The organism is Sinorhizobium sp. 6-70, assembly GCF_030124375.1.
Classification (GTDB): domain Bacteria; phylum Pseudomonadota; class Alphaproteobacteria; order Rhizobiales; family Rhizobiaceae; genus Sinorhizobium.
The window spans coordinates 1-112,189 of record NZ_JASKLS010000021.1; the positions used below are offsets into that span (position 1 = coordinate 1).

At 62.9% G+C, this 112,189-nt stretch carries 111 protein-coding genes, 1 other RNA gene and 2 pseudogenes (1 of these 114 cut by a window edge); 62 read left to right on the forward strand and 52 right to left on the reverse strand.

Features of this window, described 5'->3' with window-relative positions; translation table 11 throughout:
* The 6 genes and pseudogenes from QN222_RS27850 to ligA all read left to right on the forward strand — a co-directional run.
* Positions 1–320 (forward strand): annotated as a pseudogene (locus QN222_RS27850) (cell division protein FtsA); the annotation flags it as partial.
* 102 nt (positions 321–422) lie between these two features.
* A complete protein-coding gene (gene ftsZ / locus QN222_RS27855; RefSeq protein WP_284005699.1) occupies positions 423–2,213 on the forward strand; it encodes a cell division protein FtsZ in 1,791 nt (596 codons plus the stop codon).
* Between the two features lie 355 nt (positions 2,214–2,568).
* Entirely contained in the window at positions 2,569–3,522 is a 954-nt protein-coding gene (gene lpxC / locus QN222_RS27860) for a UDP-3-O-acyl-N-acetylglucosamine deacetylase (protein WP_283965538.1), read from the forward strand.
* Between the two features lie 267 nt (positions 3,523–3,789).
* Entirely contained in the window at positions 3,790–4,656 is an 867-nt protein-coding gene (locus QN222_RS27865) for an outer membrane protein assembly factor BamD (RefSeq protein WP_283965537.1), read from the forward strand.
* A 36-nt stretch (positions 4,657–4,692) separates the two neighbouring features.
* Positions 4,693–6,366 (forward strand): DNA repair protein RecN, encoded by a 1,674-nt coding sequence (recN, locus tag QN222_RS27870; protein ID WP_283965536.1) that lies wholly within the window; start codon positions 4,693–4,695, stop codon positions 6,364–6,366.
* Positions 6,367–6,534: 168 nt separating this feature from the next.
* Positions 6,535–8,688, forward strand: a complete 2,154-nt coding sequence (gene ligA / locus QN222_RS27875) for an NAD-dependent DNA ligase LigA (RefSeq protein WP_283965535.1) — start codon at positions 6,535–6,537, stop codon at positions 8,686–8,688.
* 97 nt (positions 8,689–8,785) lie between these two features.
* Here the strand turns inward: ligA and QN222_RS27880 are convergent, their stop codons facing one another.
* On the reverse strand, positions 8,786–9,190 hold the full coding sequence (locus QN222_RS27880; protein ID WP_283965534.1) for a VOC family protein: 405 nt from the start codon (positions 9,188–9,190) through the stop codon (positions 8,786–8,788).
* Positions 9,191–9,404: 214 nt separating this feature from the next.
* Entirely contained in the window at positions 9,405–10,334 is a 930-nt protein-coding gene (locus QN222_RS27885) for a LysR family transcriptional regulator (protein ID WP_283965533.1), read from the reverse strand.
* A gap of 10 nt (positions 10,335–10,344) precedes the next feature.
* Between QN222_RS27885 and QN222_RS27890 the strand changes: the two genes are divergently transcribed.
* The 7 genes and pseudogenes from QN222_RS27890 to QN222_RS27920 all read left to right on the forward strand — a co-directional run bounded on the left by QN222_RS27890 (position 10,345) and on the right by QN222_RS27920 (position 15,255).
* Positions 10,345–11,001, forward strand: coding sequence for an SDR family oxidoreductase (locus QN222_RS27890; protein ID WP_283965532.1), 657 nt, complete (start codon positions 10,345–10,347; stop codon positions 10,999–11,001).
* 33 nt (positions 11,002–11,034) lie between these two features.
* Positions 11,035–11,637 (forward strand): annotated as a pseudogene (locus QN222_RS27895) (NADPH-dependent F420 reductase); the annotation flags it as partial.
* Positions 11,638–11,843: 206 nt separating this feature from the next.
* Complete coding sequence (panC, locus tag QN222_RS27900; RefSeq protein ID WP_284005700.1) at positions 11,844–12,719, forward strand: pantoate--beta-alanine ligase; 876 nt, start codon at positions 11,844–11,846, stop codon at positions 12,717–12,719.
* Between the two features lie 2 nt (positions 12,720–12,721).
* On the forward strand, positions 12,722–13,543 hold the full coding sequence (panB, locus tag QN222_RS27905) for a 3-methyl-2-oxobutanoate hydroxymethyltransferase (protein WP_283963387.1): 822 nt from the start codon (positions 12,722–12,724) through the stop codon (positions 13,541–13,543).
* Positions 13,544–13,853: 310 nt separating this feature from the next.
* Positions 13,854–14,573: an AzlC family ABC transporter permease gene (locus QN222_RS27910; protein WP_283963386.1), complete on the forward strand. Its 720-nt coding sequence runs from the start codon at positions 13,854–13,856 to the stop codon at positions 14,571–14,573.
* Positions 14,574–14,576: 3 nt separating this feature from the next.
* A complete protein-coding gene (locus QN222_RS27915; protein ID WP_180938397.1) occupies positions 14,577–14,885 on the forward strand; it encodes an AzlD family protein in 309 nt (102 codons plus the stop codon).
* Between the two features lie 130 nt (positions 14,886–15,015).
* Positions 15,016–15,255 (forward strand): hypothetical protein, encoded by a 240-nt coding sequence (locus tag QN222_RS27920; RefSeq protein ID WP_153437342.1) that lies wholly within the window; start codon positions 15,016–15,018, stop codon positions 15,253–15,255.
* 557 nt (positions 15,256–15,812) lie between these two features.
* Here the strand turns inward: QN222_RS27920 and QN222_RS27925 are convergent.
* The 4 genes from QN222_RS27925 to QN222_RS27940 all read right to left on the reverse strand — a co-directional run bounded on the left by QN222_RS27925 (position 15,813) and on the right by QN222_RS27940 (position 20,197).
* Positions 15,813–17,648, reverse strand: coding sequence for an aminopeptidase P family protein (locus QN222_RS27925; protein ID WP_283963385.1), 1,836 nt, complete (start codon positions 17,646–17,648; stop codon positions 15,813–15,815).
* Positions 17,649–18,210: 562 nt separating this feature from the next.
* Positions 18,211–19,086, reverse strand: a complete 876-nt coding sequence (locus QN222_RS27930; protein ID WP_283963384.1) for a 50S ribosomal protein L11 methyltransferase — start codon at positions 19,084–19,086, stop codon at positions 18,211–18,213.
* Positions 19,087–19,296: 210 nt separating this feature from the next.
* Complete coding sequence (locus tag QN222_RS27935; protein ID WP_283963383.1) at positions 19,297–19,896, reverse strand: SCO family protein; 600 nt, start codon at positions 19,894–19,896, stop codon at positions 19,297–19,299.
* A 142-nt stretch (positions 19,897–20,038) separates the two neighbouring features.
* The gene (locus tag QN222_RS27940) at positions 20,039–20,197 is read right to left on the reverse strand and encodes a hypothetical protein (RefSeq protein WP_283963382.1); all 159 of its coding nucleotides are present in this window, start codon (positions 20,195–20,197) and stop codon (positions 20,039–20,041) included.
* 242 nt (positions 20,198–20,439) lie between these two features.
* Between QN222_RS27940 and QN222_RS27945 the strand changes: the two genes are divergently transcribed.
* The 4 genes from QN222_RS27945 (at position 20,440) to QN222_RS27960 (ending at position 24,189) form a co-directional block, all read left to right on the forward strand.
* A complete protein-coding gene (locus QN222_RS27945) occupies positions 20,440–22,521 on the forward strand; it encodes a methyl-accepting chemotaxis protein (protein ID WP_283963381.1) in 2,082 nt (693 codons plus the stop codon).
* A gap of 2 nt (positions 22,522–22,523) precedes the next feature.
* Complete coding sequence (locus tag QN222_RS27950; RefSeq protein WP_136509137.1) at positions 22,524–22,988, forward strand: chemotaxis protein CheW; 465 nt, start codon at positions 22,524–22,526, stop codon at positions 22,986–22,988.
* Positions 22,989–23,243: 255 nt separating this feature from the next.
* Positions 23,244–23,579: a hypothetical protein gene (locus QN222_RS27955; RefSeq protein ID WP_283963380.1), complete on the forward strand. Its 336-nt coding sequence runs from the start codon at positions 23,244–23,246 to the stop codon at positions 23,577–23,579.
* A 304-nt stretch (positions 23,580–23,883) separates the two neighbouring features.
* A complete protein-coding gene (locus tag QN222_RS27960; RefSeq protein ID WP_283963389.1) occupies positions 23,884–24,189 on the forward strand; it encodes a hypothetical protein in 306 nt (101 codons plus the stop codon).
* A gap of 102 nt (positions 24,190–24,291) precedes the next feature.
* Here QN222_RS27960 and QN222_RS27965 read toward each other — a convergent pair whose 3' ends face one another.
* Together QN222_RS27965 and QN222_RS27970 are read right to left on the reverse strand one after the other, a co-directional pair.
* The gene (locus tag QN222_RS27965; protein WP_283963379.1) at positions 24,292–24,786 is read right to left on the reverse strand and encodes a CreA family protein; all 495 of its coding nucleotides are present in this window, start codon (positions 24,784–24,786) and stop codon (positions 24,292–24,294) included.
* Positions 24,787–24,905: 119 nt separating this feature from the next.
* The gene (locus QN222_RS27970; protein WP_283963378.1) at positions 24,906–26,162 is read right to left on the reverse strand and encodes a GGDEF domain-containing protein; all 1,257 of its coding nucleotides are present in this window, start codon (positions 26,160–26,162) and stop codon (positions 24,906–24,908) included.
* A 194-nt stretch (positions 26,163–26,356) separates the two neighbouring features.
* Between QN222_RS27970 and QN222_RS27975 the strand changes: the two genes are divergently transcribed.
* Positions 26,357–27,022: a phosphoribosyltransferase gene (locus QN222_RS27975; protein WP_283963377.1), complete on the forward strand. Its 666-nt coding sequence runs from the start codon at positions 26,357–26,359 to the stop codon at positions 27,020–27,022.
* Between the two features lie 178 nt (positions 27,023–27,200).
* Positions 27,201–27,662, forward strand: a complete 462-nt coding sequence (locus QN222_RS27980) for a GNAT family N-acetyltransferase (protein WP_180938386.1) — start codon at positions 27,201–27,203, stop codon at positions 27,660–27,662.
* A gap of 111 nt (positions 27,663–27,773) precedes the next feature.
* Here QN222_RS27980 and QN222_RS27985 read toward each other — a convergent pair whose 3' ends face one another.
* The 3 genes from QN222_RS27985 to QN222_RS27995 form a co-directional block, all read right to left on the reverse strand.
* A complete protein-coding gene (locus QN222_RS27985) occupies positions 27,774–30,344 on the reverse strand; it encodes a UvrD-helicase domain-containing protein (RefSeq protein WP_283963376.1) in 2,571 nt (856 codons plus the stop codon).
* Between the two features lie 203 nt (positions 30,345–30,547).
* Positions 30,548–30,958, reverse strand: a complete 411-nt coding sequence (locus QN222_RS27990) for a carboxymuconolactone decarboxylase family protein (protein ID WP_283963375.1) — start codon at positions 30,956–30,958, stop codon at positions 30,548–30,550.
* Between the two features lie 53 nt (positions 30,959–31,011).
* Entirely contained in the window at positions 31,012–31,833 is an 822-nt protein-coding gene (locus tag QN222_RS27995) for a cyclase family protein (protein ID WP_283963374.1), read from the reverse strand.
* A 297-nt stretch (positions 31,834–32,130) separates the two neighbouring features.
* On the opposite strand from QN222_RS27995, the gene QN222_RS28000 reads away from it, so the two are divergent.
* Together QN222_RS28000 and QN222_RS28005 are read left to right on the forward strand one after the other, a co-directional pair.
* Positions 32,131–33,321 carry an efflux RND transporter periplasmic adaptor subunit gene (locus tag QN222_RS28000; protein ID WP_283963373.1) on the forward strand — a complete coding sequence of 397 codons (1,191 nt, stop codon included), beginning with the start codon at positions 32,131–32,133 and terminating at the stop codon, positions 33,319–33,321.
* Positions 33,318–36,461, forward strand: a complete 3,144-nt coding sequence (locus QN222_RS28005; protein WP_283963372.1) for an efflux RND transporter permease subunit — start codon at positions 33,318–33,320, stop codon at positions 36,459–36,461. Before QN222_RS28000 ends, QN222_RS28005 begins: the two co-directional genes overlap by 4 nt.
* 117 nt (positions 36,462–36,578) lie before the next feature.
* Here the strand turns inward: QN222_RS28005 and arsC are convergent, their stop codons facing one another.
* The 5 genes from arsC to QN222_RS28030 form a co-directional block, all read right to left on the reverse strand.
* Positions 36,579–37,007: an arsenate reductase (glutaredoxin) gene (gene arsC, locus QN222_RS28010; protein ID WP_283963371.1), complete on the reverse strand. Its 429-nt coding sequence runs from the start codon at positions 37,005–37,007 to the stop codon at positions 36,579–36,581.
* Complete coding sequence (locus QN222_RS28015; RefSeq protein WP_283963370.1) at positions 37,004–37,705, reverse strand: MIP/aquaporin family protein; 702 nt, start codon at positions 37,703–37,705, stop codon at positions 37,004–37,006. The genes arsC and QN222_RS28015 overlap by 4 nt, the downstream gene beginning before the upstream one ends.
* A gap of 5 nt (positions 37,706–37,710) precedes the next feature.
* Complete coding sequence (locus tag QN222_RS28020; protein ID WP_283963369.1) at positions 37,711–38,223, reverse strand: arsenate reductase ArsC; 513 nt, start codon at positions 38,221–38,223, stop codon at positions 37,711–37,713.
* Positions 38,224–38,234: 11 nt separating this feature from the next.
* Positions 38,235–38,567: a helix-turn-helix transcriptional regulator gene (locus tag QN222_RS28025; RefSeq protein ID WP_283963368.1), complete on the reverse strand. Its 333-nt coding sequence runs from the start codon at positions 38,565–38,567 to the stop codon at positions 38,235–38,237.
* A 62-nt stretch (positions 38,568–38,629) separates the two neighbouring features.
* Complete coding sequence (locus QN222_RS28030) at positions 38,630–39,064, reverse strand: DUF1772 domain-containing protein (protein ID WP_283963367.1); 435 nt, start codon at positions 39,062–39,064, stop codon at positions 38,630–38,632.
* A gap of 582 nt (positions 39,065–39,646) precedes the next feature.
* On the opposite strand from QN222_RS28030, the gene QN222_RS28035 reads away from it, so the two are divergent.
* The 3 genes from QN222_RS28035 (at position 39,647) to QN222_RS28045 (ending at position 46,059) form a co-directional block, all read left to right on the forward strand.
* The gene (locus tag QN222_RS28035; protein WP_283963366.1) at positions 39,647–41,053 is read left to right on the forward strand and encodes an FAD-binding oxidoreductase; all 1,407 of its coding nucleotides are present in this window, start codon (positions 39,647–39,649) and stop codon (positions 41,051–41,053) included.
* A gap of 68 nt (positions 41,054–41,121) precedes the next feature.
* On the forward strand, positions 41,122–44,871 hold the full coding sequence (locus QN222_RS28040; protein WP_283963365.1) for an AsmA-like C-terminal region-containing protein: 3,750 nt from the start codon (positions 41,122–41,124) through the stop codon (positions 44,869–44,871).
* 309 nt (positions 44,872–45,180) lie between these two features.
* Entirely contained in the window at positions 45,181–46,059 is an 879-nt protein-coding gene (locus tag QN222_RS28045) for a GGDEF domain-containing protein (RefSeq protein WP_283963364.1), read from the forward strand.
* A gap of 100 nt (positions 46,060–46,159) precedes the next feature.
* Here QN222_RS28045 and QN222_RS28050 read toward each other — a convergent pair whose 3' ends face one another.
* From QN222_RS28050 to ssrA, 4 genes are all read right to left on the reverse strand, one after another.
* Complete coding sequence (locus QN222_RS28050) at positions 46,160–46,399, reverse strand: ribbon-helix-helix domain-containing protein (RefSeq protein WP_283963363.1); 240 nt, start codon at positions 46,397–46,399, stop codon at positions 46,160–46,162.
* 103 nt (positions 46,400–46,502) lie between these two features.
* The gene (locus QN222_RS28055; RefSeq protein WP_283963362.1) at positions 46,503–46,730 is read right to left on the reverse strand and encodes a DUF4169 family protein; all 228 of its coding nucleotides are present in this window, start codon (positions 46,728–46,730) and stop codon (positions 46,503–46,505) included.
* Between the two features lie 17 nt (positions 46,731–46,747).
* Complete coding sequence (locus QN222_RS28060) at positions 46,748–47,260, reverse strand: SspB family protein (protein ID WP_283963388.1); 513 nt, start codon at positions 47,258–47,260, stop codon at positions 46,748–46,750.
* A 163-nt stretch (positions 47,261–47,423) separates the two neighbouring features.
* Positions 47,424–47,786: a transfer-messenger RNA gene (ssrA, locus tag QN222_RS28065) on the reverse strand.
* A gap of 151 nt (positions 47,787–47,937) precedes the next feature.
* On the opposite strand from ssrA, the gene QN222_RS28070 reads away from it, so the two are divergent.
* Entirely contained in the window at positions 47,938–48,246 is a 309-nt protein-coding gene (locus tag QN222_RS28070) for a DUF2853 family protein (protein WP_283963361.1), read from the forward strand.
* A 151-nt stretch (positions 48,247–48,397) separates the two neighbouring features.
* On the opposite strand, the gene QN222_RS28075 is transcribed toward QN222_RS28070, so the two are convergent.
* On the reverse strand, positions 48,398–48,850 hold the full coding sequence (locus QN222_RS28075; RefSeq protein WP_283963360.1) for a DUF2267 domain-containing protein: 453 nt from the start codon (positions 48,848–48,850) through the stop codon (positions 48,398–48,400).
* 226 nt (positions 48,851–49,076) lie between these two features.
* On the opposite strand from QN222_RS28075, the gene QN222_RS28080 reads away from it, so the two are divergent.
* The 12 genes from QN222_RS28080 (at position 49,077) to QN222_RS28135 (ending at position 57,981) form a co-directional block, all read left to right on the forward strand.
* Entirely contained in the window at positions 49,077–49,283 is a 207-nt protein-coding gene (locus tag QN222_RS28080; RefSeq protein WP_283963359.1) for a hypothetical protein, read from the forward strand.
* 9 nt (positions 49,284–49,292) lie between these two features.
* Complete coding sequence (locus QN222_RS28085) at positions 49,293–49,535, forward strand: hypothetical protein (protein ID WP_283963358.1); 243 nt, start codon at positions 49,293–49,295, stop codon at positions 49,533–49,535.
* A 47-nt stretch (positions 49,536–49,582) separates the two neighbouring features.
* Positions 49,583–49,801 (forward strand): hypothetical protein, encoded by a 219-nt coding sequence (locus QN222_RS28090; RefSeq protein ID WP_283963357.1) that lies wholly within the window; start codon positions 49,583–49,585, stop codon positions 49,799–49,801.
* A 212-nt stretch (positions 49,802–50,013) separates the two neighbouring features.
* Positions 50,014–50,808: a thymidylate synthase gene (locus QN222_RS28095; protein WP_283963356.1), complete on the forward strand. Its 795-nt coding sequence runs from the start codon at positions 50,014–50,016 to the stop codon at positions 50,806–50,808.
* Positions 50,809–50,993: 185 nt separating this feature from the next.
* Positions 50,994–51,599 carry a glutathione S-transferase family protein gene (locus QN222_RS28100; RefSeq protein ID WP_180938365.1) on the forward strand — a complete coding sequence of 202 codons (606 nt, stop codon included), beginning with the start codon at positions 50,994–50,996 and terminating at the stop codon, positions 51,597–51,599.
* The gene (locus QN222_RS28105) at positions 51,592–52,140 is read left to right on the forward strand and encodes a dihydrofolate reductase (protein WP_283963355.1); all 549 of its coding nucleotides are present in this window, start codon (positions 51,592–51,594) and stop codon (positions 52,138–52,140) included. The genes QN222_RS28100 and QN222_RS28105 overlap by 8 nt, the downstream gene beginning before the upstream one ends.
* A 253-nt stretch (positions 52,141–52,393) precedes the next feature.
* The gene (gene hflK, locus QN222_RS28110) at positions 52,394–53,479 is read left to right on the forward strand and encodes an FtsH protease activity modulator HflK (protein ID WP_284005701.1); all 1,086 of its coding nucleotides are present in this window, start codon (positions 52,394–52,396) and stop codon (positions 53,477–53,479) included.
* The gene (locus QN222_RS28115; protein ID WP_283965844.1) at positions 53,476–54,408 is read left to right on the forward strand and encodes a protease modulator HflC; all 933 of its coding nucleotides are present in this window, start codon (positions 53,476–53,478) and stop codon (positions 54,406–54,408) included. Before hflK ends, QN222_RS28115 begins: the two co-directional genes overlap by 4 nt.
* Before the next feature lie 7 nt (positions 54,409–54,415).
* The gene (locus tag QN222_RS28120; RefSeq protein ID WP_173509813.1) at positions 54,416–54,601 is read left to right on the forward strand and encodes a DUF2065 domain-containing protein; all 186 of its coding nucleotides are present in this window, start codon (positions 54,416–54,418) and stop codon (positions 54,599–54,601) included.
* A 6-nt stretch (positions 54,602–54,607) separates the two neighbouring features.
* Positions 54,608–54,994, forward strand: a complete 387-nt coding sequence (locus QN222_RS28125; protein ID WP_283965845.1) for an ACT domain-containing protein — start codon at positions 54,608–54,610, stop codon at positions 54,992–54,994.
* A 246-nt stretch (positions 54,995–55,240) separates the two neighbouring features.
* Positions 55,241–56,743, forward strand: a complete 1,503-nt coding sequence (locus QN222_RS28130) for a Do family serine endopeptidase (RefSeq protein ID WP_283965846.1) — start codon at positions 55,241–55,243, stop codon at positions 56,741–56,743.
* 323 nt (positions 56,744–57,066) lie between these two features.
* On the forward strand, positions 57,067–57,981 hold the full coding sequence (locus QN222_RS28135) for a LysR substrate-binding domain-containing protein (RefSeq protein ID WP_283965847.1): 915 nt from the start codon (positions 57,067–57,069) through the stop codon (positions 57,979–57,981).
* A gap of 109 nt (positions 57,982–58,090) precedes the next feature.
* Here QN222_RS28135 and QN222_RS28140 read toward each other — a convergent pair whose 3' ends face one another.
* Both QN222_RS28140 and serB read right to left on the reverse strand, forming a co-directional pair.
* Entirely contained in the window at positions 58,091–58,663 is a 573-nt protein-coding gene (locus QN222_RS28140) for a GNAT family N-acetyltransferase (RefSeq protein ID WP_283965848.1), read from the reverse strand.
* Positions 58,660–59,547 carry a phosphoserine phosphatase SerB gene (gene serB / locus QN222_RS28145; protein WP_284005702.1) on the reverse strand — a complete coding sequence of 296 codons (888 nt, stop codon included), beginning with the start codon at positions 59,545–59,547 and terminating at the stop codon, positions 58,660–58,662. Before serB ends, QN222_RS28140 begins: the two co-directional genes overlap by 4 nt.
* Between serB and miaA the strand changes: the two genes are divergently transcribed.
* Positions 59,546–60,457, forward strand: coding sequence for a tRNA (adenosine(37)-N6)-dimethylallyltransferase MiaA (miaA, locus tag QN222_RS28150; RefSeq protein WP_283965518.1), 912 nt, complete (start codon positions 59,546–59,548; stop codon positions 60,455–60,457). The genes serB and miaA overlap by 2 nt on opposite strands.
* Before the next feature lie 9 nt (positions 60,458–60,466).
* Here the strand turns inward: miaA and QN222_RS28155 are convergent, their stop codons facing one another.
* From QN222_RS28155 to QN222_RS28175, 5 genes are all read right to left on the reverse strand, one after another.
* A complete protein-coding gene (locus QN222_RS28155) occupies positions 60,467–60,898 on the reverse strand; it encodes a nuclear transport factor 2 family protein (protein ID WP_283965517.1) in 432 nt (143 codons plus the stop codon).
* Between the two features lie 91 nt (positions 60,899–60,989).
* The gene (locus QN222_RS28160) at positions 60,990–61,337 is read right to left on the reverse strand and encodes a hypothetical protein (protein WP_283965516.1); all 348 of its coding nucleotides are present in this window, start codon (positions 61,335–61,337) and stop codon (positions 60,990–60,992) included.
* Between the two features lie 94 nt (positions 61,338–61,431).
* Positions 61,432–62,976 carry an MBL fold metallo-hydrolase gene (locus QN222_RS28165; protein ID WP_283965515.1) on the reverse strand — a complete coding sequence of 515 codons (1,545 nt, stop codon included), beginning with the start codon at positions 62,974–62,976 and terminating at the stop codon, positions 61,432–61,434.
* Positions 62,977–62,985: 9 nt separating this feature from the next.
* Entirely contained in the window at positions 62,986–65,121 is a 2,136-nt protein-coding gene (locus QN222_RS28170) for a hypothetical protein (protein WP_283965514.1), read from the reverse strand.
* Between the two features lie 178 nt (positions 65,122–65,299).
* On the reverse strand, positions 65,300–67,336 hold the full coding sequence (locus QN222_RS28175; RefSeq protein ID WP_283965513.1) for an ATP-binding protein: 2,037 nt from the start codon (positions 67,334–67,336) through the stop codon (positions 65,300–65,302).
* 327 nt (positions 67,337–67,663) lie between these two features.
* Here QN222_RS28175 and QN222_RS28180 point away from each other — a divergent pair, with 327 nt between their 5' ends.
* Both QN222_RS28180 and ilvN read left to right on the forward strand, forming a co-directional pair.
* A complete protein-coding gene (locus QN222_RS28180) occupies positions 67,664–69,442 on the forward strand; it encodes an acetolactate synthase 3 large subunit (protein WP_283965512.1) in 1,779 nt (592 codons plus the stop codon).
* 22 nt (positions 69,443–69,464) lie between these two features.
* Complete coding sequence (gene ilvN / locus QN222_RS28185) at positions 69,465–70,037, forward strand: acetolactate synthase small subunit (RefSeq protein WP_283965511.1); 573 nt, start codon at positions 69,465–69,467, stop codon at positions 70,035–70,037.
* 177 nt (positions 70,038–70,214) lie between these two features.
* Here the strand turns inward: ilvN and QN222_RS28190 are convergent, their stop codons facing one another.
* On the reverse strand, positions 70,215–71,060 hold the full coding sequence (locus QN222_RS28190) for an aldo/keto reductase (RefSeq protein WP_284005703.1): 846 nt from the start codon (positions 71,058–71,060) through the stop codon (positions 70,215–70,217).
* A gap of 353 nt (positions 71,061–71,413) precedes the next feature.
* Between QN222_RS28190 and QN222_RS28195 the strand changes: the two genes are divergently transcribed.
* Positions 71,414–71,623, forward strand: a complete 210-nt coding sequence (locus tag QN222_RS28195) for a cold-shock protein (protein ID WP_283965067.1) — start codon at positions 71,414–71,416, stop codon at positions 71,621–71,623.
* A 154-nt stretch (positions 71,624–71,777) separates the two neighbouring features.
* Positions 71,778–72,008, forward strand: coding sequence for a hypothetical protein (locus QN222_RS28200; RefSeq protein WP_283965066.1), 231 nt, complete (start codon positions 71,778–71,780; stop codon positions 72,006–72,008).
* Positions 72,009–72,034: 26 nt separating this feature from the next.
* Here the strand turns inward: QN222_RS28200 and QN222_RS28205 are convergent, their stop codons facing one another.
* The gene (locus QN222_RS28205) at positions 72,035–72,763 is read right to left on the reverse strand and encodes a class I SAM-dependent methyltransferase (RefSeq protein WP_283965065.1); all 729 of its coding nucleotides are present in this window, start codon (positions 72,761–72,763) and stop codon (positions 72,035–72,037) included.
* 267 nt (positions 72,764–73,030) lie between these two features.
* Here QN222_RS28205 and QN222_RS28210 point away from each other — a divergent pair, with 267 nt between their 5' ends.
* The gene (locus tag QN222_RS28210) at positions 73,031–73,624 is read left to right on the forward strand and encodes a LysE family translocator (RefSeq protein ID WP_283965064.1); all 594 of its coding nucleotides are present in this window, start codon (positions 73,031–73,033) and stop codon (positions 73,622–73,624) included.
* Here the strand turns inward: QN222_RS28210 and QN222_RS28215 are convergent.
* On the reverse strand, positions 73,616–74,092 hold the full coding sequence (locus QN222_RS28215; protein ID WP_283965070.1) for a DUF2269 domain-containing protein: 477 nt from the start codon (positions 74,090–74,092) through the stop codon (positions 73,616–73,618). The two genes, QN222_RS28210 and QN222_RS28215, sit on opposite strands and share 9 nt — an antisense overlap.
* A 2-nt stretch (positions 74,093–74,094) precedes the next feature.
* Entirely contained in the window at positions 74,095–75,378 is a 1,284-nt protein-coding gene (locus QN222_RS28220) for an SDR family oxidoreductase (RefSeq protein ID WP_283965063.1), read from the reverse strand.
* A 171-nt stretch (positions 75,379–75,549) separates the two neighbouring features.
* Between QN222_RS28220 and QN222_RS28225 the strand changes: the two genes are divergently transcribed.
* Positions 75,550–76,137 (forward strand): GNAT family protein, encoded by a 588-nt coding sequence (locus QN222_RS28225; RefSeq protein ID WP_283965062.1) that lies wholly within the window; start codon positions 75,550–75,552, stop codon positions 76,135–76,137.
* On the opposite strand, the gene QN222_RS28230 is transcribed toward QN222_RS28225, so the two are convergent.
* The 4 genes from QN222_RS28230 to QN222_RS28245 form a co-directional block, all read right to left on the reverse strand.
* A complete protein-coding gene (locus QN222_RS28230) occupies positions 76,104–76,916 on the reverse strand; it encodes an anti-sigma factor (protein WP_283965061.1) in 813 nt (270 codons plus the stop codon). The genes QN222_RS28225 and QN222_RS28230 overlap by 34 nt on opposite strands.
* Positions 76,913–77,467 carry an RNA polymerase sigma factor gene (locus tag QN222_RS28235; RefSeq protein WP_283965060.1) on the reverse strand — a complete coding sequence of 185 codons (555 nt, stop codon included), beginning with the start codon at positions 77,465–77,467 and terminating at the stop codon, positions 76,913–76,915. The genes QN222_RS28230 and QN222_RS28235 overlap by 4 nt, the downstream gene beginning before the upstream one ends.
* Complete coding sequence (locus tag QN222_RS28240; RefSeq protein WP_283965059.1) at positions 77,451–77,825, reverse strand: hypothetical protein; 375 nt, start codon at positions 77,823–77,825, stop codon at positions 77,451–77,453. Before QN222_RS28240 ends, QN222_RS28235 begins: the two co-directional genes overlap by 17 nt.
* Positions 77,826–78,045: 220 nt before the next feature.
* The gene (locus QN222_RS28245; protein ID WP_283965058.1) at positions 78,046–79,134 is read right to left on the reverse strand and encodes an AbrB family transcriptional regulator; all 1,089 of its coding nucleotides are present in this window, start codon (positions 79,132–79,134) and stop codon (positions 78,046–78,048) included.
* A 315-nt stretch (positions 79,135–79,449) separates the two neighbouring features.
* Between QN222_RS28245 and QN222_RS28250 the strand changes: the two genes are divergently transcribed.
* From QN222_RS28250 to QN222_RS28280, 7 genes are all read left to right on the forward strand, one after another.
* The gene (locus QN222_RS28250; protein WP_283965057.1) at positions 79,450–80,577 is read left to right on the forward strand and encodes an ATP-dependent RecD-like DNA helicase; all 1,128 of its coding nucleotides are present in this window, start codon (positions 79,450–79,452) and stop codon (positions 80,575–80,577) included.
* A 273-nt stretch (positions 80,578–80,850) separates the two neighbouring features.
* Positions 80,851–83,931 carry an AAA family ATPase gene (locus QN222_RS28255; RefSeq protein WP_283965056.1) on the forward strand — a complete coding sequence of 1,027 codons (3,081 nt, stop codon included), beginning with the start codon at positions 80,851–80,853 and terminating at the stop codon, positions 83,929–83,931.
* A gap of 73 nt (positions 83,932–84,004) precedes the next feature.
* On the forward strand, positions 84,005–85,147 hold the full coding sequence (locus tag QN222_RS28260; RefSeq protein ID WP_283965069.1) for a YcaO-like family protein: 1,143 nt from the start codon (positions 84,005–84,007) through the stop codon (positions 85,145–85,147).
* An 8-nt stretch (positions 85,148–85,155) separates the two neighbouring features.
* On the forward strand, positions 85,156–85,941 hold the full coding sequence (locus QN222_RS28265; RefSeq protein WP_283965055.1) for a TfuA-like protein: 786 nt from the start codon (positions 85,156–85,158) through the stop codon (positions 85,939–85,941).
* A gap of 34 nt (positions 85,942–85,975) precedes the next feature.
* Positions 85,976–87,160, forward strand: a complete 1,185-nt coding sequence (locus tag QN222_RS28270) for a hypothetical protein (protein ID WP_283965054.1) — start codon at positions 85,976–85,978, stop codon at positions 87,158–87,160.
* A gap of 21 nt (positions 87,161–87,181) precedes the next feature.
* The gene (locus QN222_RS28275) at positions 87,182–87,868 is read left to right on the forward strand and encodes a hypothetical protein (protein ID WP_283965053.1); all 687 of its coding nucleotides are present in this window, start codon (positions 87,182–87,184) and stop codon (positions 87,866–87,868) included.
* Positions 87,869–87,964: 96 nt separating this feature from the next.
* Positions 87,965–88,828, forward strand: a complete 864-nt coding sequence (locus QN222_RS28280; protein ID WP_284005704.1) for an SDR family oxidoreductase — start codon at positions 87,965–87,967, stop codon at positions 88,826–88,828.
* Here QN222_RS28280 and QN222_RS28285 read toward each other — a convergent pair.
* The 6 genes from QN222_RS28285 to QN222_RS28310 all read right to left on the reverse strand — a co-directional run bounded on the left by QN222_RS28285 (position 88,718) and on the right by QN222_RS28310 (position 93,957).
* Complete coding sequence (locus tag QN222_RS28285) at positions 88,718–89,401, reverse strand: hypothetical protein (RefSeq protein ID WP_283965626.1); 684 nt, start codon at positions 89,399–89,401, stop codon at positions 88,718–88,720. The two genes, QN222_RS28280 and QN222_RS28285, sit on opposite strands and share 111 nt — an antisense overlap.
* Positions 89,402–89,984: 583 nt before the next feature.
* Entirely contained in the window at positions 89,985–90,338 is a 354-nt protein-coding gene (locus tag QN222_RS28290) for an EF-hand domain-containing protein (protein WP_283965627.1), read from the reverse strand.
* Positions 90,339–90,354: 16 nt separating this feature from the next.
* A complete protein-coding gene (locus QN222_RS28295) occupies positions 90,355–90,594 on the reverse strand; it encodes a hypothetical protein (RefSeq protein ID WP_283965633.1) in 240 nt (79 codons plus the stop codon).
* Between the two features lie 290 nt (positions 90,595–90,884).
* Positions 90,885–91,559 carry a MerR family transcriptional regulator gene (locus QN222_RS28300; RefSeq protein WP_283965628.1) on the reverse strand — a complete coding sequence of 225 codons (675 nt, stop codon included), beginning with the start codon at positions 91,557–91,559 and terminating at the stop codon, positions 90,885–90,887.
* Positions 91,560–91,927: 368 nt separating this feature from the next.
* Positions 91,928–93,031 carry a hypothetical protein gene (locus QN222_RS28305; protein ID WP_283965629.1) on the reverse strand — a complete coding sequence of 368 codons (1,104 nt, stop codon included), beginning with the start codon at positions 93,029–93,031 and terminating at the stop codon, positions 91,928–91,930.
* Positions 93,032–93,252: 221 nt separating this feature from the next.
* Entirely contained in the window at positions 93,253–93,957 is a 705-nt protein-coding gene (locus QN222_RS28310) for a DUF899 family protein (protein ID WP_283965630.1), read from the reverse strand.
* A gap of 180 nt (positions 93,958–94,137) precedes the next feature.
* Here QN222_RS28310 and QN222_RS28315 point away from each other — a divergent pair, with 180 nt between their 5' ends.
* From QN222_RS28315 to QN222_RS28330, 4 genes are all read left to right on the forward strand, one after another.
* Positions 94,138–94,890, forward strand: coding sequence for a pyridoxine 5'-phosphate synthase (locus tag QN222_RS28315; protein WP_283965631.1), 753 nt, complete (start codon positions 94,138–94,140; stop codon positions 94,888–94,890).
* A gap of 435 nt (positions 94,891–95,325) precedes the next feature.
* Positions 95,326–97,332, forward strand: coding sequence for an acyltransferase family protein (locus tag QN222_RS28320; protein WP_283965632.1), 2,007 nt, complete (start codon positions 95,326–95,328; stop codon positions 97,330–97,332).
* Positions 97,333–97,431: 99 nt separating this feature from the next.
* A complete protein-coding gene (locus tag QN222_RS28325) occupies positions 97,432–98,829 on the forward strand; it encodes a PLP-dependent aminotransferase family protein (RefSeq protein WP_284005710.1) in 1,398 nt (465 codons plus the stop codon).
* A 200-nt stretch (positions 98,830–99,029) separates the two neighbouring features.
* On the forward strand, positions 99,030–99,419 hold the full coding sequence (locus QN222_RS28330; protein ID WP_283965575.1) for a DUF983 domain-containing protein: 390 nt from the start codon (positions 99,030–99,032) through the stop codon (positions 99,417–99,419).
* A 55-nt stretch (positions 99,420–99,474) separates the two neighbouring features.
* Here the strand turns inward: QN222_RS28330 and QN222_RS28335 are convergent, their stop codons facing one another.
* Both QN222_RS28335 and QN222_RS28340 read right to left on the reverse strand, forming a co-directional pair.
* Entirely contained in the window at positions 99,475–100,113 is a 639-nt protein-coding gene (locus tag QN222_RS28335; RefSeq protein ID WP_283965576.1) for an NrsF family protein, read from the reverse strand.
* A 1-nt stretch (position 100,114) separates the two neighbouring features.
* Positions 100,115–100,651, reverse strand: a complete 537-nt coding sequence (locus QN222_RS28340) for a sigma-70 family RNA polymerase sigma factor (RefSeq protein ID WP_283965577.1) — start codon at positions 100,649–100,651, stop codon at positions 100,115–100,117.
* 241 nt (positions 100,652–100,892) lie between these two features.
* Here QN222_RS28340 and QN222_RS28345 point away from each other — a divergent pair, with 241 nt between their 5' ends.
* The 4 genes from QN222_RS28345 to QN222_RS28360 all read left to right on the forward strand — a co-directional run bounded on the left by QN222_RS28345 (position 100,893) and on the right by QN222_RS28360 (position 103,654).
* Positions 100,893–101,216: a DUF2282 domain-containing protein gene (locus QN222_RS28345; RefSeq protein ID WP_283965578.1), complete on the forward strand. Its 324-nt coding sequence runs from the start codon at positions 100,893–100,895 to the stop codon at positions 101,214–101,216.
* 92 nt (positions 101,217–101,308) lie between these two features.
* Positions 101,309–102,238, forward strand: a complete 930-nt coding sequence (locus tag QN222_RS28350; RefSeq protein WP_283965579.1) for a DUF692 domain-containing protein — start codon at positions 101,309–101,311, stop codon at positions 102,236–102,238.
* Positions 102,225–103,016: a DNA-binding domain-containing protein gene (locus QN222_RS28355; protein ID WP_283965580.1), complete on the forward strand. Its 792-nt coding sequence runs from the start codon at positions 102,225–102,227 to the stop codon at positions 103,014–103,016. Before QN222_RS28350 ends, QN222_RS28355 begins: the two co-directional genes overlap by 14 nt.
* 125 nt (positions 103,017–103,141) lie before the next feature.
* Complete coding sequence (locus tag QN222_RS28360) at positions 103,142–103,654, forward strand: DoxX family protein (RefSeq protein WP_283965581.1); 513 nt, start codon at positions 103,142–103,144, stop codon at positions 103,652–103,654.
* Between the two features lie 210 nt (positions 103,655–103,864).
* On the opposite strand, the gene QN222_RS28365 is transcribed toward QN222_RS28360, so the two are convergent.
* Both QN222_RS28365 and QN222_RS28370 read right to left on the reverse strand, forming a co-directional pair.
* Complete coding sequence (locus QN222_RS28365) at positions 103,865–104,476, reverse strand: 2-hydroxychromene-2-carboxylate isomerase (RefSeq protein ID WP_283966075.1); 612 nt, start codon at positions 104,474–104,476, stop codon at positions 103,865–103,867.
* A gap of 123 nt (positions 104,477–104,599) precedes the next feature.
* Complete coding sequence (locus QN222_RS28370) at positions 104,600–105,487, reverse strand: SDR family oxidoreductase (protein ID WP_284005707.1); 888 nt, start codon at positions 105,485–105,487, stop codon at positions 104,600–104,602.
* Positions 105,488–105,642: 155 nt separating this feature from the next.
* On the opposite strand from QN222_RS28370, the gene QN222_RS28375 reads away from it, so the two are divergent.
* Positions 105,643–106,047, forward strand: coding sequence for a helix-turn-helix domain-containing protein (locus QN222_RS28375; protein ID WP_283965403.1), 405 nt, complete (start codon positions 105,643–105,645; stop codon positions 106,045–106,047).
* Between the two features lie 478 nt (positions 106,048–106,525).
* Here the strand turns inward: QN222_RS28375 and QN222_RS28380 are convergent, their stop codons facing one another.
* Positions 106,526–107,245: an aspartate/glutamate racemase family protein gene (locus tag QN222_RS28380; protein ID WP_283965402.1), complete on the reverse strand. Its 720-nt coding sequence runs from the start codon at positions 107,243–107,245 to the stop codon at positions 106,526–106,528.
* Positions 107,246–107,465: 220 nt separating this feature from the next.
* Here QN222_RS28380 and QN222_RS28385 point away from each other — a divergent pair, with 220 nt between their 5' ends.
* Both QN222_RS28385 and QN222_RS28390 read left to right on the forward strand, forming a co-directional pair.
* The gene (locus QN222_RS28385) at positions 107,466–107,930 is read left to right on the forward strand and encodes an Lrp/AsnC family transcriptional regulator (protein ID WP_180938312.1); all 465 of its coding nucleotides are present in this window, start codon (positions 107,466–107,468) and stop codon (positions 107,928–107,930) included.
* Positions 107,931–108,136: 206 nt separating this feature from the next.
* Positions 108,137–109,405, forward strand: coding sequence for an NAD(P)/FAD-dependent oxidoreductase (locus tag QN222_RS28390; RefSeq protein WP_283965401.1), 1,269 nt, complete (start codon positions 108,137–108,139; stop codon positions 109,403–109,405).
* Positions 109,406–109,430: 25 nt separating this feature from the next.
* On the opposite strand, the gene QN222_RS28395 is transcribed toward QN222_RS28390, so the two are convergent.
* The 5 genes from QN222_RS28395 to ccoO all read right to left on the reverse strand — a co-directional run.
* A complete protein-coding gene (locus QN222_RS28395; RefSeq protein ID WP_283965400.1) occupies positions 109,431–110,204 on the reverse strand; it encodes a DUF2189 domain-containing protein in 774 nt (257 codons plus the stop codon).
* Positions 110,205–110,308: 104 nt separating this feature from the next.
* A complete protein-coding gene (locus QN222_RS28400; protein ID WP_283965399.1) occupies positions 110,309–110,539 on the reverse strand; it encodes a hypothetical protein in 231 nt (76 codons plus the stop codon).
* Positions 110,536–111,438 (reverse strand): cytochrome-c oxidase, cbb3-type subunit III, encoded by a 903-nt coding sequence (gene ccoP / locus QN222_RS28405; protein ID WP_283965398.1) that lies wholly within the window; start codon positions 111,436–111,438, stop codon positions 110,536–110,538. The genes QN222_RS28400 and ccoP overlap by 4 nt, the downstream gene beginning before the upstream one ends.
* Positions 111,426–111,602 carry a cbb3-type cytochrome c oxidase subunit 3 gene (locus QN222_RS28410; RefSeq protein WP_283965397.1) on the reverse strand — a complete coding sequence of 59 codons (177 nt, stop codon included), beginning with the start codon at positions 111,600–111,602 and terminating at the stop codon, positions 111,426–111,428. Before QN222_RS28410 ends, ccoP begins: the two co-directional genes overlap by 13 nt.
* A gap of 16 nt (positions 111,603–111,618) precedes the next feature.
* Positions 111,619–112,189: the 3' portion of a cytochrome-c oxidase, cbb3-type subunit II gene (gene ccoO, locus QN222_RS28415; protein ID WP_283965396.1), read on the reverse strand. It continues 164 nt past the right edge of the window; 571 of the gene's 735 nt are visible here — the last part of the coding sequence; the start codon falls outside the window, past its right edge; it ends in the stop codon at positions 111,619–111,621.

Consider the following 112,189-nt stretch of genomic DNA (forward strand, 5'->3'; position numbering starts at 1 on the left):
ACCGCATCCAGCGCTCCGGATTCAGCCCGATCGTCGGCAAACGTATCGTGCTGACGGGCGGCGCCAGCCAGCTGACCGGCCTGCCGGAAGCGGCGCGGCGCATCCTCGCCCGCAATGTCCGCATCGGTCGCCCGCTCGGCGTGTCCGGCCTGCCGGCCGCCGCCAAGGGGCCGGCGTTCTCCACGGCCGTCGGACTGATGATCTATCCGCAGGTCGCTGATCTCGAGACCCATGCTGCTCACGGCGGCATGTTCTCCACCTTCGGCGGCGGCAACAGCCGTATCGCTCGCATGGGGCAGTGGCTGAAAGAGAGTTTCTGAGTTTCGCCGATGCCGCAGGGGCGTCGGAGGTAACAGGTGTTTGAGTTTTGAAGGATTTGGCCGGCTCGGCAAGGCGGCCAGAAAACGAGAAGGAACAGTGATATGACCATCAACTTGCAAAAGCCGGATATTACCGAGCTGAAGCCCCGCATCACGGTCTTCGGGGTCGGCGGCGGCGGCGGCAACGCCGTCAACAACATGATCACCGCGGGCCTGCAGGGCGTCGATTTCGTCGTCGCCAACACCGATGCGCAGGCGCTCACCATGACCAAGGCTGAACGCATCATCCAGATGGGTGTCGCCGTCACCGAAGGTCTCGGCGCCGGCTCGCAGCCGGAAGTCGGCCGCGCAGCCGCCGAAGAGTGCATCGACGAGATCATCGATCACCTGAACGGCACGCACATGTGCTTCGTCACCGCCGGCATGGGCGGCGGTACTGGTACGGGTGCGGCTCCGATCGTCGCTCAGGCCGCCCGCAACAAGGGCATCCTCACCGTCGGCGTCGTCACCAAGCCCTTCCACTTCGAAGGCCAGCGCCGCATGCGCCTTGCCGATCAGGGCATTACCGAACTGCAGAAGTCGGTCGACACGCTGATCGTCATCCCGAACCAGAACCTTTTCCGCATCGCCAATGACAAGACGACCTTCGCCGACGCCTTCGCCATGGCCGATCAGGTCCTCTATTCGGGCGTTGCCTGCATCACCGACCTCATGGTGAAGGAAGGCCTTATTAACCTCGACTTCGCCGACGTCCGCTCGGTGATGCGCGAGATGGGCCGCGCCATGATGGGCACCGGCGAAGCATCGGGCGAAGGCCGCGCAATGGCTGCCGCCGAAGCCGCAATTGCCAACCCGCTGCTCGACGAAACCTCGATGAAGGGCGCTCAGGGCCTGCTCATCTCCATCACCGGCGGTCGCGACCTCACGCTCTTCGAGGTCGACGAGGCTGCAACGCGCATCCGCGAGGAAGTGGATCCCGACGCCAACATCATCCTTGGCGCCACCTTCGATGAAGAACTCGAAGGCTTGATTCGCGTTTCCGTCGTTGCAACCGGTATCGATCGCACGGCCGCGGAGGTGGCCGGTCGCACTGTTGACTTTCGTCCGGTAGCGCCGAAGCCGATCGTTCGCCCGTCCGCCGCAATTCCGGCCCAGCCGCAGCCAGTCGCCCAGCACCAGCCGCCGGCACCGCAGTCGCAGCCGGTCGCTCAGCCTGTGCAGCAGCAAAACACGGTCGACCAGATCGCACTCGCAATCCGCGAAGCCGAGATGGAGCGCGAACTCGATATCGCCACCCGTGCGCAGGTCGCTGCGCCGGTTCACCAGGTACAACACGTACAACAGATGCAGGAGGAAGCCTTTCGGCCCCAAAGCAAGCTTTTCGCCGGCGCCGCGCCGGTGGAGGCCGCTCCCGTAGTGCGTCAGGCCCCGCCGGTGCAGCGTCCGGTCGAGATGCCGGTGCAGGCACACGTCCAGCCGCAAGTGCAGCCGCAGCCGGTCCGCCACGAGCCGGCTCCGGTCATGCGCCAGCAGGCCGAACCGGTGCGTATGCCGAAGGTCGAGGACTTCCCGCCGGTCGTGAAGGCCGAGATCGATCACCGCGCGCAAACCGCTCCCGCTCACCAGGAAGAGCGTGGACCGATGGGGCTCCTGAAGCGAATCACCAATTCGCTTTCCCGTCGCGATGACGACGATCACGGCGTCTCGGCCGACATGACGGCGGCAGCACCGAGCGCTGCATCGCAGCAGCGCCGCCCGCTGTCGCCGGAAGCGAGCCTTTATGCACCGCGTCGCGGTCAGCTTGACGATCACGGCCGCGTCTCGCCGCAGGCGCGCTCGCACGAAGATGATCAGCTCGAAATCCCGGCATTCCTTCGCCGCCAGTCGAACTGATTTTGAAGGACTGTTCCTTCACCTTGCCGAATGCCCGGGCAGCCGCCCGGGCATTTTTCGATTTTATTCATTATTTCAATGGCTTGTAATTTGTGTTGCGCACATGACAATTGCGTAACAATGCGAAACGAACAGTGATTTGGAATGGTGCCTCCAAAATCTTATTTTCAGCATCGGAATTGGGGACGCATACGATTCGATCGGGCGCTGTTAGTTCGAAGAATCGAGGGTTCGGCAAATAGGTGCGGATCCTCGAGGTTCTGACTTGCGCCTTGAACATCGGGTGCATCCTTCGTGTGTTTGGCCGGTGCCGCATCGAGTGCCAGGGCCTCATCGAGTGAAAGTGAAGACGAGAATGGGAATTGAACTCCTCGGGTTTCAGGCGACGATTGCGAACCCGGTCACGCTGAAGGGAATTGGCGTCCATTCCGGCGCGGAAGTGTCGATCACCTTCCATCCGGCCGAGGCCGACGCCGGCATCGTGTTTCAGCGCGTTCTCGCTGGCGGCCGCGTCGCCGAGTTCAGGGCCGTCTCGTCGCAGGTTGGCAACACCGACCTCTGCACGGTTCTCGGCCTCTCGCCTGCGACGTCGATCGCCACGGTCGAACACGTGATGGCAGCAATCTACGCGCTTGGCCTCGACAACCTGCTCGTCGAGGTTCACGGCGCCGAAATGCCGATCATGGACGGCAGCTCCGAGCCCTTCATCGACGCGATCGAACAGGTCGGCCTGCGGGCGCTGGCCGTGAAGCGCCGCTATATCCGCATCATCAAGCCGGTGCGCATCGACTCGGGCGCTTCCTGGTCGGAGTTCACGCCCTATGACGGCATGCGCTTCGAGGTCGAGATCGACTTCGACTGCCCGCTGATCGGCCGTCAGTCCTGGAAGGGCGATATGACGCCTTCGGTCTTCAAGCGCGAACTGTCGCGCGCACGCACCTTCGGCTTCATGCGCGACGTCGAACGGCTCTGGGCCGGCGGCTTTGCGCTCGGCTCGTCGCTCGAAAACTCGGTGGTGATCTCGGACGACAACACCGTGGTCAATGTCGAGGGGCTGCGCTATGCGGACGAGTTCGTCCGCCACAAGACCCTTGACGCCGTCGGCGATCTGTCGCTGGCCGGTGCTCCCTTCATCGGCTGCTACCGCTCCTATCGCGGCGGCCACAAGATGAACGCGAACGCGCTGAAGGCGCTGCTCAGCGACCCGACCGCCTACGAGGTCGTCGAAACGGCCACGCCGCGTCAGCGCACCCGCTCACGCGATATGGTCGCCGTCGCAGCTCCGGGTTTTGCGCCCTGGTCCGCATAACGATAAACGTCAGTTCTTCTCCAGTCGCCGGCCGAAAGGCCGGCATTTTCATTGTGCGGGATGATTCCCGGAAGCCGAATCCGGGCCAGGAATATGCTGGCGCGCCAAGTATTGGACGGCTTTCATCCGTGGAAAACGTGCAAAGCACTGCATACCGCCACAAATTTGCATGAATTGCTGATCATGACGTTGCGATCTTGAGGCAATTTGCTCTAAAACGCGCAGGTCTGGCGGGACGCGGTCCGCCGAATGAAACGGGAATATTCGATGGTTCTTGCAGTTTCGCTCGACATGAGAAAATCGGTGCGCGTCGCCGCGGTCGTTGTTGCGGCTGTGGTTGGCAGCAGCCTGATCACAGCCTGCCAGAACGACCCGGATATCGACATCACCAAGCTCGCCGCGGAAACCGATCCGCCGGAGGTTCTCTACAACCAGGGCCTTGCCAACCTCAATGCCGGCAAGACGACGGAAGCGGCGCGCAAGTTCGAAGCGCTCGACAAGCAGCATCCGTTCTCCGAATACGCCCGCAAGGCGCTGGTGATGAACGCCTTCGTCGCCTACCGCAACGGCCAGTATCAGGACGCGATCAACGCCACCAGCCGCTATCTGAACCTCTACCCGCAGTCGGAAGATGCGGCGTATGCGCAGTACATTCAGGGTCTCGCCTACACCAAGCAGATCCCTTCGGTAACGCAGGACCAGAAGGCGGCCGGCAAGGCGATCGACGCGATGCAGGCGGTCGTCGATAAATATCCGGACTCCGACTATGTCGAGGATGCCCAGGCGAAGATCCGTTTCGCCCGCGACCAGCTCGCCGGCAAGGAAATGCAGGTCGGTCGCTACTATCTCGAGCGTAAGGAATATCTTGCCGCCGTTTCCCGGTTCCGCGTCGTCGTCGAGCAGTATCCGAACACGAACCAGGTCGAAGAAGCGCTTGCCCGACTCGTCGAGGCCTATTACGCCATGGGTGTAACCACGGAAGCGCAAACTGCGGCGGCGGTGCTCGGGCACAATTATCCGGACAGCCAGTGGTATGCCGATTCCTTCAAACTGCTGCAGTCGGGCGGACTTGAGCCGCGCGAAAGCGGTACGTCCTGGATTGCGCGCGCAGGCAAGAGGCTCATCGGCGCCTGACCTGCTCAGCGCTCGACAAGGAAGATATGAACCCGGATGCTCGCGCAGCTCTCGATCCGCGATATCGTCCTGATCGAACGGCTTGACCTCACCTTCGATGCCGGGCTTTCCGTGCTGACCGGCGAAACCGGCGCCGGTAAATCCATCCTTCTCGACAGCCTCTCGTTGGCGCTCGGCGGCCGCGGCGATGGCTCGCTCGTGCGCCACGGCGAGGACAAGGGGCAGGTGACTGCGGTCTTCGATGTCCCAGCCGGCCACGCGGCGCGACTGATGCTGCGCGAGAACGGCATCGACGACGATGGCGACCTGATTTTCCGCCGCGTGCAGTCGACCGACGGCCGTACCAAAGCCTTTGTCAACGACCAGCCGGTGAGCGTGCAGTTGATGCGGCAGCTCGGCCAGACGCTCGTCGAAATCCACGGCCAGCACGACGACCGGGCGCTGGTCGATACCGATGCGCACCGCGCGCTGCTCGACGCTTTCGGCGGCACATCGGAGGCGGCGGAAGAGGTTGGAGCGCTTTACCGCGGCTGGCGGGACGCGGAACGCAATCTCAAGAAACACCGCGAGCGCGTCGAGGCAGCGGCGCGCGAAGCCGATTATCTGCGCTCCGCGGTCGAAGAGCTCGAGACGCTTTCGCCACGCGACGGCGAAGAGGAGGAACTGGCCGAAGGCCGGGCGCGGATGATGAAGGCCGAGCGGATCGCCGGCGATATCAGCGAGGCATCCGAGTTTCTGAACGGCAATACCTCACCGGTGCCACTGATCGCCTCGCTGGTCCGCCGGCTGGAGCGCAAGAGCCATGAGGCCCCGGGTCTGCTCGAGGAGACGGTGGAGCTTCTGGACGGCGCGCTGAACCAGCTTTCGGATGCTCAGATGGCGGTGGAGCGGGCGCTCCGCAACACCGAATTCGACCCGAAGGAACTGGAACGCACCGAGGAGCGCCTCTTCGCCTTGCGCGCTGCAAGCCGTAAATATTCGGTTCCGGTCACCGAACTGCCGGCGCTTGCCGTGCGAATGATCGCCGACCTCGCTGATTTGGACGCCGGCGAGGAGAAGCTGAAGCAGATGGAAGTGCAGGTGGGCGAGGCGAGGGCAGCCTTCGACGGGGCGGCCCGGTCGCTTTCCGAGAAACGCCACCACACGGCGGAGGCGCTTTCGGCCGCCGTGATGGCGGAGCTGCCGGCGCTGAAGCTCGAACGGGCGCGTTTCATGGTCGAGGTCGCGAGCGACCCGGCCTCGCCGACCGCTGACGGCATCGATCTCGTCGAATTCCATGTGCAGACAAACCCGGGCACCCGGCCGGGACCGATCATGAAGGTCGCCTCCGGCGGCGAGCTTTCCCGTTTCCTGCTGGCGCTGAAAGTGGCGCTTGCCGATCGCGGCTCGGCGCCGACGCTCGTCTTCGACGAAATCGATACCGGCGTCGGCGGGGCGGTGGCGGATGCCATCGGCCAGCGGCTGAAGCGGCTTTCCAAGACCGTGCAGGTGCTTTCCGTCACCCATGCGCCGCAGGTTGCTGCGCGTGCGGCGACGCACCTGCTGATTTCAAAGGGCCCGTCGGCGGAAAGATCCGAGACAATCGCCACCCGTGTCGCGCGCATGGACGACAAGGCACGTACGGAAGAAATCGCTCGCATGCTTGCCGGCGCCTCGATCACCGAGGAGGCGAGGGCGGCGGCAGCGCGATTGCTTGCCGGCAACGGCTGAGCGGATCGCTCTTTTCTTTCGCGCAGAGCGCACTGCATCGCAATGCGTCTTTCTCGACGCGCAAAGGTCGCTGTAGCACTTTGAATTGCTGCATGATTTTGTCCTCAAATCGATTCCGATTTGAGGAATCATGCAGTAAAAACGACTCCCAATCCGGAGTCGTCGCCCATGTTGAGTGAAAGAAAACCCGTCGAGCACATGACCGAAACGGAAGCGGCTGAAGAGCTCGCCTTTCTTGCGGCGGAGCTCGCCCGTCATGATGCGCTTTATCATGGACAGGACGCGCCCGAAATCTCGGATGCGGACTATGACGCGCTGAAGCGTCGCAACGACCTGATCGAGGCTAGATTTCCCGCGCTCATCCGCGAGGACAGTCCTTCGCGCAAGGTCGGCGCGGCCCCCTCGCTGACGTTCCAGCCGGTCGTCCATGCGCGGCCGATGCTGTCGCTCGACAACACGTTCTCGGACGAGGACGCCCGCGATTTCGTCGCTGGCGTCTATCGCTTCCTGGGGCGGCTTCCGGATCATTCGATCGCCTTTACCGCCGAGCCGAAGATCGACGGGCTTTCGATGTCGCTGCGTTATGAAAATCGGCGGCTTGCGACGGCCGCGACACGTGGCGACGGCACGACCGGTGAGAACGTCACCGCCAATGTGCGCACGATCGGCATGATTCCACAGAGGCTTCCGGCCGACGCCCCGGACATCGTCGAGGTGCGCGGAGAGATCTACATGGCGAAGTCCGACTTTGCCGCGCTCAATGCCGAGATGGCGGCGCAGGGCAGGCCGCTCTATGTCAACCCGCGCAACACCGCCTCCGGCTCGCTGCGACAGCTCGATGCCAAGGTGACGGCGAACCGCAAGCTTCGGTTCTTCGCCTATGCCTGGGGTGAGATATCGGCAATGCCGGCCGACACCCAGCTCGGAATGGTCGAGACGTTCAAGGCCTGGGGCTTCCCGGTCAATCCGCTGATACAGCGTTTCTCTTCCGCGGACGAATTGCTGGAGCACTATCACCACATCGAGCGCGAGCGGCCCGATCTCGACTATGATATCGACGGTGTCGTCTACAAAGTCGACCGGCTCGACCTGCAGGCGCGCCTCGGCTTCCGCTCGCGCTCGCCGCGCTGGGCGACGGCACACAAGTTTCCGGCCGAGCAGGCCTTCACGCGGCTCAAGGGCATCGACATCCAGGTCGGCCGCACCGGCGCACTGACGCCGGTGGCGCGGCTGGAGCCGATCACCGTCGGCGGCGTGGTGGTGACCAACGCGACCTTGCACAACGAGGATTATATCCGCGGTGTCGGCAATAGCGGTGAACCGATCCGCGAAGGGCGCGACATCCGCATCGGCGACATGGTCATCGTCCAGCGGGCAGGGGACGTCATCCCGCAGATCGTCGATGTGGTGATGGACGAACGTGCCGAAGGCGCCGAGCCCTACAAATTCCCGACCACATGCCCGGTCTGCGGCAGCCATGCGGTGCGCGACATCAACGAGAAATCCGGCAAGGTCGATGCAGTCCGCCGCTGCACCGGCGGCTTCGTCTGCCGTGCGCAGGCGGTCGAACACCTGAAGCACTTCGTCTCGCGCAACGCCTTCGACATCGAAGGGCTTGGCTCCAAGCAGATCGAATTCTTCTTCGAAAGCGAAGACGACAACCTGAGGATCCGCACGGCACCGGAGATCTTCACGCTGGAGCGCCGGCAGGACGCCTCACTCACCAAGCTCGAAAATATCGAGGGCTTTGGAAAGGTCAGCGTCCGAAAGCTTTTCGAGGCGATCAAGAACCGGCGCTCGATCGCACTCCACCGCTTCATTTACGCGCTCGGCATCCGCCATGTCGGCGAGACGACGGCGAAGCTGCTTGCGCGCTCCTATGGCAGCTACGATCATTTTGGCGCGGCGATGGTCGAGGCGGGCAATTTTGCCGGCGACGCCTGGAACGAGCTCAACAGCATCGACGGCATCGGCGAGGTTGTCGCCCGCGCCATCGTCGAGTTCTACAAGGAGCCCCGCAATGTGGAGGTCGTCTCGCGGCTTCTGGAAGAGGTGACGCCGGAAAGCGCGGAAATGCCGGTCGTGGCCGACAGCCCGGTCGCCGGCAAAACGGTGGTCTTCACCGGCTCGCTCGAAAAGATGACGCGCGATGAGGCGAAGGCGAAGGCCGAAAGCCTCGGTGCCAAGGTGGCGGGCTCGGTCTCGAAGAAGACCGACATCGTCGTCGCCGGTCCCGGTGCCGGCTCGAAACTCGACAAGGCCCGCGAGCTCGGCATTCAGACCATGGACGAGGACGAGTGGCTGGCGCTAATCGGTGGGTGACGCAGCCACCTCAATAAAGTTTTGCAGCGCTTCCGTCCTTCAATCGGGGACCCGGCTGACGGTCCGGACGGCGATGGCGTCGTACCGGCTCAGCCAGTCACGCCGCCTGCTCGGCCGACATGTCCATCCACATGAACTCCCAGGCATGGCCGTCCAGATCCTGGAAGCTGATGCCGTACATCGCGCCGTAGTCGATGGCCGGCTTCCACCGCTTGCCGCCAGCGGCGAGCGCCTTGGCGAGCATGTCGTCGCATTCGGCGCGGCTCGCGGCGGAAAGCGCGGTGATAACTTCCGTGCCCTTGGCCGTGTCGCTGATCTCCCCGGTGATGAAGCCGCGGAATTTCGGCTCGGTCAGCAGCATGGCAAAGATATTGTCGTCGATGACCATGCAGGCGGCCGTTTCGTCCGAGAACTGCTCATTGAAGGTGAAGCCGAGGGCTGAAAAGAAAGTACGGGAGGCTTCCAGGTTTTTGACGGGCAGGTTTACGAAAATCATGCGCATGGGATTTTCCTCGTGAGTTTGCTTCCACGCGACTACAGCGCCATGGCTCGTTCAGAGGCACAAAGGTCGCTGCAGCACTTTGAGTTGCTGCATGTATCTGTCCCCTAATCGGCTCCGATTTGAGGATACATGCAGTAAGACGAAGAACGGCTTCCACAGCCGACAGGCGGAGACGAATTTAACTGGTGCTCGCGTGGCGGCTTTCAACCGCAGTTCAGCCGAGGCTTCCGGCAAAACGCTCCGCGAGTCGCTGCCGTTTGAAGTGATCGGCGACAAAATCGATGAAGACGCGCGTCTTGGCGGGCAGCAGCGTGCGGCTACCGTAATAGACCGATATCGGGCCGGCATCGGCGTACCACTTGGGAACGAGCCGGATAAGCGCGCCGGATTCCAGATGAGGCAACACGTCCGGTACAGCGATCAGAGTCATGCCGAGACCGAGAAGGGCGGCGCGGCACATGGCGGCCGGATCATTGACGACGATCGTCTCCTTCGGCGCTGCCGCCATCTCCTCGCCTGCGGCGTTGCGCATCATCCATTGGCGGATGCGGCCGGTGCGCGCCGAGCGCATGGCGATGCCGTCAAGCTCGCCAAGGCCGGCGGGATCGAGCGGCAGGGTTCGGCCGGCCACATAAGCGGGTGAGGCAACGGCGATGATATGGGCGGGCGCCAGCACGCGCGAGACGATGCCGGGCGAGAGCTCGAAGCCGCCGCCGATTGCCGCGTCGAAACCCTCGGCGACCAGATCGACCTGCCGGTTGTCGAACTGCCAGTCGATCTGGATCCCCGGGTAACTCTTCAAAAAATCCGGCAGCAGCGGCAGGATGTAGTCGGTGCCAAAGGTCGGGCTGAGGCTGACCTTGAGCACGCCGGCAGGTTCCCGCCGTTCGTCGCCCGCCTCGGCGATTGCCGCCTGCAGCCCTTCGAGATTATCGCGGATTGCCGTCAGGAAGCGTTCACCATCCTCGGTCAGGGTCAGTTTGCGGGTCGAGCGATGGAAAAGCCGAATGCCGAGGTTTCGTTCGAGCATCGCGACATTGCGGCTGACGGCCGCCGGCGTCAGTCCGAGTCGCCGGGCCGCACCGGAAAAGCCGCCCTGTTCGGCGCTACGGACGAAGGATTCGAGATTGGCCAGCGTTTCCATGGAATCTCAAGTGAGCGTTGAAAATGATGAAAGCGATTTCCCACTACCCGAGAAGGCCGCCGCCGTGGTTGACGCGATCAAGGCCGAGGCTGGCCGCGCCGTTGCCATCAGGGCCGATGCCGGTGATGCTGCCGCCGTGCGCGCCGCCGTCGTCGAAAAGGTCAAGACGTTCGGTGGCATCGATATCCTCGTCAACAATGCCGGCATCGCGCTCGGCGGTGCGATCGACGAGATCACCGAGGCGGACTACAATCGAATGATCGCGGTCAATGTCACCGGCGTCTTCGTTGCCACGCAGGAGGCGGTACGCAACATGAAGGCGGGCGGGCGCGTTATCCACATCGGCAGCTCGATGGTGCGCTACGCCGCATTTCCAACCGCCTCGCTTTACACGCTGACCAAGGGTGCGGTCGCCGGCTTCAACCGCAGCTTGGTGCGCGATCTGGGGCCGCGTGGCATTACCGTCAACACGGTGCATCCCGGTCCGACCGACACCGACATGAACCCAGATGGCGGGCCGGTCTCCAAGATCGTCGGCCCGGGCATGGCGATCGGCCGTTATGGCAAGCCGGACGAGATCGCGAGCGTCGTCGCCTACCTGTCGAGCCCAGAGGCCGCCTTCGTTACTGGCGCTGACATCGTCGCCGACGGTGGCTTCACGGCCTGAGGTCGCAGCGACTCGCAACATCGAAAGGAAGCCGCCATGTCCATCGGTATTATCGGATCCGGCAACATCGGATCGGCCTTTGCCCGGGCACTCGCCCGGGCGGGGATCCCGGCCGTCATTTCCAACAGCCGCGGGCCGGAGAGCCTGAAAGAGCTTGCCGGCGAACTCACTCCCTACATCACCGCCGGGACGCGTGAAGAGGCCGCAGGCGCCGATCTCGTGTTTGTCGCCGTCAATTGGTCGAAGCTGCCCAAGGCGCTTTCCGGTCTGCCGGATTGGGAGGGCCGAATCGTCATCGACGCGAACAACCCGATCGAGGCGCCGCTCTTCAAGCCCGCCGAGCTCGGCGGGCGGCTTTCAAGCGAGATCTTCACCGACCTCGTCCCCGGCGCGCGCGTCGTCAAGGCCTTCAACCATCTGCAGCCGCATCTCGTCTCCGGCGATCCGAAGGCAGAAGGCGGCCGCCGCGTGCTCTTCTTCTCCGGTGATGACGCAGCTGCCAAGGCGGAGGTCGGTGGGCTGATCGACCGGCTCGGTTTCTTCGGCATCGATCTCGGCCCGCTCTCGGTCGGCGGAAAGCTCGCCCAGTTTCCCGGTGGTCCGCTGCCTGCGCTCAATCTCGTGAAGTTCGATTAAACATCAGGCAGGCCGGCGATCCGGCCTGCTTCTTGAACGCCCGCGATCCTCCCTCACGCACCATTTCCATTTGTCTTTTTGCGCTGCACAAGATAGAGCTGTGCAGCCAAAATTTGTGCAATTGCCTTTTCGCGGGGCTCGCCATGGGCCATATCAGCGAAACCGGGCGCGCCGTACCGGTGCCCCGGCGGATTGGAGGGTCCGAGATGAAAACGATCACCACCGTCGCCGAACTGCGCGCGGCTCTCGCCGAGCATCGGCGAGCGGGAAAGGGCATCGGTCTGGTCCCCACTATGGGCTATCTTCATGTCGGCCACATGGAACTGGTGCGCCGCGCGCGCAGCGAGAACGACGTGGTCGTTGCCAGCATCTTCGTTAATCCCCTGCAGTTCGGGCCGAACGAAGACCTTGCCAAATATCCGCGCGATCTCGCCCGCGACCAGGCGATGCTTGCCGAGGGCGGCGTCGATTTTCTCTTCGCGCCCGGCGTTTCCGACATGTATCCGCGTCCGATGGAAACCGTGGTCGACGTGCCGAAGCTCGGCTCGGAGCTCGAGGGTTCGGTCCGGCCCGGCCATTTCGCGGGCGTCGCGACGGTCGTCACCAAGCTCTTCAACATCGTCCAGCCGGACCGTGCCTATTTCGGCGAGAAGGATTTCCAGCAACTGCAGATCATCCGCCGCATGGTCGAGGATCTGGCGCAGCCCGTCTCGGTGATCGGCGTGCCGACGGTGCGCGAGGCCGATGGTCTCGCCTGTTCGTCGCGCAACGTCTATCTCACCTCCGACGAGCGCCGCGCCGCTGCGATCGTGCCGAAGGCGCTGGACGAGGCCGAACGGTTGATCGCCGGCGGCCTGACCGAACCTGGCGCTGTCGAGAGGGGCGTCATCGACTTCCTGTCGGCAGAACCGCTGGCGCGGCCGGAGGTCGTCGCGCTGCGCGATCCGGAAACGCTGGAGCCGATCCTTGAGGTCGGCGAGAAGCCGGTTCTGTTGTTGCTTTTCGTCCGCTTCGGCAGCACGAAGCTGCTCGATAACCGTGTTATCGCACCGAAATCTGCCCATTTTGCAAAGGTAGCCTGAGAATGAGCGTACACACCGCGAAGCGGCGGCTCAGCCCCGCCAATATCGAAGCCCTGAAGGGCGAACGCCCGATCGTCAGCCTCACCGCTTATACGACGCCGATCGCGCGCCTGCTCGATCCGCATGTCGATTTCCTGCTCGTCGGCGACTCGCTCGGCATGGTGCTCTATGGCCTCGACACCACGGTCGGCGTCACGCTCGACATGATGATCGCTCATGGTCAGGCGGTGATGCGCGGCTCCGAACGCTCCTGCGTCGTCATCGATCTTCCCTTCGGCTCCTATCAGGAATCGAAGGAGCAGGCCTTCCGCAGCGCCGCGCGCATCCTGAAGGAAACCGGCTGCAGCGCGGTGAAGCTGGAGGGCGGGGCGGAAATGGCCGAGACCGTCGATTTCCTCGTCAGCCGTGGCATTCCGGTGCTCGGCCACGTGGGCCTCATGCCACAGCTCGTCAACACCACCGGCGGCTATCGCTCGGTCGGCCGCAACGAAAAGGAAGTGGCGAAGATCCGCCGCGACGCCAAGGCGATCGATGACGCCGGCGCGTTCGCGATCGTCGTCGAAGGCACGATCGAACCGGTCGCGCGCGAGATTACCGCTACCCTGCGTTCGCCGACCATCGGCATTGGCGCCTCGCCCGCCTGCGACGGCCAGATTCTTGTCTCTGACGACATGCTCGGCATCTTCAACGATTTCAAGCCGCGCTTCGTCAAGCATTTCGCCGAGCTCGCACCGGCGATCTCGAAGGCCGTCGAGGAATATGCCAACGAGGTGAAGGCGCGGACCTTCCCGGCTATCGAGCATACCTTCCAGTTGAAGCGCTAAGGGGCAGGGGCCTCCGCTCCGTTTCGCGCTTGCGATCCAGCGGCGCCGTGTCGGCGCCGCGCGGGTTCGGTCAGTCCCTACAGCGCCGCGCGTATTATCAGAAGCGCAAGGGACGCTGTAGCACTTTGAATTGCTGCATGTTTTTGTTCTTAAATCGAGGTCGATTTAAGAAGACATGCAGTAGCACGCCAAACATCAGAAAATTCAATCACTGTATCAGCGCAATTGAATTGTCGCCGCGTGCGGCAGCGCCTATCTGTCGCCCCATGCCGGTTCGCGGACATGCCTCCGGTTTCGGCGGGAGAAGTTCATGAACAGAGACGATTTCCGAGCGGGGCTGCGTGGCGGCTTCCCTATCATGCTGGCGGCTTCGCCTTTCGGCGCGCTGTTTGGGGCCCTGGCGGTCGATAACGGCTTTACGATCGCCGACGCGGTGTTCATGAGCGCCACCGTCTATGCCGGCGCCAGCCAGATGGTGGGTATCGAACTCTTCGGCAACAACGTCCAGCCCTGGCTGGTCGTGCTCTCGGTCTTCGCGGTCAACTTCCGCCACGTGCTCTATTCTGCCTCGATCGCCAAGTACATCTCCCATTTCAGTTTCGGGCAGAAGCTTCTCGCTTTCTTCTTGCTCGTGGATCCGCAATATGCCGAGACGGAGCAGCGCGGCGAGCGTGGATTGCCCGTTACATTCGCGTGGTACCTCGGCTTCGGGCTGGTGATCTACGTACCCTGGATTATCAATACGCTGGTCGGGGCTATCTTCGGTCAATTGATCGGCGATCCGAAGTCGATCGGCCTCGATGTCCTGCTGCCAATCTATTTCCTCGGCCTCGTGCTCGGCTTCCGCAAGCGCGATCGCTTCCTTCCCGTGGTCGCAACCAGCGCCGTCGCCTCCATTGCTGCCATGCACTTCGTCGGCTCGCCTTGGCATGTCAGCATCGGCGCACTTGCCGGCATCCTGCTCGCGGCCGTCCTGCCGCCGGAGCATCGCCTGCAGCAAGGGTCAACGACCGTGGAAAAGGAGGCCTGAGCCGTGGATGCACAGCACCTCAACCTCATCTACCTGATCGTCGCCGCCGCACTCGCCACCTTCGCGACCCGGTTCGGCGGATATGTGCTGATCACGCAGCTGAAGCGCATTCCGCCGCGGCTAGAAGCGGCGCTGAATGCCGTCCCGGCGGCGGTTCTGACGACGCTGGTTGCGCCGGCCTTCGTCTATGGCGGCTTCGACGTCGCGGTGTCGATGCTCGTTGCCTTCGCGATCGGCATGCGTTTCTCGACGCTCCGGATGCTCGTTGTCGGCTGGGTCGCGGTGATGGTCATCCGGCACGTGATCCTGTAGCTCTCTCGTCCTTCCCGCTACCGGCGGGTACGGGTCGGGCGCCCGCCATTGGCGCTAAACCAATACTGGATTATCATCCCTTGGTTGCCGGAGAGGCACATCAGCCCTCCGGACTTGGAGGAGTGACCTCATGATTATCAGGATTTCGATTGCCCTCCTGTTGGCCCTCGCACCTGTGACTGCCTTTGCCAACCAGTGCCCCACCATGATGGCGGCGATAGACGCGGCTCTGCCAAACGCCTCCCTTTCCGAAGCCGACATGGCCAAGGTCAAACAGTTGCGTCAGCAGGGCGAACAGCTGCACCAGTCGGGCGATCACGCCGGCTCTGAGGCAGCGCTCGGCGAAGCAAAGAAAATGTTGGGAATCTGAACGGAAGAGCCGGGATCGCCCCGACCTTTCGGTTCAAAATCCGGAGCGGGTCAATCCGCCGCGAGCCGGAAATCTGGACGGCGGCCGCCATAGGATTGCGGCGCGGCGGCACCTTTCAGGCCTACAGCGCCGCGCTTCCTAAGTAGTCGGCTGACGATTTTCAAATCAAACGTGCAATCCCGTAAAATTTCCGGGTTACACCGGAGCAGCGCGGGAAATATAACATTGTCGTTGGTAGAGATATCGTACCTCCCAACTGAGGCCCGGCCGCCCCCCTGTAGCCCCCAACCTACGCCGCCGGGCCTCCCTCGCACCCCTTCATAGCAACGGAAGTTCCGCGCGCTACTGCATTTTTTCTTAAATCGAAGCCAGATTTAAGGACAAAAACATGCAGCAATTCAAAGTGCTGCAGCGACCTTTGCGCGGCTGACAAGACGCGCGGCGCTGTAGGTCGGTGGCGCGGAAAGACGCTCTTGGTTCGACGGGCTGTTCGTTAGATCGCTTCACCGTTCCAATGAACTTATGACGCGATCTAACCATTTGAAGCAACACAAGTTTTAGCGTGTGACCGCTTCCGTGGCGGCCTCCAGCCAGCGGCGCGTCTCGTCGCTGGCGATGAGCGGCATGAGTTTGTCACGCGTTTCAGCATGGTAGGCGTTCAGCCAAGCAAGCTCCTCGTCGGTCAACAGCGAAGGCAGGACGAGGCGCCGGTCGATCGGGCAGTAGGTCAGCGTGTCGAAGCCGAGCATCGGCAGGTCGCCGCCTTCGATCTCCGAGGCTTCGCGGATGACGACGAGATTCTCGATGCGGATGCCGAAGGCGCCCGGGCGATAGTATCCGGGCTCGTTGGAAAGGATCATGCCCGGCAGCAGTTCCTGCGTCGAGAGCCGGGCGATGCGCTGCGGCCCCTCGTGCACGGAAAGATAGGAACCGACGCCGTGCCCGGTGCCGTGGGCATAGTCGGCGCCCGCCTTCCAGAGTGCGATGCGGGCAAGGGGATCGAGATCGACGCCGCGCGAACCCTTGGGGAAGCGCGCCGTGCTTATCGCGATCATGCCCTTCAGCACCAGCGTAAAGAAACGCTTCTGCTCTTCCGGAACGGCACCGATCGCGACCGTGCGGGTGATGTCGGTGGTACCGTTGATGTATTGCGCGCCGGAATCGATCAGGAACATGGTTCCGGGCTCGATTGTCCGGTCCGTATCCGTCGTCACGCGGTAGTGCATGATCGCAGCGTGCGAGCCGGCGCCTGCAATCGTGTCGAAGGAGATGTCCTTCAGCGGATTCTGCATGCGCTCGCCGACGGTCGCGCGCGCGGCCTCCAGCCTTTCCGTCGCGGCGATCTCGGTCACGCTGCCGGGTTCGGTCTGGTCGAGCCAAGCGAGGAACTCCACCATCGCGGCGCCATCCTGCAGATGCGCGCGGAGCGAACCCTGGATCTCCGCGTCGTTCTTGCGGGCGCGGGGGAGGCGGGCCGGATCGACTGCGCCGACGATCGAGCCGCCCTTCGCGCGGATCAGCTCGCCGATGGCGAAGGGCGCAAGGTCGGGATCGATCATGATCGCGGCGCCGGTCGCTGCCAGCGCCGACAGCCGATCCTCGAAACTTGCGGGCGCGGCGATCTCGGCAAGCTGGGTCAGATAGGCTTCCTGTTCAATGCCGGTCTTGCGCTTGTCGAGGAAGATCTCGGCGCGGCCGTCTGCAGGGATGATCGCGCGGGCGAGCGGATGCGGCGTGTGCGGGACGTCGCTGCCGCGAATGTTGAAGGCCCATGCGACGGAGGAGGGGTCGGTGAGGACGACGGCGGCCGCCTTCGCTTTGTCGAGGCCGGCAGCAATCGCCGCAATCTTGTCCTTCGCCAGTTGGCCGGCGTACTCGATCGGCTGGATCGTCACCCGGCCGAGGGGAGCGGCGGGCCGGGCGGTCCAGATTTTGTCGAGCGGGTTATGATCGAGAAAGACGAGCGTGCCACCGATCGCCGCAAGCGCTTTCTGCAGCTTGAGGACCTCGGCGCCGGTATGCAGCCACGGGTCGATGCCGAGGCGGAAACCTTTCGGCGCATGGCCCTCCAGCCAGACATGCGGCGGCTCGCCGATCAGGTCGCCGCCTGTGAAGACGCTGCCGTCGACCTGCTCCTTGAGTTGGGTCACGTAACGTCCGTCGACGAAGACGATCGCTTCACGCTGCGTAATAAGCGCGACGCCGGCGGAGCCGGTGAAGCCCGTCAACCAGGAAAGACGCTCGGATGAAGCCGGCACATACTCGCCCTGGAATTCGTCGGCGCGTGGCACGAGGAAGCCGTCAATGTCGAGGGCCGCGAAAGCGGCGCGCAGAGCGGCGGTGCGCTCCTTGCCGAACTGAGGCGTGGAGGTGACTTCGAAGGACTGAAACATGGATTATTTCCGGCAATTTGGCGGGGAACCGCGACTGGGATGATCGTCATGTTAGCGGAAAGGGCGCTTCAGAGGAAAGAGGCGATATCCGGCCGTGAACAGGCCGATGGGCTGCGGATATGCGCCCGTCGAGCGGGGCATTTGCCCATTCCGCGGACATATGCGTGACATGCATGGCACCCATGCTGCAACGCATCTATCTCTATCGGAATAATGGTTTATAAGCGCGCTCAACGAACACGGACGAACATCCGGTGGTTCAAAAAGCTGCAGTTCTGAGAATAGTTGGTCATTCTGTTCTCCTCCTCCCTCAAGGGTGGCCAATTTCAGAACGGTAGAAGCCCGCTCGAGCGCTCCTCCTCCTCAGGCTCGCGGGCACAGGCGATGCCTCTGGCATCGCCTTTGTTTCGAAAAGGGCCGCCCGTCATGATGGACTGGGCGGCCCTTTTCGTTTTCTGTCCCTCTCGTATTGATGGCCGCAGCGGTCGCTTTGGACGAAAAACGCCGCGGCGACGGCGCTTTGTGCTGCATTGTCTCGCTTCAAGTGGGATGGCGCGATCCGCTATTTCGTCAGATGGATGGTGACCCAGCCGTTCCGCCAGATGGTGCGCGCATGTTTGAGGCGCTGGCCGTTATAGGCGGCGAGCACCTTCCAGCGCTGTTCGGCGAGGATCCCGGACAGAATGACCGAGCCACCGGGGGCGAGATTGGCGACGAGCTGCGGCGCCATCTTCATCAGCGGCCGCGCCAGGATATTGGCGATGATCAGGTCGAAGGGGCCGTTGGCGCTGAACGCCGTCGAGTGGAAACCGGGAGCTGTGGCGAAGGTCATGCCGGTGGCGACGCCGTTGCGGCGGGCGTTTTCGCTCGCGACGCGGGTCGCGATCGGATCGATGTCGGTGGCGAGTACCGGCACATGCAGGAGTTTCCAGGCGGCGATTGCGAGCACGCCGCTGCCGGTTCCGAGGTCGAGGACGTTGCGGACCGGCCGCGTATGCGCGACGGAGGCGAATACCTCAAGGCACCCGGCCGTCGTGCCGTGGTGGCCGGTGCCGAAGGCCTGGCCGGCGTCGATCTCGATCGCGATCTCGCCGGTCCTTACCTTGTCGCGGTCATGCGAGCCGTGGACGACGAAGCGTCCGGCGCGCACCGGGGCGAGCCCTTCCAACGATTTGGCGATCCAGTCGATATCGGGCAGGACTTCCCGTTCGATCGGAAGATGGGAGAAATCCGCGGCCAGCGCTTCGGCGAGCCGCTCCCTGACGCTCTCCTCCTCGTCCGCCATCATGTAGACCGAGGCTTCCCAGACGTCGCACTTTTCGTCGATCTCCATCGTCGCGATGGCAAAGTCTTCGTCCTCGAAGATCGTGCTCATGACGTCGAGCACGGCCTCGACCTGTTTCTCGGTGCTGGTGACGAAAAGTCTTATCTCGCTCAACGGTGTGTCCTTCGGCTGTGGCTGGCCTCGCGGCTATCACGGATCAGGCTGAAACGCAAAGCGCCGGCTACTGCATGTTTCCCTAGGTCGTAACCGACTTCAGGGTAAAAACATGCAGCAATTCAAAGTGCTACAGCGTCCTTTGCGCGTCCGATCGGACGCGCGGCGCTGTAAGCCGGCGCTTTCAGGAATGGGAAGTGAAGTCGTCGCTCAACCCTTGGTCAGGTTCTCGAGCTTCTGGACGGCGGTGTCCGGGTTCTCACCATAGGCGATCGTGCCGCTGAAGTGGCCGTTCGCGTCAAGCAGGAACACCGAGGCCGTGTGGTCCATGGTGTAGTCGCCGTTGGGATTCTTTTCGTCGACAGGCACCTTCTTGTAGTAGACGCGGTAGCCCTTAACCATTTCCAGCACCTTGTCCGGCGGTCCGGAAATACCGGTGATGCGCTTCGAGACATTGGAGACGTACTGGCCGAGAACGTCCGGGGTATCGCGCTCCGGGTCGACGGTGATGAAATAAGCCTGCAGCTTGCTGCCGTCCGGATCGACCTTTTCGAGCCAGCCGTTCAGCTCGAAAAGCGTCGTCGGGCAGACTTCGGGGCAATGGGTGAAGCCGAAGAAAAGCGCGGTCGGCTTGCCGGCGAACGCCTGTTCGGTGATCGGCTTGCCGTCCTGTGCGACAAGCGCGAAGGGCACGCCGAAGGGGCCTGATGATGCCTGCTGCCGCGATTGCGTCATGTCGTAGGTGAGCCAGCCGAGGATCGCCACCATGACGAGGATGGCCGCCCAAAGGACGATGCGAATGGTTTTCATCATTGCTACCGGTTTGCTGGGCCCTCGTAAGGGCCGTCAATGAACGTGGCGTTGTGATACCGCGTCACCACCACCGGCGCAAAGGGTGAATTGCCGCAGGTGGTTCATGCGGCAGCTGCGAAATCCGCTCCGAACAGGGGCGTCAGAAGCACCAGGAAATGCCGGCTTGGGCGAGCGATAGGAAGATGTCGGCGCCATGCGCGATCCAGCCTCGGAAGGCCAGGAGTGCGACCAGCGCGAAGACACCCGCGACAAGGGCGAAGACGAGGGGCGATAGCGATTTCTTCGTGTCCGTGTGCATAGGACGATCATAACACTCGAAGGCGACAAGGAAAGAGGCGAGGACAAGCGGTTGATCCGCAGAGCTGGTAGCCATGTTTTAGCGAATGGTTAAGGTCTGTTTGCGAGTGTCGCCGAAAGCGGAGAAGTGCACACTTCGATATGACATGAGGTCATCCGGTTGATCGAGCCCGGCCTTCCGCATCGATCGCAACGGAGGACCTCGCCTGCCGCGGCGGGTCCATTGCCATGGACTGCCAGTCAATGAACACCTCTCCATCCGTCGGACGCACCCTCTCGGTCAGCCAGAGACTGGCGACGCTTGCAGCCGCTGCCTTCCTTGGTTTTAGCTCGGTGCTCGCCGTCGGCTTGTACCAGGAGCGGCGATCGGAAGAGACGCTTGAAAAGGCGATTGCCGCCCAGCGCGGAATGAGGACGGCCGAGGAAATGCGGCTTGCCGGTCTTGAGCTGGTGCTCGCTGCAATGGATACGATCGTCGATCGCGACGAGGGCAAGATCCTGCCCGAGCGCGCGGCCCAAATCAAAGCTTCGCTTGCAGCGCTTGAGACAGGGAAAGCCGATGTCGAGGCGCTGGCGCGTCTCCTTGGCAAACCGGAAGTCGTCTCCAATTTCGATGCCGATCTTGCCGAACTGCACAAGGCGATCGAGGTGGATCTGAAGGCGCTGGTGGAGGCCGGAGCGCAAGCGGACGAATTCGCCCGCATCGACGATGCGATCGACGGGGGCGGGGAGCGCGTCGGCGCCGCACTCGCTGAGTTGAGCAAAGCGGCCGCCGGCCTTGCTTCCGCGCGCATCGCCGAGACCGAGGCGGCATCAACAAATGCACTCATCCTGCAGGCAACCGCCGGGCTGCTGGCGATGGCGACCTTGCTGGCGCTGATCTGGTTCCACGGCAATGTTTTGCGCCGGGGTATCCTCGGCTTGCGCGACGGCATGCAGCGGATCCATTCGGGCGACTTGAACGCCAGCGTGGCTGGGCTCGGGCGCGGTGACGAAATCGGCGAGATGGCTCGGTCGGTAGAGCTCTTCCGGGCGTCGGCGATCGAAAAACGCTCGCTGGAGCAGAACGCGATGGCGAGCCGCAGAGAAATCGAGGAGGTGCGTCAGCGCCAGGAAGCCGAGCGCGATCAGGCTGTCGCCCGCATCAAGACCGCGGTCGATGCGCTGGGACGGGCGCTCAACCAGCTTTCCGAGGGCAATCTGGCGGTCGCGATCCGCGAACCTTTCGCAGACGGTTTCGATGTACTACGCCGCGATTTCAACAACACCGTCGAACGGCTGAGCCACGTTCTCTCGAGCGTCAAGGAGAACGCCGTTTCGATCGAAACGAACGGCCGGCAGATGCGCAGCGCCGCTGACGATCTGGCCCGGCGAACGGAACGGCAGGCGGCGTCGCTCGAGCAGACCTCGGCCGCTTTGGAGGAAATCACCGTTACGGTGAAGACCGCGACCGAGCGCGCCGAAGAGGCAAGCCGCATGGTCGGCGAGACGCGCACCAATGCGGAAGAGTCCGGACGCATCGTCGGCGAAGCGATCTCGGCGATGGCGCGCATCGAGGGTGCCTCCAACGAAATCGGCAAGATCATCAACGTCATCGACGAGATCGCCTTCCAGACGAACCTTCTGGCGCTCAATGCCGGCGTCGAGGCGGCGCGGGCAGGCGAGGCGGGCAAGGGCTTTGCCGTCGTTGCCCAGGAGGTCCGGGAACTGGCCCAGCGGGCTGCTGGCGCGGCGAAGGATATCAAGGCGCTCGTTACGCGATCCGGCAACGAGGTGGGAACCGGCGTGAAGCTGGTGCAGGCGACCGGCGAGGCGCTTGGCCGCATCGGCGCCGACGTCGCGCGCATCAACGAACATATGAGCTCGATCGTAATGGCGGCGAGGGAGCAGTCGACGGGGCTTAACGAAATCAGCACCGCGGTCGGCCAACTCGACCAGATGACGCAGCAGAACGCTGCGATGGTGGAGCAGACCAACGCTTCGAGCCACACGCTCGCGCAGGACGCCGAGAAGCTCAGCGAACTCGTCGGCCAGTTCCGCCACGGGCAGGTGAGCGAGGCAGCGTTCCGGAAGGCCGCTCCTGCTCCCGCGCAGCCCTCTGTCAAGGCCGGCGCTCCGACCAAGGCGAACATTCCGGTCCGGGCCGGCAACGCGGCCTCCGCAAGGCCGGTGCCGCTGCGCAAACCCGCGGCCGCACAGGCATCCACCCGTCCAGCTCCATCCCCCGCCAAGGCCCTGATGGGCAAACTGGCGGGCGCTTTCGGCAACAAGCCGGGCTCCGTACCGTCCGTTACGGCCTCCGGCGATAATTGGGAAGAATTCTGATCATGAGCAACGCTATCAAGCAGTCCGGCGCCTACCTCGAAATCGTCTCCTTCCACCTCGGAGACCAGGAGTTCTGCATCGACATCATGGCGATCCGCGAAATTCGCGGCTGGGCGCCGGTCACGCCGATGCCGCATACACCGCCTTATGTGCTTGGCCTCATCAACCTGCGCGGCGCCGTGATCCCGGTGATCGACATGGCCTGCCGCCTCGGCATGAAGATGACCGAGCCGTCCGAACGCTCGGCGATCATCGTTACCGACATCAACGGCAAGCTCGTCGGCCTCTTGGTCGAGCAGGTTTCCGACATGATGACGATCCGCAGCGAAGACCTGCAGCCGGCACCGGAGATCATTCCGGAGGCACAGCGGGCCTTCTGCCGGGGCATCGTCGCGCTCGAAAAGACGATGGTCTGCTTCCTCAATCTCGATACGGTCATCGCCGACGAGCTGGCGCAGGCGGCATAGCCTCAACGCAAGCCCTGACATACTGCAAAAGGCCCGCTTCGGCGGGCCTTTTCGCACGACGACGATGCAGATCGGCCCGGGTTTGCGCCGGGCGTTTCAGAGTTCGACGGGCAAGGCTGCCCCGACAGTCGGCGCTTTCCAGGAACACGAGCGCGGTGCAGGCGTTATCCCATAACAGCATGGGAGGACCCTATGCTGAAAAACCACGGCGTCCCTCGGGAGGCGGGGTGCTGCTACAGACACAGGAGCAATGCCATGAGAGTTTCCATGAAAACATCTTTGGCCGCGTTTGTCCTCTCGTCTGCCCTTGCAGGCGTTGCTGGTTCGGCCGTTGCCGACAGCTACTATCAGGGCATCGATCCGCATAATCCTCCTGGGACTCAGAACAGAGGAACGATGTTAGTACCCATGCAAAGACGCCCGTACTATGTCGATGAAATGCCGACGGGCAGCATCTACGTCGATCCGATGGCGACAGGTAGCGTCAGCGGAGCCCCTGGTCGCGTGCGTGAGCAGTATCGGGACGAATACCAGGGTGGCGGTCAAGGCGACTACTACCAGGGTATCATGCCCCCGGCACCGGTTCCCTGAGTGACAGCATAGTCTGGATCTTACCGATATATTGTTGATTGCAGGACGGCGCGTGATCAGCGTCGCCATTGCGCGGGGAGCGGCTTGTTCTCGATCGACACCTCGGGTCTTCGACCTGCCATATGCGATTTTGGCAGGGCCGGCGACAGCGGCGTCAAGTTACAGTTGCGTAATATTCCATCACGGTTGCATGAGTCATTCGTGACAAAACGTCACCGCTTGCAAGGAACAACTGCTCCCAAAAGGTGTTATCCTTTCGGTATCCGTTGGAGGCCGGATGCTGAATGAACATAGGAGCAATGTCATGAAAGTTTCGCTGAAAACATCAGTTGTTGCATTTGCCCTGTCCTCCGTACTCGGCGCCGCGGCGCCAGCCTTTGCGGACTCCTATTACCAGGGCATCGACCCGAACAACCCTCCGGGCACGCAGAACCAGGTACGAGCCCCTGTGATGCAGAGCCGGGGCGCTCCGGCCACTGTTGACGAGATGCCGACAGGCAGCATCGACAACGGCCGGGTCATATATCCGAACAGTGGGTCCTCCTATCAGCCACGCTATAACGGCGGTGATGGCGATTATTACCGCGGTATCGTACCCCCGACACCCTGACATTCGGATAACGTGAACAATCTTCTCTCAAGGCGGGGCGGGACAACCCGCCTTGATTTTTGGGCCGCCTTGATTTTTGCGCCGCCTTGATTTTTGCGGGCGCTATTGCGGGCGCCCTTTCTCCCAGGTGACGGTCTGGCCAAACAGCGGCACGGTGGTGATCGACATCTTGGCCGATCCATCCGTCAGTTGTCGCGAATGCGCGAGGTAAATCAGCGTGTCATTGGCCTTGTCGTAGATGCGGGTCACCAGAAGATCCTTCCAGATCAGCGATAGGCCGGAGCGGAAAACCTCTTCCCCTTCCTTCGACAGATCGATGTCGCCGATACTGATCGGCCCGGTCTGCCGGCAGGCGATCGAATTGTTGGACGGATCCTCGAACCAGTTGCCGTTCTTCAGACGGTCGATCACGCTGCGATCGAAATAGGTCACGTGGCAGGTGACGCCGTTGACCTTGGGGTCGCGGACGGCGTCGATCTTGATGTCGTTGCCGAGCCAGTCGACGCCCACTTGGCCGACCGTTTCGGCGCGTGCGGGGAGGGACGCTGCGGCACAGGCCAGGCTGGCGAGCAGCAGCATGCGGATGGGGCGGAACATGAAATACTCTCCGATGGATTGCAGCGTTGAGATAGGTGGTGGACGCGGCAATACAAGGCGAGCGGCTGGCACGTGGCTGGTCTGCCAAGGCATTCGGCGCTCAGCTAAGGGCATGAATGTCAAGGCCGATGCCGGCGCGTCGCGCGACGCGGAGCAGCCTTCTCCGGATCCGGACTATCGTACTGGCGCAACTGCGCCGCTGCCGCCGCGAGTGCGCGGGCGCTCGAGTCGATCTGGCGCTGTCTGGCGATCGTACAGCGGTCGCGGCCGTCCGCCTTGGAATCGTAGAGCGCCAGATCGGCGCGGATCATCACGTCGGTAATCGCGTCGCCCGGCACTGCGGCGGCGATGCCGATGCTGACAGTCAGCCGGATGCGTTGATGGACGCGGCTGACGGGTGTTTCGCGCACTGTTCGGCAGATTGCCTCGGCGAGCGCAGTCGCCTGCTCTTCGGTGTGGTCCGGCAGGATCAGGCCGAATTCCTCGCCGCCGATCCGGCCAAAAGCACCACGGCCGTCGAGGAAGGCGGACACGGTCTCGGCGAAATGCTTGAGCGCAATATCGCCGCAGGCGTGGCCGTAATGGTCATTGATCTGCTTGAAATAGTCGAGATCGAGAAGCAGGAAGGCAAGCGGCCGGTTACGGGCGAGGCAGTTGGCGAAAACCCGTTCTCCGGCCTCGATCAGCGCCGCGCGCGACAAGGCGCCGGTCAGTCCGTCGCGGGCAATCGTTGTCCTGAGACCGGCGATGATGCGGCCCTGGACGGTGAATATCACGGCGACGAACAGGAGCGGCAGAAAGGCAACCCGCATTGCCGCGACTGCGAACTCGAAGGCGACAGCCGTGTGGGAAGCGGAAGCCCCCGTCTTCTGATGGAGGGGGCTGAGCGCATAAACCAGCGCAGCGCAGCCCATGGCGGCCGAAATGACGATGACCGCCTGGCACGCTTGTCGCGCCTTCGGCCAGCGATCAAGTGCGGCGAGGCCGGCGACGAGAAGAAGGGCGGAGGCAAGACCGACCGCAATCAGCAGTTGGGGGCCGAGGCTGCCGTCATCGTTCAACGAGACGACCAGGCCGACAATGCCGGCGGTTAGCGCCAGTGCCGGTAACAGGAAAGCGGGAGCGGATAGCGCGAGGAGACCGCGGAACCCCAGAAGGATGAAGAGGGATGCGGATATCAGCGCGGCGTGGCCCAGCATAACGGGAAAAAAGGCAGAGACTATATCCGCAACCATCACCGAGGCGATTGCGACCACCGAAAGCGCGCAGCCGAGGCAAAAAAACTGCACGCCGGCCACTGCCGTCTGCCGCAGCGACAATAGGACCGGCAGCATCATCAAAAGCGCCAACAGCGATATGGCAGGGAGAAAGCTCATTTCGAAACGGCCTGTCATGCTAAAATAGAAAGGCGGCTTACGTTCCAGCCAATATGCGACATCAATTGGTACCTGTGGCGCATTAACGAAAGCCGGCAAAATTTGATGCAATTTTAGCGATTGGTCTGCCGCAATGCGGTTGTGCATATCGGCGCGAGAGTGCCGCCGCGGCGAGGCCGGCGGGAGCGGATGCGATGCCCGGTGAAAGAATTCCTTTTGCAGATAGGGTCGATGCGGGCCGAAAGCTCGCTCGCGCGATCGAGCGCGAAGCTTTCGCCGATCCCGTGGTGATGGCGCTGCCGCGCGGTGGCGTGCCCGTGGCGTTCGAAGTCGCCGCCCATCTCGGCGCGCCGCTCGAACTCCTGATCGTCCGCAAGATCGGTGCGCCCGGGCATGCCGAATTCGGCCTCGGCGCACTCGTCGACGGCGAAGAGCCGCAGCTTGTGCTGAACGACGAAGCGATGCGTCTCGTGCATCCGACCGAGATTTATGTGCAGGCGGAGACCGAACGCCAGCGGCTCGAACTTACGCGCCGCCGGGCGCTTTACGTCGGCGACCGACCGCGCGTTTCGCCGAAGGGGCGCAACGTCATCGTCGTCGATGACGGCATTGCCACCGGCGGGACGGCCAAAGCGGCGATCCAGGCACTGCGGCAGGAAGGTGCAGCGGCCCTGATGCTCGCCGTTCCGGTTGCGCCGCCGAGCGCCGTTACCAGCCTCAGCCGGGAGGTCGATCGGATGGTTTGCCTCGCGAGCCCCAACCCGTTCCATGCGGTCAGCATTTATTACAACGATTTCGACCAGACCACCGATGCGGAGGTCGTTGCGCTCCTGAAGGAGGCGAGAGGCGATGGCCGGTGAGCAATCAGCGACCGCGACGACATTCCGCTTTCGTGCGGCATTGAATTTTCGAACGTCTGCCGCATGTCTTTGGGCGATTGTCGCGCGATGAGTTGGCGTGCCACAGCCGCATGGACCGGATCGATGTCAGGGTTTATCCTCTCGCGCTCTTCAAGGTCTTTACTGGTGGGTTCCAAAAATGACCGAAGACCTCTCGATCCGGCCTGTCGTGCGCAATGACTACGAGCGATGGCTACCGCTCTGGGAAGGCTACAATGCATTCTACGGCCGTGCGGGCGAGGCCGCGCTTACGCCGGACATCACGCTCATGACCTGGTCGCGCTTCTTCGATGCCTATGAGCCGATGTATGCGCTGGTTGCCGAAAGCAAGGGTCGGCTGATCGGACTCACGCATTACCTCTTCCATCGCAGCACCATCTCGATCCAGCCGAATTGCTACCTCCAGGATCTCTTCATCAACGAAGCCGCACGCGGCAAGGGCGTCGGCCAGGCGCTGATCAACGGCGTCTTCGAGGCAGCGCGCCGGGCGGGATCACCGCGCGTCTACTGGCTGACGCACGAGAGCAACGTCAAGGCGATGCGGCTCTACGACCAAGTGGCGGTGAAGTCCGGTTTCGTGATGTATAAGATGGTGATTTGAGTGCCGCGACGAATTGGCGGTGTCGACGCGGCGCGACTTCATTCCTCGACGAGCACAGGAAAGAGCCCCTGCGGTGACTGAGCAAGGCGTGGCGGCCAATGTTCGGCCTGATCACACCCGCTCCACAAACCCGTCCAGCACGCGCTTCTGCCCGGCGCGATCGAAATCGATCGTCAGCTTGTTGCCCTCGATCGCGGCGATGTTGCCGTTGCCGAACTTGAGGTGGAAGACGCGGTCGCCGATGTTGAAGCGGGACGGTTCCGAGGTCGTCGACTTGGCGACCAGTTCGCCCTCGATCATGCGGGTGCGCGGGCCGGACTCGCCGTAGCCGATGCGCTCGACGGCGTGGCCGGAGCGCGTGCCCCAATTGTCGCGCGTCGCCTCCGAGCGATGCTGCTGGGCGCGCTTCCAGCCGGGGGTCTGGTAGGAGTTCTCGAAGGGATCGGCCTTGTCGAAACGCGACTGGCCATAGCCGCCGCGACCGTAGCCGCCATAGGAGACGTCCTGCTCGGCCACTTCCACATGGTCGATCGGCAGTTCGTCCAGGAAGCGTGAGGGCATCGTGGATTGCCAGAGGCCGTGGATGCGGCGGTTCGAGACGAACCAGATGTGGCAGCGGCGCTTGGCGCGGGTGATGCCGACATAGGCGAGGCGGCGTTCTTCCTCGAGGCCGGCGCGGCCGCCCTCGTCGAGTGCGCGCTGGTGGGGGAAGAGGCCTTCCTCCCAGCCCGGCAGGAACACCGTGTCGAATTCCAGGCCCTTGGCCGAATGCAGCGTCATGATCGAGACGGCATCCATGTCCTCGTTCTGCTCGGCGTCCATGACGAGCGCGACATGCTCCAGAAAGCCGCGCAACGATTCGAAGGCCTCCATCGAGCGGATGAGTTCCTTCAGGTTTTCGAGCCGCCCCGGGGCTTCCGCCGATTTGTCGGCCTGCCACATGGCAGTGTAGCCGCTTTCGTCGAGGATCTGCTCGGCAAGTTCGGTGTGCGGCGTCGTTTCGAGCAGCGTCTGCCAGCGGCGAAAATCGGTAACGACGTCGAAGAGAGCCTTGCGCGCCTTCGGCTTCAACTCGTCCGTCTCGATGATGTCGCTTGCGGCGGCGAACATGGGGATGTCGCGGGCGCGGGCATAGTCGTGGAGCGTGCGCACGGTGGTGTCGCCCAGGCCGCGCTTCGGCGTGTTGACGATGCGCTCGAAGGCGAGGTCGTCGGCCGGCTGGCAGACAAGGCGGAAATAGGCCATGGCGTCGCGGATTTCGAGCCGCTCGTAGAAGCGCGGGCCGCCGATGACGCGATAGTTGAGGCCGAGGGTGACGAAGCGGTCTTCGAATTCACGCATCTGGAACGAGGCACGCACCAGGATCGCGATGTCGTTCAGATTATGCTTCTGCCGCTGGAGCTGCTCGATCTCCTCTCCGATGGCGCGGGCTTCCTCCTCCGAATCCCAGGCGGCGTGCACATGCACCTTCTCGTCGTCGGGATTGGTGCGTTCGGTGAAGAGCGTCTTGCCGAGGCGGCCTTCGTTGTGGGCGATCAAATGCGCGGCTGCGCCGAGGATATGCTCGGTCGAGCGGTAATTGCGTTCGAGCTTGATGACCTTCGCGCCGGGGAAATCCTTCTCGAAGCGCAGGATGTTGTCCACTTCCGCGCCGCGCCAGCCGTAGATCGACTGATCGTCGTCGCCGACGCAGCAAATATTGATTTGTTGTGTGGGTTTCTTCGCGCTCACGCTGTCGCCGCTTGCGCGGCTGCGCTCCGCGGGGGCGGACGAAACGTCGTCCGGCCAGCCTTGGCTGGCTAGGGCTTCGCCCGGGGCGCTTGCAGTGGGTCGCTTTGCTTGCGGCCGCTGCGCCAAAAGCCTCAGCCACATATATTGCGCGGTGTTGGTGTCCTGGTACTCGTCGACGAGGATATAGCGGAACTTGTCGTGATATTCCCGGAGCACGTCCGGATTGGCTCGGAACATCCGGATCGGATGCAGGAGCAGGTCGCCGAAATCGCAGGCGTTGAGCGTCAGTAGCCGGTTCTGGTAGGCGGCGTAAAGCTCGCGACCCTTGCCGTTGGCGAAGGCGCGGGCATCACCCTCCGGAATCTGCGAGGGGTCGAGGCCCTTGTTCTTCCAGGTGTCGATCATGCCGGCGAATTGCTTTGCCGGCCAGCGCTTGTCGTCGAGCCCTTCGGCCTGGATCAGCTGCTTGATCAGCCGCACGACATCATCTGTGTCGAGAATGGTGAAATTGGACCTCAAGCCCACGAGCTCCGCGTGGCGGCGGAGCAGCTTGACGCCGATCGAGTGGAAGGTGCCGAGCCAGGGCATGCCTTCGACCGCATGGCCGACGAGCACGCCGATGCGCTCCTTCATCTCGCGCGCAGCCTTGTTGGTGAAGGTGACGGCGAGGATCTGCGAGGGGAAGGCGCGGCCGGTCGAAAGGATATGGGCGATGCGGGTCGTCAGGACGCGGGTCTTGCCGGTGCCGGCACCGGCGAGCACGAGCACCGGTCCTTCGAGCGTTTCGACGGCTTCCGTCTGCTCGGGATTGAGGCCGGAGAGGTAATCCGGGCGCTTGGCCTTGTCGCGGGCGGCCATGGCGCGCGCGGCGATACCGCCGGCGGCGGGCGCAGGTTTGCGCGGCGCCGGCTCCTCGTCGAAGAAGGGAATGTCGTCAAAACCTTTGCTCATGCGGCCCAATGTAGTGATTCGGGACCGAAAGGCCAGAAAGGATGTTCTTCTTTTATTCCGGATTCTTCAAGCGCGAAGACAAGCCTGTGGAAAGACGACAGCGCCGTGCGTCTGTTTTCAGATGCACAAAGGTCGCTGTAGTACTTTGAATTGCTGCATGTTTTTGTCCCTATGGGGACACATGCAGTGGTATTTCGAAGTCATCAATTTTCGCCCGGCGCGTCGAAAGCCGGATCGACCGGGACCTGCAGCGCAGTGGCCAGTTGATTGGTCTTGGCCGCCAGCGAGATGACACGCAGAAGGTCGGCATGCTCCGCCGCCGTCATGCCCTTGGCCTTGGCCGATGCCGTGTGGGAATGAATGCAGTAACCGCAGCCGTTGGTGACGGAAACGGCGATATAGAGCATTTCCTTCACCAAGGGGTCGAGGGCGGAGGGCGTCGCCATGACCGCCTTCACCTCCGCCCAGGTCCGCTCCAGAAGGTCAGCGTCGAAGGCGAGCCAGAGCCACATGTTGTTGACGAAGTCCGATTTCCGTGTGGCACGGATGTCGTCGAAAACCGCTTTGACGCGCGGGTCGGCTTCCGGATCGGGCGGCGGGACGACAGTGCTCATGCTTTCTCCTTGGACTCACATTGATTCTGCGCGGAATTTACGCGGTCGGTTGTTCAGACAAGCGCGAAGACGCGGGCCGGGCCGCCGGTGCCGCCGCGGTGCTTCGGTGCGCCGAGCACCAGGGTCGCGCCCTTGGCGGGCAGCTTGTCGAGATTGGCCGCGGCCTCCAGCCCCCAGCGGCCCTGCGGCAGCCAGGCATAATGGGTGGCGAAATCCGGCGAGGCGCCGAAGTCGAGCGAAAGCGTGTCGACGGCGATGCCGGCGGCCTGCGTTTCTTCGAGCAGGAACTTGGCGGCCTCGACGTGGAAACCCGGGAAATGGAGCTTGCCCTCGGCGTCGGCGTTGCGGAACTTGTCGGTGCCGAGATGCCCGGCCCAGCCGGAAAGCATGGCAACACAGGCGCTTTCCGGAATGTCGCCATTGGCGCCGATCCACGCCTTGATGTCGTCCGGCGTTATCTGCGCGTCGGCGTTGCCCGTCGCCTTCTCGCGGATATCGACGACGCAGAGCGGCACCACCAGCTTCTCGACCGGCAGTTCTGCGACCGACAGGCCGTCGGCGGAGAAATGCAGCGGCGCATCGACATGCGTACCTGTGTGTTCGCTCACCCGAAGTTCGAACAGGTTGAACTTTTCCTTGGCGTAGCTGAACTTCTGCTCACGGAAGAACTGCTGTTGGCCGAAGTAGGTCGGAAACTCCTGGTAGAGTTCGTGGGTGAGGTCGGTCACGCTGGTATGGCCGGCGGCGAGCGCCGGCGGCGCTATTCCCATGCCAGCGGCGGCAATACCTGCCGTACCGACCGCGGCCGCACGGAAAAAGCCGCGTCGCGACAGCATTCGCTGCTTTACCGATTCCATGATGCAGGCGTCGCACATCGTCCTTCTCCCCAACATGCGTTGAACATCGAAACCGATCGGAAGTGGTGTCCGAGGCAGGCAGAATAGCCCAGCGGTTGAGGCTGTAAACACCGGTTGTCCAGTAAAATGCTGTGCAATCGGCGCACCGCGATGGGCGCCATCATGCCGCCAACAATTTCGCTTTTATTACAATTGCGTAATGATGGCATTCCGAGATTGCCCGACGGCAGGCAAATAATGATACTCGGGGCAAATCGGAACGCTCCGCCGGCACGGGGGCCGCGCTGGGGCGTGCTTTTTCATTTGGAGATGTGAATGCGGCTTTGGAAGCAACTGGCGGTCAGCGTCGTTGTGCTCGTGGTGGGGGCAGCTGCCTGGGTGCGTTTTGCGCCCGGCGCCGGTGAAACGCTGGCGGCGATCGGCGTTTCGCATCCGCTGATCGATAAACTGTCGAAGTCGCAGGGCAGCGAAGGTGAAGGCGGGCGGCGCAACGGACGCGGGCAGGGTGGCCAGGGCGGCTTCGGCGATGCGACGCTGGTCGTCGTCAGGCCGTCGGCGAGCGCGATCGTCAACGACAGGCTCAATGCCATCGGCAATGGCGAAGCGATCCATTCCGTCACGGTGACGCCGACCGCGACAGGCAACCTCACCGAAATCCTGGTGAAGTCCGGTGACAGGATCGCCGAGGGCCAGGTCATCGCGCGGTTGGACAGCGACGACCAGAAGGTTGCAGCAGAACAAGCGCGGCTGACACGCGACAGTGCTGCGGAAAAGCTCCAGCGCTATCGCAATCTCAGCAGCGCACGAGCGGTGACGGCGGTGGAGGTTCGCGATACGGAAATCGCGCTGCAGGCGGCGGAGCTGGCGCTGAGGACGGCAGAACTCGATCTCAAGCGCCGCGATATCGTCGCGCCGTCGAAGGGTGTCGTCGGTATCATCACCGTTAACGTCGGCGACTATGTCACGACCTCGACGCCGATCGCGGTGGTGGACGATCGTTCGCAAATTCTTGTCGATTTCTGGGTTCCGGAACGCTTCGCCAGCAAGATTTTCGTCGACCAGCCGGTGACGGCGAATGCGATCGCGCAGCCCGGGCGACAGCTCGAAGGCGTCATCCATGCGATCGACAACCGTCTCGATCAGGCGAGCCGGACGCTCCGCGTCCGTGCAAGGCTTGAAAATCCCGACGACATGCTGCGGGCGGGCATGTCCTTCTCGGTTACCATGGCCTTCGACGGCGACCGTTTTCCGACGGTCGACCCGCTGGCGATCCAGTGGAGTTCGGATGGATCCTATATCTGGCGCGTCAAGGACGACCGCAGTGAACGGGTGCCGGTCAAGATCATCCAGCGCAACCCGGACAAGGTGCTTGTCGACGCCGCCGTTGCGGAGGGCGACCGTATCGTGACCGAGGGCGTGCAGCGTCTGCGCGATGGCGGTGCGGTGCGCGTTGCCGGCGAAAAGCGCCGCGAGCCAGAGCAGAAGGTCGCGGGAGAGGCGCAATGAACATCGGGTTCGGCGGCCATCACGGCAAGGGCGGAGGCCAAGGCGGAAAGACCGGCTTTACCGCTCTTTTCATCCGTCGGCCGATCTTCGCGCTGGTGATCAACACGCTGATCGTCGTTGCCGGCCTCGCCGCCTGGAACGGCATCGAAATGCGCGAACTGCCGCAGGTCGACCAGCCGGTCGTCTCCGTGACGACCTGGTTCGAAGGCGCTTCGCCGGAAACGATCGACCGTGAGGTGACTTCGGTCGTCGAAGGCGCCGTGTCGCGCGTCCAGGGCCTCAAAAGCATTTCGTCGAGCTCTTCCTTCGGGCGCAGCCGCGTGACGCTCGAATTCTCCGACACGACCGATATCGGCCAGGCGGCGAATGACATCCGCGATGCGCTCGGCCGCGTTGCCGGGCAGTTGCCGGACGATGCCGACGAGCCGATCATCGTCAAGGCGGATGCGGACAGCCAGCCGATCATACGGCTGGCGCTGACCTCCGACACGATGACCATGGAAGACATGACGCTACTGGTCGAAAACGAGATCAGCGACCGGCTTGCGGCGGTCGAGGGCGTCGCCGATGTGACGGTCTACGGCGACCAGGAGAAGATCTTCCGCATCGATCTGGACCAGGCGAAGCTCGCCGGCCGTGGGGTCACGGTGGCCAATCTTCGCGAAGCGCTCTCCAACGCATCCTATGACGTGCCGGCGGGCTCGCTGACCAGTGCCAGCCAGGACATTACCGTTCGGGCGACGGCGGACCTCCAGACGCCCGAGCAGTTCGAAAACCTCATCATCGGGGACAATGTGCGGCTGCGGGACGTCGCGACCGTAACGCTCGGCCCGGACACGGGCACGTCGGCGCTGCGCTCCAATGGTCGGCAGGGCATCGGCCTCGGCATCGTCCGCCAGGCCCAGTCGAATACGGTCGATATCTCCGAGGGTATTCACAAGGTGGTGGACACGATCGCCTCGGAGATCCTGCCGGAGGGAACGGAACTCAAGATCACCAGCGACGATGCCGTATTCATCAACGGCGCGATCCACGAAGTGGAGATCGCGCTCCTTGTCGCCGTATTCATCGTCACCTTTGTCATCTATCTTTTCCTGCTCGACTGGCGGGCGACGCTGATCCCGGCAATCTCGATGCCGATCGCGTTGATCGGCACGCTCGCGGCGATCTATCTCGCCGGTTTCTCGATCAACATCCTGACGCTGCTTGCGATCGTGCTTGCAACCGGTCTCGTCGTCGACGATGCGATCGTGGTGCTCGAAAACATCGTGCGCCGCCGCGCGGAGGGCCTCGGGCCCCGCGCGGCTGCAGTGCATGGCACGCTCGAGGTCTTCTTCGCGGTGCTGGCGACGACGGCCACGCTTGCCGCGGTGTTCGTGCCGCTCTCCTTCCTGCCGGGGCAGACAGGCGGGCTCTTCCGCGAGTTCGGTTTCGTGCTCGCTTTCTCGATCCTGCTCTCGTCCTTCGTGTCGCTCACGCTCTGCCCGATGCTCGCCTCGCGTCTGCTGACGACCGATGCGCATGCCCATCAGGGCGTGATGAGTCGGCTCGGGGCGCGGGCCGCGGCGTTCTATCGGGTGACGCTTCGCGCCTGCCTCAATGCGCCGCTCATCGTCTTCGTCGTCGCTGCCTTCTTCACCGCGGCGGGGGCCGCCGGCTTCCTGACGCTCAAGTCCGAACTGACCCCGAACGAGGACCGTTCGCAAGTCATGCTCAGGATCAACGCGCCGCAGGGCGTCTCGCTCGAATATACGCAGGCGCAGATGCGTCGCATCGAGGAGGGCCTTGAGCCGCTGGTCAAATCGGGCGAGATCAGCAACGTCTTTTCAATCTCGGGACAGGGCGGCACGGCCAATAGCGGCTTCATGGTGCTGACGCTTGCCCCGTGGGAAGTGCGGGAGCGCACGCAACAGCAGATCGTCGCAGACATCAACAAGGTGACCGCGACCATCCCGTCCGTCCGCTCCTTCGCCATCCAGTCCAACAGTCTTGGCATTCGCGGTGCCGGTAGTGGCCTTCAGGTGGCGCTGGTCGGCAACGATTACACAAAGCTCGGCGACGCGGCGGCCAAGCTCGTCCGCGCGATCGAGGACAGCGGCCGTTTCGAGAACGTGCGGCTCAACTATGAGGCCAACCAGGCGCAACTCTCGATCACCATCGACCGTGAGCGCGCGTCCGACCTCGGTGTCGACATCAGCGGGCTGTCCTGGGCGCTCCAGGCGATGCTCGACGGCAGCAGCGTCGTCGATATCTTCGTCGAGGGCGATGCCTATCCCGTCAAGCTGCTTTCCTCTACCACTCCGCTCAACGACCCGACGGACCTGCAGAACATCTTCGTCAAGGCACGTGACGGCCGGATCGTGCCGATGTCGACCATTGCGACGATCGAGGAAAAGGCCGTGGCGCCGCAGCTCGGGCGCGAGTCGCAACTTCGCGCAGTTTCGCTTTCGGCCGGCCTGAAGTCGGACCTCGCGCTCGGCGAGGCGCTGTCGATGGTGGAGGAAATGGCGGAACCGCTGTTGCCGCCCGGGTCGCGGGTGATGCCGCTTGCGGAAGCGGCGACGCTCAACGAAAACGCCAACGGCCTTTTCATCACCTTCGGCTTCGCGATCATCATCATCTTCCTGGTGCTGGCAGCACAGTTCGAGAGCTTCGTGAGCGGTTTGATCATCATGTCGACCGTGCCGCTCGGGCTTGCCTGTGCCGTCTTCGCGATGATCATCACGGGCAATACGCTGAACATCTACAGCCAGATCGGGCTGGTCATGCTGGTCGGCATCATGGCGAAGAACGGCATCCTGATCGTCGAGTTCGCCAATCAGTTGCGTGATCGCGGTCAGGATGTCCGCGGCGCCATCGAGAACGCTGCCAATATCCGCCTGAGACCCGTGTTGATGACGATGATCGCGACGGTCGTTGGCGCTGTCCCGTTGGTTCTGGCGAGCGGAGCGGGGGCCGAGGCGCGCATCGCACTCGGCTGGGTGCTGGTCGGCGGGTTGGGCCTCGCGGTGATCGTGACGCTCTACCTCACGCCGGTCGCCTATCTCGTCATCGCGCGCTTCACCAAGCCGCATGCCGACGAGGAGCGCAAGCTGCACGAGGAGATGGACGCGGCTTCAGCGATGGTCGAAATACGATAGGACAGGTCGCACCGCTACAGCGCCGTGCGTCCTTCCGGACGCACAAAGGACGCTTTAGCACTTTGATTCTAGAGCATCTTATCCGCTTTCAGCGATTCCACTTGAAAGCAGGATGCTCTAGCGGATGCGCTTACCTTCGCTGTCGAGCACCTTCTCGCCATCCTCCTTGCTGAATGGCCCCTTGTGCGTGTCGGGCAGGATATCGAGCACGAGCTCGGACGGGCGCGAAAGCCTCGTCCCGAGCGGCGTTACGACGAACGGCCGGTTGATCAGGATCGGGTGGTCGAGCATGGCGTCGAGCAACTGGTCGTCGGTCAGCGCCGGATCGTCGAGGCCGAGTTCGGCATAGGGCGTGCCTTTGTCACGGATGGCTTCGCGCACGGTCAGGCCCGCGTCGGCGATCATGCGGACGAGCTCGTCGCGCGATGGCGGCGTCTTCAAATATTCGATGACGGTCGGCTCGATCCCGGCATTGCGGATCATTGCCAGCGTATTGCGGGAGGTGCCGCAGGCGGGGTTGTGATAGATCTTGACGTCCATGGTCATTCAGCACCTTTCAGCTCGTTGAGCGCGTGAACCGCAACCTTCTCCTCCGCCAGCATCCAGCCGGCAAGCGCCATCGCCAGCAATGCACCGAAAATCTCGGCGATGATGAAGCCGGGCAGATCGACCGGGCGGATGCCCGCAAAGGTATTCGACAGGGCGCGCGCGATCGCGACCGCCGGATTGGCGAAGGAGGTCGAGGCGGTGAACCAATAGGCGGCGGTGATGTAGAGTCCGACCAGCCAGGCGATCGCATCCGGCCGGAAGCGGAGTCCGGCGAGAATGGTGAAAACGAGGCCGCAGGCGGCGACTGCTTCCGCGATCCACTGGCCCGTGCCGGTGCGTGCCGTCGCTGAAATCTGGATGAGCGGAAGCTCGAACTTGGCGTGCGCGACAAGCGAGCCGGCGATGCCGCCGGCGATCTGCGCGACGACATAGGAGACCGCCGTATTTGCCTCGATCTCGCGCCGGAGCGCGAAGACCATCGTCACAGCCGGATTGAAATGCGCACCGGAGAGCGGCCCAAGGACCGTGATCAGCACGACGAGGATCGCTCCCGTCGGGAGCGTGTTGCCGAGCAGCGAAAGCGCGACGTCGTCCGTAAGCTTGTCCGCCATAATGCCGGAGCCGACAACGGTGGCGACGAGTATAGCGGTCCCAAGCGCTTCGGCCGCGAGACGGCGGCGGAGATCGAATGTCATCGCTATCAGCCCCCGTTCGGCCTGTCGCGGCCGATCTCGTCGAGGCGCTGCTGGAGGGCGAGCTTGTCGAGCGTGGGCATCGGCAGGCTGATGAAGGCCAATATCCGATTATTCATCATCCGATAGGCTTCGGAAAAGGCAAAGTGTTTTTCGGGTTCGCTGCCTTTGGCTACGGCTGGGTCCGGCACGCCCCAATGCGCCGATAGCGGCTGCCCCGGCCAGACGGGGCAGGCCTCGTTGGCGGCATCGTCACAGACGGTGAAGACGAAATCCATCTTCGGCGCGTCAGGGCCGGCGAACTCGTCCCAACTCTTGGAGCGCGCGAAAGACGTATCGTAGTCGAGGCTCTGCAGAAGCTCCAGGGCGAGAGGATGAACCTTCCCCTTGGGCTGCGATCCGGCCGAGAACGTCTTGAACTTGCCTTGGCCAAGTCGATTGAGGATCGCCTCGGCCATGATCGAGCGTGCGGAATTGGCTGTGCAAAGAAAGAGAACGTTGAATGGCCTATGATCGTTCACGATTAACCTCCTCAACAATTGCAGGTCACGGCCCGGATGACCGGGCGGCAAAGCTCGGGATTGCCGTTGCAGCAGTCTTCCATGAGATAAGCGAGCAGGTCGCAGAACCCGGTCATATCGGCCACGTAACGTACGACGCGCCCGTCGCGTTCGGCGTGCACGAGGCCGGCGTGGTCGAGCACTTTCAGGTGCGCCGATGTCGTGTTTTGGATGGTGCCCAGCCGCGTGGCGATCTCGCCGGCCGGCACGCCATCCGGTCCGGCGTGCACCAGAAGGCGGAAGACTTCGAGGCGGGTATCCTGGCCAAGGGCCGCAAGGGCGGCAAGGGCTGTCTTCTTTTCCATATATCCATAGATCCAGATTTATTGATCTCAATAGGCGCTGTTCGTGACAGTGTGATGACAGGCTAGAATCCGCGCAGTGCGGCGAGCAGGTAAATCGCCGCCGCAATCGCGCCGAGCGCGCTTCGGCCGGCATGGAGCTTGCCCCAGCGCATGAGCAGCGCGCGGGTCTCATCGTTCGCCTCCTCGGGGCGGGTCGCCTCCAGGCGGCGGTTGACGGGCATGACGACGAGCAGGGTATAGGGCCAGTTCAGGATGATGACCGCTGCCCCGAGGCCCCAGAGCGGATTGCCGGTCTGCCACCATGCCGCGGCGCCGAGGAGTCCGGAAACAACGGCGAGGGAAGCCTGCATCTCGAAGCCACGCCGGTAGGCCGGGCCCCACTCGGCAAGCGCCGAGCGGTCATCGAGGCCGAGCCGTGCCGGTTGCTCGGCCACGTTGATATAGATGGCGGCGCCGAAGAAGACGGATGCCGTTAGCAGGGCAAGCAATCCAAACATTCGACCTTCTCCTCCTGCATGTTTCCTTAAATCGGAGCGGGTTTAAGGAAAGAGACATGCAGCAATTCAAAGTGCTACAGCGTCCTTTGCGCGTCTCACAAGACGCGCGGCGCTGTAGGGCGCAGGCGTGGACAGCGGTAGATGTTAATCATAGCACTGCTTGCCGCCAAGCGAGGAGCACGGCTGCCGACCGATAGAAGAGGTCGTCGCCCACGGGGCACTTGTGACAAGCCGGTACCACCAACTGTGATTTTGTGCGTTGCGAAGCTTCGAACCTGCGTGAACTTCTGGACAAATTGATTCCGATTTGCACAGTAGCGCCTTGAAATAGCAGCGCTTCCGATCTGGCCTCGGATGTGTCGTCGCCACGTGGCATCACGGAAAGACGAGTGTGCGCTTTACCTGGAGGTCATGGCAACCTCTGTCCATGAGCTTGCGCGCCGGCCAGGGTGGAGGCAGTCGCCGCGTAATTCCTTAATTCGGTGTCGAATTGGGAATAAAATCGGGCGGCAATGCAGAATGTTACAGTGACCCTTGCGCGACTGGCCGGGACGCGAGGTGCTGCAGGGAAGGGGCGTTTTCGTGGCGTTGAAGGCAATCAAAGCGGGAACGAGAAACGACAGCGGTATCGCTGCGGCGAAGGAACGCCTAGCCGCACGATTCGGCGAGCGCTTCCAGACCGGTGAGACGGTCCGTGCCCAGCACACCCACACGACGACCTATATTCCGGCGCAATTGCCGGACGCCGTGGTCTTTCCCGAGAATGGCGCCGAAGTGCGCGAGATCGTCGAGATCGCCAGTGCGCACCGCGTGCCGCTGATCCCCTTCGGCACGGGATCTTCGCTGGAGGGGCACGTCAACGCGCCGAACGGCGGCATATCGGTCGATATGATGCGCATGAACCGCGTTCTTGCCGTTAATGCCGAGGATCTCGATTGCACGGTCGAGCCCGGCGTCACCCGCGAGGACCTGAACGCCTATCTGCGCGATACCGGTCTTTTCTTCCCGATCGATCCTGGGGCGAACGCCTCGATCGGCGGCATGGCCTCGACACGCGCCTCCGGCACCAACGCGGTGCGCTACGGCACGATGAAGGAAAACGTGCTGGCGGTGACGGCGGTCGTAGCCGGCGGTCGCGAGATTTTGACCGGCCACCGGGCGCGCAAGTCCTCGGCCGGCTACGACCTGACGCGGCTCTTCGTCGGCGCGGAAGGTACGCTCGGCATCGTCACGTCGATCACGCTCCGCCTGCAAGGAATACCGGAGGTGATCTCCGGCGGCGTCTGCCCGTTCCCCACCATTGCCGACGCCTGCAACGCGGTGATCCTGACGATCCAGTCGGGCATTCCGGTGGCGCGCATCGAGCTGCTCGACGCGCTGCAGATGAAGGCGTGTAACGCCTATTCGAACCTCGGCTATGCGGAGACGCCGACGCTTTTCGTCGAGTTTCATGGCAGCGCCGAGAGCGTCGAGCTACAATCGCGCCAGTTCGCCGAAATAGCGTCGGAATTGGGGTCTACTGGTTTTATCTGGACGACCAATCCGGAAGAGCGCTCGCGACTCTGGAAGGCGCGGCACAACGCCTATTGGGCACAGAAGGGGCTGGTGCCCGGTGCTGCGATCCTTTCGACGGATGTTTGCGTGCCGATCTCGCGGCTTGCCGATTGCGTCGCGGCAACGCATGAGGATAGCGCGGCACACGGGCTGGTCGCCCCGATCGTCGGCCATGCGGGCGACGGCAACTTTCACGTCGGGCTGCTTTTCGACGACAAGGATCCAGCCGATGTTGCGCGGGCGGAAGCCTTCGTGGAGCGGCTGAACGCACGGGCTCTGTCGATGGACGGCACCTGTACGGGAGAACATGGAATCGGGCAGGGCAAGATGCCGTTTCTCGAGGCGGAGCTCGGCGACGCGCTCGATCTGATGCGGCAGATCAAGCGCGCGCTCGATCCGGACAATATTTTCAACCCAGGCAAGATTTTTGCCTGACACTGTGGGGATCAGCGGCTCAAGGATGCGAGTAGGGGCGCGAATGAGACAGACGGGAATGTGACACGGTGCTGGCGCGAATTCTGGTTACCATCGGCGGGCTCATTGTCGTCGCCCTTTTTGCGGCGTTGATCGCACCATTGTTCATCGACTGGACCAGCTTCCGCAACGATTTCGAGCGCGAGGCAAGCCGCATCATGGGCAAGCCGGTCGTGGTTCATGGCAGTGTCGATGCCCGCATCCTTCCGTTCCCGACGGTGACCCTCAACGACGTGCGCGTCGGTCCCACCGACGGCGAACAGCCGATCGTCCAGATCGCGCAATTCTCGATGAGCGCCGAGCTTGCGCCGTTCTTGAGCGGCGAGGCGCTGATCTTCGACATGCGGCTCGATCGACCGAAGGCGAGGATTCGCCTCCTGCCGGATGGTACGCTGGACTGGGCGCGTGGGACCCGCGCATCGATCCCGGCAAGCACGGTCGTTCTCGAAAAGGTCGAGATCGTTGACGGTGAGATCGAGTTCGTCGACGAGCAGACGGGACGGACCCGCCGCGTCAGCGATCTCTCTGCCGATCTGTCGGCGCGCTCCCTTGCCGGCCCGTGGAAGGTCGAGGGCCGCGCGGCGCTCGATGGCGAAGCCGGCAGCTTCGCCCTCTCCAGTAACGAGGTGAACGAAGAAGGCGCGCTGAGCCTCAGGGCGCGGCTGACGCCGGACAAGCGGCCGTTCGGTGTCGAGCTCGACGGCGATCTCAAGGTCGTCGACTTCAGACCGGTCTATGCCGGCCGTTTCACGCTGACCGAGAACCGGCCGGCGGACGAGGCCAAGCAAAGTGGCGCCCTGCGTATCAACGGCGATTTCCAGCTCACCAACGAGAGCATCCGTGTCCCGGAATACCGCTTCGAGGCTGGCCCGCCGGACGATCCCTACGTCGTCACCGGCGAGGCGACGCTCGACACCGGCAAGGACCAGAAATTCCTGCTGATCGCCGATGGGCAGCAGATCGACGTCAGCCGCATCGGCAATTCCGGCCGCAGTGGCAAGACTGGCCGCGACCCCGCCATTTCGCTGCGCCAGCGGATCGAGGCGATGCTGGCGATCGCCGCCGACATCCCTATCCCGCAGGTGCCGGGCCGCGCCAGCCTGAAGCTGCCGGCCATCGTGATCGGCGATACGACTGTTCGGGACGTGCGGCTCGACGTCAGGCCGGATGGCGCCGGCTGGATCGTCGAGAATGCCGTGGCGCTGCTGCCCGGCCGGACGCAAATGGAGGCCAGCGGACGACTGAACCTCAAGGAACAGCGCGCCTTTCGCGGCGACATCCTGGTCGCCTCCAACCAGCCTTCAGGACTGGCGAACTGGCTGGCCGGGTCCGTGGACCCGGCGATCCGCAAGCTGAAGACGGCCGGCTTTGCCGCGACCGTCAACCTGACGGACACGCTGCAGCAGTTCGAGGGCCTTGAGGTGGCGGCAGGCCCCGCGACGCTTCGGGGCCGGATCGAACGCCAGTCCTTCGCGGAGCAGCAGCCGAGCCTGTCGCTGCAGCTCAAAGGCAACCGTATCGACCTGGAGGCGCTGCAGGCGCTGGCCGGTCTCATCGCCGGCGATGCTTCGAACGGAACTCTGCTGCAGCATGCGATCGCCGCCGATCTCTCCGCCGAGGCATTTTCCGCCTTCGGTGAGGAAGCGCGTGACGTGCAGGCGGTGCTGACGCTCAAGAACGGGCAGTTGCAGGCCGAGCGGGTGGCGATCGGTTCGCTATCCGGCGCCCAGCTTGCCTTTTCCGGCCGCATGAGCGGCGGCCTCGACCAGCCGGTGCTTTCGGCGAAGATGAAGCTCGCCGCCAAGGATCTCACGCCCTTCCTCGAAATGGTCGGTCGACACGCGATCGCCCATCCGGCGTTGCAACAGCTCATCAAGGCCGGCCCCTATTATTCCGATGCCGCTTTGGACGTGACGTTGACGGCCGGCAGCAACGAGGGCAGTGCGCCGGTTACCTTCGGTGTGATCGGCACTGCCAACGGCAGCAAGATCGCCGCAAGCTACCAGGCGCCCGATGTCGCGCAAGCGCTTACCGGCAAGGGAATGCTGCTGGAGGCGACACTCGAAAATCCGCAGTCGGTCGTCCTCGTCGGACAGGCGGGCTTCGATCCGCTGCCGTTCGATGCGGACGCCAATAGTATCCTGTCGGTCAAGCTGCAGAGTACGGAGGGGTCCAAGGCGAACGGCACGCTGACCTTCACCACCGAGAAAACGTCGCTGGCGGCCAAGGGCGACTTCGACCTCGCCCGTGACCACTATCTCGAAGGGCAGGCAAAGCTGACGCTGCAGACGGAAGATCTGGAGCCATTCCTGCTCCTCCAGGGAATCGGATTGCCGCAGATGGGCAGCGGGCTACCCGTGACGCTGTCGACCGACATCACGACCGATGCGGAAAGGGTTGCCCTCTCGGCGGTCGAAGGCAAGGTCGACCAGAATGTCTTTTCCGGCGCGCTGGCGATCGACCGCAAGACCGCCGGCAAGGCCGTCGGCGAGCTTGCGCTGGACACGCTCGACCTAGGCTGGCTCGGCGAGGGCATCCTCGGGCAATTCGAGGACGCGTCGATCGGCGGATTGTCGATGGCACCCGTCGCGCAGCCAGCCTGGACCGGGCTCGACGTCGCGTTGAATGTCACGGCGAAGCGCTTCTGGCCCGGTATCTACGGTCCGGTTACCGGCTTTGCCGGGAAGCTCGAATGGAAGGGCGACGAGCTGGCCCTGAGCGACGCCGCCGGCGAATGGCTCGGCGGCAAGCTCGAGGGGCGGGTGCAAGTCGGCAACGCCAATGGCTCGGGCTTCCTGCGCTCGCGCTTCGACCTCAAGGGCGCGGATCTTGCCGCCGCCGGATGGGCGCGCGAAAGCGGTGCGGTGGCAACGGGTCGGTTCGATCTGGCCGTTGCTATGGAAGCTTCGGGCGCGACCCCCCGGGCGATGGCCCATTCGGCGAGCGGATCGGGGACGGCGACGTTCAACGGTGTCACGCTCAACGGCATCAACACGGCGGCGCTGGCGCCGCTGATGGGCGCCGCCGATGCCATGAAGACCGAGATTTCGCCCGACGCGATCCGCAAGGCGGCGGAACAAGTGCTCTTTACCGGTCAATCGGTCGTCGGTGCCATCAAGGTGCCTTTCAGCGTCGCCGGCGGCACGGTCAGGGCGCAGAATGTCACGGCGGGCGACGGCAACGCCGCGTTCACCGGCGAAGCGGCATTCGACCTTGCAGAACAACGCATGAATGGCGTGATCGACCTGGCGTTCCGGCCGGGCGAAGAGGCGCTCGCCGGCGCCGAGCCGCGCGTGCGCTTCGGCTTTGATGGGCCACTGAACGCGCCTGATGTTTCGATGGACGTCACCGACCTGTCGAATTTCCTGTCGCTCAGGGCCTTCGAGCGCGAACGGCGGCGCGTGGAAACGCTGCAATCGAATGTGCTAGAAAAGCAGCGGCTTCGCCGCGAAGTGGCGCTTTACAAGGCACGCGCGGCCGAACGCGAGGTTGCGCGCCTGAGGGCGATCGCCGAGGAGCGCCACCGCCAGGCCGCGGCCGCGGAGGCGGCGCGGATGAAGGCCGAGGCGGAGGCGCGCGCAGCGGCCGAACGGCGCGCGGCCGAGGAACTGCGCCTGCGCCTGCGGCAACTCCCGCCGCGCAGCGCGCTGGAGCCGCCACCGTCCCCGCGAAACGTCCAGCGCGGCAACCAGCAGCCACCGTCGGGCGGCAACGCGGCCGGGGAAAACGCCGGCCCGCCGCTGAACTTCGACATGCTGCCAGACATCACGGTGCAATAAGCGGGATGAGGAAAAGTGCGAAGCGGTTTTCCGCCCGCATCCCGCGTCAAGCAGGCAAGTTGGGATGAGGAAAAGCGCGAAGCGGTTTTCCGCCCGCATCCCGCGTCAAACAGGCAAATCGGGATGAGGAAAAGTGCGAAGCGGTTTTCCGCCCGCATCCCGCGTCAAACAGGCAAGTTGAGATGAGAGTGCGAAGCGGCTTTCTTCTTCCCGGCGGCGAAACCGTTAAAACCCTAGAATTTTAGTGGTCCATTTGAAGTCGTATTAGCATCCCCTCAGGCACAATGCGCCTATAATTGGGGTTGCGAGATGAAATCGCTTGAGCCGCGGCTTGATCGCCGCGCAGTCATCTGGATCGTGAACTGTACCCTTGGTGGCACCGTCGGCTGCACGGTGATCGCGATGCTCATCACGTATTATTGCACGGCCCGCTTCGGCACGGAGGTCATGACCACCACGCTCAGCCTCGCGCTCTATATCCCCGTGCTTCTTGCCGTGCCGCTTTTTGCCATCATCGGGGTCAAGATGCAGCAGCTGGCGCTGGCGAACCGGCTCCTCGTCCAGGCGAGCCGCTATGACGGGTTGACGGGCTGTCTGAACAGGGGCGCCTTCACGGCCGATGTCATCGATTTCTTCGCGAAACAGGACCTCACTCTCTTTCCGCCCACATCGGCGCTGTTGATCCTCGATGCCGATCATTTCAAGAAGATCAATGATTGCCATGGGCACCTTGCCGGAGATGCGGCGCTCGTCGGGATTGCGGCGGTACTGCGCAATGCGGTGGGCGAGACCGGTCTGGTTGGCCGGCTCGGTGGTGAAGAGTTCGGCGCTTTCGTGCGTTCAACCGATGTGGCTGCGATCGGTGAATTGGCGGAGCGCATCCGCCTCGGCGTCGCCGAGGACAGGGTGCCGGAAGGCGACTGTGCGTATGCGGTCACCGTCAGCATCGGGATTGCCCTCTTCACTTATCCGGCCGTCTACGAGGACATTTTCAGGAGTGCCGACGACCAGCTTTATCTCGCCAAGGGGGCAGGGCGGAACTGCGTCCGCATGATGGAGCACTCGCCAATGTCGGACGGGATACGCGCCATGGCGGAGCAATTGCGTCGCGGTTTTCCGGAGCTTGATGCACGCGGCTGGCAGGACGCTGATTTCCGAGGCCCGGTTCACGACAAGCTCATGGGGTAACTCAAGCGCTACTGTCACCATTGCGGGCCTGGGAGGTACGGTGCACCGCATGTTTCCTTAGATCCGATTTAAGGACAAAAACATGCAGCAGATCAAAGTGCTACAGCGACCTTTGTGCGTCTGTCGCGCTGGCGTGTGATTTTACCCAGGCGAGAACGTAAACACGGAGCGCAGAGGAGAGATTGCCGTCGGGGTTGCGCCCGTCATCGACTTCGGCGATCAGTCGGGCAAGCGGCATGCCGCGGCTTTGCGCGATCGATCTCAGTTCCTGCCAGAACGGTTCTTCGAGGGTAATACTCGTTCGGTGGCCGTGCAGAGTGGCGGAATGCTTGACGATCATCATCGCTCACAAACCGATTCAAGGCGTTGGCATTCCGATTCCGGAAGCTGGCTCAAGTCTTTGCGGCAGAATCGTTTTTCGGGATTGCGGACGGTACGGCTTGTCACGCCTTCTCCCCGTCCGGGGTACCGTCCGCGGGATGCGTCGTGGCCGGTGTCTCCAGCCGACCCTGGTCGAGCGCCTTCGATGCTTTCTCGTTCAGGGCGCTGGTCAGCGTCCTTTCCGCCTTGGTGCGTCCGAAAGCGATACGGTTCTGCTCGGCCCGCTTCTCTTTTTCTGTGCGGGCCTGCTTTTTGCGGAACTGGCGCAGGTTGACGATGTCGCCGGCCATCGCCGCCTCCGTATCGATCAGTTCTTCTTGCGGAAGGAGTCGAGCGAGACGACCGAACCTCCGCCATTTTTCGGTTCGCCCGATTTCTCCGGGCTCTTCTCGGCAGGTTCGTTGCCGTCTTCGCCGGCCGGATACGCGGTGATCTCTGCCGAATCCTCTTCATCCTCGCTGGCGGCGACGTCGAACTCGAGCTCGAAATTGACCGACGGATCGTAGAAGCCGCGGACGGCGTTGAAGGGGATCACCAGCTTCTCTGGTGTGTCGGAGAAGGAGAGACCGATCTCGAAAGCCGCTTCGCTGACCTTCAGGTCCCAGAACTGGTGCTGCACGACGATCGTCATCTGTTCGGGATATTTCGCCTTGAGGTGCTGCGAGATGCGCACGCCGGGGGCGCCCGTCAGAAACGTGATGAAGAAGTGGTGGTCGCCGGGCAAATGACCCGTGGCTGCGACTTCGGCCAGCACCTTGCGAATGACGCCGCGAAGCGCGTCCTGCGCCAGAATGTCGTAGCGTATGTGGTCCTGGCCCATATGATCCCCGTCTTCCTTCGAACTCAACTGCTGCATGTTAAAGCGCCGCAGCATCTTTGTGTACCACAGCCGGTGTGCAGCACTGTACGACACTCCTTTGCCCCGTCCGCTTATGACGAGTCAATTATCAAGCATCTATAGACCATTTCGCGACAGGGGAGAAGGTGAAGGCTTCTGTTGCCAGGTGCCTTCGGACCCCGCCTTACGGTGCTACCCGGAAGGGCTTGATTTGAAGTGCCGCACCGCCGTTAGGCAGCGAGACGTGCTTCAGCATAGTTGTCGTTTGCAACTATAAGTTTAGCCCGATAACGGTGGTACAATGCCGAGCAAAAAGTCGATCTTTACGCCCTTGTCGATCCTATTTCGCCCCCATCAAAAGCCGGTCCGGATTTCCAGGCCGGTTTTTGGTGGAGGCGCCGGGTACCGCCCCCGGGTCCAATGGGTTTATTTCATCGCCCGTTTATTGCCATAGCCGCCCGAAGACGGCACGAGTGATATAGGTCTTTCCGCTGCTCAAGAAAAGGGGCCACGAAGGCGAATGTGACGGATATATTTATCCCCGATGCGGCTGGCACGGAAACGCCTTGACATACCCGATGAGCGTGAAAAACTCCGGCTGCTGCACGCAGCTCGCGAAACGGGCGGCAGCTTGAGAGCAAGTGCAAATTGGAGGCATCATGACCGATTATCTCGCAGACGTGCAGAAATACGACAGCGGCGCCGACGAAGCAGTTGTCAACAAGATCGTGCGCCATCTCGGCATCGCTCTTCGCAATAAGGATTCCGCCCTTGTTTCGGCCACGGACCCGAAGGAGCTCGAGCGCGTGAAGGAAAAGTGGTGCGAGAAGAAGCTCGGCGTCGGCGGCGCGGACGCGGATGCGGCAATCGCGGCCACGGCCAAGGCGATGGCGGACGACCGCTCCAAGTCGCGAGTCACGTTTTACTATCTGGTGGCCAAGAACCTCGGCAAGCTCCAGGCGCTCTGATCCGCAGGGTTTCGCGCCGTAGCGCCGCGCGGCCTTTCAGACGCGCGAAATTGCTACGCCTTTTCGTGATCCTGGCAGAGCAATCCAGGGTCACGAACGTCCTGATTTCCCTTATCCAGAGTGGTCAAGTTAAAGCCGCGGCGCTTCGGCGCTATGCCTGCTCCTTGGTACCGACGCTGTCCGGCCATAGGGCGCGGATTTCCTTCGGCAACGTGTCGCGCACCTTTGCCGACTGGCCGAGGTCGACGTGCCGTGCAAGAACCTGGAATACCGATTTCGTGGCTTCAGCGGGATTGACCGGCCGGCCGGGTTTCATCCCGTCCATGACGCACTCGAGAAATTCGTCGAGCGACCGCATCGCCCTTTCCGGCCGGTGGTTGGGACGGTATTGGTCGTAATAGGCGCCCCGCACGAGCAGCGGCAGTTCCGCGCCAAGATGGGCGGCCACTTCGGGAGGCAGCCTGTCGCGCAGCGTCCTCAGCACGACAGTCAATATGTGCCACGCCACTTTCCGGTCCGGGCCATGATGCTCCATGATCTCGCCGAGCCAGATATTGGTGGTTTGCAGGGTCTTGTCGAAAACATCGAGGCCTGTCGCACTCATGGTCATACCTCTCTCGCAGGATCGAACGTTCGATATCAATCTCAAAAGGATTAACCCCAGTCGGCCGCGTTTGTTTCGTCGCCGGCCCAGAAAAGCGCGGCCGACGCACTCCTATGCGTTCGACAATCGGAACAATCGCGGGCCCGCTGGGTTAGCCGATAGAGATGCCCGGCCGCACCCGGCTAGGGTGGGTGTGGGCTCGACCACAGAAATGTGAGGAAGTCTGATGACATCTTCCAAGCATCCGAAGACACGCCGCCCCAGCGACAAGGATCTCAAGCAGGACCCCGGCATCGGCCGGACCAAGGGCATCCGGGGACCATCCGACTATGAGATGCTGAAGCGCGGCAACACCATCGAAGGCGACGTCGCGAACGACACGACTACCCAGGGTGGTGCGAACCCGCGACAGCGCGGCCGGACGAACAAATAGGAGGAAGTAATGGTCGGCAAGAAGACGCACGAACAGCAACTGCGCGTGCTTCAGGGCCGCGAGAAGACGTCCAACGAAAGTAAGGATTTTGACGCCGAGGCGAAACTGCGCCGCTCGGAGGCCCTGAGAAAGGCCTATCGAAAGGGTGACAGCCTCGACACCGAGCATGCCGACGCGCGCGATGAGGACGAGCGCAGTATGACACGCGGAAAGAACCAGGAAAGCAGGCACCACCAGGGTGCAAAGAGCTGAAGCGAAGACTTTTCGCGCCCATCCGAGACATTGAAAGGAGACGAACCATGGCTCACGCCAGTCGCAAGCATGTCGGAAAGCCGGACAAAGGCAAGGGTTCGGGCAGCGGAGCACAGAGCGAAGTCAAAAGTGGTGTTCTTGGTGAGAACGATGTTCTGTCCAATCGGGACAAGAAGCAGCATTCCGATACACGCGGCCTTGATGAAAGAGCCGTGAGAAACGAGCAATACCAGGACCACGCCGCAAACCGTCGTCCTGCCAAATAAACCGTCGTCCTGCCAAATGAGCGCTGCCAAATGAGCGGGCGGGGCGGGGACACGGGAACGCTGAAGCCACGTCTGCCGCGTGCCTTGAAGTCGTCGCTTAGCGCGACGCGCTTATCACGGCATCAATTTGCGGGAAAACTCGTCTCAGCCATTGGTTCGCCGGAGGCTTCGTCCTATTTTGGGCGAAGCGAACGAATCGTCGGCGAAGAAGCATGCGGCAATATCTCGATCTCCTCGAACATGTGATGACAAGCGGAACCGACCGCGGCGACCGGACCGGAACCGGCACGCGTTCGGTCTTCGGCTACCAGATGCGCTTCGACCTATCGCAAGGCTTTCCGGTCCTGACCACCAAGAAGCTGCACCTGCGCTCGATCATCCACGAGCTCCTGTGGTTCCTCAAAGGCGAGACGAACATCGCCTATCTCAAGGAGCACGGCGTCAGCATCTGGGATGAGTGGGCGGACGAGAAGGGTGAACTCGGGCCGGTCTACGGCTACCAGTGGCGCTCCTGGCCAGCGCCCGAGGGTGGCCACATCGACCAGATCGCAGCACTCATCGAAGGCTTGAAGACCAATCCGAATTCCCGCCGCCATATCGTTTCGGCCTGGAATCCGGCGCTGGTCGACGAGATGGCGCTGCCGCCCTGCCATTGCCTGTTCCAGTTCTACGTGGCGGACGGCAAGCTCTCCTGCCAGCTTTACCAGCGCTCGGCCGACATCTTCCTCGGCGTGCCCTTCAACATCGCCTCCTATGCGCTGCTGACTTTGATGGTTGCGCAGGTGACGGGGCTGAAGCCGGGCGATTTCGTCCACACGCTTGGCGACGCACACATCTATCACAACCACTTCGAACAGGCGCGGCTGCAACTGGCGCGAACGCCGAAGCGGCTGCCGGAAATGCGCCTCAATTCGACCGTGAAGGACATATTTTCCTTTAAATTCGAGGACTTTACGCTCGTCGGCTACGAAGCGGATTCACATATCAAAGCGCCAGTCGCCGTCTAGATTGGGCGGAATGGCAGCTGCTTCCGGCCGCGTCCGAGATCGGTCGGCGCGGAGCCAGCTTCAAGTAACTTGCCTGAAGCGGCCTATACATTCTGAACGAGAAAGGAAGCTCCCTCCCGCGTTCCTGCGGGTGCGGGCGACGCTTCCGGAAAAGCGCCGCGAACCGGCGTAACAGGGAGGGTTCGATGCTGACGCTCATCCACGCGCCGCTGTCGCGCTCGTCGCGCATCATCTGGCTGCTCGAGGAAATCGGCGCCGAATACGAGATCCGCTATGTCAACATCCGCCGGTGGGATGGCTCGGGCGGGCCGGACGAGAACAATCCACATCCGCACAAGCAGGTGCCGGCACTTCTGCACAACGGCGCTGTGATCTGGGAGTCGGCCGCCGTCGTGCAATATCTGACAGACCTCCACCCGAACTGCAGTCTCGGCCGGCCGCCGGGTCATCCCGACCGCGGCGCCTATCTTTCCTGGCTCGCCTATTATGCCGGCGTCATCGAGCCGACGGCGCTTGCCCATATTTCCGGCGTGACCGTCAACAATCCGGCGCTCGCAAGACTCTACACCGAAATGTGCGCCCACGTGATCGGCGTCCTGAGCCGCCAGACCTACCTCCTCGGTGAGACCATGAGCGCGGCCGATCTCCTGCTGGCGAGCGCGCTTCAATGGATGCGCAAGATCTTGCCGGAAAGCGAGGTGATCGACCGTTACATTCGCGTCGTGACCGACCGGGCGGCCCTGCAGCGAGCGCGCGAGATCGACAGCAAGCCGAGTGGTTTCCATGACTGAAGCAAAGACTGAAACGGGCTCTGAACCGAAGATCGTGATCGTCGTCGCGGTCGCGACCAACGGGGTGATCGGACGCGAGGGTGACCTGCCGTGGCGGCTCTCGACCGATCTCAAGCGCTTCAAGGCGCTGACGATCGGCAAGCCGCTCGTGATGGGGCGGAAGACCTGGGCCTCGCTCGGGCGCCCGCTGCCGGGGCGAGCGAACATCGTCATCAGCCGCAACCGCGATTTCGAGGCGCAAGGGGCCGAGGTCGTTCCCTCGCTGGAGGCGGCGCTGGAACTGGCGCGCAGACATGCGGCGGCGGTCGGCGCAGACGAAATCTGCGTCATCGGCGGCGGGGAGATCTATCGCCAGTCGATCGCCGTCGCGGACGTGCTGCACGTGACGGAGGTGAAGGCCGAGGTCGATGGCGACACGCGTTTTCCGGTGATCGATCCGGCGGTCTTCGAGCGGGTGTTCGAGGAGGAGTTGCCGCGCGGCGAGAAGGACAGCCATGCGATGCATTTTGTGACCTGGCGGCGGCGGGAGACAGCGGGATGAGGTGGTTTTCCGCTCACATACCGCGCCGGGTCGAGAGGCCGGAATGAGGAAAAGTGCGAAGCGGTTTCCCGCTCGCATGTGGCGCTCACCTGTTCGTGTAGCGCGTCTCCCAACTATTTTAACCCATTTACGGTGAAGTCGGCCGTATCGCGTTGAAAGCAATGCATGTGATACCTATAACGGTTTCACATCGCGACCGCTTGCTCGTGCCTGCGGGTGGTCGGCGAGAGAGTTTTCTTGAAGAGAGGTTTTGATGCCCTGGAGCAATCAGAATGGCGGCGGCGGCCCATGGGGCGGCGGCGGCAATCAAGGGCCATGGGGCCAGGGGCCCAACCGGCCGCGAGGCGGGAGAGGTGGCCCGCCAGATCTCGAGGAGATCATCCGGCGCGGTCAGGACCAATTGAAGAATGTGGTTCCCGGGGGCTTCAATGGCGGTGTCTTCGTCATCGTCGGCCTTTTGATCGTCGGTTTCATCCTGCTCAACTCGATCTACACGGTCCAGCCGGACGAGCGCGGCGTCGAGATGCGCTTCGGCAGGCCGAAGGAAGAAATTTCGATGCCGGGCCTGCATTACCACTTCTGGCCGCTCGAAACGGTGGAGTTCGTCAAGGTCACGGAGCAGCAGCAGAATATCGGCGGACGCGCCACCGGCCAGTCCAATGCCGGGCTGATGCTCTCTGGCGACCAGAACATCGTCAACGTGCAGTTCTCGGTGCTGTTCTCGGTAACCGACCCGAAGGCCTATCTCTTCAACGTCGAGAACCCGTCCGACACGCTGCAGCAGGTGGCCGAAAGCGCAATGCGCGAGGTCGTCGGCCGGCGTCCGGCGCAGGACATTTTCCGCGACAACCGCCAGGCAATCGCCGCCGACGTGAAGAACACCATCCAGGCGACGATGGACAGTTACGGTGCCGGCGTTTCGGTGAATACGGTCGCAATCGAGGATGCCGCGCCTCCGCGTGAAGTCGCCGATGCGTTCGACGAGGTGCAGCGCGCCGAGCAGGACGAGGACCGCTTCGTCGAGGAAGCCAACCAGTACGCCAACCAGGTACTCGGCAAGGCGCGCGGCCAAGGCGCGCAGATCCGCGAAGAGGCGGCCGCCTACAAGGACCGCGTCGTCAAGGAAGCGCAGGGTGAGGCACAGCGCTTCATTTCGGTCCATGACGCCTATTCCAAGGCTCCGGACGTCACGCGCAGGCGGCTCTATCTCGAAACCATGCAGGATGTTTTCCGCAAGTCGAAGAAGGTCATTCTCGACGAGAAGAACGGGCAGGGCGTGCTGCCCTATCTGCCGCTCAACGAAATCGGCAGACCCGCGCAGTCGGGAGGTACCCAATGATAAACAATCGCAGTTCAATCATCCTGATCATCCTCGCGGCAGTGCTCGTCGTGATCTATTCGTCGGTTTTCGTGGTCACCGAGCGCCAGCAGGCGATTGTCGTGCGCTTCGGCGAGATCCGAGCCGTCAAGACCGAGCCTGGCCTCTACTTCAAGCTTCCCTTCGCCTTCATGGATGCCGACCGCGTGCAATTTGTCGAGGACCAGGCGCTTCGCTTCGATCTCGACAATATCCGCGTACAGGTCTCCGGCGGCAAGTTCTACGAGGTGGACGCTTTCGTGGTTTACAGGATCGCCGACGCCCGGCGTTTCCGCGAGACCGTTTCGGGCGACCGGGAGTCGGCCGAGGCGCGGCTCAGGACCCGTCTCGACGCATCGCTGCGCCGCGTCTACGGCCTGAGGGGGTTCGAGGCGGCACTTTCGGATGAACGCGCGTCGATGATGCGCGAAGTCCGGACAGACCTCCGGGCCGATGCCGAATCGCTCGGCCTCAACATCGAGGACGTGCGCATCCGCCGGACAGACCTGACGCAGGAGGTCTCGCAGCAAACCTTCGAGAGGATGAAGGCGGAGCGTCTGGCCGAGGCCGAGCTGATCCGCGCACGCGGTAACGAGGAAGGCCAGCGCCGCCGCGCGATCGCCGACCGTCAGGTCGTCGAGATCGTCGCGGAAGCCCAGCGTGATTCGGAAATCCTGCGAGGCGAGGGCGAAGCCGAGCGGGCCGGGATCTTTGCCGACGCCTTCACGCGCGATCCTGGCTTCTTCGACTTCTACCGCTCGATGGCGGCCTATTCCCAGTCCATCGGTAACCCGGATACAACCGTAGTGCTGTCGCCGCATTCGGAATTCTTCCGCTATTTCAACAGCGCGGACGGTGCGGCGTTGCCACAGCCGCCGACCGCGCCGGCGGCGCCTGCGACCGCAGATTGAGCGGATGATGTCCGATTTTCTGATTGGGTTTGGTTTCTTCCTGATCATCGAGGGGCTGGTGTACGCACTGGCCCCTTTGGTTTTGGTGGAATTGGCGAAGCGTTTGCCGTATGTCCCGGAACATCAGCTCCGACTGGCCGGACTCGTTTCGGTGGCGGCCGGCGTCGGACTTGTATGGTTGGTTCGAGGATAGTGCGAAATGCCACATAAACTGCTGATCCGGCTGGTCGATGCCGAATATGCCATTACCCGTCTGAACGTCGGGTCCGCGATACCGGAGTGGCTGCCGGGGCCGGGTTTCTGGACGGTGTCGAGCTCTCGCGAGGAAATGACGCTGGTCTGTCGCGCCGCCCGCGTACCGTCGAGTGTGCAGAGCTCGCTTGGATGGCGCTGCTTCCGCATCGAGCAGCATTTCAGCTTCGACGTGCCGGGCGTCCTGTCCTCGGTGCTGCGACCGCTTTCCGCAGCCGGCGTCGGCGTATTTGCCAATTCGACCTTCAGCACCGATTATGTCTTCGTGGCCGGCTCCGACCTTGAGAAGGCGCTGCAGGCGTTGAAGGATCACGGGCACGAGATCACCGGCTGAGCGCACGAAGGTGGCGCTGACCCGAGATGCCGGCCTCTGTCTTCGTGGAGCGGATCAGGAAATCGTGTTTGGACGCTCCGGAATTCCGCCGTATCTTCAAGGGAAGATCTGTGTGCGGACCCGTGCGAGCGGCGTATCGTGCAGTTGAAGGGAATCGATCACGCGGCGGTCCCGGATTGCGACAATCCATGAATTGCCACATTCCATGCCGGTGTGATCCAAGAGGAATAATAGGAGCCTAGCGACTTGTCGACACGACCAGAATTCTTCCGCGGCCTGGTGCTTGCGGCCGCGACGGCACTGCTTCTAAACAACACGGCGCTCGCCGAGACGGCAACGTCACGACCGGCGGCCGGGCCGCCATCCGTCGCCGACCTTGCCGAGGGACTGCTCGACGCCGTGGTCAACATTTCCATTTCCCAGAACGTCAAGAGCGATGATGACGACGCACCCATGCCGCAGGTGCCGGAGGGGTCGCCGCATCAGGAATTCTTCGACGAGTTCTTCAAGGGGCAGGGCGGGGAGAGTAACCGGCCGCGCACGGTCAATTCACTCGGTTCCGGTTTCATTATCGACCCGGCCGGCTTCATCGTCACCAACAACCATGTCATCCAGGACGCAGACGACATCGAGATCAACTTCTCGGATGGCTCCAAGCTGAAGGCGAAGCTGGTCGGCACGGATACCAAGACCGACCTGGCGCTGCTGAAGGTCGAGCCGAAGAAGCCGCTCAAGGCCGTTTCCTTCGGTGACTCGCGCAAGATCCGGATCGGCGACTGGGTGATGGTGGTTGGCAATCCGTTCGGTCTCGGCGTGTCGGTTTCGGTCGGCGTCGTTTCGGCGCGCGGGCGCAACATCAATGCCGGCCCCTATGACAGCTTCATCCAGACCGACGCGGCGATCAACCGCGGCAATTCGGGCGGTCCGCTGTTCAACATGCAGGGCGAGGTGATCGGCATCAATACCGCGATCCTTTCTCAGACCGGCATGTCGGTGGGCATCGGCTTCGCCGTGCCGACTGAACTGGCGATGAACGTCGTCAATCAGCTCAAGGAATTCGGCGAGACCCGACGCGGCTGGCTCGGCGTCCGCATTCAGCCGGTCACCGACGACATCGCCGAAAGCCTGAAGATGGAGAGGCCCCATGGTGCGCTGGTCTCCGGCATCATCGAAGGCGGGCCGATCGCCAAGGGCGAGATCAAGGCAGGCGATATCATCACCCGGTTCGATGGGACGGATGTCGCGGAGATCCGCGACCTGATGCGCGCGGTCGGCGAGAGCCCGGTCGGCAAGAAGGTCGATGTGGTCATCATTCGCGACGGCAAGGAGCAGACGGTTCACGTCACGCTCGGCCGGCTGGAGGATGGCGAGCATCTTGCAGACGTGCAGCCCAACCAGAACGGCGAGGGCGCAAAGCCTAACGAGCCGCCCGCCGCCCAACTGCCGGCGAGCGACGTTGTACTCGGCATGAAGCTCGCTGTGCTCGACGCCGATCACCGCAAGAGCTTCGGTATTGCCGAGAATGTCGACGGCGTGGTGGTGACCGAGGTGCAGCCGAATTCCGTCGCGGCCGAACGCCGGGTGGCGGTCGGCGACGTCATCGTCGAGGTCGGGCAGGAGGCAATGGACACGCCGGAGGATGTTTCGGCGCGGGTCGAGAAACTGAAGAGCGATGGGCGGCGCAACGCGCTTCTGATGATCGCCAACAAGACCGGCGAATTGCGCTTCGTCACCGTGCGGGTGGAATAGCGCAAGCAAGGCCGGCGTTTCAGGCTGAAGCGCAGACAGACCGATGTGAGCGGCCGGCGATGCGACGCCTTGTCGGCATTCTTGGGTCACATCAGCCGATGCTTGCCCTTGCATGACCGCGGTGCTGGCTGGAAGGTCAGCAGACGGATGGCGGCGAGGATTATTTCGAAGACCTCGTGCATGGCCTTGTCCTCCTTCCGATGAAGCGGGCTGCGAGCCGGTATCCGCCCTCGCATGTGTCCTTTGCTGAGTTTGATTTCAGCGCACTTGCCGCCCCTCCTCAAACGAGTTTACAGTCGGTCTCGGATGACTTGAGGTTATGTATGAAACGCGGCCGGCTGCCCCTGACGGCGTTGCGGAGCTTCGAGGCGGCTGGACGGCTCGGAAGCTTTACCGAGGCTGCCGTGGAGCTTTTCGTCTCGCAGGCGGCGATCAGCCGTCAGATCCGCGATCTCGAAGGCCTGATCGGCAAGCCACTGTTCGAGCGGCATCATCGCAGCGTGAGCCTGACGGCGGATGGCGAGGCGCTGCTCACGGTATTGACGCATTCCTTCGACCGGATAGGCGAAAGCCTCGATGCGCTTTCCGGTGCGAAACGGGCCGGAACGCTGACGGTGAGCGCCGAGCCTTCCTTCGCCGGCTGCTGGCTCGTCCCGCATCTCGCGCAGTTTCAGGCGGAAAACCCCGAAGTCGACCTCGTCATAGACGCCGATCCCCGGCTCGTTGAACTTCGCGGCCACGATGTCGACATTGCCATTCGGCACAGCGCCAAGGTCACCTCATGGCCTCGTGTCGAGGCCAGGCATCTTGGTGATGTCGAGATGATCGCGGTGATGGCGCCGTCACTCGCGCCTCGGCCGCTGCGCGAACCGCTGGATCTCTTGCGGTACGGCCTTCTGCACGAGGACACCAGGGGGCTCTGGGAGCAATGGTTCGCTGCTGCCGGGGCGGGACAAGTGCGGGTCGAGCGCGGCGCGATTTTCGCCGACGGGGCACTTGTGCTTCAAGCGGCGCTCCGCGGTCACGGTGTCGCGCTCATGGATCGCGATCATGTGCGCGACGATCTCAACGCCGGGCGTCTCGTCCAGGCTTTTGACCTTTCCATTCGCTATGGTGCCTTCTGGCTGGTTGCGCGGCGGTTCGATGCGCTCTCCGAACCCGCCAGACGTTTCGTCGCGTGGATCGAGCGCTGTTATCCCGGTCGGCTTCGGAAAGGCGATGCGGGGAACGGCGTTTGACCGGGCGCCTAGATCATTTCATTGTTTCATGGAAACACTGAAATGATCTAACTCGTTGAAACTACGCAATTCCGGACGGAAACCGCTACACACTTTTCCTGGAATTGCTCTAACCCTGCGCCGGAACGCCGCGCGCCCAATCATCCGCCGTGATCGCGTAAAGCACGTGGTGCTTCAGATGCGCATGCGTGTCGGGCACGCGCGGGTGGTCGAAGTCGCGGTTCGGGTCCGGCCGCATGCCGAGCCGTTTCATCACCGCGGTGGAGCGGGCGTTCGCGGGCACGGCGAAGGAAACGATTTCGCCGAGGCGTCGTTCGGTGAAGCCGTAGTCGAGGAGTGCTGCTGCCGCCTCGGTCACATAGCCCTTGCCCCAGAAGGGCGGGGCGAGCCGCCATCCGATCTCGATCGTCCCGTTCGGCAGATGCGGCTCCAGATCGGTAAGCGCCAGGCCGCAGAAACCGATCGGGATGTCGCTGTCGCGCAATGCAAGGGCAAAGAAGCCGAAGCCGGTTTCGCTGATGCCACGGCCGATGCGATCGAACAGCGCATCGGATTCCGCGCGGTTGCGGCGGAAGGCGAAGAATTCCATGACCTTCGGATGGCTGTTGATCTCGGCAAAGAGGTCGCGATCGGTCTCGTTCCAGCCACGAATGCGCAGCCTGTCGGTTTCTCGAATGATCACACCACGAAGTCCGTCTTGCGATAGCCCTGGAGGTAGAGAAGGGCCGTCAGGTCGCCGTGGTCGATGCGGATCTTCGCCTGTTCGGCGACCACGGGTTTCGCATGCAGCGCGACCCCGGTGCCGGCAAGCTGCAGCATGCCGAGGTCGTTGGCGCCGTCACCGACGGCAATCACCTCGGCGGTCGAAATTCCGAGCCTGCCGGAGATGTCGATGAGCGCGTCGACCTTGGCCTGCTTGCCGAGGATCGGATGGGCGACCTCGCCGGTGAGCGTGCCATCCTTCTCGATCAGCACGTTGGCGCGGTTCTCATCAAAGCCGAGTTTTGCCGCGATCGGCCCGGTGAAGACGGTGAAGCCACCGGAGACCAGGGCGGTATAGTAGCCCTTGGCCTTCATGGTCGCGATCAGCTCTTTGCCGCCGGGCGTCAGCGTGATGCGCTTGGCGATCACCTCGTCGATGACGCTGCCGGGAAGGCCCTTCAAGAGTGCCACGCGCTCGATCAGCGCCGGCTCGAAGGCGATCTCGCCGTTCATGGCGCGGGCGGTGATCCCCGCAACTTTTTCCTTGAGACCCACTTCGGCGGCAAGCTCGTCGATGCATTCCTGGCCGATCATGGTCGAATCCATGTCGGCGATCAGGAACTTCTTGCGGCGGCTTTCGGCATCCTGCACCGCGACATCGATCGCTAGGCCGTTCACCTCGGCGCGCAACCGCGCTTCGGAGGCGTCCGGATCGGTGCCGTCCGTAAGCGCGATGTCGCAGGCGACGCCGTCCGCCAGCCAGTAGACCCCGGATGCGTTTACGGCGCTCGCCGCCGCTTCCGCCAGCGCAGGCGTCAGAACAGGATTTGACGGATTGGCGATAAGCGTGGCAACGAGAGCCATGATCAAGAACCTTGAAAGAGAAACGGACGCGATCCTGATAACCGGGCCGACCGCCAGCGGCAAGTCCGCGCTTGCGGTGGAACTCGCGCGCCGGCACGGCGGCGTGGTGATCAATGCCGACAGCATGCAGGTCTACGACACGCTGAAGATCCTGACCGCCCGGCCGGACGAGGCGGAGATGGGCGGGATAGAGCATTTTCTCTACGGCCATGTGCCGGCTGGAGCGGCCTATTCGACGGGCGCGTGGCTGCGCGAGGCGGAGGTCCTTGTCGCCCGGTTGCGCGAGGAGGGGCGGCTGCCGGTCTTCGTCGGCGGCACCGGGCTTTATTTCAAGGCGCTGACGGGCGGGCTTTCCGATATGCCGGAGATACCGGCAGCGATCCGCGAGACGTTGCGCGCGCGGCTGAAGGAGCAGGGGGCGGAGGCGCTTCATGCGGAGCTTGCCGCACGAGACCCGCAAACCGCCACGCAATTGCGGCCGGGCGACGGGCAGCGGATCGTTCGCGCGCTCGAGGTGATCGAAGCGACCGGCAAGCCGATCCACCTCTTCCAGCAGAGCCGTGGCCCCATGATCGTCGATCCCGACAGGGCGCAAAAAATCGTCGTGTTGCCGGATCGTGCCGTCCTGCACAGCCGCATCGACCGCCGCTTCGAGACCATGCTTGAGCGCGGGGCAGTCGACGAGGTGCGTGCGTTGCTTGCGCTAGACCTCTCGCCCGACATGCCGGTGATGAAGGCGATCGGGGTTCAGCAGATCGCTGCAATGCTCAGGGGCGAGATCGGCGAGGCCGAAGTGATCGCGACCGGGGCCGCCGCTACGCGGCAATACGCCAAGCGCCAGATGACCTGGTTCCGCAACCAGCTCGACGACAGCTGGCAGCGGATCGAAGGGCCGGAGAGCCTACTGTAAAATTGGTGATCAGCCGATTCCGTGTTCCTTCAACACGGCTTCCTCGTCGCCGCTGATCCAGCCGAAGATCTTCGGCTCGTCGTTGCGGACCTGAACCAGATAGTGGACCTCGAAATCGATGGTGACGTCAGGTCCGTCCGGCACGTCGTAGGTGGAGCGCCAGTCGATCCTGACGAGGAAATGCTGGCTATCGATCGGCGTGATGGTGGTGTTGCGGATCTTCAACTCCTTGGTGCCGATCGCGCGATAGCGGGCATAGCCCCTCGCCATCGAGACCTTCAGGCTGTCGTCGTTCTTGCCGGCAAGCACGCCTGCGGGCGAAGCGGCGATGAACTCGGAGGCGAAAGCGAAGGCCGTCTCGCCGACATCCATTTCGGCGGCAAGCACACGATTGGCCATGGTTTCGTATCGTGCGAAGAAGCGTCGGAGGATCTCTTCCATGATACCGGTCCTGAATTTTGTTCGAACGGCTTGAATGAAAACGCACGCTCGTGCCGTGCGGTTCCTATGACGTGCCGGCAGTGCTGGCCCATCAGCCGATTGCCGTCTGCTGGTGCTGCACGAGTTTCCAACCCACTCCGGTATCGCAATAGGTCGAGGTGCAGTAGGCAGCGTAGGGCTTTCTATCCGCGCGATGACCTTCGGCGCGATATGCCAGAACCACGCAGCCATGCGCCGGGCGGCCGATCATTCTATCGGTGATGACCACACGATCCCATCGCGGTGCGCCCTCCAGGCTGTCGATGATCGAGGCGCCCTGCACGAGGCCTACCGGAGCAGGAAACGCCATGATGCATTGCTTATCGACCAGCTTCCGATAGCTGTCCGGGCCTTCGAGCCAAAGCCTTTGTTCCGTCTCCCAAGCGTGGGCGTCGTCCATGACCACCTCCGTCGAATTCCGTCCGGACTACGCTACGAACGTTCGAGTGGGCGCTAGGATCCAGGAGGCCGCTACGACGGGTTCCCGCAAACGCTCACGCCGGGCTGTCGGCGACGGTATATTCAAAGAAGAGGTCGGTCTCGATCCGCTTGAATTTTTGCCACTCGTCGGCGCCGATGTCACCGGGCTTAGCGACATGGTCGACATCGCTGCGGAAGACGCGACCGCGGGCCTTTTGCATGAGTCTCTCCTCGATGAAGCGAAGCGGATGCTCCCACGGCTTGTCCTTGTGCGCCGCCCAGGGCGTATTGGCGGGGATCATCGCCACGAATTCGTCCTGGAAGGCGTTGCTTGCCAGCCAGGAAAGGTTGGCATAGTCCGCCCCCACGCTGCCGTCGAGCGTGGCATTGTGGCTGCCGTGATGACCGACCTTGTAAAGGACCGTCCGGCCGAGGAGGTCGCGCGCCGTGACGGTTCGGCCGTCGACGCTCCATTTGAGCGGCGCCCAGGAGATCCAGTTGCCGCGCTGGGCGTCGCCGGTGAAGAGCAGCACCTTGCCGGTGCTCGGGAGTTCGATCGCGATGACGAGGCTCGTGTTGTTCACTTCGTCGTTCAGCCTGAGCGCCAGCGTTTCCGCGCTCTCGAGCCAGTCGTTGTCGATCTGCCGCCAGGCCTCGGCACCACGCTTGCCCTTGACGCCATAGTGGTCGACGAAGAACGCCTTCAGGAACGCATCATGGCTTCGCTCGACGTCCTTGCGCGAAATGCCGAAGCGCGGGTCGAACGCGCGGCTCGCGTTTTCCGGGCCGCCGTCGACCGTCGCCGCGAGCAGGCTCAACGTCGCGCCATCCGCCGAGAGCCTGAACTCTTCCTCGCCTTGCGGTTCCAGTGACAGCAGCAGCTCGACATCGCGTGGCGGCCCAAGCGCGTAGACGCGCACCCCATCGACACCCGGCAATCCGTAAGGATCGTGATCGGGCCGCAGGAAAACCGGGTCGCCGGCGATCCGGTCGCGCAGGTATTTGATGGCGCGCTTGTTGGTGATCCCTTCGATGGCGAGCGCGCCCTGCTTTCGGGCCGAGAGAGCCGGGTGGCGCCGCTTGACGTCCCTGAAGCGCTCCCGAAGCCCGTCGGCGGCATCCTCCCCTGTCTCGAAGGACAGGAGATCGCGCAGCATCGTGCGGTTCGGAGAATGGACACCGAAGCCCGCTCGATCGAGCCGTTCATCGGCGCCCATCAGGGCGAGCAGCGTGTCGTGGAAGCGTTCGCGCAGACTGTTGGCGAACGCATCACCATCGTCCTCGGTCCATGCCAGCCAAAGTCCGCCGATCGCGATCGGATCGAAGCACGGCTTTCTCGTCGTGGGGTCCTTCGCCGCGAAGCCGTTGACGTGATCCATATGCTCATGGGTCACCAGCACGACGTCCAGCCGGTTTCCGGTCGCTTCGCCGATGTCGGCGACCACCTTGTCGATCGTCTGTTCGGGCTTGATCTCGGAGTTCGTCCACAGGCCGCAGTCGATCAGCATGTAGAAGGCGCTGCCGTCCACCTTGCGCGTCGCCAGAAGAAAGCAGTCGCCATGGCCCTGCCGATACATGCGCACCGTGACACCGGACTCTGGGGCCTCCATTCTGGGCATAGGCTTCTCCTAGCTCCCCTGTCGGTGAAGATGTGCGAAAATCTCAGGTCGAACGGGTTTGCTCCCGCCGGCGGTGAAGGCGTTTTCCCGGCTCCGCGCCTGCCTGGTCAGGTATGCGCGCATTCTTTCGAGCTCCGCGTCGTCGCAAATGTCGCCGGGCGTGCGGATGACCCGTCGGATCTCGAAGGTCTCGGCGTCGATGAGCAGCGTGCAGCCGCGGCGAAAATAAAAATCGTGGGGACCTTTCGGCGGCTTGCCCTTGTCCGCCGCCTCCTGCTTCTTCGGGTCGAGATAACCTTGGCGGGTCTGCGTCAGTTCGACGACATATTCGCGCTCCATCTGGTCGCGGTTGCCGCGGCGTGCGGCCATGCGAACGCTGTGCACTTCGATCGCCGGGCCGTCGACGATCTTGCTGCGCCGGACCGTCGCCGGCGCGTCGGCATCCGTGCGGATGCGGATGATATCGCGAAGCGGCGCATTCTTGGCCTCGGTGATGAGCCCCCAGAACAAGCGCCCGTAGAGGTCGCGCGCCAGCCATTCGACCTTGCGGTCGGCCTCGAGCCCGAGCTCGAGGAGATTGCGTCCGAGGATTTCCCGGAGCGACGATTTCGACCGCTTGGCGGTCTCCGGCAGGCGGTTGCCCATCGCCTTGTTCAGCTCGTTGAAGACCTCCTGGGCGGTGCGGTCCAGGCCGTCCAGGAACGTCTGGCCCTCACTGTCGTGGAAATCGCTCCGGCTCTTGAGCTCGTCGATCATTTCGAGCGGGCGCGAAAGCAGATAGGCGACATCACCTTTGAGATCGCTCAATCTGGGAAAGACGGCTTTGTAGTCGGCCGCTGCTTCGGCCATCGTCGGCCAGAGCAGCGTCTGGACGGAGACGATCGGCATGTCGCGCGGAACGATGCCCCAGGCCAGGAAGGCCTCCATCACCGCGACGCGATAGTTGTGCTCGTCCTCGGGGTAGAGGTCGCGGTCGGCGGTAATGATTGCGCGCAGGTAGTCGCCGAAGGTGACGTCGACGGGCGGGCAATAGTCGAGCGCGCGAATGCACATCTGCAGGATGTGCCGGGCCGATTTCGATGCTTCCTGCGCCAGCCGGTTGACGAGATCGGGATGCAGTGCGCCCGCCGGCAGAATGCCCGTGCCGCTCGACGCGATGCGCAGCAGGTCGGATATGCGCGCGCGATAGATCGACAGGAACGCCCGGAACACGGCGGCCACGAGGATGGCGCCGCGGTCATGCACCTCCTCCGTCTCACGCAGAAGCCTCGGATTGGGTTCATGCGCCCGCCAGACGCCGTCCTTCCAGCCGCCAAGCGCATCGCGCAACGCCGTTCCGCGGCCGAGGACCTGGCCGAATTCCTGGGCGAGCTGGCCGAGGAGGTTCTGGCTCTCGAGGTCGCCGCGCGTGCGGGCGATCTGGTCCTTCAACACGTCCGGATAGGAGAAATGCTGGAAGATCGCGACGATGTCGGCGAAAGCCTCGTGCAGGGCGAGCACGTCCGGATTGGTCGCCTCGCTGAAGCGCGGGTGCATGCCGTCGAGCAGTGCGTGCGAGGTCTCATGGGCGATGATGTCGTGGGAGAGGCAGGTGAATATAATCGTTCCGGCGGGTGCCCCCGACTGGCCTTCGCCGGCCGCGAAATAGCCGAAGAGGAGCGCCTTCTTTTCGGGGCTGTAATAGGCGTTGGCGTCACGAAGCGCGTGCGGATAGATGCGCAGGCGCTGGACATATTGCGGATTGATCCACCGGCCTTGCTCGTCGCGGTCGCGCGGCGCCCAGAGCGCGACCCGGCCGAGGGCAATTTCGAAATTGACGATGGTGTTCATCGCCACCGCATAGGTCATCTGCTGGTGGAATTGCGGGTTCCATTCCGCGGGCCTGAGGCCATTGTCGGCAAGCAGGCTCGGATCATGCAGGTTGACCGGCGCGTAGACGAGATCGAGCGACGGGTCGAAGTCGACCACCTCGACATATTCCCCGACCGGACCGACGAACGGCGCGCCGGGGTCGAGCTTGTCCATTTCCCAGGGGATCGAAACGATGACCTCGTTGAGTGGCAGCGTTTCGTGTCGCCGCCCCATGCTCGGGTCGAAGGCGAAGATTCGGAGCTTGCGCGGAGGCATGGTCGACAAAACGGACATCTGCTCCTCCCGAAATTGCCGCCGCTATTTGCTGCCCAGTCTATGCATTCCTTGAAGTTCGATAGTGCAACAGGAAGGATTGGCCTGCGTAAGAGGTTTGTCAACTCACGATTGCAAACGTGGTGGCGGCTTCCTCCGGGGAGGATCTCCCCGAGGGCATCCCAGCAGTGTCGACGGCCTATTTGCGGATGAGGCTGCCGAGCGGGCGCTTGAGCAGGCTTTCGCGTAGCGAGCCCTCGCGGCGCGGCTCGGTTGTCGGGTGCGCGAGGCGCGGATCCGGGGCCTGCGGCTTCGGACTGCTGTCCCTTTCGGCCTGGCCGGAGAGAATCTGCTCACGGATCTGGTTGAAACGCTCGAGCTGCGGGTTGACCGGGTCCGGGCGCGGAAGCATGTCCGGTCGGTAAGGCTCGAACGCCGGCTCGTGCCAGGCTTCGGCCTCGGATGGCAGGTCGGCGCCATGGCCGACGCCGTGAATGGGTTCATCATCCTCAAAAGTCGACGTCTTGGCGTTCTGCGCCGCCAGATAGCTCTGCTGGAAGTTTGAAATGTCCGGCCCGGCGACCGCCCGCATCCGGCTGACGATCGACCGCAGGTCGACGCTAGGCGCGGCGTCCTCGTCCACCTTGTCGGTGATGCCGTGGGCACGCGGCAGGCGCCGGTCGTCGACGCGGGTGAAGCGCATGCGCATCGGGACGGCGACCGCCTCACCGAAGGCGATTGCTTCGCCATTGCCGATCGAGGAGATGAAACTGGTGGTGGAGATCGACGAATTCGAGATCGCCGAGCGGATGATCTCCTGGTCGCGATCATTGGCAAGCCGCATGGCGAAGACGGTCGAGCATTGAGACAGGATCGTCGGGTCGAGCTCACCCGGGCGCTGCGTGATGATGCCGAGCGAGACGCCGTATTTGCGGCCTTCCTTGGCGATGCGCGCGATCGCCTGGCGGGTCGGCAGGAAGCCGAGCGAGGCATCGGCCGGCACGTAGCGGTGCGCTTCTTCGCAAACGACCAGCATGTGGATGCCGCCGTCGCTCCAGAGCCCAATTTCGAAGGCCATGCGGCAGAGCACCGAGGCGACCGAATTGACGACTTCCGAAGGAATACCCGCGAGCTCAAATGTGGCGATCGGCTTGCCTTCGCCGGGAATGCGGAAGATCTTGGCGATCGTGTCCTGGATCGTGTCCTGGATCGTGTTCGACGAGAACATGAAATGGTAGCGCGGATCGTTGATCGCCGAGATGATCTTGATCTTGAGCGAGCGCAGGTGCGGCTTGTCCGTCCTGCCTTCCAGACGGCCGATGCGCTCATCGATCATCGCCAGCAGATCGGCGATACGGTAGGGCACGGGGGTATCGACGGTGATCGAACTCTTCTCGTTCTGACGGCGCATCAGCCCGGATTCGCCGCCCTTGAAAGCCTTCTTCGCATCGGGAATGATGTCGCGCAGGATGTCGAGTTCTTCCGGCACGGGCGGGCGTCCACGAAAGATGACTTCGGCGAATTCTTCCAGCCTGAAAAGCCAGAAGGGGAGGTCGAGCGTATCCGTGTCGATGACGACCGCATGCTCCGGGAAGGCGGCGGCGAACTCGTTGTGCGGATCGAGGATCAGCACGCGCAGCTTCGGATCGGCGGCGATCGCCTTGTTCAACAGCAGCGTGACGGCGGTCGATTTGCCGACGCCGGTCGTTCCGACGATGGCAAAGTGCTTGGCGAGCATCGACGGCACGTGGATCGTGGCGTCGAGGCTCTCGTCCTGAGTCAGCTTGCCGATGACGCAGCTGTCCGTCTGGCCCGTCTCGTAGATGCGGGCGAGGTCGGTGGCGCGGATGCGGTGGGCGATGGCGCCGAGATAGGGATATTGGCTGATGCCGGTCGAGAACGACTCGCGTCCGTCCGCATCGGTTTGGACCTCGCCCATAAGCTCGACCTCGATGCGGAAGGTGTTGTTTGTCTGCTCGCCCCATTCGCTGGCGACGGTCTGCATGGCATAGACGAGCGCCACGACGCGGTTCGTGCCGACGGAAATGGAAATCAGGCGACCGACGGACCACAGTTCCGTCAGGGAGGTTTCGCCGTCTTCGGCAACTGCGGCGATCGTTGCGCGCGAGCCGCTGCAGCCAACGACACGACCGAGGAAGCGATTACCGGGCTTAAGGCTGTCACGGCGATCCTGCTCTCCGGCAGGGACCGAGGAATGACGATCACTGTCAAGCAATTCAGCACCTCACGCGACGAATAGCTCGATAGATTAGCGGAGGGGATTTAATAAGTGGTTTCGCGCTTTTATCGAAATATCCCTGTTTCTTTCGCCTTTTGCGCGCAGTCGGAAAAGGCGTTGACGGGCAGGATTTTTCTGTTTATCAAATCGCCCCATGAAAAATTTCGCGGTTATTCTTGTGGTGGGACGGCGCATGGGCAGGATGGTGTAACCATCCGGCGGTAGCCACCCATGCGCTGAACGAGGCTCCTGAAGGGGCCTTTTTTTATGCCCTGAGAAAAGCTAATCACACCCCAAACCTTGAAAAGGGACGGAAGCAGGCCAATGAGCGGAACAGAAAACCAGATGACGGGCGCGGAGATCGTTCTCCAGGCACTGAAGGACAATGGCGTCAAGCATATCTTCGGCTATCCTGGCGGTGCCGTGCTTCCGATCTATGACGAGATCTTCCAGCAGGAAGAGATCGAACACATTCTTGTCCGCCACGAGCAGGGCGCCGGCCATATGGCCGAGGGCTACGCCCGCTCCACCGGCAAGGTCGGCGTCATGCTGGTCACCTCCGGCCCCGGCGCGACCAATGCGGTCACGCCGCTCCAGGACGCGCTGATGGATTCGATCCCGCTCGTCTGCATCTCCGGCCAGGTCCCGACCCCGCTGATCGGCTCGGACGCCTTCCAGGAATGCGACACCGTCGGCATCACGCGGCCCTGCACCAAGCACAACTGGCTGGTCAAGGACGTCAACGATCTCGCCCGCATCATCCACGAGGCCTTTCGCGTCGCGCAGTCCGGCCGTCCCGGGCCGGTCGTCGTCGACATTCCGAAGGACGTCCAGTTCGCGACCGGCACCTACACGCCGCCGTCCGCCGTTCCGACCCAGAAGAGCTACCAGCCGAAGACGCAGGGCGATCTGAAGAAGATCGAGGAAGCGGTCGAGCTGATGAAGACGGCGCGCCGGCCGATCATCTATTCCGGCGGCGGCGTCATCAATTCCGGCCCGCAGGCATCGCATTTCCTGCGCGAGCTGGTCGAACTCACCGACTTCCCGATCACCTCGACGCTGATGGGCCTCGGCGCCTATCCGCATTCCGGCAAGAACTGGCTCGGCATGCTCGGCATGCACGGCACCTACGAAGCCAACATGGCCATGCACGACTGCGACGTCATGGTCTGCATCGGCGCCCGCTTCGACGACCGCATTACCGGCCGCCTCAACGCGTTTTCGCCGAACTCGAAGAAGATCCACATCGACATCGACCCGTCGTCGATCAACAAGAACGTCCGCGTAGACATTCCGATCCTCGGCGATGTCGCGACGGTACTCGAGGACATGGTCCGCCTGTGGCGCGCCGCGGCGAAGACCGTCGACAAGGCGCGGCTGGAAAACTGGTGGACCGGTATCGCCAAGTGGCGGGCGCGCAATTCGCTGGCCTATACGCCGAACGACGACGTCATCATGCCGCAATATGCGATCCAGAGGCTCTATGAGCTGACCAAGGACCGTGACACCTACATCACCACCGAAGTCGGCCAGCACCAGATGTGGGCGGCGCAGTTCTTCGGCTTCGAACAGCCGAACCGCTGGATGACCTCGGGTGGCCTCGGCACCATGGGCTACGGCTTCCCGGCCGCCGTCGGCGTCCAGGTCGCGCATCCTGAGAGCCTCGTCATCGATATCGCCGGCGACGCGTCGATCCAGATGTGCATCCAGGAAATGTCCTGCGCGGTCCAATACGGGCTGCCGGTCAAGATCTTCATCCTCAACAACCAATACATGGGTATGGTCCGGCAGTGGCAGCAGCTGCTCCACGGCAACCGCCTGTCGCACTCCTATACGGAAGCGATGCCGGATTTCGTCAAGCTGGCGGAAGCCTATGGCGGCGTCGGCATCCGCTGCGAAAAGCCGGGCGAACTGGACGAGGCGATCCGCCAGATGATCGACACGCCGGCGCCGGTCATCTTCGACTGCCGCGTCGCCAACCTCGCCAACTGCTTCCCGATGATCCCGTCGGGAAAGGCGCACAACGAAATGCTGTTGCCCGACGAGGCGACGGACGAAGCGGTCGCCAATGCGATCGACGCCAAGGGTCGCCAGCTCGTCTGATGAAAAGGTAGGAAAGAACAAAATGAGTGCACATCTTCAGCCGACGGGCTCTGCCTATTTCATCGCCAAGGAGACGGAACTTGCCGAAACGCACACGCTCTCCGTTCTCGTCGACAACGAGCCGGGCGTGCTCGCCCGCGTCATCGGCCTCTTTTCCGGCCGCGGCTACAACATCGAAAGCCTGACGGTTTCCGAGACCGAACACGAGGCGCATCTGTCGCGCATCACCGTCGTCACGCGCGGTACGCCGCACGTGCTGGAGCAGATCAAGAACCAGCTCGAACGGCTGGTGCCCGTGCATCGGGTCGTCGACCTCACGGTTCGCGCTGCCAACCTTGGTCACGATCGGCCGATCGAGCGCGAACTGGCGCTCGTCAAGGTGCACGGCTCCGGTGACCACCGCGTGGAGGCGCTGCGGCTCGCGGATGCGTTCCGTGCTTCCGTCATCGACGCCAATATCGAGCACTTCGTCTTCGAGATCACCGGCAAGCCGTCGAAGATCGAGCAGTTCATCGCCATCATGAAGCCGCTCGGCCTGATCGAGGTCTGCCGCACCGGCATCGCCGCGATGAACCGAGGCCCGCAGGGGATGTGATGGCTGCCTGAAACTGGCGTCGCTGAATAGCAGTTGCCCCTCTCCTCGGGTTTAACCCGAGGACTAACCCTCTCCCCGCGCGGGGAGAGGGGACTTGGGGCGGCGCGGCATATCCCTTCGCCCCGTTGGCGGGAAGAGGGTGCCGGCGGGGGATGAGGGCCTGATACCGCAGTCTCGTTAAATAACCTCCAGCCGCATCTTCCTTCCTGGCGGCGGAAAGAGCCGGTCGAGCTCGGCGAGGTTTTGCGCCGTGAAATGAATGTCCATCGCGTCGCGGTTTTCGCGGGCGCGGTCGGCCGAGCCGGTCTTCGGGATCGAGATGACGCCCGGGCGGCTCTTGAGGAAGGCGAGCGCCACCTGCGCCGGGGTCGCCTGATGCGCCTTGGCGATGTGGATCAGGCCGGCGTTGTGAAGCAGCCGCCCCTCGTCAAGCGGCGAATAGGCCATGACCGGTACACTGCGGTCGCGGCACCAGGGCAGGAGATCGTATTCGATGCCGCGGCGGGCGAGGTTGTAGAGTACCTGGTTGGCGGCGACGTTCCTGCCGTCCGGCACCGATTCCAGTTCCTCCATATCGTCGACATCGAAGTTCGAGACGCCCCAGGCGGCGATCTTGCCGGCCTTCTTCAGCATCTCGAAGGCTCCGACGGTCTCCGCAAGCGGATATGCGCCGCGCCAATGCAGAAGATAGAGATCGATCCGGTCGGTACCGAGGCATTTGAGGCTGCGTTCGCAGGCGGCGACGGTGCCGGAACGGCTGGCATTGGAGGGCAGCACCTTGCTGACGAGAAAGAGCTCGTCACGCCGGCCTTTGATCGCCTCGCCGACGATGCGTTCCGCACCGCCATCGCCGTACATCTCGGCCGTGTCGATCAGCGTCATGCCGAGGTCGAGCCCGGCTTGCAGGCTGCGGATTTCCTCCGCGGCCTGAGCGCGGTTCTCGCCCATGCGCCAGGTGCCCTGGCCAAGCACCGGAACCGTGCGGCCGTCAGGAAAAGTGGTGGTCGGGATCGGATCGTGCATCGGAAATTGCCCTGAGGTTGGCTGGACACGCCAAGATTAAGATCCGATGCAAGAAAGTCCATAAGGACAAACGTGGCTAGCATCGCGGCACCAGGCCTGCGTTCGTACCGCTGCATTCGGCCGTCGCCGGAAGATGACGATAGCGGCGCGCCGCCGCTAACTCGCCGAGAAATAAAAACAAATCGCGCCTTGCAAGGGACACAATTGTAACTTACATAGTTTAGATCGATATTGCTCGACGATATTTGTTTCTGCGCCTTGGCGCTTCGTCACGAAGATCCTGACAAAATCGGTTTTAATACATCGCGGGAACGCGGTGTTGTTCTTCCATGAGCGATTGAAAGGATGCCAGCGTGGCTTCTGGAACAGTAAAGTGGTTCAATAGCACCAAGGGCTTCGGGTTCATCCAGCCGGATGATGGTGCTGCGGACGTGTTCGTGCACATCTCGGCCGTTGAGCGCGCCGGCCTGTCCACTCTCAAGGACGGCCAGAAGGTGAGCTTCGAACTCGCACAGGATCGCCGCACGGGCAAGACGTCGGCGGAAAACCTGCGCGCCCTTTGAGTTTGCGCACGCGATTGTGCTCCATGATCGCATTAGACGAGATTATCATCTCCCCGCCTTTGACCACGGATGTACTGGCACTGGCGGGTTGAGATGATGAGGGAAGGTCGGGTTCGCCCGGCCTTTTTTATTGCCGTCAGTAAGGAGTAAGTTGATGAAGGAAAGTCAGGCCAACAGCGTTTTCAAGCAGGGCAAGAAAACTCCATCCGACCGCGCCGACCAGGCGACCATTGCCTCGCGTGCCATCATGGAGCAGGAGAAGGTCGCCCGCGAAAAGAAGACGGCCCGCCTCCGGCAACTGCGGCTGGAAAAGGAAGCCGCCGAGGAAGCGGCAAATCCGGCCGCTGCGCCGAAAGAGAAGCGAAAGGCACAAAAGCGGAAATAGGTATCCGCTTTCTGGAGGCTCGTTGCCTAACGCTGGGCGGCGACCAGAAGCATCATTGGGCGGTCGACCTCTTCCGCGAGATCGGGAATGGCGGCGAGCTGCTCGGCTGTCGGGCTCCACTCCTCGACATGGCGGATCGAAAAGCCAGCCTTGACTAGCGTGTTCAACGTAGTGCCGATCGTGCGGTGATATTTGACGACGCCCTTGGCCAGCCAATCGGTGATACGTTTCCCCTCGGCCGAATAACGATCGAGCGGCCAGATCCTGCGGCCGTCCGCATCGCTGGACCAGCCCGGCTTGCTCGGCGCCATATAGATCGGATGCTCGATCGTGAAGATGAAATGGGCGCCGGGCACAAGGCTCGCATGGATCGTGCGCACCAGCCGGTTGAAATCTTCGATATAATGGAGGGCGAGCGAGCTATACGCGAAACCGAAGCTCATTTCCGGCAGCACGAGATGATCGAGATCTGCAATCCGATATTCGATCGCCGTGTCGTCCGTATCCTTTCTCGCCCGTGCGATCATGTTCTCCGAAACGTCCAGTCCGAGCACATGGGCCGCACCGTTCTGGCGTGCCCAACGGGCAAACCACCCGAAGCCGCAGCCGAGATCGACCACGCGCAGGCCCCTGAGGTCCGGCAACATGGCCCGGATCGCCGGCCATTCGGGGGCGCCATCGAGCCCGTGCACGGATCGCGGGAGCTGGCTGTAGCCCGCGAAGAACTCGCGTTTGTCGTAGATATTCTGTGCCATCTGAGCGTTTCCATATCGCGAACGCGGCCAATTTCCACGCGTCCGGGATGTTGTCAAGGCAACTGTCGAATGCCGGCTTCGCTGACTGAAGACAGCCCATCAATTCCGGTTTTGTCACCATGACAAATACCAGCTGGTCTTTGCCTTTAGGTCAGGTAGGCTGACTTAAATTACCTGGAACCGATTCCGGTTCTGACGGATTGCCACGATAAATCAGATAGATCTGGCGCGGTCGCCACGGCGGCGCTGCGCTGCAGGAGGAAATGCATGCAACTGGATACGCTGCTCGCGCTGTTCCTGTTTGCCTTCACGACGTCGATTACGCCGGGGCCGAACAACATGATGCTGTTTGCGTCAGGCGTGAACTTCGGTTTCGCACGCACCATTCCGCATATGCTCGGCATCGGCGTCGGCTTCTTCGTGCTCCTGCTCGCAGTCGGTCTCGGGCTTGGCGCGCTGCTCCATTCGGTGCCGCTCGTCTACACCACGCTGAAATTTGCCGGTGGCGCCTATCTCGTCTGGATCGCCTGGAAGATCGGGACCTCGCGATCGCTCGGTGAGGGCAAGGCGAGTGCGCGGCCGATGACCTTCCTGCAGGCCGCCGCCTTCCAGTGGGTCAATCCGAAAGCCTGGGTCATGGCGGTCTCGGCGATGGCCACCTATACCAGCAGCGACAGCTATTTCTTGAGCGTGCTTGCCGTCGGACTCGTCTTCGCGCTCGTCAACGTGCCGAGCGTTTCGACCTGGGCTGGCTTCGGCTCGGCGCTCCGGCAATGGCTCTCCGAACCGTCGCGGCTCAAATGGTTCAACATCTCCATGGCCGTGCTGCTCGTCGTCAGCCTCTGGCCGATGCTAAAATAGACGGATGTCGGGCTTTGTCAGCATCAGCCAGAAGATGGCGATGACGGCCAAGAAGGCCGGAAAGCCAAACGCGAACCAGATGCGGTAGAGCCGATCGAAAGCCGGCGGCAGAGGCGCTTCCGCTGCAGCAGCCTGCTTTGCAAGGTCTCGCAACCGGATCTGGATCCAGACGACCGGCAGCCAGAAGAGTCCGGTGAAGACGTAAAGTGCCAGCGACAGCGCGATCCAGCCCTCGGCAAGCGGCCAGCCAATCGCGCGCGCCAGCCCGTAGCCGGTCAGCGGCTGCAGCACGACCGCGGTCGCGGTGAAGATCGTATCGGCAACAACCACAATTCCGGCGACATGGGCGATGATGCGCGGATCGCGACTACGCTCGGCCATCACCATGAAAAAGGCGATGCCGGCGCCGGTGCCGAAAAGCACGGTCGCGCCGAGTACGTGAAGGAGCCGGAGGAGATCTTCGAGCACCATCAGCGTTCGTCCAGAATGGCAAGCGCCGTGAGCGTTAGCGGAATCGACGGCAGGACCTTGACCAGCGGACCGAGGGGATCGAGCCAGAGCGCGGGTTCGGCAAGCGTTGCTGCAAGCAGATAGGCAAGCGTCAGCAAGAGCATGCCGAGGAGCGCCGGTCTTGCCCAGGGCCGTACGAGAACTGCGAGTCCGAGCGCGATATCTGCAAGACAGGTCGCGATGGTCGCCGCGCTAGCAAGCGGCGTTGGCAGGAAGGCGGCGAAATGAATGCTTGCCGCATCGAAGGCGAAGAACGGCACGAGGCCGGAGGCGAGCCAGAAGAGCGAAAGGGCTACGACGATCAGCGGCTTCAACAGGTAGAGCCGGGCGAACCAGAGATCCTGGACGCCGGAAGGAGCGGCGGCAAGGGTTTCGGCGGCGCGTAACAGGCGCGGCTTGAAATCCGCTGACTGCCTGCTCGCGATGCCGCCGGACATGACCGTCATCGCGGTGGAGCGGAGCGGCGAGCGCCAGCCGAGCCGACCGGCCACATCAGCGAGCCAGGTGACCGGTCGCGTCAAGGCAGACGGCAAGGCCATCGCCGGAACGGGCGGCAGGCCCAGCCAACGGCGATGAATGAGAACGAGCTCCTTCAACGTCAGGCTTTCATCATTGCCGAGCGGAAGATCCGAGCCGGCCGCCAGTTCGCCGTCGACAGCGGCGCTGACGGTGCTTGCAACATCATCGAGTGCGATCGTTGCGACCGGATTTTCGGCATGGATGAGCGGGATTGCAAAGGGGAGGGCGGCAAGGGCTCTTAAAAGCGCAGAGCCACCATGGGCATTGCGGCCGAGCACAAGCGCCGGCCGCAGGATGACGAAGCGCAGGCCGCTCGAAGCGAGCGCCGCGTTCGCCCTGCGCTTGGTGGCGAGAAAGGCAAGATCTTGGCCGGTGCCCTCGGTTTCCGCCGATATCTGCACGACAAGCCGCAGCCCGCTGTCGCGCGCGGCGTCGTAGAGCGCCAGCATCGCCTTTTCCTGGGTGGCGACGAGATCGTCCGAAAGGCCGTCCTGCAAGGCGCCGGCGCAATTGACCACCACGTCGTGGCCCTTGAGCGCATCTTGCCAGTCGTTGCTCCGCGTCATGCCGGCAAGATCGGCCCTGATCCAGTGAAGCGCGGGCATTTTCAGCGCGACGCGCGAAGGATCGCGGCCGAGTCCGGTGACCCGGTGGCCATCATTGACGAGTTTTCTGGCGATGGCGGAGCCGATGAAACCGGTCGCGCCGAGAATCAGGATGTTCATGGCACGACCTTAGCTGAAACCGGTAGGCGCGAAAGCGCCAGATGCAACCTTGCCGCTAACGTCAATGTGTAAATCGTCCGTTGCGAAACGGAAATCCTCATGGGACGGTCTGCGGCTGGCGGTTTTCGTTATCGGAGATATTCTCGTCAGGCCGAGAATACGAATGAGGAAATGAAGGTGCCACCCATTCTCGAAGGACCGAACATCAGGCTCCGGCCCCCTTGTGAAGCGGACATAGAGACTCGTTTTCTTTTGGGGAGCGATCCCGACATCGCCGAAATGTTCGGCGTTAGTAGAGAAGACGTGCGGCCGATAACGAGAGAAAGAGCGGCAGGCTGGGTGAGCAACCTTGTTGAGCAGCCGCACGCCTGGATCATTGAAATTCAAGGGACGTGCGCCGGAGAGATCAGGCTGGACCGCGTCGACCAGCATGACCGCCGCGCCTCAATGGCAATCGGAATATTCAACAGCGCCCTGCTTGGGCATGGGTTTGGCAGCGAGGCAATCCACCTTCTTCTGAGGCACGCCTTTGGCCCGATGGGCCTTCATCGAATTGGAATACGTGTGCTCAGCTACAACGAACGGGCGATCAGGGCGTATGAAAAATGCGGTTTTGTTGTAGAGGGGAGAGAGCGCGAGGCTGCCTTTGTCAACGGAACATGGCACGACGACATCATGATGGGCTTGCTCGACCGTGAATTCCTTGACAGGCCCGCGCCTCAGACTCACGACGCTGACGAACCCTCGAACTGCCGGTAGCATTCGTCGGCGACCTTCTGCAAAAGCGCGCGCGGCACTTCGCCGGTGACGGCGTAGCCAATCCCGCCATCGATCCAGTAGAAGGTTTCGACGCCGCCTTGGCTCGCAATGCGGAAGCTCGTCTCGCGGTTCTCGGTGTTGCGACCGAGAAGGACGGTCAGCCGCTGGCCGGTGCCATCCTCGTACATCAGCATGGCGCCCGCCTTGCCGTTGACCGGAACCAGCCGACCGCCGACGAGCGAGAAGCCGAGCGTGGAAAGATCGGGGATCCTCAGCTGATAGTCGAGCCGCTTGCCGAGCCAGGTCGCCAGATGCGGCTCGTCGTCGGCGCCCACCTCGACCGGGTGGCGCACCTCGCTCGCATAGATGAGGAAAGCCGATTGTGCCTGCCGGGGCAGCGTGTCGGGCTCTTCCGCGACCTGAAGCGGCCCGTCGGGAGCCACGATCGCGGGTCCATAGAAGCCGGTGAGGGCGCCTGCGGCGAAGATCAGCAGACCGGCGGCGGCGCGTCCCAGCAGGCCGCGGGAGGATGTCGCCCCGACCTTCGGTGCTGCCCGGCCCGTGGCGACGAGCGAGCGGTCGCCGTCGTCGCTGCGGGCATAGCTGGCGAAATGCGATCTCAGCGCCGCGGCCTGCGCCTGCCACTGCCGCACTTCCTCTGCGCGTGCCGGGTGCCTTTCTAGCCATGCCTCGATGCGCTCTCGCTCCGGCTGGCTCAGTTGGCCATCGACATAGGCGTGCAGCTCGTCTTCGGAGACAGTGTTGAATTCGTCAGTCATTTCGGTCTCCGCAGGGCAACCACGTTGTCGTCCTTCATTGCTTCGGCGAGCTGGCGGCGGGCACGCGACAGGCGCGACATGACCGTGCCGATCGGGATCGCCATCATCTCCGCCACGTCCTGGTAGCGGTAACCTTCGATCACCACCAGCATCAGCACCGAGCGGTTTTCGGCCGAAAGCCTGTCGAGCGCGCGTTCGAGGCGCAGCTTCTCCAGCGGGTCGGCGTTGCCATCAGCGGCAGCAAGGCCGAGTTCGTCATTGAGTTCGACCTCGGGGTGCTGTGCCCTGTGCCGGTGAGTGTTGCGGTAGAGATTGGTCATGATCGTGAAGGCCCAGGCGCGCAGGTTCACCCCGCGCCACTGCGCACGGCGCGCCAGGACCTTCTCGACGCAATCCTGCAGCAGATCCTCGCCGTCCGGATCGGACCGGGTGAGGCTGCGCGAATAGCGCCGGAGCGCCGGCATCAGGGCCAGCACCCCTTCCTCGAAGGCGTCGGGAGCGGAAGGATCCGTCCCCGCGCTCCCCTCTTGACCGTCACGGCCGTGCGACATCCCATTCGCCCTTCACGCCATCGCCGGTAATGTCACCCATCTTCTTGTCCTTGATGAAGAAATAGAGCGGCATGCCATCCTTCGCCCACTGCTTGCCGCCATCCTTGCGGTCGACGATCGTGTAGGCGCCCTCGGCCATGGCATTTCCTTCGACCATGAACGGCGGCCAGTTCTTCGCGCAGTTGTCGTAGCAACTGGAAACGCCACCGTGGTCATCCTTGTACGTATAAAGCGTCATGCCGTTCGCTGCCGCCAGCACATTGCCCTTTTTCGATTCGACCGATTTGACCGGCGGCGCGGCAAGGGCGGAAGCGCTTGCGGCAAGGCAAATGGCGATGGCTATTGGAAACGTTCTCATGGGGACCTTCCTTCCTCAATAGGTTTCTGCGGCGGGGCGAGGGTCTGTCCCGCTCCCGCTGAAGCGGAACCGCGTTCTGGCCGGTTCGCGGATAAGACACGGAGGATGCAGGATTTATTCCCTATGCGCTCGTGGTGGTTGAGGGGGGCGATGGTTGTCGAAGCAGCCATCCACGCGCGCAGCCGTGGGTGCGATGTCGGCTGAGCAACGCGCCCGCGACTTAAGCCCGATCGGCGACGAAGCGGGCGAGGGCCGGGCCGAGCATGGTGATGATCAGCACCCGCACCGTCTGCAGTGCCATGACGAAGGACACGTCGACATTGCTCGAGGTGGCGATGACGGCGATCGAATCGAGGCCGCCGGGGCTGGTGGCGAGATAGGCCGTCAGCGGATCGATGTCCGCGGCGACGATCAGTAGAACCGCAAGCAACCCGGAAAAGGACATCAAGGCGAGGATGGAAATCACCGTCGGCACCAGTGCCCGGCGGGCATGTACCAGGATCGTACGCGTGAACCCGAGGCCGATGTTCCAGCCGAGCATGACGGAGCACAGGGCAATCAGCCATCGTGGCAGCTCGGTCGTCAGCGTGCCGGTGATGTTGAGAACGGAACCGATGGCGAAGGGCACGAGGAAGACGCCAGCCGGTACGCGCAGGACCTTGCCGAGGAAGCCGCCGGCAAGGCCGACGGCAAGCGTTGCCAGGAAGGGGAGGCCGGCGATAGGCGCGAACCAGCCGGTCGTGGCGCGGACCTCGGCACCGGAGACCCACAGGTGGGCGACCAGCGTGGCCGCGCTGGCGACGAAGACAACGCGCAAGTATTGCATGAAGGCGACCAGCCTTGCATCAGCACCATAGGCGTCCGCCATCAAGAGCATGGTCGAAGCGGCACCGGCCGAGGAGCCCCAGATCGCCGTCGTGCCAGGCAGGATGCGCATCCGCGTCATGGTCCAGCCGCAAAGCGTGCTGACACCTATGACGGCGAGAACGACGGCCAGGAAGAGCAGCCAGTTGCCGGAAAAGGCGACCAGCAGGCCGGGCGTCATCGAGCCGGCGATCATCATCGCCAGGATGAACTGGACGCAGAAGTAGAGCTGGCGCGGCAGGCGGATCGTGCCGCCGTTCATGCCGACGAGCGCGCCGGCGAGCATCGGGCCTATCAGCAGGCCGGCCGGAAGGCCGATCGCCTCGAGGATCGCCGCGAACACGGCCGAAAGGGGTGCGAGCACGCACCACTGCAAAGCCGGCCGCAAGCGGCCGATCCCTGCGTTTTCCGGCGGGGAGGGCGTTGCTGGGTGTTCCGGTCTCAAGGGCCTTCTCCGGGTGCTCTCCGGCGGGTGCGGCGACGAACGACATGACGGCGCAGGATGTGCAACGGTTGGTAGCGCATAGCCGGAGAATCGGAAATCGATTTTCGGAAAAAGCGTTTGCGCGATTTCACGGCGCCGTTGCCTCTGCACTGCTTTGGATGCAGCGCAGCGTAGAAGCATTCGTGGCCGTGGTTCAAGGTGCATTGCAAAAAAGTGCTACAGCCGGGTTGTCCTTTTTCTCGAAGCCGGCTCGCAGAGGGCACGATTGAGAAATCCGCACTTGCGCACTGCCCCCGAATCCTGACACTGCGGGCCATGCAGTTCGCTCCGCAACAGGATGAGGCCTTGCAGGCCGTTTCGCGCTGGCTGAAGGAAGGGCGCTCGCCGCTCTTCCGGCTGTTCGGCTATGCCGGAACCGGCAAGACAACGCTCGCCCGCCATTTCGCCGAGCACGTAGACGGCGAGGTGCTGTTTGCCGCCTTCACCGGCAAGGCGGCCCAGGTGCTGCGCTCCAAGGGGGCGAGCAATGCCAAGACCATCCATTCGCTGATCTACCGGCCGCGTGGAGAGGAGGAGGTGGAGGACGAGGAGACCGGCAAAACCTCGATCGCGCCGATGTTCTCGATCAACCGGCAGAGCCCAGTCGCAAAAGCAGCGCTGATCATCGTCGACGAATGCTCGATGGTCGACGAGGCGCTCGGCAAGGACTTGATGAGCTTCGGCACGCCGATCCTCGTTCTTGGCGATCCCGGACAGTTGCCGCCGGTCTCGGGCGGCGGCTACTTCACCAATCAGGAGCCGGACTACCTGCTGACGGACATCCACCGGCAGGCGCGCGACAACCCGATCATCCAGCTGGCCATGCAGGTGCGCGAGGGCAGCGAGATCATGCATGGCGACTACGGCACCGCCCAGGTGATCGGCCGCGGGCAGGTGACACAGGACCTGGTGCTGGAGGCCGACCAGGTGCTCGTCGGCACGAACCGGACGCGGCGGCGCTACAACCAGCGGCTCCGCGAGCTGAAGGGCTTCACCAGCGAATATCCGCAATCCGGCGACAAGCTGGTCTGCCTTCGGAACGACCCGGCCAAGGGGCTGCTCAACGGCTCGCTCTGGCAGGTGATGAGCTCGTCGAAGGAAACGGTGAAGCCGGGCATCAACCTGATGATCCGTCCGGAAGACGACGACATGGATCGCGGTGCCGCGAAGATCAAGCTCCTGAAGGCCGCCTTCGAGGATGTCGAAGGCGAGATCCCCTGGTCCACCCGCAAGCGCTATGACGAGTTCGACTACGGCTACGCGCTGACGGTGCACAAGGCGCAGGGCTCTCAGTGGAACAATGTCGTGCTCTTCGACGAGAGCTTCGCCTTTCGCGACACGCGCGAACGCTGGCTCTACACGGCGATCACCCGGGCGGCGGAGCGGCTGACGATCGTCCGGTGAGGCGCACTGACAGGTGGCCTGCCTGCCATTGGGGGCCAGAGGTTGAGCGGCGGGCGGGGGTTGCAGCCAACCGTCGATTGACATTGGCTCGACCGGCAATCAGCCTCTGCCTGAATAGTGATTCCTCAAGAAAAGCACGTGTTTAATCGAGCGATATCCGGCTGCACGGCTTCCCAAAGCAGGATCAAGTTGAAAAGATACGAGAAAAGCAAGTCGTCCATATTGAGCGCGCGCGTCTAAACGGACTGCGCCGTCTAATGCGGGGAGTGGTGCATGCTGCGCGAAAGCCGGATCAACACACCACGGCACGCGGCCAAGCGTAGACAACGCTCGGGCAGTTCGTCCACGCGTGGCGGCGAGCGACGCATCGTGACGGCACTTTGCTACGACCTTGTCGGCTCGACCGATCTCATGCAAGCCATGGACATTGAGGATTACCAGGATCTGCTGTCCGCTTTCCAGCTTGCCGCGAAGCAGGCGATCGTTTCGAATTCCGGCGTCATGCAGCACGAGGCGGGCGACGGCGGGGTTGCGCTCTTTCCGATCGAGCTCGAAGCGAAGGACGCAGCCTCGCTTGCCATTCGGGCGGGGCTCGGGATTGTTGAGGCCTGCAAACGCGTGGGTCACGAGACGGGGCTGGACGATCTGCGCGTTCGCGTGGGCATCGCAACCTCCATTGCCCTTGTTCGGGAGCCGGCGTCGGAGGAGAACTGGACGCGGGAACCGGTTACCGGGGTGGCCCAGGCCATGGCCACCCGTCTGGAGGGGGTCGCCGCGCCGAACAGCGTCCTGGTTTCCGAGGACACGCGGCATCTTGCGGGCAGATCCTTCGCGTTCGTGTTCCAGGGCAGCAAGGTCCTGAAGGGCTTCTCCGCGCCTGAAAAAGTGTGGCGCGCGCTTGAACACAAGATCGGCGTCGCCCGGTTCTATGCCTTCGGCAGGCTTGGAGGCCCGTTCATCGACCGTGAGAGTGAGCTGAACACGATCGCGAATGCATGGGACGGCGTTATTCAAGGGCGCGGCGCCGTCGTCTTGATCGAAGGGGACGCCGGCATTGGCAAATCGCGGCTGCTCAGGGAAATCCGCGGCAGCACGCGCGACCGGCGGTCGAAGCTCTTCTTTTTCCAATGCCAGCCGGGCGGGTTCCGCTCGACGCTTCATCCTCTTGTCAACAGCTTCCCCGGCGCGATGTTGCTGAGTGGCGGCCACAGGGGGCTGACGGCTGCAGCGGTGGCGGCACAGTTCGAACGCAACGGCATCAGCGATCCGGAAGTCGTCGATATTTTCGCCTATCTGCTCGGGGCGCAGGGGAGAAACCACCTGCTGTCGGACGAAGACCCCAAGACCATCCGCGAGAAGGCCCATCGCGCCGTGTTTCGTGCACTCGAAGTCGTGTGCCGAAGAGGACCGGTAGTCCTGGCAGTCGAGGACATTCATTGGATCGACCCTACCTCCCGCGATCTGCTCGGCGAAGCTGCACGGGTAATGCAGCAGTTTCCGATACTGCTTGTCGCAACGTCGCGCCCTTCAGCTCCGTTGCACTGGCTGGACGCGGCGAATCCGACGCGCCTGTTGTTGCGGCCGCTCGATCGCGACGAGGCGAGGCTGGCTATACAGGCGAACTGGCCGGAGCATCGGCTGGCGATGCTGCCCGACCTCTTCGATGTGACGGAACGAATATCCGGAGGCGTCCCACTCTTCATCGAAGAGATCTGTCAGTGGGTCTCGCAAAACGCCGAGCCGGACACGATGAGTTTGTCGGAAAACGTCAAACCCACTCATATATCCGCGTTCGAGGCGATATTGGACGCCCGCCTGCAGCACCTCGGCTCCGCGAGAGAGGTGGCGCGGGCGGCGGCGATCGCCGGCACTCAGATCACCTTGCCGTTGCTTCGGGAGCTGCTTCCGGATTTCGGCAAGAAGGCGCTTGCAAACGCAGCCGACATGCTCTGTGAGACAGGGTTCCTCACACGGATCAGAGCGTCGGGCCGGACCGCCTATGGGTTCCGGCATGCACTGATCCAGGAGACGATATATAACGCGCAGTTGCGCAAGCAGCGACAGGTGCTGCATCGCCGACTCTTCGCTGCGGTCAGTCAAAACCGGGACGTCGCCTCCTGGATCGACACCGGTGCGCTTGCCGAACATGCGGAGCGGGCAGGGCTTGTGGAAGAGGCGGTCCCGTTGTTTATCGCTGCCGGAAAGGAGAGTTCGAGCCGGTCGGCGATGATCGAGGCGAGGCAATATCTGGAGCATGCCTTGGATCTCTGCGGCCAATTGGACGAGGCAAGCACGGCCGAGCCGCTGCAGCTTTCGGCGCTGATGGCGCTTGGGCCTGTCCTGACAGGACTGGTGGGGTTCAATTCGCCACCAGCGCGCAATCTTTATGAGCAAGGCGTGGAAATTGCGCGCAGACGGCCGTTGTCGGAGCAGTCGCAGTGGTTTCCGATCTATTGGGGTTGGTGGTTCACCGGATCGGATTTCCGCGTCATGCACGATCGCGCCTTGGAGGTTCAGTCGATGCTGTCGAAGGCCAATGAGCCGGAGATCCAACTTCAGGTCAATCATTGCATCTGGGCGATCGATTTCAACCTCGGTCGCCACCGGGAGACACAAGATGCCGTCAAGGCCGGCTTGGCGCTCTATGACGAGAAGAGGGCGAAGGAGAGCCGAACGGAGTTCAGCGGGCATGATGCAAAGGTCTGCGCTCTCGGCCAACTTGCGCTTTCGTTATGGCTCACGGGGCGCACGAAGGCCTCCGACGCCGCTATCTCCCGGATGATCGCCTTCGTCGACCGGATCGCGCATGCGCCCAGCAAGGCCCACTCGCTCGATACCGAGGCGGTCTCGGCTTTCTATAGGGATGATTTCGAGAAGCTCACGGATGTTGCAGCGCGAATGGCGGATTTCGCGACGGAGCAGAAGATGCAATCCCTGTCGGGCCTGTCGCTTCTTTTTGGCGGTTGGGCAGAGGCCCATCGCACGAGCCTCGCGAGTGGTCATGCGACATTTCAAAGCGGACTGTCGCTTTTGCGCGATCTCGGGGCTGTCGCCGACCTGCCGATCTATCTCTACATGCATGCCACCTTGCTCGGCCGTGCCGGTAAGCTCGACCTCGCGATCGACGTCGTGAGCGAGGCGATCGGCAAAGCCGAGGAAACCGGCCATGCCTATTGGCTGGCGGAGTTGCACCGCTGCCGGGCGGTCCTCCGTGCCCGAGCAGGGGAGCCCAGGGAAGCGGCTGCAATAGACCTGCGCTCGGCACTGGAGATTGCCGAAATTCAGGAAGCAACGGCGCTGCTCAGGCGGACGCGGCATTCGATCCGGGAGCTTGGCATTGCCGTCAAACGCTGAAGCAAGGGGCGTTAGTGCGAACGTTGCCGCATGCTCCAGTGCGGCACTCACCGATCTCCATGCTTCGATCGCTTTGCGGCTGAATGTACCGCTTTCGCATCAGCCGGCATCCGAGGAACTGGAGCACTGTCTTCGCGCGATCCTGCCGCTCTGCCGGCGCGCGCGGATAAGCCGGCTCGGCGACCTGACCGGCCTTGACCGGATCGGCCTGCCGGTGATCCAGGCCGTTCGCCCCGCCGCCCTTTCCGAGGTCACGTCCCTGGGGCGGGGCTTTTCCAAGGCGCAGGCGACAGTGGGTGCGGTCATGGAAGCGCTCGAGCGCTACTATGCCGAGTCGATACCGGCCGAACGGATCTTTCCGGCCACGGCCGATGAGCTCGAAATCGCCGACGGTCTGTTTGAAAATCTGTTGGTTCCGGAACGCCGGGAGGGCTGGCGGAGGAAGAGGATACCCTGGATCGCCGGCCTCGACGTCGCCAGCGGAGACATGCATCCGGTGCCGCTGGAGCTTGTGCACACCCGCTACACCGATCCGCCGCCTGCCGGCGACGGGCTGTTTCTGCGCACGACTACGGGGCTTGCCTGCCACACAAGTGCCAGCGGCGCGTTCGCACACGGGCTGCTCGAGTGCATCGAGCGTGACGCGATCGCGCGCGCCTTTGCGACCCACGGTTTCTTCGACCGGATGCGCATCGCCACGTCCGCGCTCGGCGACCGGCCCGATTACATTCTGTCGGTCGCGGGCGCCTGCGGCATATCCTTCGCCCTTTGGCTCGCCCCTTCGCCGGCAAGCATTCCCGTCGTCTGGTGCCAGACGATCGAGGCTGGCCGCGGCGAGCCTATCCTGGCCCTGCCGACGGAAGGTTACGCCGCCGGCCAGAGCGTCGAAGCGGCGGCAGCGAGCGCGATGCTGGAGGCACTGGCGGCACGGGCGGGGGCGATTTCGGGCGCGCGCGACGACCAGACGAGAGAACACTACCGGAGAAGCACCGGCACCGTCGTTGCGAAAGCCCGCGCGCTCATTCTTGACGATGCGGCTTCGACGCGCACAGCACCTCCGCTCGTCGTCCCCGATCTTCGCTCGCTGATGGATCAGGTGATCACCGCCGGTCTTGGACCGATACTGGCCGTACCGGTTGGGGCGGATGATGAAGCGGGCGTTCATTGCGTCAGGACCGTTCTTCCCCGCGCCCTTTCCTTTTTCCTCCTGCGATGAGTGTTCGGATGGCGGAGCGAAGCGACGAAGGTCCGGTCCTGGTGTTCCTTGGTCCGACGCTGCCTCTTGCGGAGGCCGAAAGGACTCTCGATGCCATTTATCTGCAACCGTCCGCGCAAGGGGACATCCTGCTTGCGGCCCACGCCTTCCGCCCGCGCGCCATGGTACTGATAGACGGCCAGTTCGAAGACAGGCCAGCCGTTCGGCACAAGGAAATCCTCTGGGCGATGGCACAGGGGATCGTCATGATCGGTGCTGCCAGCATGGGGGCGCTCAGGGCGGCGGAACTCGATGGATTCGGCATGATCGGTGTCGGCCTGGTCTACCGATGGTACCGGCGCCGGAGGCTCGCCCTTCATGCCGATCCGGCGCCCGACGACGCCGTCGCGGTCCATTCCGGGCCGCCGGAGCTGGGCTTCCTTCCGCTCACCGACTCTTTGATCGATCTGCAGCGGACGTTTTCCGCCTTGACGCGCCGCGGCGCCATCACCGCCTCCGAACGCGACCTCCTCGCAACGATCGCGCGAAGCATGAACTTTCGGGAGCGCTCGCTGCCGGCTGTCTTTCGGGCCGCCGGGTGGCCGGAAGAGAGGCTTATGGTACTGCGACGTGAAATGGTCGGACAAAAGAGACGCGATGCGCTGCTCGCCCTGAAGAACGTGCCGCGCCTTGTCATGCAGCGAGGCAGGGTGTCCCCGCCCGGCGCCTGGATTGCCACGAACACCTTCCTCCGCGACCTGGAGGCGGGCGGCATTGACTCGAATTTGGTGAACACCTATAAATTGAACCCGTAATTGCCGGATTTTCTTAGTCGGGGGCAATTGTGCGATGCGTCTGCTTCGAGACGATGCCCTCGAATCCGGGGATAGGCGTGTAGGCACGCGTTTCTGGATTTTCCCCCAACCACCCTTCATTCCGGGATACGAGCAGCCGGATCGCGTCTGGCTGTCGATAGCGCCCGATGAAATCGGTGCCGGCCCGAGCGACGCGACGATGTATGTCGTCGACCCACTCGTTGACAAGCAGCCATACGGTTTCGACCGGCTGCCGCCATTCGACGGGGCCATGCGTGCGCCGGTGCAGCCGGGGCCGGACCGCCATTTCGACAGTATAATGCCGACTTCGCGGGCATTTCTTTCCGTGCACGCCTACGCCTGTGTGCACCTCGTTCTCGATATCTGGCAGAGCTATCTCGGCAGGCCGATCCGCTGGTTCTTCGACGAGACCTTTCCGCGGCTCGAGATCGTTGCTTTCGTGGAATGGGACAATGCGCAGGCAGGGTACGGATTCCTGGAGCTAGGGTGTTCGGATGCGGAGGGCATCAGGCGACCTTATGCGCTGAACTTCGATACGATTGCCCATGAAGTCGGTCACCTTATCCTCCTCTCGGAAACCGGTATCCCGACGGCCGTGTCGCGCGAAGGCGACTTCTTTCCGTTTTCGGAGGCCTTTTCCGACCTGGTTTCGTTGATCTCGTTCCTGCATTTCGATTCCGCGATCGATCGGCTGCTCAGGCGCACGAGGGGCAACCTGCTACTCTATAACGAGCTCAATCGTTTCGCGGAGACGAGCCCGGAAACGCAGATTCGCCTCGCCACCAACTTTCGCCGCATGTCCGAGGTGACGCGCGAGGTGCATGACCGCGCGCTTCCCTTCATAGGTGCGATCTTCGACGCTATCGTGGAACTCTATCATCGAGAACTGGTTGCCCGCGGTTGCGCGGACCGGCGCCTTCTCGACATCGACCTTCGTTACCTGGAGCAGGAGGATTTCGACCGCTTCCGCGCTTTGACGGCGGAAGCCTTCCAGGTCAGGCCGATGATCTTTGGGCTTGCGCTGAGGGCCGCTCGCGACGCCGTAGGGCAGGCGATCGCGGCTTCGTTGCGGACAATCGATCCGAACACCTTACGACTGGATCAGGCGGCAAGCGCCATCATTGCCGCGGCTGAAGGCCAGGCGGCAGAGATCATCAGGGCGAATTTCGAATGGCGTGAGATCGTCAATTCGAGATAGAATCAGAAAAGGAGAGGGAAGATGAGCGACTGTTGCAACAATCCGGGCGTCGGCAACAAGGCAGAGGATCTGGAGCCCCCTAAATACGACGCCTACAATCCAAGTGAGGTGCGTCTTTATGGGCGGCCCGCCGTTTCTCAATCAATATTTACGGCGGAGGAGCTTAGGGGGCTCGACGGCGAGCTCGAAGCGGAACTGAAAAACCCTCAAATAAAGGCCGAAGACAGAAGGCAGATATCCGCAATCATCCGGCGTGTTGCCGAAGCAAAATTGCTTAACCTGTTCCAGCAGCAGATAGTTTTGGCTATTATTGACGAAAAAGCGTCTGAAGTCTCAAGGCTTCCGGTAGAGATTAATATCCCGTCAAGAAATTTTCGCCGGGATGATGAGAGATACATAAAGAGCATTGGCGTGATCTATGGCTATGCCTATGAAGGCCATTGCTACAAGTTGCCGAAACCGCAAATCATGTATCTTCCCGAGGAGCCGCGAGAGATTCTCGGCGGCGATTGTGGGTGCGATTGCGGGTATGTACCGGAGCTCGGCTATGCCGTCTGGCAGATCGATAAGTTGGAACGCGTCATTGCGCTCGACGTCCGATCCGACGACGTGAAGACTTTGGTCCTCGACGAGAACATGCCAGGTAGCCGTTCGCCGATGGCTTACGCGCAAACGATGGCGCTTGCTCCGCAACGGCATCGCGACTGACGGCTTGCACTTTTCAACCCGCGCGATACGGCGATAATTGCGAGGTCGAGCGTCCGCCGCACGGATGCGGCGGGCACAGGCGTCGAAAGAGCGATCATGATCCTTGTGACGGGAGCCTCGGGCTATGTCGGCGGGGCCGTCTTGAAGCGGCTTTCCGAAAGGGGGCATTCCGTTTCCGCGATGGTGCGCAATCTCGCCGGCGCGGCCGAGGTTCGCGCCGCCGGCGTTCCGATACGCATCGCCAATTATGAAGACCGGGCGAGCCTCGAGCGGGCATTCGATGGGGTCGACCGGCTGGTCTTCGTCGCAAGCGATGGTGACGCCCGCGCCGTAATGCGTCAGCACGCGAACGTCATCGACGCTGCCGCCGATGCCGGGGTCGGCCACATCGTCTTTACGAGTATCGTCGATATAGATGCCGCATCGACGTTTTATTTCACGCCCGTCTATCGGGACGCCGAGCGCCGGCTCGCCGAGCGTGGGGCAGGGGCGACGCTCCTGCGCTGCAGCCTCTATGCGGATCTCATCCTCTCCAACTGGCTGCGTCCCGCCCGCGCAACGGGGGAGATCGCCCTGCCGCTTGCCGAAGCTCGCGTTGCGCCGATCTCGCGCGATGATGTGGCCGAGGCGCTGGCGAACGTGGCCGCCTCGCAAACACCCGGCGGCGGCCCCTATCACGTGACCGGACCGACGGCCTATTCCTTCGACGAGATCGCAGCGGCTGCAAGCGCCATTTTCGGCGTGACGATGCGCTACGTCCCTTGCGCCCCGGCCGACTATCTGGCGCGCCTCTGGGCCGAGGCGTCCGACCCTTGGCCGCATGCCTTTTCGTCGTTGTGCCGATCGATTTCAGAAGGACGCTACGGAACCGTTTCTCCGGATTTCGAGCGTCTGGTCGGCAGACCCGCAGAGGACTTCGAAAGCTTTCTGCGAAAGGCAGTGCCGGGACGCCCGCTTTAATGCTTGCTGCAGATACGACGTCGTTTCTCCGACAAGGGCAAGGCAGCGAACCTTCGATCCGCACCGATTCCGCCGGCGTGCGGGGCCGCCGTTTCCGCCGAGACCAATGCGGAAACCAGCGAAAAGACCATCGCGATGAGAACTGCGCTTTCCGACTGCGTGGAGCAGCACGCGCGAAAGATCGGAACTTTGCGGGAAAACCGCGAAGGCCGAGACAAAATAGAGAAGCAGATGATGAACGCTGACCAGCGCTGCATAGCCGACGATCGCGCGCCAATCGATCCAGGCGGCGCAAATCGCGAGGCTGGCGAAGAAATACATATGCATGTCGATCTGCAGCGGCGAACCGGAGAAGGCAAAGACAAGCAGGGCAACCGTGGCGGCGTGGGCCATTGCGGTTACGATCCGGGTCGTCGGCCCTGTCCTGTCCCGGATCCAGCCGACGGTTGCTGATGCCACGATGACGAGCGCGGCGCCGGCGGCAAAACGGTCGAAGCCGTCCGCGCGCATTGTCGTCGTAAGAATGATCAGTGCGACATTGATCCAAAGGAGCGCAACGATTCCCGGCGACACCCTTTGGCGAATTTTTCGAGAGCGCTCATTTTGAACCTTCCTGCGAGCAGGTCATGGAAAGGCCTGCGTTGAGAACGAGGGCAAAGCGCTGCTTTGCTTAGCGGACGTTCCCCGCGCCGTCCGTGATCATCCTGGCGGATCGCCATGACCGGTATTTCCCGTTTCCCTCTATTACAAGTTGTCCAAAGGACAAGAACATGCCGCAAAATCAAAATGCTACAGCGACCTTTCGGCGTCCGACAAGACGCGCGGCGCTGTAGAGGTTGTGCAATGAAGCGTTTCCCCGCCTGCAACTTTACGCGCCCAGAATTTGCCAAAATCATTGATTTAGCGTTAAGCGGCTAAAGATGAGTGCAAGGTGTTTCTCGCGTTGCGCCAGTCATGTTCGCGAACGATTCTTCCGAGTTGGGTTCGCTCTACATGGAGAAAGCCGTGACGATTACGCGAGTCGATGCCGCGAAGGGGTGCTGCGTCCAAAGGGCACAGTAACGCACTGCGTAACTTCCGAATGCAGCAGTGCGCCCCTCGCGCATTCTTGAACGCACAAGTGACGCACAACGCCGCCGGCGGCCTGGCGGCGCACCTACTGAAGATTGCCGTCGCCGCTGCGGTCGGCGGCCTTGAAGTCGGCCATGACCCTGTTCAGGAACTCGTTTTGCGTGAGCTTGCCGTCGCGGTTGGCGTCAGTGGCGGCAAACTGCTGCGTGTTCAGAATTTGGCCCACTTCTTCGGAGCGCAGGCCGCCGTCCTTGTTCTTGTCCAGACTCACGAAGGCCGAGGTCATGAAGGCCTGGTATTCGGATTGGTCGACCGCGCCATTCCTGTTACGGTCGAGCCGATCCATTTGGCCCTGGTTCATGGCCGCTGGTTGACCCTGCGCCGCGACTGCGATGGCCTGGGAAAATGCGAATGTCGCCAATAGGACTATTCTTTTCATCATCCCGCCCTTCGCATCAATAGCAGGTCAAGGCATTGCCGCCCGCAGCACCCAGTGTGGCCCCGCTGCCAACGGCCCAAAGCTGGCCGGTGCCCGAGCCAATGGTCGCGCCGATCACGCCGCCGACGACGGCGCCGCCGACCGTGCCGGCGATGCAGCCGAACTCGCCGGCGCGCGTGCTGGAGGTCGTCGCGGATTGGCAGCTGGATATAGCCATGCCGCCTGCGAGAATGAAAATTACCGTGAGCTTGTTCATTTTTTCCTCCAAGTATATCCGCGCGAGTGCAATAAAGATCGGCGGATGCGCCATTTTCTGGCGCCGGATGGAAATAAGCTTCTGAATATGCATCTCGAATAACGAGAAGCTCTTCTGCTCGGTCAGAAGCATATCGCTGACCAGACACACAAACCGTCGCTAAAGACGTCCTCGGTCGCGTCCAAATATTACTGCCGCACCAAGGCGGTGACAATTGTCGGGGCCCATTCCGCTCGTCAAATATTACGACAAGTTGTATCGGTTTGTGGGCAGCCTGACCGTTTTGTCCTCTATTCCGATGTGATCAGGCCGGCGAGAACGGCCTTGGCGACGGCCTGAAAGCGATTGTGGGCACCGAACTTGCGGATGATCCCGGATTCCAGCGTGAGGGCCGCGGTCAGATCCATGTCCATCAGCCCGGCGATGCGGGACGCGGGATAACCTTCGGCCATGAAGCCAAGGCAATCGGACTCGATCGGCGACAGGTGGACATGCTCCGCTGCGGTCGGATCGTCTTCGCCCTCCACCGATCTGGCTTCGAGCAGTTCGGCGATCCTCTGCATCTGGCGACGCAGGATCGATTGCTGGGCAGCAAGCTCGCGGCGACGCGCCTGCAACGCTGCATCGAACAATTCGTCCGCCTGCGTCTGGCTTTCGGCCCGATCGAGTGTCTCCATCAGTTCCTGGATCGCGGCGATCGGCATGTCGATCTCACGGCAGGCATTGATTACCGCCATGCGGCGGATATGGTCCTCGCCATAAACGCGCATCGGCCCCATGCGGGCGGCGGTGAGCAGGCCTTTCTCTTCGTAGAAATGCAGCGTCCGGTGCGTCACGCCGAAAACCTCCGCCATCTCGGCGATGGCGAGTCGGTCGTCCGGACCATGGTAGGGTAAGGGCAGTTGAGGCAGGAAGCCGAAAGCGTCGTCCTTGGCGCCTGCTTGTTTCCAGGATTCTTGCGACATTTCCAATGTCCCCCATTCAAGCGTCTGGAAGGCGTCGCAACCGGCCGGCTTCCGCCGGAGACTGTCTTCTCCAGCCAAGCGTCCGGCCGGTCGCCGACCTCGACACCTGCTGCTCGTGGGACACATCCGTGCGCAAGGCACGGCTACCGCTGACCAATGTGCATGACTGCGACGAAAACCTGACGCCGCAGGTCCGTTAGCTGGAGCCTCGTCACGCGTTCCCCCGAACGCGCGGTGCTCCAGTGAGCAACCCGGCATGAAATCCAACGCACGTACTCACGGTAAGTGCGAATCACGCAAATGAACAGTCCTTAATATTGCTGGGAAAAACGCGGCCGCGGACGCAGTGCCCGACAGCGCGGCGTGCATCAATGGCCGATCACCTTGAGCGGGCTGTTGGCGGAAATGATGAAGAGCGGCTCGTCGCCCCTGAGCGGACCGAGCTTCTGCTGACAATCCCAGGCCTTCTGGAAGCTGTCGCGTGTCAGCAGCCGGCGGTAGCGCGCCGTTGCCGTCATGCATTCCATAAGCGTGCTCTGGATCCTCTCCGCCGCGGCATGCGTGTAGATCTCGCCGTCGAGCGCAAAAAGCTGCGCGGCAAGCGACATACTTTCGAAGAGAATGTCCGGCTCGCTCGTCAGCCGTTCCGCGGTGATGAAGTCGCGCCGGAGCGGGATGCCTACACCGTCATGCGAGAGCGTGATGCGGATGCCTACCGCGGGTGCGTCGTACCACGCGAGATCGATCGAGAAAGCCAGAGCCTGATTGCTGGAGGCGCGCGCGCCTGCGTTCTCGACCGCGCTCGCCTTGGCGAGCGTCTTGTGGCGAAGCGCCGCCTCGTGCAGGGCCTTTGCGAATTGCCTGGTGCCCTTATGCTCGGGGCCGGACACGCTGACGCTGACGGACGGCAGGCCGCGGATGGCAGCCATGGGGCCTTGGACGAGCTTTGCCTCCGCGTCGATATCCAGCGTCATTTCGGGCGAGGGCAGGGGGGCGAAGAGGAGCAGCGGCAACACGCTGAGTACAGCCCAGGGAGAAGAAAAGGGGGCCGGCTGCCAGGGGGCGCGGCGCCGGGACGACGACCGGCCGCCGCTCTTTTCCTGTTGGACCGAGGCCGCGCCGGCGACATGCACGCGGCGGTACTCCGGTACATAGGTTCCCTTCGGAATGATGATCTGCCACTTCTCGCTGGCGCCGTCGGTGTCGTAGAAGGTCTTGAGCAGCTTGCGCAACTTGCCCGCGTGGACGCGGACGAGGGGGTCCCCGTCGGCATTGAAGCTCTGGTCGCGGCCGAAGACGTCGACGCCGATCGAATATCCCTTGAGCTGGGCCCCTTCGCCGATCATTTCCTTTTCGACAACATAGGCGAGGAAAGCGCGCAACCTTTCCGACCGCCGAAAGCTGCGGCTGTCGAGAACCCGGCGGAGCGCCAGCCGGATCGTCTCGTCGCAGGGCCTTTCGGCTGGCGTCATCGATGTTGCTCCAAAGTTGTGGGCGGTATGCCGGAACAGAGACCGTAGGACTTAAGTCTGATTCGGAGCTTAGGCCCAAAAATGGCGGTTGTCAGGTTCGATGACGATTAATTGCATTTTTCTGAAATACGCGACTCAGGCCTGCGACGGGACCGCTCTCCAGCCGCGTGTGACGGGAGAGCTCGCGAGGGCGAGATTGGGCAACGAGTCCGCTGCGCTTCTCACCCACCGTTGCGGTATTCGAGCTTCGGATACCAGTCCTTGCCGCGGCCTTCGGGAGTGGTGTCGAGAAGGGTCCACAGCGGGTCGAGGTCCGGCGCGCCGCGCGGGTCCTGGCCGGGGTCGGCCATCTTGCCGTTCATTTCGCTGCTCCAGAAGTGTCGGATGGTGCCGTCGCGGCGGGTGAATACGGTGTAGCCGGGGACGTCGGCATCCTCGGCGCTGACATAGTTGCGGGTGAAGGCACCGTCTCCGTCGGAATAGACCCTCAGTTGCGTCCAGCCGCGTTCCTTCTTCGCGGCCACCAGCCGTTCGATCGGCGAGCGGGCAACCAGGGCGAGGGCCACGCGCTGCTCTATATCCGGTACCTTGCGTTCCCATGCTCCCATCAGCGAGGTGCACATGGGGCAGGGTCTTTCGCGCTGCGGGCCGAACATGTAGCTGTAGACTACGAGCGTGTCCTTGCCGCCGAAAAGATCGGCGAGCGTGACAGCCCCGTTTTCGCCCTCGAAACGATAGTCCTTGGTGACTTCACCGCCCGGCGGCAATTGCCGGCGCAACTCTGCCACGTGCTCGATATGGCGCCTGAGCTCGATCTCCTCCGCGAGAAGCTCGTTGCGTGCGCGTCGATAGTCGGCGCTTTCGTTCGGAAAGCTGGCGTGGTTCCTTGCCGCCACTTCCTTTGCCGGGATGAGTGTGGTCGTCATGATCGCTCTCCTCTCGCTCTCTGCGATTTACCTTCATCCTGCCTGATTAACGTTGATATCAACATAGTTTCGTCATGTCAAAAGGCGGGCGCAATCATACAAAACGGCGATTCCGGTTTTATAAAATCTGCGGTAGAACAGCGGCATGATGATGGTGCCCGCCTCTTTGAAAGTGTCGACATGCCCGCAAAACTGTCCGTGAATCTGAATGCCGTCGCGATGCTGCGCAACCGGCGCGATCTTCCCTGGCCGTCCGTTACCGGACTCGGCCGCATCGCCCTTCAGGCGGGGGCGTGCGGGCTGACCGTTCACCCGCGCCCGGACCAGCGCCATATCCGCTTCTCCGACCTCCAGCCTATCCGCGACCTGATCGACGACGAGTTTCCGCAGGCGGAATTCAACATGGAAGGCTTCCCGAACGAGGATTTTCTTCAACTGGTCGAACGGCACGAGCCGGAGCAGGTGACGCTGGTGCCGGACGATCCGGCGCAGGCGACCTCGGACCATGGCTGGGATTTCCGCAAGAACCACAACCTGCTTGGGAATGTGGTCGGACGGCTGAAGAAAAAGGGCTTCCGCGTTTCGCTCTTCGCCGACGGCGATCCGGATCCGGAAGCGTTGAAGATCGCCAAGGAAACCGGGGCGGACCGGATCGAGCTTTATACCGGCCCCTATGGCGGCTGCTATGATGACCTCGAGAAGGCCGAGCGGATCGCCGCAGAACTCGGCCGCACCGCGGAGATCGCCCTTGGCCTCGGGCTCGCCGTCAATGCCGGCCACGACCTCACCGTCGCCAACCTGCCGTTGCTGGCAAAATACATCCCGGCGCTCGCCGAGGTTTCGATCGGCCATGGCCTGACAGCGGATGCGCTGGAATACGGCATGGCGGAGACGGTGCGCCGCTTCCGCAGCGCCTGCGGTGAGGCAATCTAGGCCAAAAGGCGTCGCATTCGAACGAATGCGGCACCTTTACATCCCTGGCTTTACGCATGTCGTTTGCCCGAAACCGCTGCACGCTTTCGGAGCGACACGCACATGAGCCGAGCGGTAACAGGATTTTGAACAGCCGCTGCTGCGCGTTCTTTGGGCCGCGCCGAGCGGCTGCATGGCCTCCGGGCCGGAACCGCCAAAGGGAAGAAATCTCGTAGAAATTCAAGGCATTCCAGCGCCCTTTGTGCGCCTGAGTGGTCGCGACCAGCGGCGATCCGGGGCGCAGGAGCGTCGGTCGAAAAGCGGCTGCGCCGTATAAAGGGGTGCCGATTCCACAAATGTGTCCAAAAGCCGCCGTATAAGCAGCGCCGATTTTGAACACTCGAATCATGCGTACTCAATTCATTTAAGAACACGCTCTTGTTGGGGGGCGTTGTCGTGGAATACCGTAGGGATATTGACGGCGTGCGAGCCATCGCCGTGATGTCGGTCGTATTCTGTCATGCTGGAGTTCCTGGTTTTTCCGGTGGGTTGGTTGGCGTCGACGTTTTCTTTGTCGTTTCGGGTTTCCTTATTGCCGGAATTCTCCATCGTGAGCTTGCAGCAGGGCGCTTCTCGCTGATCTCGTTCTATGAGCGGCGAGCGCGACGAATATTGCCGGCGCTTTTCTTCACGATTGCTGCCTGCTTTGTGGCGGCGGCGCTGCTGCTGCTGCCGGACATGTTCGTCGGGTTGGCACGGTCCGCGCTGGCCGCGATGTTCTTTTCGTCCAATATCTGGTTCTGGTACGCGAATGCGGACTATTACGCCCCGGATGCGGATCTGGAACCGCTGCTTCACACCTGGTCCTTGGGCGTCGAGGAGCAGTTCTACATCGTCTTTCCCCTAGTCTTGTGGTGGCTCTTCCTGTTGCCGCGACGGTCCATGGTCCGGGCATTCGCCGGCTTGTGTGTCGCATCGTTCTTGCTTTCCGTCTGGGCAAGCGGCGCTTACCCGCGGGCCAACTTCTACCTGGCGCCCACGCGGGCCTGGGAGCTTGGGCTTGGCGTGCTCCTTGCCGTCGGCGCCTTTCCGCGCTGTGACAGTGCAAGGCTTGCCCAGGCGGCATCGCTGCTCGGGCTGGGCGCAATACTGGCGGCGGTCGCGTCCTTTGATAATACAACGCTGTTGCCCGGGTTCAGCGCGGTGCTGCCCGCTTTCGGCGCCCTGGCTCTGCTATGGTCGGGCGAGCAACGGGTGACGTTCGTCGGCCGCATGCTGTCCGGTTCGATACCGGTGGCGATCGGGCTGATCTCCTATTCGCTCTATCTCTGGCACTGGCCGATCATCGTCTACTTCAAGCTGGTGGGCGGCACGATGGAAATTACGCCGCACCAGATGCTGATCGCCATTGCCGTATCACTTGCCTGCGCCTATGCGAGTTGGCGTTTCATCGAAACGCCGTTCCGCCGCCGGGCGCCGAATGGATTTACGCCCCACTTCATTCTGGCCTCTTCGTCGGCCGCCGTCTTAGTCGTCGCGGTCGTGGCGGCCACGGTGAATGTGTGGCAAGGCTTTCCGGGGCGCCTCTCGCGCGATGCGCAACTGGCCTATTCCGGCACCTTCGATATTGACGGACAACGCGATCGCTGCGGCGGCAAGACGCCGCGGGACGGCCTTTGCCGCATCGGGGCGGACACCGGCGCAGCAAAAGGCAAGAGCAGCATCCTGCTCTGGGGGGATTCCCATGCCGGAGCAATCATGTCCGGCCTCGATGTGTTGCTCGAGAGAAGCCACAAACAGGGCGCGGTCGCATTCAAGGGCGGGTGCCCGCCTCTTCTTGGCGTGGAACGGCTGGACAAAGGGCCGGACCACGATTGCTCCGAATTCAACGCGGCGGTCATGTCGATGCTGCGAAAGGGCCGCGACTCGCCCGTGGTCGTCCTCAGTGCGCGCTGGTCACATATCGTCAATAGCGATCCCGAAAGTGAAACAAGCGGCCCGCAGGCGCAGCTCGTCCGAAAGGGTGGCGGCGAAAGCGACCCCGAGCAGGAGTATGCCCTCTTCGCGACTGCATTGCTGAAGACCGTGCGAGCGATCCGCAGCACCGGCCGAAAGGTCATCATTGTCGATGATATTCCGGATATCGGCTGGTCCGTCCCGCGCGTTCTCGGTCTCAACCACTTTATCGATGCCGCCTTGCCGCCTGTCCCGACGCGGGCCGTGGTCGAGGCGCGTAACGCGCGCGTCAACCGGGTGCTCGAAATCGCGGACAAGGATGCAGGCGTACAGCGCGTCAGTGCCGTCCCGCTGCTGTGCAGGCCTCTTTGCATGGTCGCAAAGGACGGCATCCCGCTCTATTCAGACGAGCACCACCTTAGTGTCTTCGGTGCGACAACTGTGGTGCCGATGATGATGAAGGATGCCATAGCCACCGTTCAAACCCCCATCAGATCAGTGAGATGATCGGCAGCGCCGCAGTCCGCCAGCGGTCGGCCTTCGCCCGCAGCGCTTGCGCTGGGTGCCGCATCCATGCAATATCCATACATTGTGGAAAATGGGGTGTTGTCGATGGACAAGGCGGGTCTTTCCTGGGTGCCGGCGCTGAGCAGAGAGGCCGGACCGCTCTATCTGGCAATCGCCGATGCGCTGGCGGCGGATATCGCGGCCGGTGGGCTTAAGGAGGGAACGCGCCTGCCGCCGCAGCGGGCGCTCGCGGGTGTTCTCGGCATCGATTTCACCACCGTCAGTCGTGCCTACAACGAGGCGCGGACGCGGGGTTTGATCGAGGGGCGTGTAGGGCAGGGCACCTATGTCAAGGCGCGGCGGAAGAATGGCGGCCGGTCGTCCGGCGGCGGGCTCGTCGACATGAGCATGAACCTGCCGCCGCTCTTCGACGATCCGGAACTTATCGCCCGGATGTGGGGCGGCATCGATGCCCTTGAGGACGAGCGGGGCCTGGATCTCCTGATGCGCTACCAGGCGGTCGGTGGCGCGCTGCCGGACAAAGCGGCGGGGACCGCCTGGCTGAGGCCGAGGCTCGGCGAGGTGGCGGCGGAGCGGGTGCTCGTCTGTCCCGGCGCGCAAGGGGCGCTGCTTGCCACGGTCAGCATGCTTGCCGCGCGCGGCGACGTGATCTGCGCCGAGGCACTGACCTATCCGGGGCTGCGGTCGCTCGCGGCCCATCTCGGCATAGGCTTTGCTGCCGTTGCCGTGGACGAACAGGGACTTTTGCCCGAGGCGTTCGAGGCCGCCTGCGTCAAGCATCGACCGAAGGCGCTTTACTGCAATCCGACGCTTCATAATCCGACGACGGCGACACTGTCGCTCAAGCGCAGGGAGGCGGTCGTCGCAATCGCCCGCAGGCACGGCGTCGCGATCGTCGAGGACGACGCCTATGGCGCGCTGCCGACAAACCCGTTACCGCCGCTTGCTGCGCTCGCTCCCGACCTTGTCTATTACGTGGCCGGGCTTGCCAAGTGCCTTTCACCGGCGCTTCGCATCGCCTATCTCGTCGTTCCGGATGCGGTGAGTTCCGTTCGTCTCGAGGGCGCGATCCGCGCGACGGCCGGCATGGCCTCGCCGCTTTCGGCGGCGGTCGCCACGCGCTGGGTCGAGGATGGAACGGCGGACGCAGTGCTTGCGGCCATTCGGGCCGAGGCCGGACGGCGCCAGCGGATCGCGGCGGAGATCCTGCCGGCCGATCGCGTCCTGACCAATCCCGAGGCGTTTCACCTTTGGCTTACCCTGCCACCCGGCTGGACACGCGGTGAGTTCACTGCCCGTTTGCGTACGGCCGGGATCAGCATCGTCACGAGCGACGCATTCGCGCTCGCCAATCCGCCGGAGGCGGTGCGGCTGGGACTCGGCGCGGCAGAAACGCGCGCGGAGCTTGAGCGCAGCCTCGCCGTCATCGCCGATCTTCTCGTGCAATCGCCGGCTGCGGTAAACTTCGTCGTCTGAACGGTGGCGCCGACATCCGGCGCAATTGTCGCAGGGATTAATGCATACAATTATTTGACAATGTATGTTTTGTATGGCTCTCTGTTCCAGAAGCCGGCGAGGCGGATTGTCCGCTGCCATCCGGCATGTCGGCGCCGACGAGCGCTGCCGCGATTGCGCACCTGCACTTGCCGCCGACGAAACCCTGGAAAGGAAAGACAATGTCTTCACACGAAGATTGGCCGGCCCTTCCGCCGCTGCAGACGGGCCTGCGCGGCCGCTGCCCGCGTTGCGGCCAAGGGCATCTGTTCGAAGGCTTCCTGAAGCTCCGCCGGGAATGTGAGGTCTGCGGCCTCGATTATTCCTTCGCCGATCCGGCCGACGGCCCGGCCTTTTTCGTCATCTGCTTCGCGTGCGTGCCGAGCGTTTTGCTCGGTGTCTGGCTGGAGGTGCAGTATGCCGCGCCGCTTTGGGTGCATCTGTTGACGACCGGCCCCTTCATGCTTCTCACCTGCATCCCGCCGCTCAGACCGCTGAAGGGCTGGCTGGTCGCAAGCCAGTTCTTCTACAAGGCGGAAGAGGGCAAGGTCGTGCGCAAGGCCCTGCCGTAGGTGCCGGAAGGGCCCAAGGCAAGCGCGACCTCCTGATTGCGATGCGGCCGACGCGTCACCAGCGGGCGACGTAGCGGCCGCCGAGGGTCCCGAGAAGCGCCAGGCCCGCGACCGCGATCGTGTACCAGGTCGCGACGAACAGGGGTGAATCGTCCGGGCAATGCGAGGCATAGAGCGTTGCGGCGATACCGCCGGCCAAAAGCCCCGCGATCGCACCGGCGAGGGTCGGATGGGACGCAGCACCGTGGCGCAGCGCGAGTAGAAGCAGCGCGAGCGGGCCGATCCCGATCAGCGGAATGAAGGTCAGGCAAACCAGGCTGTTCGTCCCGACAAGCCTGGCCGGCCACGTTTCGGCGGGGGAGACGATAAGCTCGATCGCAACCCCCGCCAGGATGAGTGCCGGGGCGATGGCAAGACAAGGCAGTACGCCGCGCGCGTCGGCTTCCGGGCGCGACAGCATTCGCAGAAGGGCGAAGGCGCTTGCGCCAAGGGCAATCGTCACCAAGAACTTGAAGAGAAAGCGGACCGTCTGAGCGGCGCTGGCGATATCCGGCCGGGGGCCGAGCAGGGCGAAAAAAACCGTCGTCGCAATCGCGATCGCGATGAGGACAGCGCCCCACCAGACGGTATTCATTGGCACGCCGGTTCGCCGGCTGTCCGCCGCCAGGGCCTTAATGAGTTCGTGCGTCTCCATGTCAGTCTCGTCCAAATCGCCGCGCGATGGCAGCAAGGCCGCGATGAAGCGCGACGCGAACTGCGGTTTCCTTCATGTCGAGGCTCCGGGCCGTCTCCGCGATCGTGCGCCCTTCCACCGATATCGCCGTCACCACCGAACGCTGGCCCGGCGTCAGCGTTTCGAGGGCGCGGCCGATCTCCCAATCCCGCGCCGTCTCCGTTTCCTCGGTCGCAAGCTCATTCTCGACCTCGCTGAGCTCGATCCGGGCATGGCGCCCATGTCGCCGCATGGCATCTACAAGCTTGTGCCGCGCGATCGCGTAGAGCCATGGCTTCACCGGGCGGTCATTGCTCCAGGTGTGACGCTTCACATGGATGGCCAGCAGCGTTTCCTGGACGATATCCTCCGGATCAAGGCCGGCAAATACGATCCTGCGCCGCGCCCAGGCGCGAACAAGCGCTGCGGCTTCGTGCAGGAAATCGCCGTAAGCCTTTTCGTCGCCGCCAAGCGCGGTGCGAAAGAGCCGGGCGAGATCGCCGTCGTCCGCGCCGTTCAATTGCGCTTCCTCCCAATTCGCCAGTTTGCGCCGCTTGTTACATGCCCGCGTAGCAAATGCTTCGCCCCATCGGAGCGGAGGCCCTTGTTCGACCCGAGTCAATCCAAAATCACCGTGAATTCGCACCGCAATGCGCTCACGAAAGCGTGTAGCCGCAAAGTGTAACATCTCTCCCGCAGGCGACGAAGGAAGGTCTGTGTGCCGGCGCAAAGGCGCACGCACCAACACGGAGATGGAAACCATGTCTACCAGAACCTCGATAAGCGCGGCCATACTTGCCAGTGCGGTGGCAACCGCAGTGTCGTCGCTCGCGATCGCCGCGCCGCTCACGGAGGCGCAGGTCAAGGCCGCAATGGATGCCGGCAAGGAGAAGTGCTTCGGCGTCGCGCTCAAAGGCCAGAACGACTGCAAGGCCGGCCCGGGCACGACCTGCCAGGCAACCTCGACGGTGGATTACCAGGGCAATGCCTGGAAATTCGTCGATGGCGGCACCTGCACGACAATGGACCTGCCGGATGGCCGCAAGGGTTCGCCGGAGCCGCTGTCGCGCGATCTTCCCTCCTAAGCCAGCTTTGAAACTACGCAATTCCGGACGGAAAACCGTTCCACACTTTTCCTGGAATTGCTCTAGACAAGCGCCGGAAAGCGGAGGCGACGATGGCCAAATTGGCAATACACGCGGATCGTGGCGCGTCGGAAGACTTCCGTTTTCCGGCGCATGCGATCGACGGACTGGCAGGCACCAGTTTCAAACATCAGCACATCACATCCATTCTGGAAGATCAGGCGGCCGAGCGCGGCTTCTTCGAGGTTCACGCGGAAAACTACATGGGCGAGGGCGGGCCGCCGCACGCGGCGCTCGCGCGAATACGAGCGGATTATCCGGTTTCTCTTCACGGCGTCTGCATGTCGATCGGCGGGCCGCAGCCGCTGGATAAGGCCCATCTCGGCCGTTTTGCGCGGCTGATCGAGCGATACGAACCGGCGCTTGTCTCGGAGCATCTGGCCTGGTCGACGCACGAGACGACCTATTACAACGACCTGCTGCCGCTGCCCTACACCGAAGCCACCCTGCAGCGCGTGGCCGACCATATTGATGAGGTTCAGGAGACGATCGGGCGGCCGATACTCATCGAGAACCCATCGACCTACCTGCTCTTCAGGGAATCGACGATGAGCGAGACGGCATTCATCCGCGAGCTGGTCGGACGTACAGGCTGCGGCCTGCTGCTCGACGTCAACAATGTCTTCGTCTCGGCAACCAATCATGGCTTTTCCGCGCTCGACTATCTCGCGGACTATCCGCTCGAACATGTCTGCGAGATCCATCTGGCCGGCCACACCGAGCAAGAGGACGACGAGGGCGATCTCCTTCTCATCGACAGCCACGACGGGCCGGTCGCGGACGCGGTCTGGACGCTCTTCGACATCGTCATCGGCCGGTGCGGTCCGCTTCCGACGCTCATTGAATGGGACAGCGCAATTCCCGACTGGCCGGTGCTGAAGGCCGAAGCGATAGCGGCACAAGCGATCCTCGATCGGCACGCCGGCGCATTGCTGCGGGGGAAGAGCCATGCGCGCGGCTAGGGACGCTCTTTGCGCGACCGCTGATGATCTCGGCTATCCGGAGCGCCTCGTGCCGGCGCTGCTCGATCCTGGTCGCGCCACGCCCACTGTCGTTGCGGGACCGATGGGCAAGGCCGCCGACAAGCGCTTCGACATCTATCGCAACAACGTCACCGTCAGCCTGATCGACGCGCTCGCCGCGGCATTCCCCGCGACGATGCGCATCACCGGCGAGACCTTCTTTCGCGCGATGGCCCGGTTTTACGTGCGGGAGACGCCCCCGACATCGCCGCTCCTCTTCGAGTACGGCCGGGACCTTCCCGCCTTCATAGAGCGTTACGAATATGCGCAATCGATGCCGTGGCTTGCCGATGTCGCCCGCATCGAGCGGGCCTGGCTTGACGCCTATCACGCGGCGGACGCGCCCGTCCTGTCGCCGCATGCCCTGACGTCGTTTCCGGCCGACGCGCTCGCCGACACCGTCTTCGAGACGCACCCGTCGGCGCACGTGGTCCGCTCGGCCTATCCGGCGGTGACGATCTTTTCCGTGAACCGCGACAGCGGCCCGGTCGGCCGCATCGAGGCCCGGGAGCCGGAGAGCGCGCTGATAACAAGACCGGCGCTCGACGTGGAGGTTCGTCGTCTTCCGCCGGGCGCCGATGTCTTCCTCGGCAACCTCCTGTCGGCTGAGCCACTCGGAAGCGCTGCCGCGGCGGCAAGCGCGCACTGTCCGGAATTCGATCTCGCAACTGCCATTGCCGTGATGCTTGAGGCCGGTGCCTTTGCCGCGGTTCGCTAGAGCGGGATGCGGAAAGTGTGGGCGGCTTTCCGCCCGCGTCCCGCTCTCACTCATAAGAATCGGTCACGTTTATGATTTTGGGTCGATTCGACCCCGAAATATTGAGATCTAGGGAGGATGAGAAGGTGACTCTCGTACCGAAGTTCTTCGAAAGACATGATAATTGGGGCGGCGCAGGCTGGCTCGGCCGGATCGACGGCCTGATTGCGGCCATCGCGCCGACGTCGCTCGCCCAGCTTGTTTTGCGCCTGGGGCTTGCCGTGCCTTTCTGGCGCTCGGGCATGAGCAAATGGGACGGCTTCCTGCAACTGAACGATGTCGCCGTCCTGCTCTTTACCTCGGAATTCCAACTGCATCTGCCGGGTGGCCCCTATGCCTTTCCGGCTCCGGCCGCGACGGCATTTGCCGTCGCTTGCGCGGAAGTGCTGTTGCCGACGTTCCTTGTCTTGGGTTTGGCGACAAGGCTCGTCGCACTCGGACTTCTCGCCATGACGATTGTCATCCAAGTCACCGTTCCGGATGGATGGCCGATCCATTTGACATGGGCGGCGATGGCGCTCGGCATCGTCACCTGGGGTGCGGGCAGGTTGTCAGCGGATTGGTGGCTCGGGTCGAGCGCGCGCGGAGGAAAAATGTAAGCGGATTGCCCCTCATCCGCCTGCCGGCACCTTCTCCCCGCACGCGGGGCGAAGGGACTCGTTGCGCCGCTTTTAAACTCCTTCTCCCCTCGCGGACAGGGGAGGAAACATGCAGTAGGCGGGTGCGGCATATCCCCTCTCCCTGTCAAAACGGGGAGAAGGTGCCGGCAGGCGGATGAGGGGCAAGCAACTCAACATGTCATCACTCCTTTACCCCGGGTTTCCCAGATCCAGATTGTGCTGCCATTCGACCGCATCCTCCAGACGATCGTGGCCCCAGAACAGTTCGCCGTCCGAGACGAAGGAAGGCGAACCGAAGATGCCGATCTCCTTCGCCTCCCTAGTAGCGGCGCCAAGCGCGTCGGCCGCCGCGGCGGAGCCTGCCTGCTTCAGCACGCGGGCGGGGTCCTGGCCCGCTTCCCTGATGCTCGCCGAGAGGTTGGGCTCGCTGCCGGCAGGGTCGCGTTCGACGAACCAGCGGCGATAAGTGGCGATGGCATAGGCCGGGCACCAGCCTTCTTCAGCGGCGAGCACCGCAACGCGGTTGGCCTGTTCCAACTCGGGCAACGGGTAGGGGATAGGCAGCCTCAGGGGCAGGCCGAACCTCGCGGCGCGCCGCTCGATATCGCGCCACATATAGGCGGCCTTGAGCGGCTTGTCGGCGAACGGAGCGTCGTGTGCGTCAAGCTGGATTGCGTGGGCGTCGAAGGGCCTCCAACGAACCTCGACGCCCGCCCTCTCGGCGACTTCAGCCAGCCGCATGACGGCCAGAAAGGTGTAAGGGCTTCCTATCGAGAACCAGAAGTCGATCGGCGCCGTCATTGCTCTTCCTCCCCTGCTGCATGACGCATGGGGAGGTAGATAGAGCCTGGACGCTGCACGCCAATGCGGCCTTCGACAAAAAGCCCCGGACGGTTGTGACCGGGGCTTTGATGTGGCGGCGAATTATTGGACGAGCGTTGTCTTGCTCGCTTCGAGGAATGCGGGAAGGCTGATGGGCGTGTTGCCGGTCAGCGCGGCGAAATCGCCGGTCACCATGCCGATGTGGCCTTCGCGGGTGTTGCTGTCGAAGGAGACGACGATCGGGACCATGAAGTCGGGCAGGCCCGCGCCCTTGAGGCCGCCGGCGAGTGCCTCGTCGGAAATGTGGACGACCTCGAGCTTCTGGCCCGTGGTGCTGGCGACGAGGGCTGCGACCTCGTCGGTCGAGCGCAGTTCCGCGCCGGTCAGCGTATAGGTGCGGCTCTCCGTGGAGCCGGAAAGAAGTGCTGCTGCCGCCGCTTCGGCCGCGTCGCTGCGGGCGATATGGGCAAGGCGGCCAGCGCCGGCGGAGGAGAACCACTGCCCGGTTTCAAGCGCGTGCGGCAGGGCCATGAAGAGGTTTTCCATGTACCAGCCGTTCCTGAGGATCGTATAGGGAATGCCGGTCGCCTTGATGGCGTTTTCGGTGCCGAGATGATCGGGCGCGAAGGGGATGACCGAGGTCTCCGGGTTCGGCATCGAGGTGTAGAGGATGTGCTTGGCGCCGGCTTTCTCAGCGGCGGCAACGGCGTTCAGGTGCTGTTGCAGCCGCTTGCCCGGCTGACCCAGCGCATCGGTCGAGATGATGAGGATGCGATCGGCGCCGGCAAAGGCCTTTTCGAGCGAGGCCGGGTCGTCGAAGTCGGCGGCGCGAGTCTGCACGCCCTTGGCGGCGTAAGGGGCGAGCTTGCTGCTGTCGCGACTGGCGGCGATGATATCGGCCGGCTGCACCTTGGCGGAAGCAAGCAGCGCGTCGAGCACGAGCTGCCCGAGCTGACCTGCAGCGCCGGTCACGAGCAATGTTTCGGACATGGTCTTTCCTTTCGTTGCGTTCCAGCCGTCTCTCGCCGAGTGTTGATATCATTACGAGTGCTGGTCTCTTTTTGAGATTTGCTCTTATCCCGTAATCTGCTAAGAGCTGTAAAGGAGGCAGTTTTTTCTGCGGTGGTTACGGAAAGGGTACCGCCATGAACAGGACGACAGGCGCAGTGAAGGGCAAGCGGGTGGTGATGGTGTGCGGAGTGCCGATGGATATGGCCAATTGTCCCGTGCGTGACGTGATGGACAATATCGGCGGCAAATGGAATTCGCTGATGATCCTGTCGCTCGCCGACGGCCCCTTACGCTTCTCGCAGCTCCGACGGCTGATCCCGGACATTTCGCAGCGCATGCTGACGCAGACGCTGCGCGACCTGCAACGCGACGGCTATCTGAGCCGCACGGTCTACCCGACGCAGCCGCCGAGCGTGGAATACAGCCTCACCGATCTCGGCCGGTCGTTTCTCGTGCCGCTCAAACTGTTCGTCGACTGGTCGCTCCAAAACCACGACGCGATCCGCAAGGCGCGGGCGGAGTATGACACCGGGGCATGAGCGGATTGTCGCCATATGTCTGTGCTACCGCCACTCTCATGGCATTGGGTATAGCGATCGGCATCGGCATCGGCGCGGTCATAGGCACAGCGCTCGGTGACCTCGCGGCCGGTGTCACTATCGGCATTGCTCTGGGTGCTGCAGCGGGGTTGATGTATCAGCACCGATAAGGCGAGCGCCTGTGATCATTAACCTATTAGCCGGCAAATGCTGCCGCCGACCCCTCGCCAGATGGGATGCAGCACACCCAAGTCGTTGGGCGTGGGAGCCCGATTACCTCATGTTGCCAACGTGAGGAATGGCGTCACGGATTTCCGGTATTCGCGGCGTCGGGCGGCGTTCAACGCCGCGCCCCGAGCGGAGGCTGCGCCGCAGCTTAAATCATTTCATTGTTTCATTGAAACAGCGAAATGATCTAACTCTTTGAAACTACGCAATTCCGGACGGAAAACCGTTACACACTTTTCCTGGAATTGCTCTAGGCGGCGCAGTTCACGACCTCACCGCCGAGGGCGAATTCGACAGCGGCCTCGGCATGGATGGCAGTGGAATCGAAGCCCGGCAGCGGCAGGTTTGCGGGATCGAGGATCAGGCAGATCTCGGTGCAGCCGAGAATGACCGCGTCGGCGCCTTCGGCCTTGGCCTTCTCGATGAGGGCGACCAGCGCCTGGCGCGACGGCTCCAGCACTTTGCCGGCGCAAAGCTCGTCGAAGATGACGTTGTGGGTGAGCGTGCGGCCATCGGCATCCGGGACCATCAATTCGATCCCGTGCCGCTTCATGCGCTCGGCATAGAAGCCGTGCTCCATGGTATAGCGCGTGGCGAGCAGCAGCGGCTTGCGGCTGCCGGCCAACTTCAATCGCTCTGCGGTCTCGTCGATGATGTTGATCAGCGGCACGTCGACCGATGCCTGCACCTGATCGGCAATCAGGTGCATGGTGTTGGTGCAGATCAGCACGCATTGCGCGCCGGCAGCCTTCAGCCCGCGCGCAACGTCGGAGAGGCGCTGAGCGGCGTCGTCCCAACGGCCGGCCTTCTGCAGGTCGACGATCTTCTGGAAATCCACGGAATGAAGCAGCACTTCGGCCGAATGCAGCGCGCCCAGGCGCTCGCGTACGGCCTCGTTGACCATGCGGTAGTAAACCGCCGAACTCTCGAAGCTCATGCCGCCGATAAGGCCGATCTTGCGCATTTCCATGGTTCCCTCGTTCTTGAACAGGTATCGACATCGGGACGAAGAAGATGCTGTCTTGCCACCTTCTGATCCCGTTCCATTGTTAAAAGTATGGCGCGGCTTTGACCGGATATGTTTGCTTTGATGGAGAGATCTGGGGAAATCTGCGCGCAATATTTGTGTCATGGTCGCATTTTCCGCAAATTATTGGCGTCAATTGGGTCGGCAGCGAGGAGTCACTGGCGTGTTGGATGAGAGAGACCGGAAGCTCCTGGCGCTCCTGCAGGAGGATGGCAGCGTGGCCATGAGCGACCTGGCGGAGCGCGTCAACCTGTCGCTTTCCGCCTGTTCGCGGCGCATTCAGCGACTGGAGGAGGCAGGCTATATCGCGCGGCGCATCGCCGTGCTCGACCGGGAAAAGATGGGTGTGCCGACCACGGTATTCGCGCTGATCAAGACCGCGCATCATTCCGACGAATGGATCGAAAAGTTCCGGCGCGCGATCAGCGATATTCCCGAGATCGTCGAGGCGCACCGGCTGACCGGCAACTACGACTATATCGTCAAGGTGGTGCTGCCGCGCGTGGAGCATTACGACGTCGTCTACAAGCAGATCGTCCGAAAGGTGGAACTGTTCGACGTTTCCGCCTCCATTTCCATGGAAGTCTTGAAAAGCGGCACGGCCGTGCCCGTCGGTTACGCGGAATAGCGTCTACAGCGCCGCGCGCCTTACCAGACGCGCAAAGGAACCCTGTAGCACTTTGAATTGCTGCATGTTTTTATCCTTAAATCGGCAACGATTTAAGGAAACATGCAGCAGGCCGGGGCACGCGATGTTGCAAGGGAGCCATGTCGAACAAGCGGTTGTGTGTGGCCTCCCGAAGGCGGACAGTCTTGGAAACAAGGCGGAATGCGATGCAGGAAAAACATCACGTCGTTGTCGTCGGCGGAGGCTTTGGCGGGCTGCAACTCGTCAACGATCTTCGCGGCGCGCCGGTCCGGATAACGCTGATCGACAAGCGCAACCACCACCTCTTCCAGCCGCTGCTTTACCAGGTGGCGACGACGCTGCTGGCGACCTCGGAGATCGCGTGGCCGATCCGCAATCTTTATCGCGACCGGCCGGAGGTGACCACGCTGCTGGGAGAGGTCGTGGGTGTCGATCCGGCTAACAAGAGCGTGATCCTGACCAGCGGCAAGCCGGTCCCCTACGACACGCTGGTGCTCGCGACCGGCGCCACGCATGCCTATTTCGGCCACGACGAATGGGCACCGGTAGCGCCCGGCTTGAAAACGCTGGAGGACGCGACGACCATTCGCCGGCGCGTGCTTCTCGCTTTCGAGCGGGCGGAGCTCGAGGACGATCCGGCAAAACGCGATGCACTGCTGACCTTCACCGTCATCGGTGCAGGGCCGACCGGGGTGGAGCTGGCCGGCATCATCGCCGAGATGGCCCATCGGACGCTGCCGGGCGAGTTCCGCCGCATCGATACGAGACAGGCACGGGTGGTGCTCGTCGAGGCGGGGCCGCGCATCCTTCCCGCCTTCACCGAGGAACTGTCGGCCTATGCGGCCCGGGAACTTGCAAAACTCGGTGTGGAAGTGCGCACGGGGGCTGCCGTCACCGACTGCACCGACGCCGGCGTGATGATCGGCGACGCCTTCGTGCCGAGCCGCACGCTGGTCTGGGCCGCAGGCGTGCAGGCCTCGCCGGCCGCCGGTTGGCTCGGCATCGAGGCGGATCGTGCGGGTCGAGCCATCGTTGAAAAGGATTTGAGCGCTCCCGGGCTGCCCGATGTTTTCGTCATCGGCGACACGGCTTCGGTCATCCAGGAGGGGGGCAAGCCTGTGCCGGGCATCGCGCCCGCCGCCAAGCAGCAGGGCGCCTATGTTGCCCGGATGATCCGCGCCAGGCTCGAGCGCAAGCCGGCGCCGGGGCCGTTCCGCTATCGTCACCAGGGGAGCCTCGCCACGATCGGCAAGCGTGCCGCGATCATCGATTTCGGCAGGATCAAGCTCAAGGGCGCGCTCGCCTGGTGGATCTGGGGCATTGCCCATATCTACTTCCTGATCGGCACGCGCAGCCGCTTCGCGGTCGCCTGGAGCTGGCTGTGGATTTACCTCAGCGGCCAGCACAGTGCCCGGCTGATCACCCAGAAAGAGACGCTGCGGCAGGAAGGGTAGCGGCGTTACAAAGCACGATCCGCGCTCATTTCATGTCCTGATAAACGTACCAGGTCGCATGCCCGATGACGGGAAAGAGCACGATCATCGCCGCGCCTACCGTCAGGATCGAGATGAGGAAGGCGCAGAGCACGACGAAGCCCCAGGCGATCATCACGGGCATGTTGTTCCAGGCGGTCGAAATGCTGGTTCCCATCGCCGTGAAGGCGTCGAGCCGTTGGTCGAGCAGCATGGGAAACGAGACGACCGCGATCGCGAAGGAAAAGGCGGCGAAGAGACCGCCGATCACGCAGCCGGTGACGAGCATGGCCCACCCGGTCGGTGTCCCGAAGAGCACCGGCGCGATGTGATCAAGGCCCGGAAACGGCCGTACGCCGAAGAACAGCGCATAGACTATGACTGCGGCGCGCATCCATGTCGCCATCAACAGCATCAGGAGCACGCCGACGAAAAGCACCTGGGCCCCGGAGGCGGGGCGCACGAAGAGCATTTTTGCGAGCGTCGCCTTTTCACCGGCGTCGGTGAGGCGTGCTTTCTCATAAAGACCAATTGCGAGAAACGGGGCGACCACCATGAAGCCGGCAAGCGCCGGAAACAGGATGTAATCGTAGCCGAAGGTGAACAGCGTCCAGATAACGACGACAGAGACGAGAAAGACACCGACGCCGTAAATAAGGCTCGGCACCGGGTCGACGATCAGCGCCTGCCATCCCTTGCGCAACCACTGGAACACGGTGGCTGGAGGCAGATGGCGTGCCCTCGGCGATTCATAGGGTTCGACAATGTCGTTCGGTCCCATCCCGCTTCCTCCTGCGGCGCCGCGCGTCGTTTTGCGCAAGGATCACCGCAAACTCTTGAATTGCTGCGCAATTTCTTCCTCAAATCGTTGCCGATCCAGGGAGTTCAGCAGGCGGATCCTGCCGCCCGGTACACGCCTTCAACGCCTGAGCGTTCCTTCAGATGCGCCGCGCAGCCCGGGTCGGAACGGACCGCGACGTAGATGAAATGGACGTTTGCACCGGCGAAGATCGCCAGCACGGTGAAGAGCAGCGGCAGCACCCACCAAGGGCGGCGTGGCTTCCGGCTACCTTCGCCCGCTTCCCGGGACTGTCGATCGAGCGCCGCGTCACTCACTGGCTTTGCTCCCCCGTGAACTGGGTCTCACCTCCCATGGTCGCGACGTAGAGTGCGAGCATCTTTATCTCTTCCGGCGCCAGACGTGCCTCCCAGGTCGGCATGTGCCCCATCCGTCCGCCAAATATGGTGGTGACGATCTGGCTGGCGCTGCCGCCGTAGAGCCAGTGGCTGTCGGTCAGGTTCGGAGCTCCGAGATCCACATTGCCTCTTGCATCCTCGCCGTGACAGCTGACGCAGTTGGCCGCAAACACCTCCTTGCCCTTTGCGATCCGGTCGGCGGTCTCGGGCGTCGCAAGAGAGGGGTCGCTGAGCGAACGAACATAGTATGCCACGTCAGAGATTTGCGCCCTGTCGAGAACGCCGTCGCGGCCGAAGGCGGGCATTTGTGACGTGCGGGTGTCCTCGGCCGCCGAATTGACCCCGACGCGAAGCGTCTGCGCGATCGCATCCGGATCGCCGCCCCAGATCCAGTCGCCGTCCGTCAGATCCGGAAAGCCGGGACCGCCTGTTCCGCTCGCGCCGTGGCAGACCGCGCAATTGTCGCCGAACAGGCGATGGCCGGTCTCCTTGACCTTCGCCATCAGAGTTCCGTCCGCCTGGATCTGGCTCCAGTCCTTGGCCGCGAGATCGCTGAGCCAGATCGACCGTGCCGCGTTCGCCGCTTCGATGCTTTCCTCCACCTCGGTCCTCTGGTCGATCCCGAGAGCACCCCTGGTATAGGTCGTGATGAGCGGCCATGCCGGCATCAGGATCCACCAGACCAGCGAGAAAAGAAATGTCACGACGAGAAAGAAGATCACCACCTTGGGGATCGGCGTATCGAGTTCCGCGATGCCGTTCCAGTCATGGCCAGTGGTCAGCCGGCCCGTCACCGGATCCCGCTCTATTGCTGCCATGGCTTGTCGTCCTTGTCATCCAGGATGCTCTTCTTGGCGTCGTCGAATTTCTTCCGGTTCTTCGGCCAGAACACGTAGACGAGCACGACGATGGCAAAGGCAATCAGATAGAAAAGCCCCCAGCTCTTGGCGAATGCCACCAGCGTATTGTGGTCGACTTCCATCGCTAGCCTCCCATCTCTAGCCACCTTGTCCGGCGGCGCCTTCGGTTTTGGCTGCCTTGGTCAATTTGCCGAGAACCTGCAGATACGCGACAACCGCGTCCATTTCGGTGACCCGGTTCGGAACACCGTCAAACGCAGAAACCGTCGTGTCGTTGCCATAACGTTCGGTGACGCCCGACGCTTGCGAGGCATCGGGCGATGCCTGGCCGAACGCATCGGCGGGGGCGTTGGCGATCATTTCGTCGGTATAGGGAACGCCAACCTTGCGGAGTGCTGCGAGGTGGTCGCCGAGATCGGATATCTTGAGCGGGTTGCGCGCGAGCCACGGATAGGCGGGCATGACGGAGCCCGCGACTACGTCGCGCGGATTGATGAGGTGGGCGACATGCCAGAAATCGGAATATTTGCCGCCGACGCGCGCGAGATCCGGGCCTGTTCGCTTCGAGCCCCAGAGCATCGGGTGATCGTATTTCGACTCGACGGCGAGCGAATAAGGACCGTAGCGCTCCACCTCGTCGCGCAAGGTGCGGATCATCTGCGAATGGCAGGCATAACAACCTTCGCGAATGTAGATGTTGCGTCCTGCA

Coding starts and splice junctions, on each gene's coding strand:
- panB (WP_283963387.1), top strand. CDS start 12,722: ATGAGCGTACACACCGCGAAGCGGCGGCTCAGCCCCGCCAATATCGAA.
- QN222_RS28310 (WP_283965630.1), bottom strand. CDS start 93,957: ATGACGACCACACTCATCCCGGCAAAGGAAGTGGCGGCAAGGAACCAC.
- QN222_RS28000 (WP_283963373.1), top strand. CDS start 32,131: ATGCGGCTTTGGAAGCAACTGGCGGTCAGCGTCGTTGTGCTCGTGGTG.
- QN222_RS28120 (WP_173509813.1), top strand. CDS start 54,416: ATGTCCGATTTTCTGATTGGGTTTGGTTTCTTCCTGATCATCGAGGGG.
- QN222_RS28270 (WP_283965054.1), top strand. CDS start 85,976: ATGCGTCTGCTTCGAGACGATGCCCTCGAATCCGGGGATAGGCGTGTA.
- QN222_RS27910 (WP_283963386.1), top strand. CDS start 13,854: ATGAACAGAGACGATTTCCGAGCGGGGCTGCGTGGCGGCTTCCCTATC.
- QN222_RS28160 (WP_283965516.1), bottom strand. CDS start 61,337: ATGGACGACGCCCACGCTTGGGAGACGGAACAAAGGCTTTGGCTCGAA.
- QN222_RS28200 (WP_283965066.1), top strand. CDS start 71,778: ATGAAGGAAAGTCAGGCCAACAGCGTTTTCAAGCAGGGCAAGAAAACT.
- QN222_RS28070 (WP_283963361.1), top strand. CDS start 47,938: ATGACCGATTATCTCGCAGACGTGCAGAAATACGACAGCGGCGCCGAC.
- QN222_RS28410 (WP_283965397.1), bottom strand. CDS start 111,602: ATGGAAGTCGACCACAATACGCTGGTGGCATTCGCCAAGAGCTGGGGG.
- ccoP (WP_283965398.1), bottom strand. CDS start 111,438: ATGGCAGCAATAGAGCGGGATCCGGTGACGGGCCGGCTGACCACTGGC.
- QN222_RS28315 (WP_283965631.1), top strand. CDS start 94,138: ATGCCCGCAAAACTGTCCGTGAATCTGAATGCCGTCGCGATGCTGCGC.
- QN222_RS28350 (WP_283965579.1), top strand. CDS start 101,309: ATGGCCAAATTGGCAATACACGCGGATCGTGGCGCGTCGGAAGACTTC.
- QN222_RS27980 (WP_180938386.1), top strand. CDS start 27,201: ATGACCGAAGACCTCTCGATCCGGCCTGTCGTGCGCAATGACTACGAG.
- panC (WP_284005700.1), top strand. CDS start 11,844: ATGAAAACGATCACCACCGTCGCCGAACTGCGCGCGGCTCTCGCCGAG.
- QN222_RS27965 (WP_283963379.1), bottom strand. CDS start 24,786: ATGTTCCGCCCCATCCGCATGCTGCTGCTCGCCAGCCTGGCCTGTGCC.
- QN222_RS28045 (WP_283963364.1), top strand. CDS start 45,181: ATGAAATCGCTTGAGCCGCGGCTTGATCGCCGCGCAGTCATCTGGATC.
- QN222_RS28125 (WP_283965845.1), top strand. CDS start 54,608: ATGCCACATAAACTGCTGATCCGGCTGGTCGATGCCGAATATGCCATT.
- QN222_RS27945 (WP_283963381.1), top strand. CDS start 20,440: ATGAACACCTCTCCATCCGTCGGACGCACCCTCTCGGTCAGCCAGAGA.
- arsC (WP_283963371.1), bottom strand. CDS start 37,007: ATGACCATGGACGTCAAGATCTATCACAACCCCGCCTGCGGCACCTCC.
- QN222_RS28240 (WP_283965059.1), bottom strand. CDS start 77,825: ATGAGAACGTTTCCAATAGCCATCGCCATTTGCCTTGCCGCAAGCGCT.
- QN222_RS27995 (WP_283963374.1), bottom strand. CDS start 31,833: ATGTGCGACGCCTGCATCATGGAATCGGTAAAGCAGCGAATGCTGTCG.
- QN222_RS28345 (WP_283965578.1), top strand. CDS start 100,893: ATGTCTACCAGAACCTCGATAAGCGCGGCCATACTTGCCAGTGCGGTG.
- QN222_RS28015 (WP_283963370.1), bottom strand. CDS start 37,705: ATGACATTCGATCTCCGCCGCCGTCTCGCGGCCGAAGCGCTTGGGACC.
- QN222_RS28280 (WP_284005704.1), top strand. CDS start 87,965: ATGATCCTTGTGACGGGAGCCTCGGGCTATGTCGGCGGGGCCGTCTTG.
- QN222_RS28050 (WP_283963363.1), bottom strand. CDS start 46,399: ATGATCGTCAAGCATTCCGCCACTCTGCACGGCCACCGAACGAGTATT.
- QN222_RS27920 (WP_153437342.1), top strand. CDS start 15,016: ATGATTATCAGGATTTCGATTGCCCTCCTGTTGGCCCTCGCACCTGTG.
- QN222_RS28335 (WP_283965576.1), bottom strand. CDS start 100,113: ATGGAGACGCACGAACTCATTAAGGCCCTGGCGGCGGACAGCCGGCGA.
- QN222_RS28220 (WP_283965063.1), bottom strand. CDS start 75,378: ATGAACATCCTGATTCTCGGCGCGACCGGTTTCATCGGCTCCGCCATC.
- QN222_RS28075 (WP_283963360.1), bottom strand. CDS start 48,850: ATGAGTGCGACAGGCCTCGATGTTTTCGACAAGACCCTGCAAACCACC.
- QN222_RS28265 (WP_283965055.1), top strand. CDS start 85,156: ATGGCGGAGCGAAGCGACGAAGGTCCGGTCCTGGTGTTCCTTGGTCCG.
- QN222_RS28390 (WP_283965401.1), top strand. CDS start 108,137: ATGCAGGAAAAACATCACGTCGTTGTCGTCGGCGGAGGCTTTGGCGGG.
- QN222_RS28300 (WP_283965628.1), bottom strand. CDS start 91,559: ATGTCGCAAGAATCCTGGAAACAAGCAGGCGCCAAGGACGACGCTTTC.
- QN222_RS28395 (WP_283965400.1), bottom strand. CDS start 110,204: ATGGGACCGAACGACATTGTCGAACCCTATGAATCGCCGAGGGCACGC.
- QN222_RS28030 (WP_283963367.1), bottom strand. CDS start 39,064: ATGTTTGGATTGCTTGCCCTGCTAACGGCATCCGTCTTCTTCGGCGCC.
- QN222_RS28155 (WP_283965517.1), bottom strand. CDS start 60,898: ATGGAAGAGATCCTCCGACGCTTCTTCGCACGATACGAAACCATGGCC.
- hflK (WP_284005701.1), top strand. CDS start 52,394: ATGCCCTGGAGCAATCAGAATGGCGGCGGCGGCCCATGGGGCGGCGGC.
- QN222_RS28170 (WP_283965514.1), bottom strand. CDS start 65,121: ATGTCCGTTTTGTCGACCATGCCTCCGCGCAAGCTCCGAATCTTCGCC.
- QN222_RS28275 (WP_283965053.1), top strand. CDS start 87,182: ATGAGCGACTGTTGCAACAATCCGGGCGTCGGCAACAAGGCAGAGGAT.
- QN222_RS28330 (WP_283965575.1), top strand. CDS start 99,030: ATGTCTTCACACGAAGATTGGCCGGCCCTTCCGCCGCTGCAGACGGGC.
- QN222_RS28135 (WP_283965847.1), top strand. CDS start 57,067: ATGAAACGCGGCCGGCTGCCCCTGACGGCGTTGCGGAGCTTCGAGGCG.
- QN222_RS28235 (WP_283965060.1), bottom strand. CDS start 77,467: ATGTCGCACGGCCGTGACGGTCAAGAGGGGAGCGCGGGGACGGATCCT.
- QN222_RS28095 (WP_283963356.1), top strand. CDS start 50,014: ATGCGGCAATATCTCGATCTCCTCGAACATGTGATGACAAGCGGAACC.
- QN222_RS28210 (WP_283965064.1), top strand. CDS start 73,031: ATGCAACTGGATACGCTGCTCGCGCTGTTCCTGTTTGCCTTCACGACG.
- QN222_RS27935 (WP_283963383.1), bottom strand. CDS start 19,896: ATGAAAACCATTCGCATCGTCCTTTGGGCGGCCATCCTCGTCATGGTG.
- QN222_RS28180 (WP_283965512.1), top strand. CDS start 67,664: ATGAGCGGAACAGAAAACCAGATGACGGGCGCGGAGATCGTTCTCCAG.
- QN222_RS28100 (WP_180938365.1), top strand. CDS start 50,994: ATGCTGACGCTCATCCACGCGCCGCTGTCGCGCTCGTCGCGCATCATC.
- ligA (WP_283965535.1), top strand. CDS start 6,535: ATGTTGAGTGAAAGAAAACCCGTCGAGCACATGACCGAAACGGAAGCG.
- QN222_RS28085 (WP_283963358.1), top strand. CDS start 49,293: ATGGTCGGCAAGAAGACGCACGAACAGCAACTGCGCGTGCTTCAGGGC.
- QN222_RS28355 (WP_283965580.1), top strand. CDS start 102,225: ATGCGCGCGGCTAGGGACGCTCTTTGCGCGACCGCTGATGATCTCGGC.
- QN222_RS28190 (WP_284005703.1), bottom strand. CDS start 71,060: ATGCACGATCCGATCCCGACCACCACTTTTCCTGACGGCCGCACGGTT.
- QN222_RS28255 (WP_283965056.1), top strand. CDS start 80,851: ATGCTGCGCGAAAGCCGGATCAACACACCACGGCACGCGGCCAAGCGT.
- QN222_RS27880 (WP_283965534.1), bottom strand. CDS start 9,190: ATGCGCATGATTTTCGTAAACCTGCCCGTCAAAAACCTGGAAGCCTCC.
- ftsZ (WP_284005699.1), top strand. CDS start 423: ATGACCATCAACTTGCAAAAGCCGGATATTACCGAGCTGAAGCCCCGC.
- QN222_RS27960 (WP_283963389.1), top strand. CDS start 23,884: ATGAAAGTTTCGCTGAAAACATCAGTTGTTGCATTTGCCCTGTCCTCC.
- QN222_RS27970 (WP_283963378.1), bottom strand. CDS start 26,162: ATGAGCTTTCTCCCTGCCATATCGCTGTTGGCGCTTTTGATGATGCTG.
- serB (WP_284005702.1), bottom strand. CDS start 59,547: ATGGCTCTCGTTGCCACGCTTATCGCCAATCCGTCAAATCCTGTTCTG.
- QN222_RS28165 (WP_283965515.1), bottom strand. CDS start 62,976: ATGCCCAGAATGGAGGCCCCAGAGTCCGGTGTCACGGTGCGCATGTAT.
- QN222_RS28370 (WP_284005707.1), bottom strand. CDS start 105,487: ATGTCCGAAACATTGCTCGTGACCGGCGCTGCAGGTCAGCTCGGGCAG.
- QN222_RS28375 (WP_283965403.1), top strand. CDS start 105,643: ATGAACAGGACGACAGGCGCAGTGAAGGGCAAGCGGGTGGTGATGGTG.
- QN222_RS28295 (WP_283965633.1), bottom strand. CDS start 90,594: ATGAACAAGCTCACGGTAATTTTCATTCTCGCAGGCGGCATGGCTATA.
- QN222_RS27990 (WP_283963375.1), bottom strand. CDS start 30,958: ATGAGCACTGTCGTCCCGCCGCCCGATCCGGAAGCCGACCCGCGCGTC.
- miaA (WP_283965518.1), top strand. CDS start 59,546: ATGATCAAGAACCTTGAAAGAGAAACGGACGCGATCCTGATAACCGGG.
- QN222_RS28060 (WP_283963388.1), bottom strand. CDS start 47,260: ATGGGCCAGGACCACATACGCTACGACATTCTGGCGCAGGACGCGCTT.
- QN222_RS27885 (WP_283965533.1), bottom strand. CDS start 10,334: ATGGAAACGCTGGCCAATCTCGAATCCTTCGTCCGTAGCGCCGAACAG.
- QN222_RS28230 (WP_283965061.1), bottom strand. CDS start 76,916: ATGACTGACGAATTCAACACTGTCTCCGAAGACGAGCTGCACGCCTAT.
- QN222_RS28055 (WP_283963362.1), bottom strand. CDS start 46,730: ATGGCCGGCGACATCGTCAACCTGCGCCAGTTCCGCAAAAAGCAGGCC.
- QN222_RS27985 (WP_283963376.1), bottom strand. CDS start 30,344: ATGAGCAAAGGTTTTGACGACATTCCCTTCTTCGACGAGGAGCCGGCG.
- QN222_RS28080 (WP_283963359.1), top strand. CDS start 49,077: ATGACATCTTCCAAGCATCCGAAGACACGCCGCCCCAGCGACAAGGAT.
- QN222_RS28365 (WP_283966075.1), bottom strand. CDS start 104,476: ATGACGGCGCCGATCGACTTCTGGTTCTCGATAGGAAGCCCTTACACC.
- QN222_RS27955 (WP_283963380.1), top strand. CDS start 23,244: ATGAGAGTTTCCATGAAAACATCTTTGGCCGCGTTTGTCCTCTCGTCT.
- QN222_RS27865 (WP_283965537.1), top strand. CDS start 3,790: ATGGTTCTTGCAGTTTCGCTCGACATGAGAAAATCGGTGCGCGTCGCC.
- QN222_RS27950 (WP_136509137.1), top strand. CDS start 22,524: ATGAGCAACGCTATCAAGCAGTCCGGCGCCTACCTCGAAATCGTCTCC.
- QN222_RS28250 (WP_283965057.1), top strand. CDS start 79,450: ATGCAGTTCGCTCCGCAACAGGATGAGGCCTTGCAGGCCGTTTCGCGC.
- QN222_RS28115 (WP_283965844.1), top strand. CDS start 53,476: ATGATAAACAATCGCAGTTCAATCATCCTGATCATCCTCGCGGCAGTG.
- ilvN (WP_283965511.1), top strand. CDS start 69,465: ATGAGTGCACATCTTCAGCCGACGGGCTCTGCCTATTTCATCGCCAAG.
- QN222_RS28005 (WP_283963372.1), top strand. CDS start 33,318: ATGAACATCGGGTTCGGCGGCCATCACGGCAAGGGCGGAGGCCAAGGC.
- lpxC (WP_283965538.1), top strand. CDS start 2,569: ATGGGAATTGAACTCCTCGGGTTTCAGGCGACGATTGCGAACCCGGTC.
- QN222_RS28090 (WP_283963357.1), top strand. CDS start 49,583: ATGGCTCACGCCAGTCGCAAGCATGTCGGAAAGCCGGACAAAGGCAAG.
- QN222_RS28025 (WP_283963368.1), bottom strand. CDS start 38,567: ATGGAAAAGAAGACAGCCCTTGCCGCCCTTGCGGCCCTTGGCCAGGAT.
- QN222_RS28305 (WP_283965629.1), bottom strand. CDS start 93,031: ATGACGCCAGCCGAAAGGCCCTGCGACGAGACGATCCGGCTGGCGCTC.
- QN222_RS28105 (WP_283963355.1), top strand. CDS start 51,592: ATGACTGAAGCAAAGACTGAAACGGGCTCTGAACCGAAGATCGTGATC.
- QN222_RS28380 (WP_283965402.1), bottom strand. CDS start 107,245: ATGGAAATGCGCAAGATCGGCCTTATCGGCGGCATGAGCTTCGAGAGT.
- QN222_RS28290 (WP_283965627.1), bottom strand. CDS start 90,338: ATGAAAAGAATAGTCCTATTGGCGACATTCGCATTTTCCCAGGCCATC.
- QN222_RS27975 (WP_283963377.1), top strand. CDS start 26,357: ATGCCCGGTGAAAGAATTCCTTTTGCAGATAGGGTCGATGCGGGCCGA.
- QN222_RS28225 (WP_283965062.1), top strand. CDS start 75,550: ATGAAGGTGCCACCCATTCTCGAAGGACCGAACATCAGGCTCCGGCCC.
- QN222_RS28205 (WP_283965065.1), bottom strand. CDS start 72,763: ATGGCACAGAATATCTACGACAAACGCGAGTTCTTCGCGGGCTACAGC.
- QN222_RS27925 (WP_283963385.1), bottom strand. CDS start 17,648: ATGTTTCAGTCCTTCGAAGTCACCTCCACGCCTCAGTTCGGCAAGGAG.
- recN (WP_283965536.1), top strand. CDS start 4,693: ATGCTCGCGCAGCTCTCGATCCGCGATATCGTCCTGATCGAACGGCTT.
- QN222_RS27940 (WP_283963382.1), bottom strand. CDS start 20,197: ATGCACACGGACACGAAGAAATCGCTATCGCCCCTCGTCTTCGCCCTT.